Source organism: Arthrobacter sp. P2b, from assembly GCF_900168295.1.
In the GTDB taxonomy this organism is placed as follows: Bacteria; Actinomycetota; Actinomycetes; order Actinomycetales; family Micrococcaceae; genus Arthrobacter.
Window position 1 is genome coordinate 1 of the sequence record NZ_FVZL01000016.1, and the last position, 94,268, is coordinate 94,268.

Annotated in this window: 87 protein-coding genes and 3 pseudogenes; 39 read left to right on the forward strand and 51 right to left on the reverse strand. The window is 63.4% G+C overall.

The window, feature by feature from the left end; all coding sequences use genetic code 11:
• Positions 1 to 234 precede the first annotated feature (234 nt).
• The 4 genes and pseudogenes from B5520_RS17960 to B5520_RS22800 all read right to left on the reverse strand — a co-directional run bounded on the left by B5520_RS17960 (position 235) and on the right by B5520_RS22800 (position 3,644).
• Positions 235 to 1,249 (reverse strand): annotated as a pseudogene (locus B5520_RS17960) (2,3-butanediol dehydrogenase).
• Between the two features lie 153 nt (positions 1,250 to 1,402).
• Positions 1,403 to 2,386 (reverse strand): response regulator, encoded by a 984-nt coding sequence (locus B5520_RS17965; protein WP_079598442.1) that lies wholly within the window; start codon positions 2,384 to 2,386, stop codon positions 1,403 to 1,405.
• Positions 2,386 to 3,351, reverse strand: a complete 966-nt coding sequence (locus B5520_RS17970) for a sensor histidine kinase (protein WP_079598443.1) — start codon at positions 3,349 to 3,351, stop codon at positions 2,386 to 2,388. Before B5520_RS17970 ends, B5520_RS17965 begins: the two co-directional genes overlap by 1 nt.
• A gap of 80 nt (positions 3,352 to 3,431) precedes the next feature.
• The gene (locus B5520_RS22800) at positions 3,432 to 3,644 is read right to left on the reverse strand and encodes a hypothetical protein (RefSeq protein WP_176156909.1); all 213 of its coding nucleotides are present in this window, start codon (positions 3,642 to 3,644) and stop codon (positions 3,432 to 3,434) included.
• Positions 3,645 to 3,810: 166 nt separating this feature from the next.
• On the opposite strand from B5520_RS22800, the gene B5520_RS23190 reads away from it, so the two are divergent.
• Positions 3,811 to 3,945, forward strand: coding sequence for a hypothetical protein (locus B5520_RS23190; RefSeq protein WP_303048433.1), 135 nt, complete (start codon positions 3,811 to 3,813; stop codon positions 3,943 to 3,945).
• 46 nt (positions 3,946 to 3,991) lie between these two features.
• Here the strand turns inward: B5520_RS23190 and B5520_RS17980 are convergent, their stop codons facing one another.
• A complete protein-coding gene (locus B5520_RS17980; protein WP_254865623.1) occupies positions 3,992 to 4,213 on the reverse strand; it encodes a hypothetical protein in 222 nt (73 codons plus the stop codon).
• Positions 4,214 to 4,249: 36 nt separating this feature from the next.
• Here B5520_RS17980 and B5520_RS22805 point away from each other — a divergent pair, with 36 nt between their 5' ends.
• Positions 4,250 to 4,453: a hypothetical protein gene (locus B5520_RS22805; protein WP_176156910.1), complete on the forward strand. Its 204-nt coding sequence runs from the start codon at positions 4,250 to 4,252 to the stop codon at positions 4,451 to 4,453.
• 120 nt (positions 4,454 to 4,573) lie between these two features.
• On the opposite strand, the pseudogene B5520_RS17990 reads toward B5520_RS22805, so the two are convergent.
• Positions 4,574 to 4,876: pseudogene (locus B5520_RS17990) on the reverse strand (integrase core domain-containing protein); the annotation flags it as partial.
• 302 nt (positions 4,877 to 5,178) lie between these two features.
• On the opposite strand from B5520_RS17990, the gene B5520_RS22490 reads away from it, so the two are divergent.
• From B5520_RS22490 to B5520_RS18040, 12 genes and pseudogenes are all read left to right on the forward strand, one after another.
• Positions 5,179 to 6,129: a GIY-YIG nuclease family protein gene (locus B5520_RS22490; protein ID WP_139386253.1), complete on the forward strand. Its 951-nt coding sequence runs from the start codon at positions 5,179 to 5,181 to the stop codon at positions 6,127 to 6,129.
• Positions 6,126 to 7,328 (forward strand): hypothetical protein, encoded by a 1,203-nt coding sequence (locus B5520_RS22495; RefSeq protein ID WP_139386254.1) that lies wholly within the window; start codon positions 6,126 to 6,128, stop codon positions 7,326 to 7,328. The genes B5520_RS22490 and B5520_RS22495 overlap by 4 nt, the downstream gene beginning before the upstream one ends.
• Positions 7,329 to 7,463: 135 nt before the next feature.
• A pseudogene (locus B5520_RS17995) lies at positions 7,464 to 7,677 on the forward strand (DeoR/GlpR transcriptional regulator); the annotation flags it as partial.
• 474 nt (positions 7,678 to 8,151) lie between these two features.
• Positions 8,152 to 8,406, forward strand: a complete 255-nt coding sequence (locus tag B5520_RS18000) for a hypothetical protein (protein ID WP_368483728.1) — start codon at positions 8,152 to 8,154, stop codon at positions 8,404 to 8,406.
• Between the two features lie 161 nt (positions 8,407 to 8,567).
• Positions 8,568 to 9,422, forward strand: coding sequence for a hypothetical protein (locus B5520_RS18005; protein WP_139386255.1), 855 nt, complete (start codon positions 8,568 to 8,570; stop codon positions 9,420 to 9,422).
• 703 nt (positions 9,423 to 10,125) lie between these two features.
• Complete coding sequence (locus B5520_RS18010) at positions 10,126 to 12,081, forward strand: DUF262 domain-containing protein (RefSeq protein ID WP_217700342.1); 1,956 nt, start codon at positions 10,126 to 10,128, stop codon at positions 12,079 to 12,081.
• 632 nt (positions 12,082 to 12,713) lie between these two features.
• The gene (dcm, locus tag B5520_RS18015) at positions 12,714 to 13,958 is read left to right on the forward strand and encodes a DNA (cytosine-5-)-methyltransferase (RefSeq protein WP_079598446.1); all 1,245 of its coding nucleotides are present in this window, start codon (positions 12,714 to 12,716) and stop codon (positions 13,956 to 13,958) included.
• 78 nt (positions 13,959 to 14,036) lie between these two features.
• Positions 14,037 to 15,848 (forward strand): DEAD/DEAH box helicase, encoded by a 1,812-nt coding sequence (locus B5520_RS18020; protein WP_176156911.1) that lies wholly within the window; start codon positions 14,037 to 14,039, stop codon positions 15,846 to 15,848.
• Positions 15,845 to 16,348: an EcoRII N-terminal effector-binding domain-containing protein gene (locus B5520_RS18025; RefSeq protein ID WP_079598448.1), complete on the forward strand. Its 504-nt coding sequence runs from the start codon at positions 15,845 to 15,847 to the stop codon at positions 16,346 to 16,348. The genes B5520_RS18020 and B5520_RS18025 overlap by 4 nt, the downstream gene beginning before the upstream one ends.
• Positions 16,338 to 17,918, forward strand: a complete 1,581-nt coding sequence (locus B5520_RS18030; protein ID WP_176156912.1) for an ATP-binding protein — start codon at positions 16,338 to 16,340, stop codon at positions 17,916 to 17,918. The genes B5520_RS18025 and B5520_RS18030 overlap by 11 nt, the downstream gene beginning before the upstream one ends.
• Before the next feature lie 9 nt (positions 17,919 to 17,927).
• Positions 17,928 to 18,833, forward strand: coding sequence for an HNH endonuclease (locus tag B5520_RS18035; protein WP_079598450.1), 906 nt, complete (start codon positions 17,928 to 17,930; stop codon positions 18,831 to 18,833).
• 8 nt (positions 18,834 to 18,841) lie between these two features.
• Complete coding sequence (locus tag B5520_RS18040) at positions 18,842 to 19,999, forward strand: RNA polymerase sigma factor (protein WP_254865624.1); 1,158 nt, start codon at positions 18,842 to 18,844, stop codon at positions 19,997 to 19,999.
• 148 nt (positions 20,000 to 20,147) lie between these two features.
• Here B5520_RS18040 and B5520_RS18045 read toward each other — a convergent pair whose 3' ends face one another.
• The 3 genes from B5520_RS18045 to B5520_RS18055 are packed head-to-tail and all read right to left on the reverse strand — an operon-like array spanning position 20,148 to position 23,213.
• Positions 20,148 to 20,927 carry a carbon-nitrogen hydrolase family protein gene (locus B5520_RS18045; protein ID WP_079598452.1) on the reverse strand — a complete coding sequence of 260 codons (780 nt, stop codon included), beginning with the start codon at positions 20,925 to 20,927 and terminating at the stop codon, positions 20,148 to 20,150.
• Positions 20,928 to 20,975: 48 nt separating this feature from the next.
• A complete protein-coding gene (locus tag B5520_RS18050; protein ID WP_079598453.1) occupies positions 20,976 to 22,325 on the reverse strand; it encodes an APC family permease in 1,350 nt (449 codons plus the stop codon).
• 9 nt (positions 22,326 to 22,334) lie between these two features.
• Entirely contained in the window at positions 22,335 to 23,213 is an 879-nt protein-coding gene (locus B5520_RS18055; protein WP_079598454.1) for a carbon-nitrogen hydrolase family protein, read from the reverse strand.
• 95 nt (positions 23,214 to 23,308) lie between these two features.
• Between B5520_RS18055 and B5520_RS18060 the strand changes: the two genes are divergently transcribed.
• Positions 23,309 to 24,058, forward strand: a complete 750-nt coding sequence (locus B5520_RS18060; protein ID WP_079598455.1) for a FadR/GntR family transcriptional regulator — start codon at positions 23,309 to 23,311, stop codon at positions 24,056 to 24,058.
• Positions 24,059 to 24,293: 235 nt separating this feature from the next.
• Here the strand turns inward: B5520_RS18060 and B5520_RS18065 are convergent, their stop codons facing one another.
• The 8 genes from B5520_RS18065 to hisC form a co-directional block, all read right to left on the reverse strand.
• Positions 24,294 to 24,962: a hypothetical protein gene (locus B5520_RS18065; RefSeq protein ID WP_079598456.1), complete on the reverse strand. Its 669-nt coding sequence runs from the start codon at positions 24,960 to 24,962 to the stop codon at positions 24,294 to 24,296.
• Between the two features lie 322 nt (positions 24,963 to 25,284).
• Complete coding sequence (locus tag B5520_RS18070) at positions 25,285 to 26,520, reverse strand: hypothetical protein (RefSeq protein WP_079598457.1); 1,236 nt, start codon at positions 26,518 to 26,520, stop codon at positions 25,285 to 25,287.
• Between the two features lie 374 nt (positions 26,521 to 26,894).
• The gene (locus B5520_RS18075; protein WP_079598458.1) at positions 26,895 to 27,728 is read right to left on the reverse strand and encodes a hypothetical protein; all 834 of its coding nucleotides are present in this window, start codon (positions 27,726 to 27,728) and stop codon (positions 26,895 to 26,897) included.
• 105 nt (positions 27,729 to 27,833) lie between these two features.
• Positions 27,834 to 28,727 carry a hypothetical protein gene (locus B5520_RS18080; protein ID WP_079598459.1) on the reverse strand — a complete coding sequence of 298 codons (894 nt, stop codon included), beginning with the start codon at positions 28,725 to 28,727 and terminating at the stop codon, positions 27,834 to 27,836.
• A 488-nt stretch (positions 28,728 to 29,215) separates the two neighbouring features.
• The gene (locus tag B5520_RS22500) at positions 29,216 to 30,625 is read right to left on the reverse strand and encodes a helix-turn-helix transcriptional regulator (RefSeq protein WP_139386256.1); all 1,410 of its coding nucleotides are present in this window, start codon (positions 30,623 to 30,625) and stop codon (positions 29,216 to 29,218) included.
• Entirely contained in the window at positions 30,622 to 30,858 is a 237-nt protein-coding gene (locus B5520_RS18090) for a hypothetical protein (protein WP_079598461.1), read from the reverse strand. Before B5520_RS18090 ends, B5520_RS22500 begins: the two co-directional genes overlap by 4 nt.
• Before the next feature lie 431 nt (positions 30,859 to 31,289).
• On the reverse strand, positions 31,290 to 32,702 hold the full coding sequence (locus B5520_RS18095; RefSeq protein WP_079598462.1) for an amino acid permease: 1,413 nt from the start codon (positions 32,700 to 32,702) through the stop codon (positions 31,290 to 31,292).
• A 54-nt stretch (positions 32,703 to 32,756) separates the two neighbouring features.
• Positions 32,757 to 33,854 (reverse strand): histidinol-phosphate transaminase, encoded by a 1,098-nt coding sequence (gene hisC / locus B5520_RS18100; protein WP_079598463.1) that lies wholly within the window; start codon positions 33,852 to 33,854, stop codon positions 32,757 to 32,759.
• 92 nt (positions 33,855 to 33,946) lie between these two features.
• On the opposite strand from hisC, the gene B5520_RS18105 reads away from it, so the two are divergent.
• Entirely contained in the window at positions 33,947 to 34,450 is a 504-nt protein-coding gene (locus tag B5520_RS18105) for an Lrp/AsnC family transcriptional regulator (RefSeq protein WP_079598464.1), read from the forward strand.
• A 116-nt stretch (positions 34,451 to 34,566) separates the two neighbouring features.
• Entirely contained in the window at positions 34,567 to 36,225 is a 1,659-nt protein-coding gene (locus B5520_RS18110) for a thiamine pyrophosphate-binding protein (protein ID WP_079598465.1), read from the forward strand.
• 183 nt (positions 36,226 to 36,408) lie between these two features.
• Here B5520_RS18110 and B5520_RS18115 read toward each other — a convergent pair whose 3' ends face one another.
• Positions 36,409 to 37,686, reverse strand: a complete 1,278-nt coding sequence (locus B5520_RS18115) for a phospholipase D-like domain-containing protein (protein WP_079598466.1) — start codon at positions 37,684 to 37,686, stop codon at positions 36,409 to 36,411.
• A 279-nt stretch (positions 37,687 to 37,965) separates the two neighbouring features.
• Between B5520_RS18115 and B5520_RS18120 the strand changes: the two genes are divergently transcribed.
• On the forward strand, positions 37,966 to 38,895 hold the full coding sequence (locus tag B5520_RS18120; RefSeq protein ID WP_079598512.1) for an NADP-dependent oxidoreductase: 930 nt from the start codon (positions 37,966 to 37,968) through the stop codon (positions 38,893 to 38,895).
• A gap of 45 nt (positions 38,896 to 38,940) precedes the next feature.
• Here B5520_RS18120 and B5520_RS18125 read toward each other — a convergent pair whose 3' ends face one another.
• Together B5520_RS18125 and B5520_RS18130 are read right to left on the reverse strand one after the other, a co-directional pair.
• Positions 38,941 to 39,600: a dihydrofolate reductase family protein gene (locus B5520_RS18125; protein WP_079598467.1), complete on the reverse strand. Its 660-nt coding sequence runs from the start codon at positions 39,598 to 39,600 to the stop codon at positions 38,941 to 38,943.
• A gap of 117 nt (positions 39,601 to 39,717) precedes the next feature.
• Positions 39,718 to 40,488 carry a type 1 glutamine amidotransferase domain-containing protein gene (locus B5520_RS18130; protein WP_079598468.1) on the reverse strand — a complete coding sequence of 257 codons (771 nt, stop codon included), beginning with the start codon at positions 40,486 to 40,488 and terminating at the stop codon, positions 39,718 to 39,720.
• A gap of 159 nt (positions 40,489 to 40,647) precedes the next feature.
• Here B5520_RS18130 and B5520_RS18135 point away from each other — a divergent pair, with 159 nt between their 5' ends.
• A complete protein-coding gene (locus tag B5520_RS18135; RefSeq protein ID WP_079598469.1) occupies positions 40,648 to 41,544 on the forward strand; it encodes a ketopantoate reductase family protein in 897 nt (298 codons plus the stop codon).
• 347 nt (positions 41,545 to 41,891) lie between these two features.
• On the forward strand, positions 41,892 to 43,283 hold the full coding sequence (locus tag B5520_RS18140) for a phosphatase PAP2 family protein (RefSeq protein WP_079598470.1): 1,392 nt from the start codon (positions 41,892 to 41,894) through the stop codon (positions 43,281 to 43,283).
• A gap of 116 nt (positions 43,284 to 43,399) precedes the next feature.
• Here B5520_RS18140 and B5520_RS23275 read toward each other — a convergent pair whose 3' ends face one another.
• The 4 genes from B5520_RS23275 to B5520_RS18155 form a co-directional block, all read right to left on the reverse strand.
• Entirely contained in the window at positions 43,400 to 43,714 is a 315-nt protein-coding gene (locus B5520_RS23275) for a COG4315 family predicted lipoprotein (protein ID WP_079598513.1), read from the reverse strand.
• A 306-nt stretch (positions 43,715 to 44,020) separates the two neighbouring features.
• Entirely contained in the window at positions 44,021 to 44,161 is a 141-nt protein-coding gene (locus tag B5520_RS22810) for a hypothetical protein (protein ID WP_176156914.1), read from the reverse strand.
• Positions 44,162 to 44,299: 138 nt separating this feature from the next.
• On the reverse strand, positions 44,300 to 45,472 hold the full coding sequence (locus B5520_RS18150; RefSeq protein ID WP_079598471.1) for a pyridoxal phosphate-dependent aminotransferase: 1,173 nt from the start codon (positions 45,470 to 45,472) through the stop codon (positions 44,300 to 44,302).
• A gap of 418 nt (positions 45,473 to 45,890) precedes the next feature.
• Complete coding sequence (locus B5520_RS18155; RefSeq protein ID WP_079598472.1) at positions 45,891 to 47,432, reverse strand: alanine/glycine:cation symporter family protein; 1,542 nt, start codon at positions 47,430 to 47,432, stop codon at positions 45,891 to 45,893.
• Positions 47,433 to 47,696: 264 nt separating this feature from the next.
• Between B5520_RS18155 and B5520_RS18160 the strand changes: the two genes are divergently transcribed.
• Genes B5520_RS18160 through B5520_RS18175 form a run of 4 tightly spaced genes read left to right on the forward strand, consistent with a single transcriptional unit; the run spans position 47,697 to position 51,305 of the window.
• Entirely contained in the window at positions 47,697 to 48,287 is a 591-nt protein-coding gene (locus B5520_RS18160) for a hypothetical protein (RefSeq protein ID WP_146088612.1), read from the forward strand.
• Positions 48,288 to 48,290: 3 nt separating this feature from the next.
• On the forward strand, positions 48,291 to 49,181 hold the full coding sequence (locus B5520_RS18165; protein WP_079598474.1) for a potassium channel family protein: 891 nt from the start codon (positions 48,291 to 48,293) through the stop codon (positions 49,179 to 49,181).
• 26 nt (positions 49,182 to 49,207) lie between these two features.
• On the forward strand, positions 49,208 to 50,788 hold the full coding sequence (locus tag B5520_RS18170) for a serine hydrolase domain-containing protein (RefSeq protein WP_079598514.1): 1,581 nt from the start codon (positions 49,208 to 49,210) through the stop codon (positions 50,786 to 50,788).
• Between the two features lie 4 nt (positions 50,789 to 50,792).
• Positions 50,793 to 51,305, forward strand: a complete 513-nt coding sequence (locus B5520_RS18175) for a methyltransferase family protein (protein ID WP_079598515.1) — start codon at positions 50,793 to 50,795, stop codon at positions 51,303 to 51,305.
• A 77-nt stretch (positions 51,306 to 51,382) separates the two neighbouring features.
• Here the strand turns inward: B5520_RS18175 and B5520_RS18180 are convergent, their stop codons facing one another.
• Positions 51,383 to 51,703: a GYD domain-containing protein gene (locus tag B5520_RS18180; protein WP_079598516.1), complete on the reverse strand. Its 321-nt coding sequence runs from the start codon at positions 51,701 to 51,703 to the stop codon at positions 51,383 to 51,385.
• A 246-nt stretch (positions 51,704 to 51,949) separates the two neighbouring features.
• Complete coding sequence (locus B5520_RS18185) at positions 51,950 to 52,177, reverse strand: hypothetical protein (protein WP_079598475.1); 228 nt, start codon at positions 52,175 to 52,177, stop codon at positions 51,950 to 51,952.
• Between the two features lie 500 nt (positions 52,178 to 52,677).
• Here B5520_RS18185 and B5520_RS18190 point away from each other — a divergent pair, with 500 nt between their 5' ends.
• On the forward strand, positions 52,678 to 53,154 hold the full coding sequence (locus B5520_RS18190) for a hypothetical protein (protein ID WP_079598476.1): 477 nt from the start codon (positions 52,678 to 52,680) through the stop codon (positions 53,152 to 53,154).
• Between the two features lie 616 nt (positions 53,155 to 53,770).
• Here B5520_RS18190 and B5520_RS18195 read toward each other — a convergent pair.
• From B5520_RS18195 to B5520_RS18205, 3 genes are all read right to left on the reverse strand, one after another.
• Positions 53,771 to 54,565, reverse strand: coding sequence for an alpha/beta fold hydrolase (locus tag B5520_RS18195; protein WP_079598477.1), 795 nt, complete (start codon positions 54,563 to 54,565; stop codon positions 53,771 to 53,773).
• Positions 54,566 to 54,627: 62 nt separating this feature from the next.
• The gene (locus tag B5520_RS18200; RefSeq protein WP_079598478.1) at positions 54,628 to 55,260 is read right to left on the reverse strand and encodes a dihydrofolate reductase family protein; all 633 of its coding nucleotides are present in this window, start codon (positions 55,258 to 55,260) and stop codon (positions 54,628 to 54,630) included.
• 155 nt (positions 55,261 to 55,415) lie between these two features.
• The gene (locus B5520_RS18205; protein WP_139386258.1) at positions 55,416 to 56,261 is read right to left on the reverse strand and encodes a hypothetical protein; all 846 of its coding nucleotides are present in this window, start codon (positions 56,259 to 56,261) and stop codon (positions 55,416 to 55,418) included.
• 96 nt (positions 56,262 to 56,357) lie between these two features.
• On the opposite strand from B5520_RS18205, the gene B5520_RS18210 reads away from it, so the two are divergent.
• Positions 56,358 to 59,072, forward strand: a complete 2,715-nt coding sequence (locus B5520_RS18210; RefSeq protein WP_079598480.1) for a PEP/pyruvate-binding domain-containing protein — start codon at positions 56,358 to 56,360, stop codon at positions 59,070 to 59,072.
• On the opposite strand, the gene B5520_RS18215 is transcribed toward B5520_RS18210, so the two are convergent.
• From B5520_RS18215 to B5520_RS18230, 4 genes are all read right to left on the reverse strand, one after another.
• A complete protein-coding gene (locus tag B5520_RS18215) occupies positions 58,987 to 59,973 on the reverse strand; it encodes an NAD-dependent epimerase/dehydratase family protein (RefSeq protein WP_079598481.1) in 987 nt (328 codons plus the stop codon). The genes B5520_RS18210 and B5520_RS18215 overlap by 86 nt on opposite strands.
• On the reverse strand, positions 59,970 to 62,684 hold the full coding sequence (locus B5520_RS18220; RefSeq protein WP_079598482.1) for an alpha/beta fold hydrolase: 2,715 nt from the start codon (positions 62,682 to 62,684) through the stop codon (positions 59,970 to 59,972). The genes B5520_RS18215 and B5520_RS18220 overlap by 4 nt, the downstream gene beginning before the upstream one ends.
• A complete protein-coding gene (locus B5520_RS18225) occupies positions 62,678 to 63,700 on the reverse strand; it encodes a 3-oxoacyl-ACP synthase III (protein ID WP_176156915.1) in 1,023 nt (340 codons plus the stop codon). Before B5520_RS18225 ends, B5520_RS18220 begins: the two co-directional genes overlap by 7 nt.
• A gap of 149 nt (positions 63,701 to 63,849) precedes the next feature.
• Positions 63,850 to 64,542, reverse strand: coding sequence for an LmeA family phospholipid-binding protein (locus B5520_RS18230; protein ID WP_254865626.1), 693 nt, complete (start codon positions 64,540 to 64,542; stop codon positions 63,850 to 63,852).
• 104 nt (positions 64,543 to 64,646) lie between these two features.
• Between B5520_RS18230 and B5520_RS18235 the strand changes: the two genes are divergently transcribed.
• The 3 genes from B5520_RS18235 to B5520_RS18245 all read left to right on the forward strand — a co-directional run bounded on the left by B5520_RS18235 (position 64,647) and on the right by B5520_RS18245 (position 66,711).
• On the forward strand, positions 64,647 to 65,651 hold the full coding sequence (locus tag B5520_RS18235; RefSeq protein ID WP_079598485.1) for a bile acid:sodium symporter family protein: 1,005 nt from the start codon (positions 64,647 to 64,649) through the stop codon (positions 65,649 to 65,651).
• Between the two features lie 132 nt (positions 65,652 to 65,783).
• Entirely contained in the window at positions 65,784 to 66,332 is a 549-nt protein-coding gene (locus tag B5520_RS18240) for a hypothetical protein (RefSeq protein WP_254865627.1), read from the forward strand.
• A gap of 112 nt (positions 66,333 to 66,444) precedes the next feature.
• The gene (locus B5520_RS18245; protein ID WP_079598486.1) at positions 66,445 to 66,711 is read left to right on the forward strand and encodes a hypothetical protein; all 267 of its coding nucleotides are present in this window, start codon (positions 66,445 to 66,447) and stop codon (positions 66,709 to 66,711) included.
• Positions 66,712 to 66,754: 43 nt separating this feature from the next.
• Here the strand turns inward: B5520_RS18245 and B5520_RS18250 are convergent, their stop codons facing one another.
• The 3 genes from B5520_RS18250 to B5520_RS18260 all read right to left on the reverse strand — a co-directional run bounded on the left by B5520_RS18250 (position 66,755) and on the right by B5520_RS18260 (position 69,919).
• On the reverse strand, positions 66,755 to 67,651 hold the full coding sequence (locus B5520_RS18250) for a diacylglycerol/lipid kinase family protein (RefSeq protein ID WP_104443639.1): 897 nt from the start codon (positions 67,649 to 67,651) through the stop codon (positions 66,755 to 66,757).
• A 69-nt stretch (positions 67,652 to 67,720) separates the two neighbouring features.
• On the reverse strand, positions 67,721 to 68,932 hold the full coding sequence (locus B5520_RS18255) for a YncE family protein (protein WP_079598517.1): 1,212 nt from the start codon (positions 68,930 to 68,932) through the stop codon (positions 67,721 to 67,723).
• A gap of 147 nt (positions 68,933 to 69,079) precedes the next feature.
• On the reverse strand, positions 69,080 to 69,919 hold the full coding sequence (locus B5520_RS18260; protein ID WP_079598488.1) for an alpha/beta fold hydrolase: 840 nt from the start codon (positions 69,917 to 69,919) through the stop codon (positions 69,080 to 69,082).
• A 260-nt stretch (positions 69,920 to 70,179) separates the two neighbouring features.
• Between B5520_RS18260 and B5520_RS18265 the strand changes: the two genes are divergently transcribed.
• Genes B5520_RS18265 through B5520_RS18275 form a run of 3 tightly spaced genes read left to right on the forward strand, consistent with a single transcriptional unit; the run spans position 70,180 to position 72,740 of the window.
• Entirely contained in the window at positions 70,180 to 71,172 is a 993-nt protein-coding gene (locus tag B5520_RS18265) for an NADP-dependent oxidoreductase (RefSeq protein ID WP_079598489.1), read from the forward strand.
• A 49-nt stretch (positions 71,173 to 71,221) separates the two neighbouring features.
• Positions 71,222 to 72,082, forward strand: coding sequence for an alpha/beta fold hydrolase (locus B5520_RS18270; protein WP_079598490.1), 861 nt, complete (start codon positions 71,222 to 71,224; stop codon positions 72,080 to 72,082).
• A 55-nt stretch (positions 72,083 to 72,137) separates the two neighbouring features.
• Positions 72,138 to 72,740, forward strand: coding sequence for a TetR/AcrR family transcriptional regulator (locus B5520_RS18275; RefSeq protein WP_079598491.1), 603 nt, complete (start codon positions 72,138 to 72,140; stop codon positions 72,738 to 72,740).
• 108 nt (positions 72,741 to 72,848) lie between these two features.
• Here B5520_RS18275 and ppsA read toward each other — a convergent pair whose 3' ends face one another.
• Both ppsA and B5520_RS18285 read right to left on the reverse strand, forming a co-directional pair.
• The gene (gene ppsA, locus B5520_RS18280; protein WP_079598492.1) at positions 72,849 to 75,278 is read right to left on the reverse strand and encodes a phosphoenolpyruvate synthase; all 2,430 of its coding nucleotides are present in this window, start codon (positions 75,276 to 75,278) and stop codon (positions 72,849 to 72,851) included.
• A gap of 144 nt (positions 75,279 to 75,422) precedes the next feature.
• Entirely contained in the window at positions 75,423 to 76,241 is an 819-nt protein-coding gene (locus B5520_RS18285) for a pyruvate, water dikinase regulatory protein (RefSeq protein WP_079598493.1), read from the reverse strand.
• Between the two features lie 74 nt (positions 76,242 to 76,315).
• On the opposite strand from B5520_RS18285, the gene B5520_RS18290 reads away from it, so the two are divergent.
• Entirely contained in the window at positions 76,316 to 77,617 is a 1,302-nt protein-coding gene (locus B5520_RS18290) for a hemolysin family protein (RefSeq protein WP_079598494.1), read from the forward strand.
• An 11-nt stretch (positions 77,618 to 77,628) separates the two neighbouring features.
• On the opposite strand, the gene B5520_RS18295 is transcribed toward B5520_RS18290, so the two are convergent.
• Positions 77,629 to 78,807, reverse strand: a complete 1,179-nt coding sequence (locus tag B5520_RS18295; protein ID WP_079598495.1) for a serine hydrolase domain-containing protein — start codon at positions 78,805 to 78,807, stop codon at positions 77,629 to 77,631.
• Between the two features lie 177 nt (positions 78,808 to 78,984).
• Here B5520_RS18295 and B5520_RS18300 point away from each other — a divergent pair, with 177 nt between their 5' ends.
• On the forward strand, positions 78,985 to 80,052 hold the full coding sequence (locus B5520_RS18300) for a glycerophosphodiester phosphodiesterase family protein (protein ID WP_079598496.1): 1,068 nt from the start codon (positions 78,985 to 78,987) through the stop codon (positions 80,050 to 80,052).
• A gap of 80 nt (positions 80,053 to 80,132) precedes the next feature.
• Here B5520_RS18300 and B5520_RS18305 read toward each other — a convergent pair whose 3' ends face one another.
• The 4 genes from B5520_RS18305 to B5520_RS18320 form a co-directional block, all read right to left on the reverse strand.
• Positions 80,133 to 80,468, reverse strand: coding sequence for a cupin domain-containing protein (locus tag B5520_RS18305; protein ID WP_079598497.1), 336 nt, complete (start codon positions 80,466 to 80,468; stop codon positions 80,133 to 80,135).
• A gap of 128 nt (positions 80,469 to 80,596) precedes the next feature.
• Positions 80,597 to 81,247 (reverse strand): maleylpyruvate isomerase family mycothiol-dependent enzyme, encoded by a 651-nt coding sequence (locus B5520_RS18310; protein WP_079598498.1) that lies wholly within the window; start codon positions 81,245 to 81,247, stop codon positions 80,597 to 80,599.
• Between the two features lie 248 nt (positions 81,248 to 81,495).
• The gene (locus B5520_RS23090; RefSeq protein ID WP_254865628.1) at positions 81,496 to 81,924 is read right to left on the reverse strand and encodes a maleylpyruvate isomerase family mycothiol-dependent enzyme; all 429 of its coding nucleotides are present in this window, start codon (positions 81,922 to 81,924) and stop codon (positions 81,496 to 81,498) included.
• A gap of 184 nt (positions 81,925 to 82,108) precedes the next feature.
• Positions 82,109 to 82,978: a DUF1295 domain-containing protein gene (locus tag B5520_RS18320; RefSeq protein ID WP_079598499.1), complete on the reverse strand. Its 870-nt coding sequence runs from the start codon at positions 82,976 to 82,978 to the stop codon at positions 82,109 to 82,111.
• A gap of 156 nt (positions 82,979 to 83,134) precedes the next feature.
• On the opposite strand from B5520_RS18320, the gene B5520_RS18325 reads away from it, so the two are divergent.
• Positions 83,135 to 83,872: a hypothetical protein gene (locus B5520_RS18325; RefSeq protein WP_079598500.1), complete on the forward strand. Its 738-nt coding sequence runs from the start codon at positions 83,135 to 83,137 to the stop codon at positions 83,870 to 83,872.
• Positions 83,873 to 83,882: 10 nt separating this feature from the next.
• Here the strand turns inward: B5520_RS18325 and B5520_RS18330 are convergent, their stop codons facing one another.
• Positions 83,883 to 84,932 carry a helix-turn-helix transcriptional regulator gene (locus B5520_RS18330; RefSeq protein WP_079598501.1) on the reverse strand — a complete coding sequence of 350 codons (1,050 nt, stop codon included), beginning with the start codon at positions 84,930 to 84,932 and terminating at the stop codon, positions 83,883 to 83,885.
• Positions 84,933 to 85,052: 120 nt separating this feature from the next.
• Between B5520_RS18330 and B5520_RS18335 the strand changes: the two genes are divergently transcribed.
• Together B5520_RS18335 and B5520_RS18340 are read left to right on the forward strand one after the other, a co-directional pair.
• Complete coding sequence (locus tag B5520_RS18335; protein WP_079598502.1) at positions 85,053 to 85,451, forward strand: DUF1304 domain-containing protein; 399 nt, start codon at positions 85,053 to 85,055, stop codon at positions 85,449 to 85,451.
• A 20-nt stretch (positions 85,452 to 85,471) separates the two neighbouring features.
• Positions 85,472 to 85,906 (forward strand): nuclear transport factor 2 family protein, encoded by a 435-nt coding sequence (locus tag B5520_RS18340; protein WP_079598503.1) that lies wholly within the window; start codon positions 85,472 to 85,474, stop codon positions 85,904 to 85,906.
• Between the two features lie 31 nt (positions 85,907 to 85,937).
• On the opposite strand, the gene B5520_RS18345 is transcribed toward B5520_RS18340, so the two are convergent.
• The 3 genes from B5520_RS18345 to B5520_RS18355 all read right to left on the reverse strand — a co-directional run bounded on the left by B5520_RS18345 (position 85,938) and on the right by B5520_RS18355 (position 88,446).
• Entirely contained in the window at positions 85,938 to 87,242 is a 1,305-nt protein-coding gene (locus B5520_RS18345) for an aspartate aminotransferase family protein (protein ID WP_079598504.1), read from the reverse strand.
• Positions 87,243 to 87,327: 85 nt separating this feature from the next.
• Complete coding sequence (locus B5520_RS18350; RefSeq protein WP_079598505.1) at positions 87,328 to 87,711, reverse strand: VOC family protein; 384 nt, start codon at positions 87,709 to 87,711, stop codon at positions 87,328 to 87,330.
• A 222-nt stretch (positions 87,712 to 87,933) separates the two neighbouring features.
• Positions 87,934 to 88,446 carry a mycothiol transferase gene (locus B5520_RS18355; RefSeq protein WP_079598506.1) on the reverse strand — a complete coding sequence of 171 codons (513 nt, stop codon included), beginning with the start codon at positions 88,444 to 88,446 and terminating at the stop codon, positions 87,934 to 87,936.
• 117 nt (positions 88,447 to 88,563) lie between these two features.
• Here B5520_RS18355 and B5520_RS18360 point away from each other — a divergent pair, with 117 nt between their 5' ends.
• Positions 88,564 to 88,959 carry a DUF1801 domain-containing protein gene (locus tag B5520_RS18360; RefSeq protein WP_079598507.1) on the forward strand — a complete coding sequence of 132 codons (396 nt, stop codon included), beginning with the start codon at positions 88,564 to 88,566 and terminating at the stop codon, positions 88,957 to 88,959.
• Here the strand turns inward: B5520_RS18360 and B5520_RS18365 are convergent.
• Positions 88,943 to 89,455 carry a GNAT family N-acetyltransferase gene (locus tag B5520_RS18365; protein ID WP_079598518.1) on the reverse strand — a complete coding sequence of 171 codons (513 nt, stop codon included), beginning with the start codon at positions 89,453 to 89,455 and terminating at the stop codon, positions 88,943 to 88,945. The two genes, B5520_RS18360 and B5520_RS18365, sit on opposite strands and share 17 nt — an antisense overlap.
• Before the next feature lie 8 nt (positions 89,456 to 89,463).
• Positions 89,464 to 90,324 carry an alpha/beta hydrolase gene (locus B5520_RS18370; RefSeq protein ID WP_079598508.1) on the reverse strand — a complete coding sequence of 287 codons (861 nt, stop codon included), beginning with the start codon at positions 90,322 to 90,324 and terminating at the stop codon, positions 89,464 to 89,466.
• Between the two features lie 194 nt (positions 90,325 to 90,518).
• On the opposite strand from B5520_RS18370, the gene B5520_RS18375 reads away from it, so the two are divergent.
• A complete protein-coding gene (locus B5520_RS18375) occupies positions 90,519 to 91,859 on the forward strand; it encodes an amidohydrolase family protein (protein WP_254865629.1) in 1,341 nt (446 codons plus the stop codon).
• A gap of 53 nt (positions 91,860 to 91,912) precedes the next feature.
• Here B5520_RS18375 and B5520_RS18380 read toward each other — a convergent pair whose 3' ends face one another.
• Both B5520_RS18380 and B5520_RS18385 read right to left on the reverse strand, forming a co-directional pair.
• Positions 91,913 to 92,650 carry an excalibur calcium-binding domain-containing protein gene (locus B5520_RS18380; protein WP_254865630.1) on the reverse strand — a complete coding sequence of 246 codons (738 nt, stop codon included), beginning with the start codon at positions 92,648 to 92,650 and terminating at the stop codon, positions 91,913 to 91,915.
• Between the two features lie 65 nt (positions 92,651 to 92,715).
• On the reverse strand, positions 92,716 to 94,116 hold the full coding sequence (locus B5520_RS18385; RefSeq protein ID WP_079598510.1) for a GmrSD restriction endonuclease domain-containing protein: 1,401 nt from the start codon (positions 94,114 to 94,116) through the stop codon (positions 92,716 to 92,718).
• Positions 94,117 to 94,268 lie beyond the last annotated feature (152 nt).

The window sequence follows — 94,268 nt, forward strand, 5'->3', positions numbered from 1 at the left end:
AAATAACGGTCTCGACAACCACTATTTTCCCAGTTCAGAGCACCCTTTCCCTGATTAACACGCCAGCCCCACAGACCCGCCATGAAAACCCCGGGCTAGGAGTTCCCCCGGCATTCCGTAGCCGGGCCAGTAGCAACATTTGGAGGACGACGGCGGGACTACGTTCCGCACTCGTCCTCCATCAGTGCCAGCGAACGGCAGCCGCTCCCCCGACGGGCGCCTGTCCACCGGAACCTACGGGTGCACCAGCACCTTCACCGCCGTGTCCTTGTGGTTGATCAGGGTGTCGAAGCCCTGCTCCACCAGGTCCTCCAGCGCGATCCGGCCAGTGATGAACGGCTTGAGGTCCACCTTGCCCTCCTGCACCATCCTGATCACCGCGGGTGGTCACGGACGTAGGCGATGGTGCCGCGCAGGTCGATCTCCTTGAGCACCAGCTTCTGCATGTCCACGGTGGCCGGCGCACCCCAGATGGCCACGTTAACCACCACTCCCCCGGGCCGGACGGCGTCGAGCATGGTGTCCAGAACGGCGTTGACGCCGGCGCATTCGAACGCGACGTCGGCCCCCGACCCGCCGGTCAGTTCCAGCACCCGCGCCGGAACATCCTCCTGGCTGGGGTCCAGCACGTGGTCGGCCACCCGGCTGGAGGTGGCCTTCTCCTTGCGCGCCTGGCTGAGCTCGCTGATGATGGTGGCCACGACCATGCCCTTGAGGACGGCGGCGGTGAGCAGCCCGATGGGCCCGGCCCGGTCCACCAGCGCCGTGTCGCCGGCTTCACGCCGCTGCGCCACCGCGTGATGCGCCACGGACAGCGGCTCGATCAGCGCCGCCTCGTCCAGCGGAATGTCCCCGATGGGATGCACCCACCGCGCATCCACCACGATCTTCTCGCTCAGCCCTCCCCTGCCACCGGACAGCCCGATGAACCCCATTTGCCGGCACAGGTGGTAGCTTCCCGCCTGGCACATGTCGCAGTCGCCGTCCACAAAATAGGGTTCGACGACGACGTTGTCACCAACTTCCAGCCCCTCCAGGCCATCGCCCACTTCCGAGACGGTCCCGGAGAACTAGTGCCCAAGCGTCGCCGGGAGCCCTCGTGCGACAGCGGGTGCGGATGGCCGGGAGCCGGGCAGAAGATGGGCCCTTCCAGGTATTCGTGCAGGTCTGTGCCGCAGATGCCGCACCACGCGACGTCGATCTTCACCGCCCCGGCGCGGAGTTCCGGCTCCGGGATGTCGATGCGGATGTCCTTGCGGGCGTGGAGTCGTGTCCGAGGTACTGCAGCTGCGGCCTAAGTACCGGCTGCACCCGGTACTCAAGGCCTACGTGACGGGATTCTGGCGCCCATAGCCACGGCTGAAGCTCCCACCAACCTCGCTCTTCACCCGTCGAGGGAGACTTATGAAAATGTTCCGGCAGGTATTATATTCGTCGTCCCATCACTCATTACGTTCACTACCCTCGATGCAACTTTTCCCGTTGCCTGGTTAACGCGCAGCTCAGTGCGGTGTGAGTTTCCGCAACAAGTACAGTCGGACCGAATGTATAGCTTCAACCTGCGCCATTCCGGAGTTTCCTCTAATCGCCGCTTAACAATATAGAACTCCGCGGGGTTGACTGGTTCAGCCGGAAGCGAGTAAGTTCGCTTTTCAACGTCTGTTTCTTCCTGCTCTTCAGTAGAAACACTTTTGAACCTGTTGGTTAGCACGCTTTCGAGGGAACTCGTCAAGGCCGCGATATCTCCAGATTTCAAACCTAGGCCTGCCTTCAACGTAGAAGTGCTTTCCTCTTCAAATTGCAAAACCGTTTTAGTCCTTGTCGTTCGTGTAAACTCTCGTTGCTCCCCAGCGTTTATCTCAAGTATCATGCGCCAAGAGTCCTCATCAATGTATCGAGAATCGACGACTTCAACGCCGGAAACATAGTACTCGACCGCGTGCTTCCAGGGAGCTCGCCACTGGCGCTTACGATACACGGAAGCAGGAGCTTGACTATGATCCAATAGGGCTGCTTCAAGCTGATAAGCGTGGAACCATTTACTGACAACTGAAGGCAGGTCAGCGACGCGCGCCTTATCCAAATAGTCGTTGTAACCGCTATGAAGAGCTTTTGCCACTTCATCCTTCTCCGCCTGACCAGTGAACATAATCGCCTTAACGCGAGCATCTTTGGCCCTGATTGCTCTGAACACAGAGGTGCCAGTTTCTGATCCTAGCTTTTGATCCAGAACAACCACCTTGATTTGATGATTCTCGATAATTTCCAGGGCCTCGCGGGAAGTTGCAACATGCTCAACACGGAATCCGGTCCTTTTGCGAATCAGGTTTGCATACTCGATGGCCGCAGTCGCTTCGTTTTCGACGATTAGAATTTCTATGCTCATTATTTTTTCTCCGGCAACTTGATCTGAAATGTGACTTGGTCGCCCCTGACCTCATGACTAATAGTGCCTGAATGAGCCGTAACCAAACGCCGGACTGCACTCAACCCCAACCCTTGGTGGTCTGGTTTTGTACTGTGGCCAGCATTGTATATGGAGTCGTCTAAATCATTACCACCAAGAGAATTCGTAACTGTCAAATGGAGCCACCCTAGGGATTCGCGACATCTAACCGATATCGCGCTTTCGTCAGGGGGCAAGTCGCGCGATGCTTCTACGGCATTTTCGATGAGCGGCAGCATAGTGGCCAGTATGAAAGTATTTGAGTAGCCTGGTACTTCGTCGGGCCCCTCATACGTCAGTTGGCCATCCCGCGCTTGGTACACGATCCCCGATTTACTGACCGCCTCGGACAGGAACTGGGAAGTCCACTCTTTGGACCGGGCCGCAACTTTCGAGAGTTCACTGTAGGCACCGATGAAGACTTTGCATATCTCAATGCTGGACAAGATTCGGTTCAACGACTGAATAGATTCAATGTCGCTGACACCTTCCACCCTCGATGAGTCAACTAAAACTAGGGTAGCGGCCTCAATTTGGCTGAGCGGAGTATTTAGGCTGTGGGCTATTTCTCCTACCACAGACTGGGAGTCTTCAGAGGTTGTGGGACGACGACTATTAGGATGATCACCGGCGGCCCTGTCTGAATCGGGATTGCTAACATTGACGTTTACGACCGGGGTAATCTCTCCGATACGGCGCAACACTTCCAGCATCAGCCTGTCCGGCTGCCGATCGTTGCTCTCACCGTAGCTGAAACGGTAGTCCTGCTCCTGCTGCCACTTACTAGTCAACCGCTGGAGATTGGAGCGCGAACGCCTGTTTTCGGCGCTTGCATAGAAAGCAACAAATAACCCTAGAAGTCCTGTAAGCAGGGCGACGATCGTGAGCACTCCTTGTTGATCCATGAGGTCTTTCTCCTGTATAAAACTGCTCTCCTTCTCAACCGGACTCGGAAGACGATTGTGAGAAGTGGTCGGTGGTACTACTAAAACAACAGTAAACGGAGCAGACTGATTTGGTGATGCCAGCGACGGCTTTCCGTCAGTGCCGCCACCGGCAGAGCAACCTGCGCTTGGTCGCGTGTCAGCCCGGAGGTGTTGAAGACGTGCTTGACCCGGCCTCTGTGCCGCTTATCCATCTCCGTCCAGTTGGCGGATCCAGATGTCTGCGGACCGCTCAACATCATCAGCGCGGACACGCTGCGGATGGTTCGGTACACGGTCCGGGTGGCGGAGTCAATGCTGGTAACGTCCGACGGCGGGCCTCCTCGGGTGCCTCGTCTTCCTTGCGTACGACCCGGCAAGTTGTCCGCAGGCCCGCTGTTAAGGTGGCCTCGCTGGAGCTGCTTGACGACAGGGCTGCCGATGTTTGCTGACGGGAGCAGCGTGCCGCTGACGCTGCGCCGGGCGGAGATCCTGGCGCTGCTGGACTCACGGACCCAGGGATGGAGCGCGGAGGAGCTGGCCTATGAACTCCACGGGGATGCAGGCACGCCGTAGGCCGTCCGGACGGAGATGTTCCGGGTGCGGTCGATGCTGTTGGTGTTCATGGGTGGATCTCCTTGACTGTGAACGGAAGCAGATGGTGGTGGTCGGCAGGCTCGGCGCCATCGCGCCGGTCTGTCTGGTCCGCGCCCGAGCCGCCGTAGCGGGTATGCAGCAGGCCGCGGCAGAAGTGGGCATTGCCGTCAATGGAAATGCGGGTGGAGCGGGCCCGCATCAGGGCCATCGAACTCTCCGCACGGTTCGAGGTGACGGCCTCCACCATCCGACGTGTCCTGGCTCTGCTGAACGGGCAGTGCCGGTGGCCCGCACCTACGGCGGGGGCGATGGCCTTGGGCGCGCACCCAAAGCGTCGCTCACGCAGCGCACCGCGAGGCCTTCAAGCAAAACACGCCGTCGCCGGCAGGGCGGCGTCCGTGCTAGTGCCGGGGAAGAACTCCTGCTCGACGCCGGCTCCACGGCGGGTGCCCTGGCCCACGAACTGCGCGGGTTCGACAAGCTGTAGGTGACGACACCGGGCGTCAACACCATGCAGAAACTCGCAGATTCCGAGGGCATCGTGGTGGACTGCCTGGGCGGCCGGCTGTGGAGTGTTTCCCAGAGTTTGTCGGGCCCCTAGTTGTACTCAGCCAGTAGGTTGGTTGCACCTGCTGATGGCTGGTTTGCCTCCGAGGCTGCCGTGGGGCCGGTGGTTGTTGTAGAAGTTTAGCCATGGCTGCAGGGCTTCGGTGCGTGCTTGGTTGGATGTGAATGGTTGGCGGTATGCCCAGCCTTCCTGCAGGGTGCGGTTGAAGCGTTCTGCTTTGCCGTTTTGCCAGGGATGGCGGGGTTTTATCAGGATGTGTTTGGCGCCCAGCGCAGCGAGTGCGTCCTGGAAATCGCCGGAGAGCCGGTAGGCGAAGGCGTTGTCGGTCATGACGCGTTTGACCGGATGCGGTAGTACAGGTTGAGGTGGCCGCTGTTGTCGGGAGTAGGGGCTAGCCGTCTCGCGCGCACCCCACGATCGCACAAGCTATCCCGAATTTTGGGGCAGGCATCGATGTGGCCGTTCAAAACCGTTCTGAGGAGAGCCGAGGAGGTTATTACCGACCTGCAAAATCGGTCAGTGTCCAAGTGCGGTGTAACGGAACCAGCCAGAAAAAGTATCCTTGCCGTAAAGTGCAGACTGCCCACGGAAAAGCCGCGGAATGAGTGATTCTTTGACTAGTAGGAGCTTGGGAGCGACCGGAGATGCGTGATACCTCAAGCCGCTTCCAACCGCAGGTGATTGAGATTTTTCTGCCCTATGGCGATCCAAAGTCGATACGACGTGCAAAATTCCCAACACAGAACATCGTGGTCTATGACATTCCGCGAAGCGACTTAGGGCTCTTTCTAGCAGACCCAAGCTCCCCATGCCCGGCCCTGTATTTTCTTATTGCTGACAAGTCCGGGCCGCTCCCTAGCTGCTATATAGGACAGACGGACAACGCCCGCCGTCGTCTAGGTGAGCATGAAGCTAGCAGGGATTTCTGGAGTCGGGCGCTTGTAGCGATGGCAACCGATGCCACTTGGGCATCTACCCATGTGACCTACTTGGAGCATGAGGCCATTCAGGAGGCCAGGAAGATAAAGCGCTACTCGATTGAAAATTCCGACAACGGCTCCAGACGAAATGTTCCAGATACGATAACGGCTGTTTGTGACCAGCATTTTGATACGGTGGCGGTCCTCCTCGCTACGCTCGGCCAGCCTGTACTCGAACCGATTTTCGGCCCCTTTCCATCCCATACCGGGAGTACTACGCCATGGGGATACTTCGTTAACGGCCTTGGTTCTAGAGCCCATGGAGTCTTCGGCCCAGAGGGCTTGGTCGTTTTCAAGGGTTCGCGGCTGCCTGTGCCTACGTATGACACGGATGCGGCAGGTGGAGAAGCTCTCCGACGACAACTTATTGAAGCTGAGGTCCTAGCTGAAGATGAAGATGAGAATATATTTTTGACCGACTACCTATTCTCCGTGCCAGACGACTCAGCTCTGCTCTTGGTTGGGAAACGGCAGCAGGCAGCACGACTTTGGACAGATGCGCAAGGTAGGACCTACGAGGAAGCTTGGATGGCAGGAATCGAGGCGGTTATGAGCCAACCTCTTGGACCAACAGCAGGAGAGAAGCACCCCCATGAACCGGAGGTTTCTTCATGACCTCCCCGCATCCAGGGATCAACCTGCTGTCTAATCAGCAGTGGATGGCCCGCTATGGCACCTACTTGCAGGTAGGCGACGAGATTATCCACGCTAAAGTCACTGACGGACTGGCTGCGCTAATTGATAGCTTCGACATTGAGAGCCAAATCGAGAGCATGCTCCGTCAGTTCGACGACATGGCCACAGGCTATAGCCTGGAAAACGGCGTCGCCTTTGTATTTCCATATGAGACACTAGTTCCTTTGCCTCCAGGCTACAGCAGTAACCGGATTTCTGTTCAAGAACAGGAGGTCCGGATCGTGCAATTTTTGAACTTTTCAACAACTATCCACGCAGGAAGCTTGGCCGCACGAATAGGGCATTGTTTCGCCATTGTGTGTGTATTCGGTTTACGGCCGACACCTCTTAACGCTATCGGTGCGCTCAACCGCGGCGTTGAGTATGCTAACGATATCCTTGGAGCTTACAGTCTCGCACGCCATGACCATGGCATTTACACTCTCACATTGGGCACTCTTCCGAGCTATATTCGAGCATTTGAAGTAGATGCGGGGAATGTTAGGACCATCAAATTCACAGGAGCGGTAAGGCCCAATGGACAGGATGTAGCGGATCGAATTTCCAAGCGAGTTCTGATAGATGATGATGAGCTACAACGTTTTAGAAGGTATTCCGAGGAGCTCCCGCTTCGTCCTGCAGAACGCTATCTCGCGAATTTAATGAGGACCTGCATTACTAAGTTATGCCTGCAGGATTATGATGGTGCAGTCTTGGACAGCGGAAGGTTCGCTGAACTTGCCCTACGGCTTGTGGCCAGTCGTATCTCCTCTCTCAAGCCAGAGGAGACCGTGGACAACCAAAACCTCTTCACTCGGGGAAAGAATGCAAGGCCTGGGCTGCTAAATCACATCGCTCGAGAACTCAAGTTCACCGGAAGTCACAAGATCAGTCTTTGGACAAAAAATGCGAGAGATCTCAGAAACCGTCTGACACATGGTCTCCTATTTGAAACGATTTCCGGCGACCAGGCGCACGCGGCCGTTAAGGCCGATCTAGAACTTGTACAACTGGCCGTAGAAAAGCTTCCCGATGCCGACTGGAATATTAAGGTTCTCGCAGTAGGAGCAAACATATACGGCAATATATTTTCACACCGAACAACAAAATCTCAACGGAATCGTCAGCAAGGGCACTAGCCGTGAAACGAAAGCTGGTAACGGTCTGAACACATAGCGCGCCCATGGCCCAGTTCTTTCCGGGCTGGCCGGGGAAGAACTGCGACCTAGTGGCCGCCGCTTACCACGACCAAAAGCACGGGCCAATGAAGGCTTGACCGCGTGTCCCTGGGCGCCGACGCCGTCACCGCCGAGGACGGTATCTGCGAAACCGATCGTGCCCAGACCCGCTTCAAAGAGCTCACCGCCCGCCGCGACCGGGAAGTCTAGGTCCTGGCCGACTCGTCCAAGCTGGGCCTGGGGCCTTCCACGCCTGGGCGCGACTGGCGTCGCCTAGACCCTCGTAACGGACGAGGGCGCCGAGCCCTAGCAGGTGCAGAAGTTCGGGACGCTGGGGTTGAGGTTGAGCGGCTCTTCGTATTTAGGCGCGGTTTGTCTGTTTGATCCGGTAGGGGCGTTGGCCGACGGCGACGAGTACGCGTCCGAGCCCGGTGCTTTGATGCCTTGACCCGAAGGTGGACCTTAGTATCGCACGGGACCCTGTACTGAGTAGCTGCGTCACGTTTCCCGTGTTTAGTGAGCGAATTCTCTTGTGGTTCATCGGTTCGCCCTTCGGAAGATCACCTGCCGCCGCTGACGGCCGGAATACGTTTCGGCGCAGCCCTGCCCCCGAAACCAACGGGTGCCGGCAGACAACCCTCCAACGGCTGGCCGAAATAACGGCTTGAGCCGGCGTCAATAGCAGGCAAACCCACGGTCGCTGTTGGCCGCTACCTGTCTTTTGGGCTCGAACTACCTGTTCCTCGGGTCCGAACTTCAGTTCTTACACGGCTTGTAGTGTCCGGTGGCGGCCGCCCGCTCGCCGGCCCGTCTCAAGGAGCTCCTGGCCGGCCGTGGCCGGGAAGTGTATGTGCTTGCGGATTCATCCAAGCTCAGCCTGCGGCCGTTCCACGTCTGGGCCCGGTTGGCGCTCCTATGGATCTTGGTGACCGACGACGGCGCCGACCCCGAGCAGGTGCAGAAGCCTGCGGCTTCCGGGCTGCAGGTTGAGATGGGCGTTCGAGCCTCCGGAACCCTTACTCACGGCTCTAGAACCTAGCTATTGGACGTCGCTCAACACCCGATCTTGTCTCTAAAGATCTCTCGCCGAGTAAGGCCAAAGCATTTTCCGGAACGGCTGCCACCTGTACTTGCGGACGACTCATGGCCCTGCTCAACATCTAAAATAAGGGCTGGTCCATCCACTTTGAAGGAGTCCCGTTGGCAACATCCGTGAACAACCAAACCAAGATCAAACCAAGAAAGGTCTTCGTGATATCGCCCATAGGTGCAGCCGGCAGCCCCGTGCGAAAACATGCGGACCTCTTTCTCAAATATATCGTCCGTGCAGCACTTCCCGAGCCTGCTTATGCGGTGGAACGGGCGGACGAAAATGACTCTCCCCTAGCTATCACAGCCGCCATGCTCAGTTCGCTCCTGGAGGCAGAGATCTGCGTTGCCGACATCACGGGTCGTAACCCAAACGTCATGTATGAACTCGCCATCGCTCACGCTATGAACAAACACGTGGTGATCATGGATAGCGATCCTGAAAGTTCACCCTTTGATATTCAAGACATGCGTGCCGTTCCCTACGGCCTGATGCCTGACGAGGTTGAGGCTGCGGTGCGGCAGTTGCGCCAGAAGGCTGAGCATGAACCCAGTCACAGCACTTTTCGAGACATGATGAATCCAGTTGCCGTGGCCTTCCGAAAGTGGACCGACCAGAAACGGGCCGAAAGTGCGAGTAGCTCCTCAGAACAGGCGCTCCTCCGTATCGTTGAACGGTTAGAGCAAAAAGTTGAACGAGCAATATCACCTCGGCCTCGAGTCAGCTCGATTCCAGCAGCTCCATACGTCAACGACCAACAGGAACGGGACCATCTCAAGGCGAAAGCTAATGAAAAGCTGAAGACGCTAATGAGCCGCCGCGACTTAAGTACAGACGGTAGTGCGGAATTTCGTGATTGGGTTGCGCAAGGGACCGCTCTTCTTTCCGGCCCCTGCAGCAACGCCGAGCTGAGAGCTTGGTTGGTCGATGCGGACATCCTCCTTGGTGACCCTGCAGGTCGGTGAAAGTCCCGGAATTAGCGACCTCAAGCAGCAGGGCGCGTAGGGCAGCAGATGGGTCCCATATAGCAGGTCATGCCAGACGCTTCCTGTAGGGTCGCCATCCTACAGCGGTCAATAGTCGAGTTGACCTCGCAGCTGAAAGGCTAAGGCCATCAGAGTTCCGCCACGACGGTCGATTGGTTACGACCGCGGCCAGTCATCTGACCCGCAACTTGAAGACGTCAGGAGGGATCTTGTCGACTCTGAGGGCATCGAGGCGGACTGCCTAGACGGCCGGCCCGCGGAGCTTTCGACAGAGTTTGGTGCGGGCGCTGGTTGAGGTGGTGCTGGAGCGGATAAGTTTCGCCCGAGTGTTCCTGGGCGCCGACACCGGAACCGCCGAGGACGAGGAGATGGGCGCGGATCCAAGCGAAGGTGCAGAGTCTCGTCCCAGAGGCCGCGGGAGTGGTCCCACCATCCACCCTTCCGACGCCCCTACGAACTGTGCAGGTTGTGCCCTCACTTGAAGAACTGCTGTTGGTATCCGCCAGCCTCGACATCGCGCCCTTCGCGACGCGGTCGAGCTCGTTCTGCTGCGCCTTGACCTACATCAGTTCGCCGGAAGTCTGACCGCTGTAATTCACGCTGCGACTCGGCCGAAACGGGTCTGATCCGTGGGCGGGCAAGTACTCTTAGGAATTAAGAGTCAGTAGACGGCAACATCATCGTGTCGTTCGTATTAGTGGGGGCGGTAGCTGTGGAATTGCAGCCTGAAAAAGAGAATCTGGACCGTACGTTCTCTCAAACGGTTTTCCATATCGATTTCTACCAGCGCAGTTACAAATGGAGCGAGGAGCCTGTCCGACGACTTCTCGATGACATATTTTTTCCCTTTGACGAGTTGTGGAAGAAGTACGAGGCTCTTGAGCCTTCTGTCTCGAACATAACCGAGCGCTATCCGTGGTACTACCTAAATACCTACGTCACTAACACAATCGACGGACGCGTATTTGTCGTGGACGGGCAACAACGACTCACCACCGTGACGCTGATTCTCATCAAGCTCTATCACCTCGCTATCGCATTCAGCTCCGAACGTCGCAGCTGGATCGAAAGCAAAATCGTAGGTCACTCCGGCGACGGGCTGAACTTCTGGATGAATCATGAAGATCATCTCCATGTACTGCGCGCCCTATATGCAGGGACACCGGCTGACGACATCGACACCAGTTCTGGCGTCACGGCCCTCAACATGGTGGATAACTACAGCCTGATCGCGGGCTATCTCGACAACAAACTTTCCGATTCGCGTCGGTTTGAGACGTTCGCAGTCTATTTCTTGAAGCGTCTTGTCCTTGTGAACCTCGAAGTAGGTTCGACGGACGTCCCAATGGTCTTTGAAGTCATCAACGATCGCGGCGTTCGTCTTAAGCCCCATGAGATCCTCAAGGGCAAGCTCCTAGGACAGGTCGACAAATTGGAGATTTCGCAACTGAATCTGAATGAATTGTGGGACTCGCGCATAGAGGAACTTTCGTTCTACGGAGATGACGTTCCTGACGATTTCTTCCGCACCTGGCTTAAAGGCCGCTTCGCCGCGACACGTGCTGCCGGTCGCCGCTTCGATGGCGACTACCACCGCGAAATGTTCACGTACGAGATGAATCAGCTACTGAAGCTTGAGCACGATGCAGTCGCGGTCAAGAAATTCCTGCTTGAAGACTTTGCTTACTATTCGCGGCTGTTTCTTAGGGTTCAATTCCTTACGAGAAAAGAGACCGCAGAGTATGAGGGCATTTACTTCAATGGCGCAGTCATCAATAAGCTTGATTCCCAAGCATCCTTAATCTTGGCAGCATGCTCGATTGACGACCCTGAAGAAGATGCGAAGATCGCAGCCGTTGGTGCCGGCATAGATAAAATGTCAACGTTACTGCGACTCCAGGGTGCATACAGCTCAAATGAGTTCCTCGACCGCCTGTTCCTTGTTGCCGCCGATCTCCATGGTCAGAATTCCGCTGAAATTCCCGATATTTTCGAACGCCATCTGCGGGCGGAAATCGCTATACGCCGCGGCATTGAGCACCCGGGAGCCTTCAACCGCCAGCTTTTCAACACAATGACTGTCGATCGGTTGGGCAGTCGATTCACGAGATACCTCTTCGCCCGGGTGGAAAAGTACATCGCGCAGGGCATGAAGAAAGAAATGAAACATCCCTTCGAGGACTTGGTGACCAAGACGGGCTATAAGACAGGTTTCCATATCGAGCACATCCTGTCATACAACGACGAAAATCGTTCCCTCTATGGTGAGGATGACGAACGATTCGAAGCGGAACGAGGCCGCCTAGGCGGAATCCTCCTCCTGCGCGGCCGAGACAACATCTCGAGCAATAATGAGTCTTACGCCAACAAACTTCGTTCCTATGCCAACAGTCTGTATTGGAACGAAACGCTGCGTTCCGACACATATAAGAGCAAAAAGGACTTTGCAGACTTCATTCGAGAAGAAAGCCTCAATCTACGGTCTCTCGAATCTTTCGGCCCCCAAGAACTGGCGGAACGTCACGAGCTGTTGGGCGAAATTGTCCAACGCATTTGGCCGGTCTTGGCTTCGACTACGTCCGGTGCATCTCCTACGGAGACGCCTGAGCTTGCTATCGACGAACCGGCTGACGCCTAGCGGCAGTGGCGGTGATGTTGAAAGTATGCAGCCTACTGCCAAGCTCAGGGGTAGATGCTGGTCTTCGGTTCTGTCGGTGGCATAGAAACTATGGCCGGCCGTTCTTTGATCTCTGCCACGCCAAGACTTCCCGACTCGCCGGCAAGTTTAGTGGCAAGGTGATGAGATGCACCGGCTTTGGCACGCTTAGCTCTTTCCCCGCGAGAACTACTGGCGGAGCAGGACCATCGGCGTCCCCAATATGCCGTGATTTCCACGTCTTAGCCGAATTACCACTAGTAGGCGAGCATAAGACAGTCCAGTGAGAAGTTACCGCGGCTCGTCATCTCCGTACTCGCTCCAAGTGAGGGAACATTGCAATTGGGCAATGAGGGGCCCGTGCTGGAAGCCGATCGAGCCTACACTGTGACGGCGACCTCGACATCGGCTATGCCAATGGCAACGGTCATGAAGGAGCTCTCTATACCCTGCCGTCAATGGATTCTGTGCTACGGCGCTTGGCGGATATAGCGTCCTGCCTAACATGCATTCCGACCCAGGGTTTGCGAGGAGACAAGCATCACCCAACTTGGCAGGCTCGCTGGGAGCGTCTTGCGACATTATGTCGGGGCACTGGCCCAGAATGGATGACTATGAAGACTGAACTATCTGCAGCAGCGACGCGCCGGAGACTGACCACTCTTGCGAAACTGCACGGCACCCGTGAGGTAGCCCAAGTACTCGGACATTCCACGAGGACGGTGGAGCGTTGGATTTCGGATGTGACGCCTGTTCCTGCTCTGCTGGCGCCAGCCCTGGACAGCTTTTATGGCCTCTTGCCGACAGATGTCGTCGGTACATCGGGAAGCTACAGATTCGTCGACCTCTTTGCTGGCATAGGCGGTATCCGCCTCGGCCTAGAAGCCGCCGGTGCCGAATGCGTCTTCACAAGTGAGTGGGACAAGTTCGCTGTCAAGACGTACATGGCCAATCACGATTCCCGTCACCAAGTCTTGGGTGACATTAACTCGGTCGACGCAGCTGACGTACCCGACCACGATATCCTTGCGGCAGGTTTCCCCTGCCAGCCCTTCTCTCTGGCTGGTGTATCCAAAAAGAATTCTCTTGGACGTGACCACGGGTTTTTGGACAAGACCCAAGGCACGCTATTCTTCAATGTTGCAGAGCTTATAGAGAAGAAGCGACCCAAAGCATTCTTACTCGAGAACGTTAAGAACCTTATTAGCCATGACAAGGGCCGTACCTTTGCCGTCATTAAAGAAGTTCTCGAGAAGGATCTGGGTTATTCTATCCAGTACAAAGTAGTTGATGCCAAAGGATTCGTGCCCCAGCACCGCGAAAGAATATATATTGTCGGTTTTGAGTCAAAAGTGGCATGGGACTGGAATTTGGTGACACCCAACCATCGAGTCGATAAGCTCGGACGCATCCTGCATTCCGAGATCGAACCCGTAGAGGCGGACCTTCCATATTTGGACAAATTCGGGCAAGTTGACGATCGCTACGTACTCAGCGACAAGCTTTGGGCGTACCTCCAGGCCTACGCCGAGAAGCATCGTCTTGCCGGCAACGGTTTTGGCTACGGTCTTGTTGAACCCGAGCACACGACGCGAACCTTATCAGCTCGCTACCACAAGGATGGCTCCGAGATATTGGTCTCCCGCGGGCCCCGAGGAAACCCTAGGCGTCTAACTCCCCGCGAGTGTGCTCGGTTGATGGGTTTCCCAGATACATTCCGCATCCCTGTGAGTGATACGCAGGCCTACCGTCAGTTCGGCAATTCGGTCGTCGTACCCGTAATAGAAGCACTGGCAAGTCAAATGATTGACCATTTAGATAAACTCACGGATAAAGATCGGCTAGCGGAGGCATCATAGGTAATGGCTGTTGGGGGGACATGGAAGTCCGACTCTGCCAAGGGACTCGTCTTCCAGACAGAGTTTGGCATCTTACCCGTGAAGGGTATCGATGTTTGGTCGGCGGAATACGAGGGACTCAAGGAGATTGAAGGCCACGCGTGCAGCAGGCCGTCAACCGACTTACCGGACTTGGAGTTTTCGGCCGACCTGCTGCAGCTCCAGCCGGTAATCGTGGCCACCAACACAGGACGGACCTCCTTGGCGCTGCAAGCGATCAACGCCGTCAATCAACCTCTGGTGGAGTCTTGGCCTAGTACGGACCAGGACATCATCGGGACTCAATGGTTCGCGGTAGACCAGGATGACGTTACTCGCAGATCCGAAGAACTTGCTTCTCGTGGAATTTCTTTATTGCAAGAACTTACTGAAGCGCAGGAACTTTGGTTGCTTTGGCATAGCAACCTCGATGTTGAACATCTCAGTGGTGAGTTCCCGGACATAGTTGTGGGGCCACGAGTTGACGAGGCGCCGAGCCTACCAAGCGAACTAGTGAAAGCAACTTTGTACCCGTACCAAACGACGGGCATATCAAAACTGACATCTATGGCGAGCCAAGGACTGGGTTGCCTTCTCGCTGACGAGATGGGCCTTGGCAAAACCATCCAAGCAATAGCTGTGATGTCGTGGATGAGCAGGAACGTTGGATCGCCATCACTGGTCGTAGCTCCCTCCTCGACAACGGCGAACTGGTGCCGAGAACTTGGTCGGTTCGCGCCCCATTTGAGCGTTTACGAGCACACAGGGTCCCAGCGAACCGGCGATCCATCAGTTCTTAGGAACGCGGACGTCGTCGTGACGTCCTTTGACCTTCTCATTCGCGATGAATTCCTGATGCGGGAGATCGAATGGAAGACTATATCTGTTGACGAAGCGCAAAACATCAAGAACCCGCAAGCACAACGAGCACAGGTCTTAAAGCGTCTGCGGTCGCGGACAAAAATGGCAATCACCGGTACACCGATAGAGAACTCGCTCACTGATCTCTGGTCTATCATGTCGCTCCTTGCACCAGATCATTTGTCATCTCTCGACGACTTCAAAGTCCGCTACCCAGACGAAACTCATGCCGCGCTTGAGCTGGGCCGCAGAGTAGCACCTCTGATAATTAGGCGGAGAGTCAATGAAGTTGCCGGGGACCTTCCGGCACGCACCGATGCTCTGGTACCTGTTCACACGAGTAACCTGCTCGCACTGGAATACGAGCGAGTACGGCTGGACGAATCGCTGGCTCCGCTAGCTAAGATCGGCTATCTTCGGCAAATCTGCTCAAGCTTACGGTGCTTGGACAACAGCAACCCTCCTATCACGTCCGGAAACCCCAAGTACGAACAGGCCTTACAGATTATCGCCGAGGCCTTCAGTCGCGACTGCAAAGTCCTCCTCTTCGCTTCCTATACTCCGACCATCGATGAGATCCAACAAGATCTTGGCAGCCGCTTTGCTTCTGCGCTGGTATCTCGCCTCGACGGCCAGGTACCAATTGGGGAACGGCAATCGACCATCGATGCATTCACCGACTTCTCGGGCCCGGCAATCCTGGTGCTCAACCCTAAGGCAGCTGGAGTCGGGATCAACATCCAAGCGGCCAACTACGTTATTCATTACACTCCGGAATGGAACCCCGCAACTATTGACCAAGCTTCGGCGCGCTCCTATCGGCGAGGACAAAGCAAACCCGTCTTCGTCTATTCGCTTTACTATAAAGACACCGTAGAAGAGCTGATGCTGGAGCGAGTCCAAGCCAAGCGAGTTTTGTCAGCGCATGGGCTGAAGGCGGCCGAGGAATTACCGAGCAATAGAGAGATTGACGAGATGCTAATGCGGAGTCCCAAGGAGAGTTCGGTATGACCGCCACGGTAACCACATCCGTGAGCAAAGTACTCACTCCTAATGACGTAGGGTCGACAGGTTCTCATCAAGCCGGAATCGCAGTTCCTAGACAAGATGAAATGTTGGCTTTCTTCCCCGCGCTGGATGCCACCGAGTACAACCCAAGACAGTCGCTGCTATTTCGCGAAGTAAGCGGCATTGATGAGTGGCCCCTTAACTTTATCTACTACAACGGTAGGCTGCATGGTCGCTCCACTAGGAATGAATATCGGCTGACGGGCCTGACGCCATTTTTCAAAAAACACAAAGCCGCGGTCGGAGATATCTTGCAGCTTGGCAAGACGCAAACTGGACGATGGACGATCGAAATAGTTCACTCCCAGGAACGTACCGCCGCAGTTGAGGTTCTGCCACCTTACTCCTTCGAGATAAACGGCGATGCATCTCTAAATTATGAAACAATCAAGCTCTCCGGCACTTGGAGTGCGGTCTCGAGAAGGAAGAATAGTGTCCGCTGAATTATTCGAAGTAACCCCTGATCCGGAACGCATTACTGAATCGTTGCGTGACACCGGCTACGTACTAAACACAGCCGTTGCTGACATTATCGATAACTCAATCGCTGCCGGCGCTGACTCTGTTTTTGTGGAACTGAAGCTGGATCCTCGCGGGAATGTGCGCTTCAGCGTCACCGATAACGGAATAGGGATGGATCGGAACGGACTTGTTAATGCTCTCAAGTATGGTTCCGCTCGCCGTCCCGATCCGTCCAGCCTTGGCAAGTTCGGATTGGGGCTCAAGACTGCTTCCACGTCCTTTGCACGGCGACTTAAGCTGACCTCAAAGTCCGAAAACGGTATGCCCGCTGCGACAGCAATCTGGGATTTGGACCTGGTTCCAGTCCAAGGATGGCAAGTATCAGTCGATTCGCAAGCGGACCCCATTGATGCTGGTCTGTTGGAAAAGCACACTGCGGGCACAGGTACGGTCGTGCGCTGGGAAAAGATCGACCGATTGATACGTGACTATAAAAACCCTTCGGGCGATCGCGCTCATGGTGCCATAAAGAGACATGTCAACTCCCTGCGTGACCATCTAGCGATGGTATTCCAACGGTTCCTCGATCCTGAAGACACACGTGCGGCCAACGTCAAAATCTCCGTAAACGAAACGCCGGTTGATGCCTGGAATCCTTTCGGCTTCGGCTCTGACAAACTACTCGACGCGTCTATTCCCGTTGATCTTGGCGACAAGACCACGACAATGCACCTCAAAGCCTTCGTCCTTCCCCGCAAAACCGAGCTCCAAGCAGCCGACGGGGACGGTGCGCCAGCCTTGGCGCGGTTGGGAAATAAAACACAAGGCATATACGTTTACCGTGAAAATCGACTAATTCATGGGCCTGACTGGCTCAACATGTGGGCACAGGAACCCCACTTCACCTTGTGTCGTGCCGAGCTTTCATTTGATCATGAGCTTGATCTCGCGTTCCAAGTTGATATCAAGAAATCAACCATCATCTTGGACACCGCCCTTGCAGACGTAGTCTTTAGAGCCCTCACGCCGCCTCGACGTGCTGCCGAGGCCCGCTACCGCGATGGTCAGCGCTCACGCGCTAGAGATATGTCCGATCCGGAGCTGCATGCACCTTCAAATGCTGCTATCAAGGACAAATCTAAGTCCATACCCAATGCGACGCTGCAGTCAACGGACGAAAGTTCGGGAACCGCAGAAATCCGGAATGACCATGGTGTCGTGAAAGTCGATTTCGTGCAATCGACTTCCGGAGTCTTCGTCGAAGCCGTTGATGAGCTTCGCGATGGTATCCTCTACCAGCCTGCCTACATTGGGGACAACCCAGGAGTCAGAATCAGCAAATCCCACCCTTACTATGAGAAGGTCTACCTTCCGAATCAGGCCTCAGGCAACACTATTCAGGCACTGGATTCACTTCTTTGGGCCCTGGCGTCCGCCGAGTTCCGGTCTGCCCAAGACTCAACGAGGGAAATCTTCGAAGACATCCGGTACGACGTGTCACGAGCCCTGAAGAAGCTCGTGGAGGATCTTCCCTCCCCGGATTCTGAGTAGGCCTCCTCCATGAACGCGAACGCACTCGCTCGAGCACTGAGCAGTGCCCTTAGCCTTCCGATTACTGCAAAGTCTGATGCCCGTACGGGGACAACTGAATTCCGTCTTGAAGGAATGTCTCGTCCCCACGGTTTCAGTATCGTAGTGACGCAATTGCTGAGCCGGGTCAAAGCTGAACTGCAACTGGACCGACTTGCTGCGGATCTTCTTCGAGTGATCGGAGAGGCCGCACCTGAAAGATGGCTCCAAGTGGCTGAGATAGCTCGCGCGTACGAGTCCCTAGGAGCGCAGTTTCAAATACTCGTCAACGGATCCAGCGTTGATGCCCTAACTTCAAAGGAACTGACTGGTAACGTCCGTACCTTTGCGTGCACGGGCAGCTTGATGAGGACATCGGTTGATGAATCCAACTCCGATGTTTTCATGGTTTCCGAGGCGCTCTTTAGCTTCATAATCTGTCTCCTCCCTCTTGATGCCGATCAAGAGACACCACCGGAACTTGGGAACGTCGATTTTACCTTTGCTTCTGAGGGTCAGAAGTATTCCGTATTAGCTACTAAGTATGAGCGCAGCAGAGCCAACCGTGCTGCTGCGATAGCAGTGCACGGTAACTCCTGCGTTGTCTGTCAATTCAGTTTTGACGAGAGCTACGGCGACCTTGCTCGCGGCTACGTTGAGGTGCATCATTTGGTGCCAGTAAGTTCGATGGGTGGGGCCCGTCCTGTAGACCCGATTACGGAGTTAGTACCACTCTGCGCCAACTGCCATCGCATGGCGCACAGACGCTGGCCGCCTTACACGCCTCAAGAGCTTTCAGAAGCGCGGATGCATTCGGCTTCGACACAAAAGCACTTTCAGCAGTGTGTAGGCATAGTGTCTGAGCCCGACATTAGGATTTCACCAACGGAATCATAGGGGGCAGCGTGAAGTGGGCAGAGGAGCCATCAGACTTGGCTTCGGATGACGCAATAGGAAATGTTGAGGCGCGAGCCAGCAATCCAGAATGGATTGAAAGTTTAGTTGTCACCCTGAGTGGAACGCTCGACGGCGGGCGTAGTGCCGCCAGACGGCAAAGTACCGTGCCTCTCGCCGTTTCATCCCCAGCCCCAGGTCTCTCGAACCATGATGGAGACGATGGCGACGTAAAAGTTCAATCCGTAGTGTCGACAGGCGCCTCGGCCGACCCGGTCAAGGCTTACCTCAAGCAGATCGGCAAGGTCGCACTACTGGATGCCGAGCAGGAAGTGGACCTTGCCCTCCGGATCGAAGCCGGACTGTTTGCCGAAGAGAAGATCAAGGCCGATGAAGGCTCGATGAACCGGAGATACAAGCGTGAGCTTGAATTCATCATTCACGACGGAAAGCGTGCCAAAACTCGCCTCCTCGAGGCCAACCTCCGTCTCGTCGTTTCGGTGGCCAAACACTACACCGGCCGCGGGATGCTGTTTTTAGACCTGATTCAAGAAGGCAACCTAGGCCTAATCCGTGCGGTGGAGAAGTTCGACTGCACTAAGGGTTTCAAGTTCTCCACCTATGCAACATGGTGGATCCGCCAATCCATCACACGCGCGATCGCTGACCAAGCACGCACCATCCGCATACCTGTTCATATGGTTGAGGTCATTAACAAGCTGACCCGTCTACAGCGGCAGATGCTGCAGGATCTGGGCCGCGAACCAACGCCCAAAGAGCTGGCACTGGAACTGGACATGACACCCGAAAAGGTGGTCGAAGTCCAGAAATACGGCCATGAGCCGTTCTCGCTAAACATCATCATCGACGAGCAGGAAACCGAGTTGGGAGACATTATTGAAGATCCTGATGCGGTCGTTCCTGTTGACGCTGTGAGCTTCATCCTGCTGCAGGAGCAACTGCACGATGTGCTCGATACCCTCTCAGAGCGCGAGGCGGGCGTGATTGCCATGCGGTTCGGTCTAACCGACGGACAGCCTAAGACTTTAGACGAAATCGGCAAACTCTACGGCGTAACACGAGAACGTATACGACAAGTTGAAAAGTTAACCTTGGACAAGTTACGTGACCCGTCGAGGACAGCAATCCTACGCGATTATACGGACTGACCGCGGCCGCGATAAGTACTGGCTGCCGACGTCGTCCGCGCTGGAGGCCAATTTGGATTTCTCTTGGCAGGTAGACGACGAGTGTCTTAGCAGGTACTTGCAGAAGCGCGCCACGCGAAGGTGATGTCCGGCTGCCCTTAATGAGGTACTACAACCTTCTTTGCCGGAACATCGGGAACGACTCCCGCGCCCGGTCCACGGTCTCCAGCGACACCTCCGCCGCCCGCACACCGGGCACCAGACCAAGGTCAGCCTCCACAACCCCCATCGGGTCCACCAACACACTTCTCCCCACGGAGACCGGCGGTGCCTGGCACACCCCCGCCACGTACACGCTGTTCTCGATCGCCCGGGCAGCGTTCAGCGCCAGCCACTGCTCCGTCTTCTGCTCGCCTGGCACCCAGGACGAGCAAACCAGCAGGACCTGCGCGTCGGCGTCGGCCAGTGACCTGGCCAGCTCCGGGAACCGCAGGTCGTAGCAGGTCATCAGCCCGAACCGAACTCCCCCGCACTCAAACACCACCGGGGCGGTGGACGGGCCGGGCTTGATAAACGTCGACTCCCCGAAGCCCTGCGCGTCGAACAGGTGGATCTTCCGGTAGAACGCCAGCAGACCGCCGTCGGGCCCGAACGCCACCAGCGTGTTGTACGCTCTGCCCGGCTCGTCCGAGGTTTCCACCACGCCCGCCACCAGCGCGATGCGGTGGCGGCGGGCAATATCGGCGAGCTCCTGGCAGACGGGCCCGTCCAGCGGCTCGGCCACCGCGGGGAACGTTGCGTCCACCTTCTTCTTCTCGTAGGTGGCGTACTCAGGAAAGGCGACCAGCGCGGACCCGTCGCGCGCTGCCTTGGCGGCGAAGCGGTCGATCCCGGCGAGGTTAGCCCGGATGTCGGCGCCCGACTCCAGCTGCCCCAGCGCTATCCTCACGGCTGCTCCCTCCCTCGGCCGAACGGCCACGCTACAAACTGACAAGTGTCAGGCGGCTGCCTCGACCGTCGCCTTCTCCGTGGCCGTCATCTCCGGCGGCGAGGCCTTGAAGCCGCGCGTAATCAGGGCCAGAACCACCACGCCCAGCACCAGCCAGGACACACCCAGCGTAATGGCGTTGCTGTCCAGCCGGGAGAGCAGGTAGGCACAGATGACGGCGCCGATCACCGGGACCACCACGTAGGACACCGGGTTCAGCTGCTGCCCGGCCCGGCGCTGGCGCACATAGTGGAACACCACCGCGGCGTTCACCAGCGTGAAGGCGGTGAAGGCACCGAAGTTGATGAACGAGGTCGACGTGGCCACGTCCAGGAAGATCGCGATCAGGCCCACAATGCCGGTGACCACCAGGTTCGCCACCGGGGTGTGGAACTTCTCGCTCAGCCGGCCGAACACGGCCTTGGGCAGGACGGAGTCGCGGCCCATCGCGTACAGCAGGCGGGAGGCGCTGGCCTGCGCGGCGAGGCCGGAGGCGAACTGCGCCACCACCAGACCGGCCAGGAACACGGCGCCGAAAAGCTGCCCGCCGATCTGCAGGGCGATGGAGCTGGCCGCGGAGGCCGAGTCCTCGAACACGCCGCCGGGGTGGACCAGTTGCGTCACGTAGGACACCGCCACGAAGATGCTGCCGCCGATCAGGGCCACGAGCATGATGGCGCGCGGCACCGTGCGGCGCGGGTTGATGGTTTCCTCGGTGAGGGTGGTGACGGCGTCGAACCCCAGGAACGAGTATGCGGCGATGGCCGCGCCGGCGGAGATGGTGGCGAAGCTGGCGGTGTCGTTGAAGAACGGCTGCCCGCTGGCCAGTCCCCCGGCGCCGTTGGCGGACACCACGCTGCCGATGGCCAGCGCCACGAAGAACACGAGAACCAGCAGCTGGAACGCCATCAGCACGTAGTTGGCCTTGTCCGCCACCTTGATGCCCAGGATGTTCAGCAGCGTGGTGATGACGATGAAGCCCACGATCCAGACGCCGACGGGGATGCCGGGGAACTGGGCGCTCAGGTAGGAGCCGCCGATCAGCCAGATGACCATGGGCAGGAAGAGGTAGTCGAGCAGCACGGCCCAGCCCACCAGGAACCCGACGCGGGGATCGATGGAGCGGCGGACGTAGGTGTAGGCGGAGCCGGCCACGGGGTAGGCGATGGCCATCCGGCCGTAGCTGTGCGCGGTGAACAGCATGGCCACAAGCGCCACGAGGTACGCGGCGGACGCGGCGCCGCCGGTGGTTTCGGCGATGATGCCGAAGATCCCCAAGACGATGATCGGGGTCAGGTACGCCAGCCCGAACAGGACCAGCGAGGGCAGCTTCAGCGTGCGGGTGAGGGTGGTTGTCACGGTGTTTCCTTAGGGCTTGTAGGACGGCGGTGTCCAGGTGGCCGGGTTGATCCGGCCTTGGTAGACGGAAAGTTCGACGGCGGGCTCCCCCTCGCGGAACTGCGACCAGGGGCGGTTGAGGTTCTCCGTGCCGTGCGTGCGGACGCGGTCGACGGCGGCAAGGTCCAGTTCCGCGGTGAGCAGCTGCGGTGCGTCGTCTGGTGCTTCGGTGAGGGTGTTGCCCTCCGGGTCCACGATGATGCTCTTGCCCTGGCCGGTGGGGCCGGCGCAGTTGACGCTGACCATAAAGACCTGGTTCACGATGGCGTTTGCCTTGGCGAGGATCAGTTCCTGTTTGCGGTCCGGGGTGGTGGTTTTGACGACGTTGAGGATCACGTCCGCCCCCATCCAGGCGAGCTGGCGGGACACCTCCGGGTACCAGGCGTCGTAGCAGATGTTCAGGCCCACCCTGCCGATGCCGGGCAGGTCCACGGTGGTGAACCGGTCACCGGGGTCGTACGGCTCGAACGGGCGCCAGGGGAAAATCTTCCGGTAGTAGCCGGCGAGCTCCCCGTCCGGGGACAGGACCAGCTGGGTGTTGAACAGCTGGCCTTCCGGGCCGCGTTCGCAGATGCTGCCCGGGACCAGCCAGATGTTGAGGTCTTTCGCGAGCTGTTGGAGCTCTTTGACTCTTGGCCCGTCCAGTGGCTCGGCACTTCCCTGGAGCATTTCGGTGCGCTGCTGGTCCGGGTCTTCATCGCCGAAGAGATGGAGCTCCGGGAAGACGACCAGTTTGCTGTGCGGCTGGGCTTGGAGGGCTTCTTTGACCTCGTCGGCGAAGGCCGAGACGGGTTCGCCGATGAGCCGCGGCCGGGCCTGGGCAGCGATGAGGGGAAGGATGCGTTGCATGGGTTATCTCCGCGTTGGGGTGTGATCCGGGTTATATTAGATCAGAATGAACCAATAAAGGAAAGGGGGGCGGTGTGCGCCGTAAGGTAGCGGATATGACCCGTCAGCTGGAGGAAACCGCCGAGCCCTCACCCATCGGTGCAGATCGGATGCCCGGAACGGACCGGCGCACCGCGATCGATGCCGTCCGGCTCCGGATCGGCATGGCCATTTCGCTGGGGCTGTTGAAGCCGGGCGAGCGGTTGCCCGACCAGGAGGACGTGGCGCTGGGTCTTTCCGTCAGCCCGATCACGGCCCGCCGCGCGCTGGCCAGCTTGGCGGAGCAGGGCGTGGTGGTGCGCCGGCGCGGCCGGGCCGGGGGAACGTTTGTGGCGGATTCGCCGCCTTCGGATGTTTTGGCGGAACTTTCGGCCTCTCCCGCCGAGTCCCAGGCTGTGAATCGTTTGGTGGACCGGCGGCTGCTGTTCGAATGCGCAGTGACGCACTACGCCGCCCTTAACGCCACTCCTTCACAGCTGGATGAGCTGGAGCGGCTGACCCGGGACATGGCTGAGGCCACGGACTGGTCCGTGTATCACCAGGCCGATGAGCGGTTCCATCAGTTGGTGGGAACGGCGTCAGGGATGGGCACCGCCGTAGAGGTCTATCACGAGACCCTCGCCGAGCTCTACGACTACTTCATCCCCTACCCCATCGAGAAGCTGCTCAAGTCGAACCACGACCACATCGCGCTCGTGGCGGCACTGCGTGCCGGGGACATCCAAGAAGCGGTGGAGGTTTCGAGAAAGCACGTGGACATTCTGCACCGGACGATGTTTATGGGGCTGGCGCAGAGCGGAGTCTAGACCACAGTAGCTGACTACATACTTGCTACCCATTACTTTCCTGATCCTGCGTCCGAAACAACCGGCACCGGGGGCGTCGCTCTGTGTAAAGGCGATCGCGCTGCCGATGATACTGAACGTGGGCTTCCTCTTCATGCACAGCACACATCCCAGGCAGGCCGGAACCTTCTGAAGCACAGTCAGTGAAGGGTCTAAGAAATACTGTGCCGTGGACTTGCCTTCGACTTTCTGCGTTTCAGCCCCCGGAACTAAGCTCCAAGACGGCGCCGACTACGAGTACTACAACACCTCCAACTACTGTGATCAGGAGTGTGATGGCGTGGTCCCCCCACCTCCTGCTGAGCCACGACTTGTTGCTCTTAGAATCCTTGGTTCCCGTTTTAGTTATCGAACCCTTCGGGCTGGGGTTGGATGCTTTCGAGGCGCCCACGTCGTTGGACTGCAGACTCAGCGGCTCATGAACAATCTCCGCCTCAGGCGCTATCCGGCGAATGTCTTTGGATGTCGTCAGACTCTCCATCAAGTCATGGCTCAACTTCTCAACTTCGATTCGGTTGCTCCCACTAACCCCTACCCTGAAGTCCGGGCGGCCCTCTTTGCCGAACCAACCTCTGAGCGCCAGCAACTCAATGCCACCGTCTCGACAAAAAGCGAAGAGATCAACAACCAGCGGTACCGCATGATTCAACTTGAAGGCTTCCCGAAGCTCGGATAAAGAATCTCGCTCAAACGACCGGTTATCGGAAGTATCCCCCTGGACCCTCCACGATGTATCCAGGCGACGACCCTCACGGGACACCTTCAGGGTGGTCCCCCACACTGTCTCCAGCAAGTCCCAAAGGTCACCAACATCCGTCCCCTCGCGGGGCCGAATCTCAATATCTCGGCTAAATCGGTCGGCCACGATAACTTCCTTCTCATGTCTCTGGGTAAGACTACGGTGCCGCAGTTTGATTGTCCTCTGACGCAACTGGCGCTGTTGCTGACTACTCTGCGCCAACAACAGATGAGTCCGTAGGCACTAGCAGGCCAAGCCACACCATCGTTGGTTCGTTCGGACTCCTCTAATGCACATTTCAGTTGGCTCCGAGTGTGTCTCTCGAACAAGCAGGGCACCGCCGGATGCAATAGCGGTGCCCTGCCACCCCGGCAATGGACGAAGGATCATTCCTCAATATCGCGCCGAGAAGTTGTCTACATTCCTTGTCGAAGAATCCATAACCGCCTCAGTGTTCGATACTGGATTGCACTGACCTTCGAATGTCATCCAGGGCCGTCGCCACTCGCACTCGCACTTGATTCCATGCCCCAGCCCAATCAGTCGTCACCGGAGGGAGGCCAAACCGCCCACGCGCTGCGATCGCCGCAGCCCGAGAATCCAAGCCACTGTGCTGCCGCTCGTTCCGCAGGACTCGCGCATCCCGAATCACCTTGAGTGCCGCAATCGCCTCACTCCTCGCAGGTTCGTCAAGAGACTGATTGAACCATGCCGTAAGGCGATTTAGCGTTCCGACCACCTCTTTACCATCGACGAGTTCGACTTTTGGAATTTTAAACTGATCAACCACAGTGAAAAGGGCCGTCATGCGCGTGTCGTAATCTGATCGACTGACAGCAGGAAGCCCGAGCAAACTAGCTGACTCAAGATCCGGCGCGGTCACCAGGCGAGTGCCATTGGTCCATTTGGGATGCGTCAATAAAACGTGAGTTAAGTAGTCCAAGGTTTGTACAAGTGTTAGTGGGGAAACAAGCTCCTCCGGCTTGTGGAACGCAAGAGCTTTCCCGTTGACTACATCCAAGTACTGTGCGCTATCAGCAACCTCGATATACGACCTGAGCCAGGCACCACTCTTGGCAATAAGATCGTCCCCCTCGACTTGGATTGGAGTGAACTCCTGTCGAAGGACAGACGTTGTAAGCCTGTCGGAGAATTCGAAGGGCTTTGCCATATGCGTACTCCGAAGATGCTTCGTAAAGTTCTTCAGCGGGTGCTTGCCTTCAATTACCTCCATGGGTTTTGGCTCTAGTTCCGCATCCGCCAGGGCGATCTGTTGGACTACATTGACTAAGTCATCGGCCGTTGCTCGACCAGAGGTTTCGCGCCCTAAAGCGTGCAGGCCCGCAATAGTCAAACCCACGTGCACATTCAGTTGCGGTGGCAAACCTTCCACCGACCCTCCCCACCAAACGAGACCGTAGCTCGCCATGTTGGAGCGTCCGGTTGCTACCTTGGGAAGAGACTGCAGAACCTCGAAAGCATCTGTCACCTCGGGGTGAGTTTCGTACACTTTTCTAGAGACGAAATCCCAGGTCGGCCACGCGGGCTCAATATTGAAGTTTTCAGCGTTGTAAACGGGCTTCCAAATCGCGCTCAAAAGAGCAAGTTGAACGGGCTCAAGCGTCATTTTCAGAACGTTGTCGCTAACGTCGACGACTCCTGTGTCTACTTCCAATTCTGTCATTGTTACCCTTCCGTTTAGATGACGACGTATAGGGGATCAAGTTTTGCACGGCCCAATGTAAACATCCCTAACGCGACCCTTCGCACTGCGTTTGTGTCGCGGAGCCCGGAAATGGATGAAGCACAGTGCACATTCAGCAGGTGGCGACGTTTAGCTGTTGGGGTTAGAAAGTCATCGCACAGCAGTAAGGAACGCAACGGATGGCGATGGCTTGCTTGTTAGGTCAGGGGACACAAACCTGCACGAACAGAAAGAACAAGCATTCATCGCCTAAGACATCTTGGGTGATGGAGGCACCTTCTCGTAGGGATACTCTGGGTCTATCAAATCCCACATAGGACGTTGAGGATGACCATGCCTCTTGAGTACATTCATCATGACCCTGTACTCGTGCAGGTATGGCAACCAGTGCTTTCTCTTGTGTAGGTCCCTTTCAATGACATCCGCTGATTTCCAAAGCCAATAAAATTCAAGCACGTTGCCAGACAGGTCGAGGGGCGATAGGTCTCGCTGGTGGATTGGCAGGTCGGTCCTTGGGTGCGAGGAGTTCTTGCTGCGTCGAGTTGGTGGCTTCTAATCCTTTCTGGCTCCACATTCTTGACCAGATCGTTCAAGCCCGAATCCCTAAGCCTGCCGAGGGCTACTTGCATATCCGAGCCAAGTGCTTCTGAGTAGGGTCCTATCCGATATAGTGCCTTGTTGATGGCATCCAGTTCATACCTGATCGTTGCAAGAACAGTGTCATTGTTCGGGGTGCGGATTAGAACCCCCGAGAAGTCCAGGTGGTCAGGATTTTTTTTGACTGGGTATCGAGCGATGACATGCAGCATGATGATGAGGTCGTTGATGCGACGCTGCACCTCATCCAGGTCCATGAACACCAGTGAATAGATCTCGCGCTGCTTACGATGCCGAGGAATTGTGATGACCAGTAGGTTGAAAAAGTATGCGGTCAGGATAGCCAAACTCAAGTCGTACAGGATCGGACGGTCATCAGATTCAATCTTGAAGCCGAACTGGTTGCTGCCTATGACGGTAGTGACTACAAGGGTCAGTGCAGCAAGGGCGGCGACAACATGGATGCCTGTGCTTTCCACCCATTTGAGAAATACCATAAAAATGGTTCGTCCCAGTTCCCGGGCGTAGTCCCCGATGTCCGGCAACAACTCCCGGATGATGTTCCACCACCTGACGATAACCTTCCTCATGGCGAAACCCTACCTGTCAGAAGATCCAATACCTGTACGGTTCTGAAGGACTCGCTACGACTGCGGGAGTATGAAGCGGTAAACCTGCACGAACAGAAGGAATGACTACTTGCTGTTCTCTTCCACATAGTCATCATTCGTAGCCGTTGGAGGGTATTCCTTATACGGATACTCCGGGTCGTTCTCTTCCATGCCGAACCAATACATGATGGGGCTGGCTCTTGGGCGATCCTTACTCATTCGTTCCCGATGGGTGGGCATCGTGTACTTATCAACCAGTTCCCTGACACTTTCAGTTGCCTTGTAGTACGTGAGGAAGGCTCCAGTCCACCCTGCGAGGTGTTGCCGTTTCAGTGTGTATTCAGTACCGCCGGTGTATGCACGGGTTGGTTGTCCACTCGTCTGCCTGAGTTCATCCACCGAGACGCTTGAGGAATAGCCAGTCTTCTTGTACGGCGCGAATGCCATGTGCAGGAAGTCCTGGTTCTCGTGCTGGAGGCATTCCTGTAAGTCCAGCGGCAGGTCTGCTGCATAGGGGATGATGTCAGCGTATGCGGACTCTGCCTGACTGAGGCGTTCGGCAATATGGGCTTTGATGTGAGGGTTGTCGTTGCTAGCCATCAGAACCTTTTTCAGGTGTTCCTCGGTAATCCTGTGGGGAGGGCACTTGGCGAGGCGTTCCAGATCCCGGATGATATCCATCCCGTTATTGGCAATGATCCTCAACGGAGTCCTGAGCGTGATGAAGCGGGACTCCTGCTTCTTCTTGGCGGGTAGTTCCACAACGAGATAGTTGAAGGCATAGGCGGCGAGGAGACCAAGGCTAAGGTCATACAGCCATGGCTCAGGGTCAGCCTGCTGGGTGCCGGGTTGAGGTACTTCCTGCGGGAAGTGACTGACAACCGTTGTGTATATGAAGGTGGCAAGAGAAGCCAGGGCAATCAGGTGTATGCCTATGCGTTCCAGCCATCGTTCTACCCGGTTCCGAATTTGCTTCACCGAGAGAGACTACCCGGACGGTGTTGGCGGGCGAATTCGTGGTTGCGACCTGTGGCAGGATGACAGCAGGTATGCGGGGGGTGCTTCTCTCTTGTGTGCGGCTTCCTGTTCCTGTGATGAGAGAGTGCTTCCCTATGACCACCACCAGCGAGTTCAAGTACCTGGACCCGGATATTTATGAACCTGCTGATTACGGGTCAGCCGAGGACTTTACGGTTGATGAAGCGATGGGGCTGTGGGAAGAGGCAGCAGAGGCTTCGTTCCATGAACTGCCGGAACCGGGAACCACCTGTCAGAAGTGCTCCACGCACTGGAATGCATGCACCTGCCCGGACGGGGCAACCTATGACTCCGATGTGTTTTTCATCCACGATGATGCCGAGGAGATTGCCTCTTACTTCTTGGCTGCGTGGGAGTATTCGCTGCTGTTGCACTCTTCTCATGTACTTCCCCATTATCCTGCACAGGGGAGAGAGAAGAGCGCGAGGTTAGGAGTCGGTGTTTTTCCTGGGCGAGGGTGTTGCCTTGCTGTGGGCAGGAGTTCGCTTACCCTCTTGGTTCCCACGCTTCTTGGCACCCTCATCGTTGGCAGGGTGGTCCGGGTGACCCGCTGGAATGTTGATCCCCTTGGGACGCTCAATCACTGTTCCTGAATTCACTACCACCAGCCCACCCAATACTTGGGTTTCGCTCCGTGGTGGTTCATCGCTGAGTACAGCCCTCAATCCTGCTGCCTGTATCAGGGTCATTTGCTTACTATCCCTGTGCAGGCTCCATACCTTTTTCAGAAGGCTGTTCATGGTGGGGGCTTCAAACTTCGCCATCAGCTGCTTCACGACATGAAGGACGGTCGCCGGCTTGGTTGATAGGCGGGCAGCGATACTGTTGATCCTCCTACCCCGGAACAACCCTTCAAGGACAGTAGCCTCCTGCTGTGAGAAGCCCATCCCCTTCAACTGGGATGCTTTCAGTTTTGGTTTTAGTATCCGTTGAACCCTGCCCGTACCCGAGGGCAGATTGGGTATCGTACGCTTCCTCGTGAATCCAGAAGACTTCGCTGGTGATGAGGAGCCGGCAGATTCTGGTGAAGCCTCCACTGCTTCATGGGTGGATACGGACACCTGCTTGCCATCAACGACGGTGTACTTTCCGCCGCTGGATGACGGAGGAAGCGGCTGACCTGTTTGCTTTTCATCCGGGTCATCAGAGTGTTTCCCTCCGATGATAGTGACTTCCACATGGTCTGCTGGGTACTTGTAATTCGACCAACCAGTAAGTGGTGAGCCTGAGCGGATGGAATAAGTGTCGTCTACCTGGTTCCACTGGAACCCTGATTCCTTCACCACAACGCCAGTGCTTTCGGACTGATCATCGGTTGGTGGACTCCCCTGAACAGTGCCCTTGTCAGCAGTGTTCTTTCTCCTCAGCCTGTCCAAGAATTCCTGCGGAAACGCTGATACGAATTCCGTGCCATCAAGTGCCTTCAAAGCCCGTTGTTCTGCTTGTTGCAGTTGGTAGCGGTTGATGGCATCCGTGGTGATGGTACGGAGTTCTTGCTCTGTCAGGTCTTGAATAAGGGAAGCAGCGTCAACCATGCGTTCCGATTCGGCGGTGGGTGCGAAAGCCTTTCGCTGTTCTTCTTTCAGGTAGCGGTAGAGCGGAGCAGTTGTTTCCGACGTAGTGGATTCTTCCTGTGCCTCATGCTGAACAGCAGTCTGGGCTTTCTCCTCTGCCTTCTGCTGAGCAGTGCTGGCAGAAGATTCCGCGGTGGGCCGGAGGGTGACTGTTTTGGTTGCCTGCGGGATGTCAGCAGGAGGACGGTATGCAGGTCTGAGTGCTATGGCATTGGCGAGGTCACCCCAGAAGGAGTCCCGTTGCTTGAGCGGTCGTTCCTTCATTCGGATACTCCTGTATTGGAGGGTGCCGGCTGTGGGTCTTCCATCATCTTGCCTGCAAGCAGTCCCAGAAGGAGCATGGCTCCAACTCCGGACATGAAGTTTCCACTGCGACCTTCCATTGCCCAGGAGACAGCCCCACCCAAGAGTGCGAAGGCAATGCCTGCAACGAGGTGGGCGGCGATGAGCCTGCCGTACTTGTGGTCGCTGGTGGTATCCATGTTGATGATGGTCAACAGGAGTCTTCCTACCGCCAAGCAGAATCCTCCAAGGCTTCCTTCAAGCCATGCTTGGCTCCAGAGGAAACTCACATCAAACGCCACAATCTCCCCTTGCTGTACAACCGGCTTCAGTAATTCTCAGATTACAGGTCTGGTTATCCACAGTGACTTCTGCTACGGAAGTCGTCGGGGACAGAGGGGTGCGCTTAGGCTTGCCGGTTTGCGCACGCCATCCGACCGCTTTGGGCGAAGGAACATGGAACGGCGTCGGGCCGCACGACTCAAGCAAGAGGGTTTCTAGCGCACTGCTGGCAAGGCAGCTAGGCCCAAGTTCAAGGCAATCAGTGTGGCCAGCTCGGTATGAGTTGCCAAAGGCGCGCCCGGCCAAAGCCGGACGCGCCATTCGTGTGCACTGAACCACTCGCAGCGATTCAAGGCGGTTGATTTCAGTCGATGAGCACCGGCTGCTTGTCACTCTCGGAAGATTCGACACGCGGCCGGACGTCGCGCTTCCGGTGGTTCAGCCAGTTCGCCACCGCCAGCAGCGCCACGAGTCCGAAGGTGCTCAGAAGCTGGGGACGGGAATCCTCGCCGATGAAGCCCACCGTGAAGATCGCCGCGAGGATGAGCAGGCCAAAGCCCGTGAGCCACGGGAAGCCGGGCATCCGCAGGGGAAGTTCCGTCCCCTCCCGGTCGGCACGGAGGCGCAGCGCGAGCTGGGCGAGCAGCGCGGACGTCCACACCAGCAGGCACGTCGAGCCCACAATGTTCAGCAGGACGCCAAGGACCATCTCGGGGAACGCCAGCTCCAGCACAACCGTGACAACACCGAAAGCAACGCTGGCCAGGACTGCGGCAACCGGGACCCGCGCCTTGGACACTGAGGCAAGGAAGCGGGGCGCTTCGCCCCGCTCCGCGAGGGAGTACGCCATCCGGGAAGCACCGTAGAGGTTGGCGTTGAGCGCGGATAGCAGTGCTGCCACGGCTACCAGCGTGATGGCGGTGGCTGCCCCGGGCATGCCGGCGGCCTCCAGCACCGCGGCAAACGGGCTCTTCAGCCCCTCAGAACCTATGGGAACCACGGCAGCAATGATGAAGATGGCACCGATGTAGAACACCAGGATGCGCCACAGCACCGTCCGGACTGCCTTCTTGACGCTCCGGGCCGGCTCGGCGGTCTCGGCTGCCGCCACGGAAACAATCTCGGTGCCGCCGAACGCGAAAGCCACCACAAACAGCGCCGTGGCAATCCCGGCAAAACCGCTCGGGGCAAAGCCGTCGCCCATGAAGTTGGACAGGCCCGGCGACTGGACGCCCGGCAGCCAGCCGAAGAGAAGGGCAGCGCCCACAGCCAGGAAGGCCACGATTGCCGCCACCTTCAGCAGCGCGAACCAGAACTCGAACTCGCCGAAGTTCTTCACGCTCGTCAAGTTCACGGCGGTGAGCACCACGATGAACACAAAGGCCATCAGCCACACGGGCAGCGCCGGGAAGATGGTGGCCAGCAGGCCCGCCGCACCAAGCGCTTCAGCTGCAATGACCACCACGAGCTGCAGCCACCACAGCCAGCCCACCGTGGCACCGGCCACCGGCCCGTAGGCCTTGGCGGTGTAGACGGAGAAGGCACCGCTGTCCGGGTTGGCGGCGGCCATCTCACCGAGGGCCCACATCACGAGGATGATGAGCGTGCCGGCCACGAGGTAGGAGATCAGCACAGCCGGGCCGGCCGCTTGGATGCCGGCGCCGGACCCGATGAACAGGCCCGCGCCGATCGCGCTGCCGAGCCCCATCATGGTGAGCTGCCGGGGTTTGAGGGCGGCGCCGAGTGGGCGCGCAGACGTCTTTGTCTGTTGTTCCATGGGGATTCCTCTAGATAGTAGGTGGAACGGGTTGTGGTTGTGTGTCAAAGAGTTTCAGCCTGCGTGGGCTTCCAGGATCCGGAGCACGCGGTCGTTCGAGGCGGGGTCGGCAACGGTAATCCGCACGCCGTCGCCCTGGTACGCCCGGACCAGGATGTCCGCGCGGTCGAACGCCTCGATGAGTCTCGCCCGAAGATCGTCATCGGCACGGATCCACAGGAAGTTGCCCTGGCTCGGCTGCAGTTTCCAGCCCCGGGCTTCCAGCAGCGCGGCCATCCGTGCACGCTCCTGCTTCACGGCGGCCACACGTGCTTCCATCTCCTCCCCCGCGTCCAGTGACGCGGTAGCCGCCGTCTGGGCTAGCGCGCTCACCGAGAAGGGAAGGGCGGTCCGGCGCAGTCCTTCAGCAATGGCCGGCGAGGCCATCGCGTACCCCACGCGCAGGCCCGCAAGCCCGTAGGCCTTCGAGAAGGTGCGCAGGATGCAGACGTTGGGGTACTCGCGGTAGAGCGCCAGGGAATCGGGGCCGCTGCCTGCTTCGGCGTATTCCACGTAGGCCTCGTCGATCACCACGAGGATGTCGGAGCGGACGAATTGCAGGAAGGCCTCGATGCGTTCGTGGGTGATCGACACGCCGGTGGGATTGTTGGGCGTGCACAGCAGGATCACCTTCGTGCGCGCAGTGACGGCCGCGGCCATGGCATCGAGGTCGTGGCACTCAAGGTGGTCCAGCGGGATGCGGACCGGCCGGGCGCCCGCCAGCTCCACCAGAATGGGATACGCCTCGAAGGAGCGCCACGCAAAGATCACCTCATCCCCGGCGTCGCACAGTCCGGTGATGATCTGCTGGAGGACGCCAACGCTTCCCGGTCCCACGGCGACCTCCGCGGCCGTGACGCCGAGGTGGCGGGCAATCCGCTTGCGGAGTTCGACGGCGGCACTGTCCGGGTAGCGGTTCATCGCACCGGCCGCGGCGGCCACCGCAGTAACGGCTGCGGGCAGCGGTTCGTAGTGGCTTTCGTTGCTGGCGAGGGCTGCGACGTCCATGCCGGCGCTGCGCCGGCCCGGGACGTAGGACGGAAGTCCGGTGACTGCGCTTCTAAGGGTGGGACGCGCGGTGCCCGGTCTGGTCAGGAGCTGATCAGGGGTCATGAGGACCGATCATGTTGTGATCCGGCCCACATTGCAAGATACGCTCTAGTCATTGGGACAACTGCTCAACTTCTACTGTATGTGGTGAAAATATGACCATCGCGAACTCTCGCACCCTCGATTCCCTGGACGGCCGGATCATCCTGGCCCTCGACAAGGACCCCGAAGCCAGCGCCCTGGCACTCTCGCGGACGCTCGGCGTCGCGCGGAATACCGTCCACGCCCGGCTGGCACGGCTGGAGCACAGCGGCGCCCTCCGCTCCTTCAGCCGGAGACTGGACCCCGCCGCACTTGGCTACGAACTCATGGCCTTCCTCTCGCTGTCCATCAGCCAGACACGCACCGGTACCGTGGAGGACGGGCTCGCGGCGATCCCGGAGGTCATCGAGGTGCACGCCACCACCGGCGACGCGGACCTCATGGCCAAGGTGGTGGCCCGCGGCACCGCCGACCTCTACCGCATCACCAACGAGATCCTGGAAATCGACGGAATCGAACGGACCAGCACGGCCATCTCCATCCTGGAACTCATGCCGCCCCGCTACGACGGCCTCATCAGCAGGCTGTCCGAGCAGGAGTCACGCACTGCGGACTAGGGGTGATGCACGCCACAGATAGGCAGATTTTCAGTTCACTCTTCCCCTTGCTGCCAATAATCCCAGCGAAATTCATCGCTATTGCTTATCTGAGGCCTGGCGCACAGGCTTCCTGCATGACTTCACTTACCGTCTCAGGCCGCGTGGCCCAGGTTCTCAGCAGTTATGTCAGCGATGTCTTCGGCGTCATGGGCAACGGGAACGTCTACTTCCTGGACGCCGCGGAGAAGCAGGGCATCCGGTTCTCCCCCGTCCGGCATGAGGGCGCCGCCATCGCCGCGGGCGACGCCTACTACCGGACCTCCGGCCGCCTTGCAGCGGGCACCACCACCTACGGCCCCGGCTACACCAACGCACTCACGGCCCTCGCCGAGGCGGTGCAGGCGCAGATCCCCGTCGTGCTGGTCACCGGCGACGCACCGAGCAGCGGTGCCCGGCCCTGGGATGTGGACCAAGCGGCCATCGCCACGGGCATCGGCGCGGCCACCTTCACCGTCACCCGCGACGCCGCGGGCGCCATCACCCGGCAGGCGGTGGAGTACGCGCTCACCAAGCGGACCGCCGTCGTCCTTGCCATCCCCTACGACCTCGCGGCCCTCGACGCACCGGAAGAGGACCTCCCCGCGCCGCTGGCAGCAAAGGTGACGGACGACGTCGACGGCAGCCTTGGGCAGGTGGCTCGCCTGCTCGCCGGGGCGAAGCGGCCGCTGATCCTGGCCGGCCGCGGTGCGCACCTCGCCGGCGCCGGCCCGGTGCTCCGGGAGCTCGCCGACCGCCTGGGCGCCTTGACCGCCGGAACGGCTCTGGCGCTCAACCTCCTGCAGGGCGAGGGGTACCTCGGCGTTGCGGGCGGGTTCGGCACGGACACCGCGGCCGGACTCATGGGTGAGGCGGATGTGGTCCTGGTGGCCGGGGCGAGCCTGAGCCCTTTCACCATGCGGTTCGGGCACCTGCTCGGCCCGGACAGCACCGTCATCCAGATCGACGCCGGCCTGGAAGCGACCAACCCGCGGGTGGACCTGTTCGTCAGCGCTGATGCGAAGACCGCGGCGTCACGCCTCCTGTCATTGCTGGATGGTGAGGCTGCGGCGGAGGGCTGGCGGGCGGAAGCCCTCCGGCGTCTGGCTTCCGGGCCGGGGCACCACCCAGGCTCCGACGAGACCCCGGACGGCCGGCTGGACCCGCGCTCCCTTGCCACGGCGCTGGATGCGGTGCTGCCTGAACGTCGAACGGTGGTCCAGGACGGCGGGCACTTCATCGGCTGGGCACCCATGTACTGGAACATCCCCCGGCCGCAGGACCTGGTGATGGTGGGGACCGCCTTCCAGTCCATCGGGCTGGGACTCGCGAGTGCCGTCGGGGCGGCCCGTGCAGTGGAGGACGGCCGGACCCTGGTGCTGGCGTCGGGCGACGGCGGTTTCCTGATGGGCCTGTCCGACCTCGAATCGCTCATCGGCACAGCCCGCAGCGCGGTTGTGGTGATCTACAACGACGCCGCCTATGGAGCCGAAATCCACCAGTACGGCTCCCAGGGCCTGACCGAAAAGCCGATGCTGATCCCCGAGGTGGACTTCAGAGGCGTCGCCCGCGCGCTCGGCGCCGAGTCGGCGATCATCCGCTCACTGGCGGACCTTTCCGCGCTCACGGACTGGATCGACGCCGGGGCCAAGGGAACGTTCGTGGCCGACTGCCGGATCACGTCGAGCGTCCGGGCTCCATGGCTGAGCGAGTGGATGAAAGCGTCCCAGGCCGCGAAGGCGGCGGTGGCGGGGTAGTTGACCCGCGCTCGCACACATCCTGTCGGCATATCCAGGGCTAACGGGTGAATCAAAGAAGTCCTAGGCTGAGTGACAACACGTTAGAGCAACAAACGATGAGGTCGCCCATCTTGCTTAAAAGCTGAAGATTACTATGAGCAACTGACGCGCGACGTGGGCCTCCAACCGGAGGGCATCAACTTATTTTAGTGATCTTGCAGCAATCACTGGCTGCCCTTTGATGGTGACTGCTCGCAGGACGAATTGACGACCGATCGGCCCAAAGAAGACATCGGCCTTGTTTCCATACAACCGGCCTTTATAAAGAAAGGGTGAAGTGAAATGCCTCAAGACGCTTTCAGCAAAAATAGCATTGTTATCATTTACCCATTCCATCCATTGGTTAACTGCATCTCGAGATTTTGCAACTTTTGACGCTGCACTGATCTTCAATACGGCAATTCCCTGCGTACTGAAACCGATGCTGACAGTACATATTTTCTGGTCAGTCAGCGTACGGATCTCAACTTTGGCGCGTCGTCCAAGCCAAGGCCTTCGCGACCAGTCCGCTTCCAAATGCAATTTGCAGTGCCGTCCGTTGATCTGGACTGTCCCGAGTACAAGCTTTGGTGCGATGAAGGTAATCCTCGTGCGCACCACCCGCGCCCAACCTATTTTTCCGTTGTCCTCATTTATGCAGAGATAACGAGTTCGCTCATTCAGTTTGATATTGCTTCCATTTATATGCCAAGACGTCAAGTCATACCCTCGATCAACTACGAGGCTGGTCGTCGGCCGAATGCTGTAAGTATTAGTAACATCCCTGACCTTTCCAAAGGCAACAGAATTGGATGTTGGCGCTCTATGCAAGGCCGACCGAAGGAGCTCAAGGCGTCGCACTTCCTCTTGTTGCCGCTCAAAGCGCTCCTTCGCCTCCCGGAGGGCGTGAAGTTCCGCGACCCTCTTATCTGCCTCCGCGGCAGCAGTTTGGGCTTTACGGTAATTCTCGGCAATCTCGGGCAACAGGGCCTTCATGTCAGCGACCATTTCCGGCGTTATCGGCGAGCGCTGCTCCAACCAGGGCTGGATGAACTTCTCAATGTCGCTGACAACGCTGGCTTCGGTAAAAACAACGCTGGCCTCTTTGTTCCGCGTTCCGCCGTTTGTGAGGTTTTGGCTACCGACGCTGGCAAATTGCCTGGAAACTATGATCACCTTGGCGTGAAGTTGATCAACATGGAAGAGAGCGTGCCCCTCGTCCATGAGCTTACTAAGAGTGGTTAGAGAGGACGCACCATTTGCGAACAGTTCTGCCCTGAAGTCAGTATGAACCTCTAATGAACCGTCGCGTAGTTGTCGAGTAACAGAGTGCGCAGTGCTGGAAGTGATGAACGGTGAAAAAATTTTGACGCCGGTCGCGTTAGTTCCAAGCTCCTTCTGCCATCGTCGAGCGATATTTCGATCTACATATAGTTCCATCTGCCCCCGCCAAGACGTTTTTCCCACTTAGTCTACAAATTGCCAAGGTATAGGAATAGGGGGTCGGGAAAACAGAACTACCTGTCTCACATGCGTGCCGCGCCTCCACAGCAGCGCGTCCCGCGTCTGTCCCGCCCGAATGTTTCGGCCTGCGGAGCCCCAAGACAACGCCACATTCTCATGGCCTGCATCCGTTGCCGGGCCTGACCTGGCCGTGCGACACACCACTTAGCGCCGGGATTCGGAATAGTGAAGCGCCGCTGCGCTGTTGTGGAGATCATGAAGGCAATTGCTTACAACACATACGGAAACCCAGACGTCCTCGAATTTGGTGATCAGCCAATGCCGAAAGTCGGGCCGGGAATGGTCCTGGTCAAAGTCAAGGCCGCCGCCGTGAACCCGGTGGATTGGAAAATCATGGCCGGGTCTCTGGACGCCGTCATGGATCTGCAGTTTCCGGCCATCCCCGGCTGGGATGTAGCAGGGGTTGTGGAGTCGGTGGGAATTGACGCCCGGCAGTTCCAGCCCGGCGACGAGATTATCGCCTACGGCCGCAAGGACTACGTCCACGGTGGAAGCTTTGCCGAGTACATCGCGCTGCCGGAGCGGCTCCTGGCGCGGAAGCCTGCCTCGCTCGGGTGGAATGAATCGGCGGGCCTGCCGCTGGCCGGCCTGACCGCCTACCAGGTTCTTAACCGGCTGGGGCTGAAGTCCGGCGAAACTGTCCTGATCCACGGGGGCTCCGGAGGCGTGGGCTCCCTTGGCATCCAGATCGCTGTGGCCCGCGGCGCCAGTGTCATCGCCACTGCCTCAGAGAAGAATCACGAGTTCCTCCGCTCCCTGGGAGCCGAGCCCGTTGCCTACGGGGACGGGCTCGCGGAGCGCGTTCGCTCGCTGCGTCCCAACGGCGTGGACGTCGTTGCCGATTTCGTAGGCGGAAACCTCGAGGCGACACTGGCCGTGCTGGCCGAAGGAGGCCGGCATGCCTCGATCGCCGACAGCGAAGTGGAAGAGCACGGCGGCGACTGGATGTGGGTCAATCCGGTGGGAGACGACCTGCAGGAACTCGCCGACCTGGCGTACAGCCGGAAAATGCGCGTGGAAGTTGCCGAGGTCTTTCCGCTGGAAAAAGTCGCTGATGCCTTCCGGTCCAACATGGAAGGGCATACCCGCGGCAAGATCGTGATCGCCATAGACCAGGATTCCTGATCCCGGCAGCTTGCTGACTAAGGTTCCGTTCCTTGGAGCGGAGCCCTAGTCAGCCGCGCGACGGGTGAAGACCAGATGCACCACCCCGCACGGGGAAGGGCTCGCTTCAATGTCAAAGCGTTCTTCGAGTCCTTCGAGCCCGTCCCAGAGCCGTTCGCCACGGCCCAGGAGAATCGGCACGAGGACGACATGCATGTGGTCGATCAGGTCTGCCTCCAGGAACTGCCGCACCGTGCTGGCGCCGCCGCCGATCCTGACGTCCAGTCCCCCGGCCAGGGCGCGGGCCTTCTCAAGCGCGGAGACGGGGTCGGCATCAACGAAATGAAAGGTTGTTCCGCCTTCCATCTCGAGGACCGGCCGGGGATGGTGTGTCAGGACAACCACGGGGGTGTGGAACACAGGGTTCTCGCCCCACCACCCCTTCCAATCCTCGTTCTCCCAAGGACCGCGCTGAGGGCCGAACTTGTTGCGCCCCATGATTTCGACGCCGACCCCGGGTCCCCACTGGCTGGCGAACGCCTCGTCAATGCCAAAGGATCCTTCCGATTCCCCGTGGAGGCCCATGGCGCGGAAGGTCCGCGTCTCGAAGGCCCACTCCAGCAGCCGCGTGCCGGCGTGGCCGAATGGAGCGTCCAGTTGCTGGCCCTCACCGGTGCCGAAACCGTCGAGGGAGACCGAGAAGTTATGCACGCGGACAAGGGACATGTCGTCGCTCCTGAAGTGTCGTTGGCAGTCACTGTATGGCGATCGGTCCCAACCGCTCAAGGCCTCACAGCAGCTCCTGTCCTTGCAGCGTGTCCGCCAGACTCAGTGACCGTTGGGTTATTGCTCCCCTTCAGCAGCAGCAGCCGCCTTGATCGCGTCCTTCTGGGCACGCAAGGCCTCGGCGTCATGCTGTTCCTCGGCCTTTTCCTGATGGATGACCGCTGCGAAGAGCTTCTCCATCTCCTTGGCCACACCGGCAGCTGACGCCGGGTTCTGGCCGGTCACAAGCCGGTCGTCAACCACCACCCTTTCCTCGAAAACACCGGAGGAGACGTGGGTGGCGCCCTGTTCCTCAAGCCGGTCTGCCAGGAAGAACGGAATGACCTTGTCCTTGCCTGCAGCAACCTCCTCGTCGTTGGTGAAGGCAGCTACCCTCCGGCCTTCCACGAGGCGAAGCCCATTCTCCAGTTCCACGTTCAGCAGGCCCGCCGGTCCGTGGCAGACCGCGCCCACCAAGCCGCCGTTGTTGTAGACCCTGGCCACCAGGCTTTGCAGGCCTTCGCTGTCCGGGAAGTCCCACATGGTGCCGTGGCCGCCCACGAGGTAGACGGCGTCGTACTGGTCCGGATCAACGACGTCGACGCGGGCGGTGTTGTAGAGGCCGGCGCGCGTGGTCTCATCCTCCGTGAAGGCAACCTGGATGGGATCTTTCGAGTCCACCTCGTCGCGCGGGGGCTGGCCGCCCTGGATGGACGCAAAGTCGACGAAATGGCCTGAATCCTTGAACACTTTCCAGGGATGTGCAGCCTCGGCCACGTTGTAGCCCGTCTTCTCTCCCGTATTGCCGATCTCGGAAACGCTGGTCAGTACCATGAGGATTTTCTTCATGAAGTGCTCCTTTCGTCCGACTCCCACCCTACGCCCGGCCCGCTCGGTGGGTGGCTCTGCTGAAACGGCCTAGCCTTGGAGCAGCGGAAACAAAGCCTCGGCCGTCCTGGGCTTCTGAATTCGGTCACTAATGTCGAACCAACCGGAAGGTGCCCACCCATGCGGATCCTCGTCGTCGGAGCCGGAGCAACAGGCGGGGCGTTCGGTACGCTCCTGCAGGAAGCGGGACGGGATGTCACGTACTTGGTGCGGCCGCGCAAGCAGGAGGTCCTCCGCCGCGACGGGCTGCGTTTCGTCTCCCCCACCGCCGACCGGACAAACCCGGTGAAAACCATCACAGCCCCGGACGGCTCAGAGGCCTTCGACCTGATCCTCGTCACGGTCAAAGCCACAGCGTTCGAGGGCGTCCTCGGCGAAATCGGCGCTTTCGTCGGACCCGGAACCATGATCATGCCCATCCTCAACGGCATGGCGCATGTGGACCAGCTGGAGCAGCAGTACCCGGGGCAGGTGCTCGGCGGCCTGGCCCGGATCGTCGCCACGCTCGACGGCGACGTGGTCCGCCAGCAGGTGCCCCTGACCTCCCTCATGGTGGGCGGGCTGAACGGAAACCCTGTCCCCCCAGAGGTTTCTGAAGCTCTGGACGTGCCCGGCGTCGACTTCTCGGTAGTGGACGACGTGATGGGCGCACTGTGGGATAAGTGGGCCTTCATCGCGGCCGCGGGAATCGTCAACTGCCTGTTCCGTGCCCCGGTGGGACGGATCCTCGACGCCGGCGGGCAGTCCAGGATCCTGGAGGCCATCGGCGAAACCGAAGCGGTGGCGGCCGCGGCAGGGCATCCCGTGTCCGACGCCGCTCATACACAAGCGGTCGGAATACTCACCGAGCCGGGCTCGGCCTTCACTTCCTCCCTCTATCGGGACCTCACCGCAGGGCTGCCCTCCGAAGCCGAGCACATCCTCGGCGACCTCGCCCGCAGGGCCCGCAGCCTCAACGTCCGTACGCCACTGCTGGACCTCACCCTCATCCAGATCAGGGCAGGCCTGCAGCGCTGACCCACTCCGGCCGAAACCAGGTCGATGATCGGTCTGTAAGGCCCCCATGGAATGCAAGGATCGGAACGGAGCCATCCGGCCCAGATCCGGCCCCTTGTCCCGTGGAAACGGGGTGGATGATTCCGCTAAGGCAGACGTTATTCCTCGGTCTACAGGCAGTCCATACGCGCGGACGGGACACCGATCCAGTCTTACAAATAGCTTCAGTTCAGTATCTAAAGGAGCTCGCCCCGGGTAGCGGCTTTGTCCGAACCTCTGAACTGGTATCGCCACTGGATAACCCCGCAGTACCGTCTGGGCAGCAACGGATCACGGCTATACGCTGTGTCTTGAGAGGATGCTAGGAAATGAGCGGATTCATCGTACGTTGTGCCGGGATTCTTCTCACGCTGACTGTTCTGGGCCTCGTGTTCGAGTCAGTAACGCCGTTGCCGTCAACTGCCGTCCCGTCTGGTGGCGGGCTCGTAGAAGTGCTGTGGGGTGGCGCCGATTTCGTGGCCGAGATCGCTGCGCAGGTTGGGTGGCTGATCCTGCCGGTGGTGGTGCTGTGGCTGGCGATACGCGGACTTTCCGCATCTGCGGTATATGTGGCCGCCGTTGCGGTGGGGATGTTCGTCCTCGCTGGAGGCGGGATCGTCCTGAAGTCCTTCTTGACCGGTACGAGCTCCCAGGGCGGGAGCGTGTTCTCCAGCGGGTCGATACAACTCGCTGTTTCGTTGGGAGTGCTGCTCCTGGTCTTCCTTCCTGCCGTCCCGGCGAGAGGCAGGACGTGGACGGTTGTCGGAACAGTGCCGCCAGTGATCATGTTCGAAATCATGCGGATGCTCGCCGGAGCCGTCTCATTCGGGCCGCAACTCCTCGGCTGGTTGATCGGCATCGCCTGGCTTGGCGCTACCTTGGCGGCCTTTCGTCGGTGGCAGCAGCATGCCGGCCAACGGACACGCTGGTGGTATGGACTGCCTGTACAGGATCGGACCGTGCTGGTCCCGGCGTCCGCAGGGAACCCGCCACTACCGGGCGGGAGAAGCAGCGCTCTTAAACTCGCCGGCATCTGGGTGCTCATTGCAAGTGGTGTGACCGGCGCGGGCTTCCTTGTCACCGGGGTTGACTCTGTTCGGCGCTTGGACCAGGCAACGGTCGAATGGCTGGCCGAGCACCGCAATGAGACGTGGAACGCCCTAGCGGATGTGGCCGGATCCTTTGGCAATACGCCCGGAATTGTGGGAGTTCTGCTTGTTGCCGCACCTCTTGCCGTTGCGATCACGAGGCGAGCTGCTCCGGCGGTGTTCCTGCTCGTGGCTGCGGTCGGTGAGACCGCCTTATATCTGATCTCAGGAATGATCGTCCGCCGGCCCAGGCCGGATGTCGACCACCTGTCGGAAGGGCTTCCACCCACCTCTTCCTTCCCATCAGGACATGTAGCGGCCGCCGTCGTCACATACGGGGGGCTAGCACTGCTGCTCCGGGCCTGGGCAGAATCCCGCCTCCGCGACCTCGGCCTCATCCTCGCACCGCTCATCGTGCTGGGCATAGCCCTTTCCCGACTGTACTGGGGGGTTCATTATCCAACGGACACAGCTGTCGGCTTGATATTCGGCGCTGTCTGGGTCTCTGTTTGTTGGCGGTACTTCAAACCCGCTCGCGGATCCCCCAAATATGCCACCCATCAGACGAATCCAGTGGCTGAACCCCCACGACTGGAAGATCGAGAGGTGATCGACCACAACGACGAAAAATGATCGAGAAGACCAACGACGACCGCCACAAATCAGGGCAAGCTTGTTGGTTGGCTTTTCCAATCTCGTGGCCACCTCCACGTCGAAGACGGGCTAAGGAGCCTTACGATGCACTGCAGCTACGGGGCCCGGATCCCATCCGGATCTACGACCCACCATAGGCCCCCGTGAGTCGAGACGTTGTGGCACTTCACCTCGCCAGGCGCCTCGTGCGCGTAGAAGTAGAGCGGATGCCCGTTGTAGGTAACCTGGGTCGTGCCGTCGCGCCGCTTCGTCGTCCCCAGCAGCGCTGAGTCGACCTCGCCGCTAGCGGTCGGCGCTCCATCGGTCAGCACGGGTGGCCACGCTACAGCGCAGTCGTCGTAACACTCAGGACTGATGCTCTCCTCACTCTCCCAGATATAGATGGCCTGCTCTTTGGCATCGAAGAGCATCTGGCCGAAGTCGCTCGCGGCTGTGGTGATCGTGGTGCCCGGCCCTCGCGCGCTGGATGGCTGACTCGGCGGGGGTTGCGGGCTCTCCGGTGTCGTAGTGCTCGCACTCGGAGGCGGGGTAATGTCCGGGGCCTCGCTCGAGGTGCTGCTTGCGCAAGACGAAGCGACGAGTGCGAGGACCACCGCAGCCGCCGCTCGCAGTCCGGATCTGAACACGCTGTGCTCCTATCGGCCGGAGCGGGCACCCCCGCCAGGTCTTCGGGGTTGGTGATGATCAGATAGTGGGGCAGTTCGGTTCCCATTATCTCAGCCTTTGTCGAAAATCGGCGGGCGGAAGGCCGCGGCAATACGGTCTCCCCGACTGCGGGGATCGACGACCGCACCCTCGACGGCGAGATCGCCACCACCACGCTCACCGACTTCACCGTCCAGCGCAACGCCGTCCATGTGGTGGCCCCCAGAGCAGCACCAGCGCGTTGTTCGACGGACCGGGCGCGGCGGACTGGCCATCCCTTTGAAAGAAGGCGGCCGTGTAGCTAGACCACGCCGCGGGCAGGGAGAGACATCCGGCGTGCCAGGCGAGGCTCATCGCAGCGCCGCGCGGAACCGTTCCCTGATGCCCGTCAGTCGCTCCACCGGCTCGGTGGCGAAGACCAGGCGGACGTACTCCCGTGCGACGTGCTGGCCCCACTCCGTCATCGGTGTCGCGGCAATGCGTCCGTGCTGGAGCAGCCGCTGCGCGAGTTCGGGCGCTTTCAATCCGAGCGCGACCGCATTGACCAGGAGGGACCACCCGCCGTCGGGCTCGACCACCGGGAGCCCGTCCAGTTCCCGCAGAACCAGGTCCCGGCGTGCCTGCCACTCCGCCACCGCAGCGGCCACGCCGTCGTCGCCGCCGTCCCGGGAAGCCAGGAGCGCGGCGGCCGCGCCAAGTTGTCCGAAGCCGCTGGCCACGGTGGTGTTGTACGTTGCGGCGAGCGCCACGTCCCGCATCACCTCTGCCGGCCCAACAGCCCAGCCGACGCGCCAGCCGATCATCCTGTAGTTCTTGGACACCCCGCCCAGCGTGATGGTGCGCTCCGCCAACGCCTCCAACGACGCCGGGTGGCGGGACCGCAGGCCGTTGAAGAGAATCCTGTCCATGGCCGCGTCGTACAGCAGCCAGCAGTCAGCTGCCGAACATGCTTCCGCGACGGCATCCCATTCTGCATCCGTGAACACATGCCCGGACGGCATGGACGGACTCATCAGCAGCAGGGCGCGCGTCTTTTTGGTCACGGCCGAAGCCAGCCTGTCCAGGTCCAGCCGCCAATGGCTGCCGACCACCGTGAGGGGCACGAAGACGGGAGCCGCGCCGACGAGCCTGATGCGGTTGATGAACCCGGCGTACGTGGGATCAGTGACGATCACTTCGTCGCCGTGATCGACCGTGGCCAACAGGGTGCTGAGCAGGCCGGAGAGCGCACCGCCCGTGATCACCACCTCCGTGGCGGGGTTATAGGCGCGGCCTGTTTGCTCGCTCAGCTGATCGGCAACCGCTTCGCGCAGCTTCCCGAGCCCGGTGAACGGCAGCCAGCTGTTTGCATCCCTGCGGCCGACAGCCTCCCGGGTCACGGCCACGGCGGAAGGCGGCGGGGCGATGTCCGTGTCGAGGTTTTCCATCCGCAGGACATCGGGGTCATGGCCTGCAGCAGCGGCGGCCTTTTCGATGCCGAATGGCTGGATGTTCAGGAAACGTGCCGTTCTCCCGCGGGACATGAGTCGAGCGTCCCACCGGCCTCTGGGGCTGTCAATGGAGCGCCGGAGCTCGCCTTTGGAAGCCCAAATATGCCTGCGTCATCAACACCCGCTGATTCCGAAACCCGACTCTCCTCGTGATGATCCGGTAGGCATGTCTTCTTTATCCCAACCGTCCACAACGGCGTCCACCGCCGAAGAACGCAGCGCCCGCGTGGCCGTCACCCTGCCCTTAATGAGAATCAGCCTGTTCCGGCGGCTGTTACCGAGTAGGCGCAGGCCCGCCCGCAAAGACTTAAACCGGCTGTAGCACCCCTCCCCTGCGGGAGGAACGGGGCCAAAGCCAAGCGCCGCCGTCGTACCCCTGTTGGGTACGACGGCGGCGCTTGGCGTTCCGCGCTTTGTCACCGTCCGCCTGATGCGGCAGGCGCGCTGTGCGCTAAATCCGCGCGGTTTCCTTCTCGCGGCCGGCCTTCTTGTAGGACTCCCAGAAGGTGGCCCCCGTGATGCTGAGGGTCTGCGGGTCGAAGACGGGGTCGAGGCCGAGCTTCTGTTGCCGCTCGAAGTCCTTGAGGGCCTTGAGCGCAGGCTTCTGCAGAATCAGGATGCCCACGATGTTCAGCCAGGCCATAAGCCCGACGCCGATATCACCCATCACCCACGCATCCGCGGCCGTGTTCACGCAACCGTAGGCAGCGGCGACGAGGATGGCCACCTGCAGGGCGATGGTGGTGGCGCGGCCGAGGCTGGTCCGGAGGCCGGGGATCACCGTGGCCGACGAGTTGCCCAGGAGGAAGCGCAGGTTGGTCTCGGCCATGTAGTAGTACGCGATGACGGTGGTCAGGCAGAAGAAGATCAGCGTGACAGCAATGAACGCGGCGCCGACGCCGGGGAAGACGGAGTCGAATCCGGCCTGCACATACTGGGGTCCGACGACGGCCGAGGCGGACAGGAGGCCGCCTTCGGCGAGGATTTCACCGTCTTCGCTGCCGCCGGAGAAGACGCGGTAGGCGCCGGTGGAGAGGATCAGGAAGCCGGTGGCCGAGCAGACGAACAGCGTGTCGATGTACACCGCGAAGGCCTGGACGAGGCCCTGCTTGGCCGGGTGCGAGACTTCGGCGGCGGCCGCTGCGTGCGGGCCCGTTCCCTGGCCGGCCTCGTTGGAGTAGACGCCGCGCTTGACGCCCCACATCACGGCCAGGCCGATGATCGCACCGAGGGCCGAATCCATGCCGAAGGCGCTGCGGAACACCAGCGAGAGGATCTCCGGCAGCTGGGCGGCGTTGATGACCACGACGATCAGGGCGAGGATGATGTAGCCGGCGGCCATGAACGGCACCACGAAGGCGGCAACGCTGGCGATGCGCTTCACACCGCCCATGACCACAAGTGCCAGGAGGATGACCGAGCCGACGGCCACAATCCACGGCTCGAGGGCCCAGGCGCCGCTGATCGCGGTGGCCATGGAGTTGGTCTGGACACCCGGCATCAGAACGCCGCAGGCAAGGACGGTCACGGCCGCGAAGACATAGCCGTAGACCTTGAAGAAGCCGGCGCCCTTGGTGTGGGCGAACCCGCGGGAGAAGTAGTAGGCCGGGCCGCCGCGGTACTCGCCGGTCAGCGGGTCACGGGTCTTGTAGATCTGGCCGAGGGTGGACTCGATGAAGGATGTGGACGCGCCCAGGAAAGCGACCGCCCACATCCAGAACAGGGCGCCCGGTCCGCCGAAGGCGATGGCGGTGGCGACACCGGCGACGTTACCGGTGCCGACGCGGCCGGACAGGGACATGGCCAGGGCCTGGAACGAGGAGACGCCGGAGGCGGACTTCTCGCCGTGGACGAGCTGCTGGAACATCCCCTTGACGTGCCGGACCTGCAGGAAGCGTGTCCGGATGGAGAAGTAGACTCCGGTGGCGAGGCAGAGATAGACGAGCCAGTCGCTCCAGATCACGTTATTGATGGCTGATAAGGCATCGCTCATAAGTGTGGGTTCCCTCCATGAAGAGCGTGGGTGATGCGTTTGGTGCTGCGCGGCGTCGGTCGACGCGATGTGGCGCACCACACCAAAACCTGTGAAGCCTCTCACAAAGAGTTACTCCAGTCCATTTGGCTTCCCGGTGGGGCCCTTGTACCTGCTGGTGCTCAGGCCTACCGTCGTTACATGAGCCGGCTGCTTCGTGGAGGGACCCGAACTGCGGGTGCTGTCATGGCTGCAGGGTCCGCGTCTTTTCTTGCCGGGGCCTTCATGCCTGTCTCGCGTGTTTACGTGGAACGGGAACGGCAACGCAAACTGGACATTTTGCTGGCGCACCCCGTGCAGTGGAGGGCGCAGACTGTGTTGCTCGGCGCGGGCACAATTGTGCTGCCTGCCGGTGTGGCGGCGCTCGCCGGAGAGTGGGACCAGGGACGCGCGGGTGGCGAACAGGAACGGCTGGCCGGGCGGCGGCTCGCCCAAGCCGGCGCAGTCCTCCTGGCCGGTGGAGCTGCCGTCTTCCCTGTGGACCTGGCAGCCCGGTTCACCGACCCCGAGGGCTTCGCGCTGGGGCGGCAGCCCGAGTGGCCATTTTATGGGTATGTGTGGGTGAGCCTGGCGGGGATGGCGGCCCTTGGAGGCGCCCTGCTCCAGCGGTCCCGCACGCACGCGGGTTTTCCGCGCTGGCCCGGATGGCTGAATCTCGGCGGCGCGGGAACCTTCGCCGGCGTGCTGGCCAGCACCGGCGACCTTCCGCCCCTGTCCATTTACTGCATTGAATTGGCCACCGGGGTTGCGCTGGTTCTTCGGGGCGGCCAGCGGCAACCATCAGGGGATAAGGGCCAACCGCCGCCACTAAAATAAGGCATGGATATCGCGGATATGCTCTGGACGGTGCTGGGGGCCGGGCTGATTCTCTTGATGCTCGCGGACGTCTTCCACACCCTCCTGTATCCGCACGACTCCGGTCCCACCGGGCGCGCGATCATGCGGGGAATCTGGCTGCTGACGAAAAAAGTCCGGGGCCGGGCATCCTCCGTTGCGGCGCCCCTGGCCATGGCCGCCGTGATCGCAACCTGGGCGAGCCTGGCCGCCGTCGGCTGGGCCCTCCTGTACCTGCCCCACCTGCCGGACGGCTTTGTGTACGGGACCGGTGTTCCGCAGCGGGCCGATTTTGCCGAAGCCCTCTACATCTCGCTCGTCACTCTTTCCACTGTGGGGTTCGGCGAAATCGTGGCTGCCAGTCCGCTGCTCCGGCTGGTCTCCGCCCTGCAGGCCGTGACCGGCTTCGGGCTGCTGACCGCCACAGTTTCCTGGATCCTGCAGACCTACCCTGCCTTGAACCGGCGACGGGCTCTGGCCCACCAGCTGAACCTGTTCCGGGAGGCGGCCGGCCCTGAGGGTGTAGCGGCACTGGAACCCGCCCATGCAGCCGGACTGCTGGAGTCGCTGGCCCGGAACGTAGCCACCGTGGGCATAGACCTGTTGGCCTTCCACGAAACCTACTATTTCCGCGAAGTGGACCAGCGGAGTTCCCTGCCTGCCACACTTGCCTACGCCCAGCAGCTGGCATCGGACGCCGAACGGAGCGAAAGCCGGGAACTCCAGTTCGCCGGACGGATGCTGCACGCGGCACTGGATGGGCTCGCGGACGTCCTGCGCGGCAAATTCGGCCATGCCGGAACCACCTCCTCCGACGTGTTCGACAGCTACGAGCTGCACCACCGCCACCGGCGGGAGGGGGAACCGGACCGGTGACGCCGTCAGCCGAGGCAGGTGCGGGCGTGCGAAGAAGCTCCCGGTTTTCGCGTTCTTTCCTGTTGTGCCTCCTGGCTGTTGCCGTTCTCTTACGTCCTTTCGAACACGCCGCCGCCGTCGTACCCCAGGCCCCGCCCGCCGTCGTCCCTGACCAACGTACTTATGAAGCAGTAGATGCCTTCCTGCAGGAACAAATGGCCGCCATCGGGCTCCCGGGCGCCGCCGTCGTCGTCGTCCAGGACGGGGTCCCGGTGCATGCCGCCGCCTATGGCAGCGCCGACAACTCGGGCCGTCCGATGACCGCCGACACCCCGGTGCTGCTGGCATCCACCAGCAAGTCCCTCACGGCCATCGCCGTGATGCAGCAGGTGGAGGCCGGCCGGCTCCGCCTGGATGAACCCGTCCGGACCTACCTGCCGTGGTTCACTTTGCAGGACAGCCGCGCGTCCGCCATCACCGTCCGCCACCTGCTGCACCAGGCCAGCGGCATGGCGTCCAAGGACACTGCCTTCGAAGGCTCCTTCTTGCAGGACCCGGAGGCCCTCGAACAAGGCGTTCGGGACCTCGCCGGTTCCCCGCTGGCGGGAGTCCCGGGTGCTGCCTTCGGCTACGCCAACGCCAACTTCAACGTCCTGGGCCTCCTGGTTCAGACGGTCTCCGGGCAGCCGTTCGGGGACTACATGCGCCAGCATGTTTTCGAACCCCTGGACATGAGCCATAGCCATGCGACCCGCGCTGCTGCCCTTGCGGATGGTGCCGCCACCGGCCACTCGCTGTGGTTCGGCACTTCCTGGCAGCAGACGGAGGTGCCCGCGCCCGCCACCGGGATGCCGTCGAGCACCATGTACGCCTCGGCGAATGACCTGGGCCGGGAGCTCAACATGCTGCTGGATGAGGGGCAATTCCGGGACGCGCGCATCCTTCAGCCCGACAGCGTCCGGGCCATGCTCGAGCCCGGGGTCCGGGTTGACGGGTCAAAGATGTACGCGATGGGGTGGTTCACCCGCCCGCTGGTTGAATCCGTCCCTGCCGCGGAGGCCGCCGACGATGCCTCCTTGCCCTTGCTCGCCGAGCACCAGGGCGAGTGGGGCAACAGCCATACGTACCTGGCGATGGTTCCCTCCACCAGGCTGGGCGTCGCACTGGTCATCAACGCGAACGACACCTCGGCTCCCTCCCGGCTCCAGGCCATCGACACGAACATCCTGCGGATCCTCCACGGCCAGCAGCCCATTCCCGCAGTCATCCAGGAGGACTGGCTGCAGCGCTACAGCTGGGCGGTCGCGCTGGGACTGCTGGTGGCTGAGCTGCTCAGTCTGTGGCTGGCACTTCGGGTGCTGCTCCGGAGAACGTACGACGGCGGCGGGCGGCTTCCGCTGTTGGCGGTGGGTTTGGCGGCGCTCGCCCTGGACGTGTTCGCCCTGTGGCTGTGCTTTATCTATGCACCGGCCCGGTTCGACACCAACCTGCTGGTCATCATCCGCCAGTTCCCGGACGTGGGCGTCTCGTTGGTGCTTGTGCTCGGGCTGGCCATCGTGTGGACTGTTCCGCGGACCGTCTGGGTGCTCAGTCAGGCACTGCGTCATGGCCCACGCGGCGTACCCTGAAACCATGGCGGCGGACATCAGTTCTGCGCATACCCTGGCGGCGCGGCTAAAGGCTGCCTACGAGAACCTTCCCCTGCCGGCGCCCGTCGTGGCCGCGATGGCCCTCGATCTCCTCCTTGCCAGGCTCCATCCCCTGCCGCTTCCCGGCTCCCGCGCCGTCCATAAGGCGGCTGGAGCGGGACTGGTGGTCGCCGGCGTCGGATTCAACGTCTGGGCGCTGGCTGAACGACGGCGCCGCTCGACGGGCCGCTTCGAGCTGGAGCGGCCGGACGATCTGGTGGTCACCGGCCCCTACGCGGTGACCCGTCATCCCATGTACGTGGGCTGGTGGCTCATCCAGCTCGGCGCGGGAGTCCTGGCCGGTTCGTCCTGGGTCCTCGCGCTGCTGCCGGCCGAACTGCTGGTGGAGCACCGCTTTGTCGTCGCCGAAGAAGCTGCCCTCGCGGAGCTCTTTCCGCAGTCCTACCCCGGCTACGCGGAAAGGGTTCCACGCTATCTGGGGCTCCCCCGCGCGTAGGCGCCTTCGCCTCCAAAGCCAGCGGGCCGCCGTCGTACTTCACGACGCCGGCCCGCTGGCTTTGGTGCCTGGCTCCCCTACTGCCCCGGCGCCCGGTAGGACGGCGTCTTCTTGGCGGCGTTGTCGAGGTCTTCCACGGTCAGGAGCGGCTTCAGGCGGACGTTGACGTTCCCCGTCGAGTTGATCAGCAGCGACAGCGCTGCGGCACTTGCATCATCCGGCGCCTCAAAAACACCCAGGACGTCGTAGTAACCAAAGGCGTAGTAGAAGCTCTCCAGTGAGCCTCCCACCGAGCCGAGGGCCTCCACCAGTGCGTCCCGCCGCGCGGTGCCGCCTTCCTTCATCAGCCCTTTGATGCCCTGGCCCACGTACGTCGCTTCAAACAGATACTTTGGCATGGTCTTTTCCCTTCCCTGCATCTTCATCCCGGTTGTCGCCGCAGGAACTTCATACCGGCCCTGAGGACACCGTTGTAGCAGGGCCGAAGTGGCACGGATGCGGCGCCTCACTCGGTGATAACGGGGTGAATGCCCCGCTAGCGCAGACGCTATTCCTCGGGTTAAGGGCAGTCAATATGCTGGGCATACCTAATGCCTGGCACCTCCACAGTGGCCAATCCTGCGGAGACGAAGGAGACGGGCGGGCTACGGCTCAGCCTGTGTCAAGAGCCATGCTGCGTCCATGTCCGGCGTGGGCTTTGACCGGCGAACCTTGCGCAGCAGGACGATGAACGGCAGGAGCAGTAATTGGAGGACACCTGCTGCAATCAACAGCACAACGACGAGGACGACGATCGGTAAGTACAGCATGAACACGCCGGCAAGGGTGGCAAAGTACCCGAAAGTAAATCCGAGAATTGTCCCGGTATCCATGTCTACCCCCAAGAACTATTTACCGTGAACCGGATGAAGCTTGTGTGTTGTTGTCGGCGGTTCGACGCCTCGCACGGCCCTTCATGTGCGGACTTTCCTGACGCCCGGCCTGCGGTGCCGGGCTGGATGATGCCCGGTTATGGGGCGTACCCGGTGCCAAGGCCTGTACGGGAGCTCACTGTTAGGAGCGGTGGGAGGGGCAGCCGAAGCCACCAGCGACGACCCTTTCCGGCGGCGCCGCAAGCGTAGGAGTACGAAGACCGTTAATCCCATCCAAGCGAAAGCTGCACCGAAGATTAGGACTACTGACGGGATCGTACCCATGCCTGAGTGTAGGCCCGGAACAGGCTGCAGTCCTTACCTGTTTTCTGAGTGCTGACTACTCGTGACACCAGCGCTGGTACCTGCTGCGGAGGTCTTCCAGTCCGAGCCAAATACCCTTTCTTCTGTCACGCCGCCGGCCGTAGGCTATGGGCATCCATCCCACACAGGAGGCACCCATGCGTACGGCAGAACCCATGACTGAAACCGAGCAGCTCCACCATCTTCTGGAAAACCTCACCACCCGTCTGGCCAGGGGCAAGGAATGGGCCACGCCCGGTGTGCAGGCTGCTCTGCAAAGAGCGGTGGCCGGCCTGGATACCGGCATCGAAACTGCGTCCCCGCGCCTGCAAATGCTTCTGCGCGCGCTGGCGGACGAGCTTGCAGGCGGTGTGGAGACGCTGACTCCCCGGGTGCGGGAACAGTTGAAGCGTGTTGGGCCGAAAGCCACTGCTGAGGTCCCGGTGGAAGCGGGTCGGTCGGCAGCCAGGACATTGTGGTGGCTCGGCGCGATGCTGCTCGCGGCGGGGGCCGGAGTGGGCGTGTGGCGCTCCTTGCAGGCATCAGGGGAAGAGTCTGCGCCCTCGCTAACAGTGCAGGAGACCGGCAGCAAGAGTTCTGATGATGACCCCGAGCTCGCCGCTGGCCGGATATAAGGGATGCGCGCCGGGAACCCCCCAGGAAGGCTCCGCCGCCGCAAAGCCCGGAACAGCAGCTGATGACGGAAAGTGCAGCTTCTTGGCTTCTAAGAGACTGATGGACGATTTTTGGCTGCAAGTGCGGCGAGGTCCCGGATCAGCCGCTGGACTTCATGTTCCCGGCCTCTTCGGGGCGGGGTCAGTTGCACCGCGCACGGCCTTACCAGGCGGCTCTTAGGCGGAGCTGGAACAGGAGCGGACGTTCGCGGCTCCATTGACGGCCGCGATTCCTTTGCCCCGAGCGGATTATTCATGCCCTTACGTCCCCCTCGACGTAGTTGTTCTGCTGCCCTGTAAAAACACCTTAGGAAGCCAGAGGACCGGGCGGAAGCGCATATGTCCACCGTCGGGATTTATTGTGCCGATCTTGAGCCTTCGCTGCGCCAAAGGGGCACCTGCGGGCCATCAAGCACCGGGTGCGGAGCCGGCGACGGCTGGGGGAGGCGTTCGTGGTCTCAGGCGAACGCCCACGTCGCCGGCTCCAGTCATCACCATATGGCCCCTACCTTCGGGGAGCCCGAGTAATTGATACGCGTTTCGTAAAGCCGGCGTACCTACCCAAGGTTTGTGGCGGTTAATCGAGCGCACGAAGGAACGTCCTCACCTCGGCATTGAAGGCGTCGGCGGCCTCCATGTTGCTCAGGTGCCCGACGCCGGGGAGTACGACGAGCTGCGATGCGGGAATTCTCCTGTGCAGCTCCTTCCCGACCGCCAACGGCGACCGCGCGTCGAGGTCGCCATGCAGCACCAGCGTCGGGATGTCGATGTCAGGGAGGATGCCGCGCAGATCGGCATTCGCCATCGCCCGGAGCATCGTCAAACTGGCTCGCGGGTGAATACCGGACATCAGCGCGAGTGTTTGTTCGGCCATTTCCCGCGGTGCAGACTCGGTGAGCATGCCGGGCAGGTACTTGGGCAGCCAGTCCTCAGGAGGCTGAGTGATGTCCTCACTGATCATCTGAACGCGCCGCTGCACCTCGTCGGCTGGCAGGGAGCCGGCCCAGCCGGCATACGCCCCCGCCAGAATCAGGCTTCTGGGCAGGCTCGAGTGTCGCCCATAGAGCGCCAAGGCAAGTGCTCCGCCGAACGACAGGCCAAGGACGTGCGGGCGGGGCAGGCCAATTGCTTTCACAAACCCGGCCAGGGTGTCGGCGTAGTCGTCCATGGAGAAGGACTCGGGCGGATCGTCGGATCCCCCGCTGCCCGGAGCGTCCCAGGCGACCAGGTTGAACTCGTCACCGAGAGCGTCGAACTGCGGGCTCCAGGATCGGCTGTCAAAACCAAAGCCCCCATGAAGAAGGATGAGGGGTTCGCCCGATCCCACAACCCGGTAGTTGATTTTGAGGCCGGACACGGTAACTGCGCCCATCTACGTAGCTTGGCATCCGGCGGCCAAGCCTGGCAACGCTGCCCAGACGACGGTCCGGGCTGCTACGTCCCGGTCCACGTTTCTGCAGCTACCCCGTACTCCGGCCGTCCGGCGGGCCGGTACTTCTGGATGACGAGACCGCGGGATGTAGTGGACGACTCGAGGAGCTCTAGCTTGTAGTCCGGCCCGGACTCCGGGAACAGCCTGTTGCCCTGACCGATGACCACGGGATAGACAGTCAGGTCGAGTTGGTCCACGAAGTCATTGGCGAGCAACCAGCGGACGAGGGAGAGGCTGCCGGGCACAACCAGGTCGCCCTCCCCCTCCTCTTTCAGCTTCCGAACGTGTGATGCAATGTCACCGGTCAGGACAGTCGTCGGTTCCCACGCCGGCTGGGAAAGGGTGGTTGACACGACGTACTTCGGGCGGTTGTTCAGCGCCGCAGCGACCGGATCATCCGCCGCGTCTGCCATCCCCGAACCCCAGGAACCGGCGAACACCTCGTACGTCCACCTGCCGAAGAGGAATGCGGCGGCGTTGCCGTATACCTCGTTAAGGTAGTTGCGGGACTCGGGGTCCAGCAGGGGCCCGGCCCAGCCCCCGCGTTCGAAGCCGCCCCGACGATCCTCATCGGGACTACCGAGGCCTTGCATGACGCCATCGACGGTGACGTTCATGGTGACTTTCAATTCCATGTCCTGCTCACTTTCTCCGGCGATAGGTACAGGTGCGGGATGAGGCGGGATTGTGTCAGCCCGACCAGTTTCCACCCTGCGGTTGAGGCACCGCTACCCATGCTGTCCGTCTTCACAAAGGTGTGCTTATCAAGTAGGACTCCTGGCCCCCGCTTTTATCCGGCACCCGTAGGTTCGGCGGATGGCACGAGCCGGTAGGCGAAGCGGCCGTCCACACCATCGTCCGGGCTTATCGTGAAATCTGCTCCCTGCGTCGGCAGCAGCATGGGCGTCTTGACCGCCTGCCCGTCGCACGGAACCCGCACGGGGGCAAGGACTTCAGCACCCGCCGTCGTCGACGCGGACAGCTCAGCAAAGGTCGGCCCTATGCAGACAAAATGCAGTTCGTACTCGCCCGGTTCGGCCATAAGCGTTCCCGTGGTGGTCGTGTTGCCGCCGCTGGTACCGCGCAACTCCCCCGGGATGCGTGGCTGCAACTGCTCCGCTGACCACTCCGACAAGTCCTCCAGCTCCGAGGCCGTGGGGTCCGGGTTGGTCTTCACCTTGACCCCCGTTGCGGACGGCTTGCCCACGGGCGGGACCGCACTGATGGTGATGGGCCCGCCGTCGTGCCTGAGGAACCGGTCCAGCGCGGAGTCGCATGTGAAGTCCGTTGCCTCCGGCACACCGTCAGCCCCCAGGATGGTGAGTTTAGCCCCGTACGCCCCGGCGCAGGCGCCTGTCACCATGTAGTCTCCGGGCGCCAGATCCAGCAACAGTTTTCCGGCCGGCTCCGCCTCGGACGGCATGCCGGGGTCCGCCGGGGAAGCCTCAAGCAAACGCGCCACTTCATCGACGTTTTCCTCGAAGGACCGGGACGGCGGTGTTGCCGCCGGCGGGGACGCCGGGGCCGGCTGATCCTCCGGCCCGGCATACTCACAGCCGGCAAGGGCAACGGCCAGAACGGCCACACCGAACAAAAGTCCCCCGCGCCGTGCCGGCGCTCCCCCATGAGCTGACATGGGTCCGAGTCTATGGCCTGCCGCCTCCGGCAGTGCCAGTATGTGGAGGATCAGGTTCACTCCAGGCGCCGATCGGGCAGCAAGGACGCGCGACTCATGACGTATGTAACGGGTTTGGCCGACGTGGGACCGCACGACGTTGCCCTGGCCGGCGGCAAGGCCGTCGGATTGGGCGGCCTCATCCAAGCGGGACTGCCGGTCCCGCCGGGGTTCGTCCTGACCACCGCCGCCTACTCCGATTTCATCGCCGAAAACAACCTTGCGACGGCGATCCAAGACGTTGCCGCGCTGCCACCGCAGGCGTCGCCGCAGGACTACGAGGACGCCTCGGAGCGGCTCCGCGCCCTGTTCAGCAGCGACGCCATGCCCGCCGGGATCACAGCCGAACTAAACGCAGCCTACGGGCTGCTCGGCGGCGAAGGCGCAGCAGTGGCCGTGCGGTCCTCCGCCACCGCCGAGGACCTCGCCTCGGCAAGTTTCGCCGGGCAGCAGGAAACCTACCTGAACGTCCGCGGCGCGGAGGCGCTGACAGAAGCGGTGATCCGCTGCTGGGCCTCCCTCTGGACGGCGCGCGCCATGGCCTACCGTGCGCGCGAAGGCGTGGGACCGGACGAGGTGCGCCTCGCCGTCGTGATCCAGCTGATGGTGGAGGCCGAGGCCGCCGGGGTCATGTTCACCGCCAACCCCGCCAACGGGCGGCGGGACCAGACGGTGATCAGTGCCGCGTGGGGCCTGGGCGAATCGGTGGTCAGCGGGACGGTCACCACCGATGACGTGGTGGTCGACGCCGGGACCGGCACCGTGGTCTCGCGGCAGACGGCGGACAAGGACGTCATGACCGTCTACGCGGAGAACGGGACCCGGGAGCAACCGGTGGCGGCAGACCGCCGCCGTGAGCCCGTCCTTGATGACAGCGCGGCGGCCGAGCTGGCCGGGTACGGACAGCGGATCACGGAGCATTTCGGGACGCCGCAGGACGTCGAGTGGGCGCGCACCGCAGACGGTTTTTTCATCCTGCAGTCCCGCCCCATCACGGCGCTGCCGGACCCGGCGGCCGACACCCCAGACACCTGGCCCCTCCCCTATCCCAAGGGGCTCTACTTCCGCGCGAGCATCGTGGAACAGCTGCCCGATCCGCTCTCACCGCTGTTCGCCGACATGGTTGACGGGTCCGTGGCGCGGTCGCTGCAGGCACTGCTGGCTGAGGCCCTGGGCAAGAACGTGATCCGCGACGGCGACGTCGGGCTGCCCACCATCAACGGCTACGCCTACTACTATTACCGCACCTCGGGCATGTGGCGGATGATGGGTAAGGCGCCGGCCGCCGTCGGGGCGCTGGCCCGCGGCAAGGCGCACATGGGAGTGGCCGGCTGGCGCGAGTTCTCCCACCCCCGGTACGAACGGGTGATCAAGGACTGGTCCGCGAAGCCCCCGGCGCAGCTCACCGGCGGGGAACTGCTGGCGGGCGTGCAGGCGCTGCTGGATGCCGGCACCGTCTACTACACGGCCGTGCAGTCCATCATTCCGCTCGCCGCCACCAGCGAGCTCTCCTTCCGGGCGTTCTACGAGAAGTTCGTCCGCCGCGACGGCGATCCCGCGGCCCAGACGTTCCTGCTCGGCTACGACAGCGAACCCATCCGCGCGGAGAAGTCACTGTACGACCTCGCCGGCTGGGCCCGCAGCGATCCCGGGCTGACGGCTGCTTTGCTGGAACGTCCGACGGCGGTGCTCACCGAGAGCCAGCGCACCGGTTCCGCACCCGAAGGGGTGGACGGGGTCCTGTGGCAGGAATGGTGTATCGCCTTCCAGGAGCATCTGGGCCTCTACGGCCACGCGGTCTACAACCTGGATTTCGCCAGCCCCGTGGCGGCCGACGATCCGTCCGCCCTGCTGGAGACGGTGAAGTTCTACCTGCGCGGGCAGGGCATCGACCCCCACGAGCGGCAGCGGCTCTCCACCGAACGCCGGGAGGAGCTCACCCGCCAGATGACCGAGCGCCTGGGACCCCGCCGGCGGACCGCGTTCCTCCGGCTGCTCCGCTGGGCACAGGAGACGGCGCCGATCCGCGAAGACGCGCTGGCCGACGTCGGGCTAGCTTGGCCGCTGCTGCGGCGGATGCTGCTGGAACTCGGGACGCGGCTGGTGGGTTCCGGCGTCATCGCGTCGCCGGGCGACGTGTTCTGGCTGCGCTTCCAGGAGCTGCGCAGCGCCGTCGAATTCGGCCTCGCCGACGCCGCGGCCGGGGCCGGCGTGGCCATTTCCGGAGCCGTCCGGCCCGTCCGCGCCGCCGCCGTCGAGGAACGCAGGATGCTCTGGCGGGGCCAGGCGAAGGCCGCCGCCCCGCAGATGCTGCCCGAGAGCCGGTGGATGGAACGGGCCTTCGGGTCCATGATGCCGGCCGGATCGCAGCACCAGCACGGCGACGTCATCAAGGGCGCCGGGGCCAGCGCGGGCCGGGTCACCGCTCCCGCGCGCGTCCTGGCCGGACCGCAGGACTTCGGCCAGATGAAGCCCGGGGACGTCCTGGTGGCCCGCATCACCACTCCCGCGTGGACGTCGCTCTTCGCGATGGCCTCCGCCGTGGTGACCGACGTTGGCGGACCGCTGAGCCACAGCTCCATCGTGGCCCGCGAGTACGGAATCCCCGCCGTCCTCGGCACCGGCGTTGCCACGCAGCGGCTTGCCACCGGCCAGCAGATCACGGTGGACGGCGACGCCGGAACGGTCACCCCCGAGCGGCCGGCCGGGAACGGTAGTGCTCCGCCAGCCTCGCCAGTCCCTCATCGATGGAGACGGAGGGGGTCCAGTTAAGGAGTTCGCGGGTCTCGCGCTGATCGAACCAGTGGGCTGTGGAGAGCTGCTCGGCGAGGAACCGGGTCATCGGTGGCTCCTCGTGCCTCCCGGACCAGGTCCACAGCTTCTCCACCACCGCTCCCGCCACCCGTGCCACCGCACCGGGCACGGACCACGACGGCGCGGGGACGCCTCCCGCGGCGCAGATGCCCGCCAGCAGCTCGCCCACCGGGCGGGGCTCGCCGTTGCTCACCACTAACGCCCTGCCGTGAACGTGGTCCATCCGGTGCAGCGCGGCGGCGATGGCCGCGGCGGCGTTGTCCACGTACGTGGTGTCGATCAGGGCCCCGCCGGCATCGAGCAGCGGCAGGCGCTTACGGCTGGCGCGGGCCAGGACCCGTTCCACCAGCTGCGTGTCACCCGGGCCCCAGACGATGTGGGGCCGCACCGCAGCGACCCGGAAATCAGGTGCGTCCGCTGCCAGCGCCAGCAGCTCCGCCTCAGCCTTGGTGCGGGAGTAGTCCCCGTGGGCGTGCTCCGGGTCGGCCGGCTCCGCGCCCAGCCCCGCGATGGCGGCGCCGGAGTTGGCCACGGACGGGGAGGACACGAACACCACGTCCCGTACCTTGGCTGCCCGGGCGGCTTCGAGGAGGCGGCGGGTCCCTTCGACGTTGACCTCGTCGAACTCCTCGGCGCGGCCCGTGAAGGACACCTTCGCGGCGAGGTGGACGACCCCTTCGGCGCCCTGGACTGCTTCCCGGAGCGCATCATCATCCGTGACGGACCCGCGAAAGTCCGTGGCGCCGTCGACCCCTGACGGACGGCGCTGGAAGGTGGCGACATCATGGCCCTGGCGCACCAGCAGCCGGGCAACTTCTCCCCCAAGCAGCCCGCTTGCGCCCGTGACGAGGACCCTCACGGCTTTCCCGGACGGCCGCCGGCCAGCACCCTCGACGCCCAGCGGGACAGCCGGGTCCTGTCGATCTTGGCGTTGTGCCGGACGTCGGTGGGCTGCGCGGGGACTGCGAGCACGGCCGAGACCTGGACGCCGGACTTAAGGGCTGCCTTCCGCACATCCCCGGCCAGCTGCGTCCCGGCAGGGCCGGCTTTCCGCGCGGGCGGGACGGTCTCGACGACGGCGACCACAGCCTGGGTGCCCGCCGGTCCCACCCCGGCGATCGCCGCCAGCCGGACGCCGTCGAGCCGTTCGATGGCCTGTTCGGCGCCCACCGGCGTCACCACTCCACCGGGCGCCGTGACCACGTGGGCGAGGCGTCCCTCCACCCAGAGCCGGCCGGCGGCGTCGAAGTGCCCAACGTCGCCGGTGCGGTGCCACCCGGGCAGGCTGTTGCTCTCCTGCTGCGTCAGCCAAAGCCTGTCGTACGCTTCCTTCACGTGCGGGGCGCTGACCAGGATCTCGCCGGTGACCCCGGGCTCCGTCACGGGTTGGGACCCGGATGCGGTGCCGTCCGCTGCCAGCGGGACGACGGCCACGCGGGCGCCGTGCACCGGCCACCCTACGCACACGCCGTTGCCTGCTCCCGCTACGGCGCCGGCAGAAGTCTCAGTGCCGGCGGCAGCATCGGCGTCGGCGGCCTGGATCTGTTCCAGGCTGATGTCTGTGACCGGCAGCGCCTCGGTCATCCCGTACGGGGTATGCAGCGAGGCCGCCGGCAGCAGCCGCTGCACCTCGGCAAGGAGCGGTTCCGGGACGGGCGCGCCGGCGGACAGGAGCAACCCGATACCTTCCAGCGCTTTATGCCCGGCCTCGTTCAAACCATCCTGAGTGGCAAGGACATTCCGCAAAGCCGCCGGCGAGGCGAAGACCACCGTGGCGTCGATGGCCGCGGCGGCGTCGGCGAGCGCGCTGGCCGTCAGGGTGCGGGGTGCGGTGACGTCCATGGCCGGCGTCACCGACACCGCTCCAAGCGCCGGTCCCAGCAGGGCGAACGGGGCGAAGCCTGCCACCAGCCGGGCACCGGAGCGGATGCCGAACGTTTCGGCCACCGTGTCCCGCATCGCAGCCAGCTTCCGGTGCGTGTAGAGCACGCCTTTGGCGGGGCCGGTGGAGCCGGACGTGAAGAGGACGGCGGCCGGGGCATCCGGATCCACGCTGTCCGCCAGCTGCCCAGGGCTGCGGCCGGCACCGGAGCGTGCCAGGGCCTCAAGGGAGTTTTCGACCCCTAGCATCCGACGGCGGGCGGCCGGGAGGTCCCGCACGCTGATCCGCCGTCCCGGCCAGCCGAGCACCGAGGCAGCCGCCAGTGCCTTGTCGATGCCGATGAGGAAGTCGGGGGTGGCGCCTTTCACGGCGCGGCTGAGGCCTTTGGTTCCCAGCCCGGCGTCGGCCACCACCACCACCGCGCCCAGACGCAGGCACGCGTACAGGGCTACGGTCAGGTCCACGCCGGGCGGAACCATCAGGCTGACCCGGCTGCCGCTTCCCACTCCGACGTCCCGCAGCCCCGCGGCGAGATCCAGGATGTTCCGGTCCAGCTGCCGCCAGCTGAGGGAGCGGGCCACCGTGCCGTCCGACGCCATTTCCGCGACGGCGGTGTCCCCTCCAGACGGACCCGCCGCCTGCTCGCCAAGCAGGTCCCACAGAGGCCGGAATTCCGACGGCGCCGGCTCGGCTGTTTCCTTCGGACCCTGGCTCCCGGCCGTAATGGCTTCGGTTTCAAGGGATCCACTGCCGTCTGCACTGATGTTTCCGGCGAGCCACTGGAAGATCGGCGCGGCAATATTCCGGTCTTCCGCCACAAGGTGGCCGGCGCCTTCGAAGCGGTGCACGTCCGCGTGCGGAAGCCGGGTGATGAGGTCCTTGAGGTACCGGTCCGAAAAGATGGGATCCTTGGGGCCCCAGAGCATGAGCGCCGGGACTTTCAACCCGTGGAGCCCTTCCGCCACGCCGCTGAGCGCCGGGAAGCTGGGGTGGGAGGCGTCCACGGGAATGTCCGCCACAAATTTTCCCACTCCGGCCCGCCTGTCGGCTCGGCAGTAGGGGGCCATATAGGCCTCGCGCACGTCGGCGGGCAGCGGCGGGTGCGCCAGCGAGTGGGTCACCCGCAGGAAGGCGTCCGACGTCGTTGTTCCCCACTGGTGCACCGCAGGGTGCAGCGCAAGCCGCAGGGCCGGCGGGATGTCCGACCCGGATGGTTGGTGGACGGCCGTGTTGGTCAGCACCACCCCGGCGAGGTGCTGCGGGTGGGCCAGGGCCCAGCCCAGGCTGATCACGCCGCCCCAGTCGTGGCCCACCGTCACCACGGGCCCGTCCAGGCCGAGCGCGTCCGTCAGGTCACCGAGGTCGCTGATCCGGTCGGCCAGCCGGCGGAAGGTGCCGGTGCGCTCCGAGTAGCCCATATCCAGCTGGTCCACTGCCACCACCCGCCATGGGTGTACCGGATCCGATCCAGCTGCCAGCAGCGTCCGCCACAGGTATGACCACGTGGGGTTGCCGTGCACGCACAGCAGAGTACCGGCGGGAGCCAGGCCGAGCCTGGCGAGCTGCGCGCCGTTGTCCAGCACGTGCCAGCGGCGAACCGTCCCCGGTTCATCGGCCCCGGACGTGGACTGGACATCAATTTCGCGCGACCACTCCGGATCGACGCCAGGCCAGTCTGCGGCTACCAAACGATTTCCATCATGGCGGTGTTCAGCCCGGACCCGACGCCCATGCAGAGCACCCGGTCCCCTGCTTCGAGGGATTGCGCCTCAGCGGCGAGGGTCATGGGGAGCGACGCCGGGCCCACGTTGCCCCAGTGCGGGAACGTGATGGGCACCTTGGCAGGATCCAGGTCGATGGCGTCGATGATGGCCTGCGTGTAGGCGTTGCTCACCTGGTGCGTGACGTAACGGTCCATGTCTGCCCAGTCCCACTCCGGACGCGCTTCGTGCCAGGCGTCGACCACAAGCTGCAGGCCGCCGTCGAGCAGGCCTTTCGTGTCGGTGGCCATGCCGTCAATGCCGCCCACGCACAACTCATGGTGTTCGGTGCCGGCGCGCATCACGCCGCCGACGATCCGGTGCGCACCCGGGTGCTGGTCCGCCGGGCCCAGGACGGCGGCGGCAGCTCCGGAGCCCAGGGTCAGCGTGGCGAACTCGCGGTTGAAGTCCTCGCGCGTGGTCTCGGGCCGCTGGAGACGGGCCAGCGTGGCCTCCTGCGTGGCCTCGGCATCCTCGGCGTTGACGATCATGGCGTACTTGATCTGGCCGGAGTCGATCATGTTGGCCGCCAACGTCAGGCCGTTCACGAAGCCCAAACAGGCGTTGGCAAGGTCGAAGTTCATGGCCGACGACGGCAAGCCCAGCCCGTGGTGGATCTTCACCGCAACGGACGGCTCAAGGTTCCGCCGCGTGACCGAGGTGTTGATCAGCAGGCCGACGTCGGACGGTTCCACGCCGGCCTCGGCCAGGGCCTTCGCGCCCGCTTCCGTGGCAGCATCATCGAACGACGTCCCGGCCGCCCACCAGCGCCGGTGCGTGACACCGGCAACCCGCTCAAGAAGCCGGGGCGGGAACTTGAGCCGGTGCAGGGTGGACGCCAACCTGCGGTCGAAATCCGTGGAACTCACAATCCGTGGAGCTTCGACACTGCTCACCGAAAGCAACGCGGTGTTGCTGTGCCGGAAGGTTGCATTTCCTGCCAATTCAAGCCCCTGTTCGTTTCCGTCCTGCAGCCATGCGCTGACAGTACGTTAGCCGACTGACCAGAAACGCGATGGTAAGCATGCTTAGGATATGTTACAGGCGCATCGGCGGGCCGCCAACCAAAAGTGGACAAGCTGCGCGGGCGACTTTATGGGACAAGCCTGACGTTCCCGCCCCGGAGGCTGGTACGGAAGCCGTCATCCTGGACGGTGACGTCCTCAAGCACGAGGCCTTCGGGCAGGCCCTCGATGCTGTGTTCGATGGTGACGAATGTGCGCACGACGGCGGCGGTGGCCCCGGAGAGGAAGTCCGGCCCGCCGACGTCGATCGAGCTGGGCTCGACAACGAGTTTGCCGCCCTCTACCTCCACCGCTCCGGTGGCGGTGACAAGCAGTTCGCGGCCCAGGGCCTCGACGGTGCGGACCACCGTGGCCTGGCCACCGTCGGCGGGACGGACCACGGACCCGCCGCCAAGCTCGTCTGCGACAACCTCGAACGGGACCGTCGCGTCCACGGCCAGGCGTGCAGCCACCAGCCCGTCCGGCCCTGTCACGACGTCCTGCCCGACCGCCCGGACGTCACGCAGCATCGAGCCCGCAGCCACCACTGTCCCGGAGTCCAGCTCGATGTCGGCAAGCCACACCTCGTCCCCGTCCAGGTCCGCGGGAGGCTCGGCGCCTGGCCGGTACCCGGCACCCTCCGTCGGCAGCGGTACGGGGCGGGTTTCTCCCCCGCCGGCCGGGCTGCTCGCCACCCACCACATGATCACCACCGCGGCCGCCAGGAGGAAGACCATCCCACCGGCACCGATCAGCCAATCCTTCGCACGCGTCCACTTCACTAGGACAGTATGGGTGGCCAGGCAGCCTTCGGCCGGCGCTTCGCACGTGTCATCATCAGGAGCTGATTCCGGAACCGAACTCCCGCTGTGATAATCCGGTAGGTATGTCTTCCTTATCCCAATCGTCCACGACGGCATCAGCCGCCGAGGAACGCAGCGCCCGCATCGCCGTTACCCTCTTTCCCTTGCTCATCCTGGCCGGAGGCGGCGTAGCGCTTGCCGCCCCCTCAGCCTTCACGGGGCTTGCTCCCTGGATCAACCCCCTGCTCGGCGTCATCATGTTCGGCATGGGGCTGACGCTGACGCCGCCCGACTTCGCTGTCATTGCCAAACGCCCGGTCCCGGTGGTGATCGGAGTCGTGGCGCAGTACGCCATCATGCCGTTCCTGGGCTGGCTGGTGGCAGCGGCGCTGGGGCTGCCGCCGGCACTGGCCGCGGGCGTCATCCTGGTGGGCTGCTGCCCCGGTGGAACGGCTTCGAACGTGGTGTCCTACCTGGCCAAGGGTGACGTCGCCCTGTCCGTGGCGATGACCACCGTGTCAACGCTGCTCGCTCCCCTGCTGACCCCGGTGCTGGCATTGTGGCTGGCGGGCCAGTACATGCCGGTGGACGCCGGTTCCATGGCGTGGTCCATCGTCCAGGTTGTGCTGTTCCCCGTGCTGCTGGGACTGGTGATCCGGCTCTTCCTGCCGCGCCTCGTCAACAAGGCGCTGCCGGCCCTTCCCTGGATTTCGGTGCTTGCCATCACGTTAGTGGTGGTTGCCGTTGTTTCCGGAAGCGCCAAAGCCATTTTCGCCGCCGGACTGCTGGTTCTTGTGGCCGTTATCCTGCACAACGGCCTGGGGTACGCCCTCGGCTACGCTGCCGCCCGCATCTGCAAGCTGCCGATTCCTTCCAGGCGCACCACTGCCATCGAAGTTGGCATGCAGAACTCAGGCCTGGCAGCGGGGCTTGCACGGCAGTACCTGACTCCCGAAGCGGCCCTGCCCGGCGCCATTTTCTCTGTCTGGCACAACGTGTCAGGGGCGGTCCTGGCGGCTTACTGGCGCCGCCGCAGCACTCCTGTCCTGCGCGACGGTCAGCCGGTTCCGGCGGCTGTTGCGGAGTAAGCGCTTTTCCTGCCCGGCCAACATGCCGGCACCCAGCCAAGCGCCGCCGTCGTGTATTACGACGGCGGCGCTTGGCTATGTCGAGAGTCCGGGCGCAGTGACCACGCGCCGGGAAAGGCGCATAGTTGGACCATGACAATCCCTTACACCCGGGGTGACTCCTTCAGTGGCGGAGATTCCCGGGAACATATAAAACGGGCGCTCGTGGGCTACGGGGCCACCGATGTGCTTTTCAGTCAACGCGGGCACCGGAGCGCCATCGCCTTCAGGGGCGGCGGGAGGCAATTCCGCATCGTTCTTTCGCTGTCGCAATCCGACGAGATTCCCCTCGGCCGAGGGGACACAGCGGAGGGCCCTGTCCGCGAAGCGAAGTCAAAAGTGATCGAACGGGCCAACCGCAGGTCTTGGCATGCCCTTGCCCTGGCAATAGATGCCAAACTCGCGGCGGTGGCGGCCGGCATTTCCACTCTGGAAGCGGAGTTCCTGGCCCACGTGGTTCTCCCGGGGAACCGCACTGTGTTCGACGAACTCGAACCCGTCATCGACTCCGCTTACCGCTCCGGCCGGCGTCCCCTTTTCGGTGATTCGGCCCCGTCCACACCCGCCGCAGCCCCGGAGATCCCGGCAGACGTCCCGGTCCTGCACCCGGTACCGGGGCCGGCAGCCCTCGGGTGGGCATAGCTGCCTGGATTGGATTGGCTTCTCCGCCCTTTAGCGCGCCAATAGGGCGTAGACTCCGGGTACGTCGGACGCCATGTAAGCCCGTGCACGAAAGCCCTGAAAGGCACCCTCAATGACCGAGAGCAGCATCCGCGACCAGTGGCACCGGCTTCCTTCCACCGTTACCCAGTGGCTGATTGATAACCCAGGCTGCGTGATCCTTCCCCGGACCTTGTCCGCGGAAATCATTGCGGCAACGGGCCAGCCCCTCCACCAGGACCTTCACGGCGAAACCGCGCTCGGGCAGCAGGACGTGGATTTCATCCGGATGAAATCGCGCGAGGCCGAAACCGGGCACCCGGACACAAACTACACGTTCTTCGACTCCGTCCAGCCCTAGTCCCCGGACGCCGCACCGGCAACGCAGCCCCTGTGATGTTCAGTCAGATTGTGGCGAGGGCTCCCTGGGCGCTTTCCACCAGAACGTGGGTGCCGGCCTGGACATGGACCACTTCGCCGTCGATCTGGCAAGGAACAGCGTTCCGCGTTGTAAAGGCATAACTGCTGACGCTGGGTTGATGCCCCAGTCCCAGCGTGACGGCCCGAAGGGTCATCAGCGCCATCTTCCAGCGCCCGGCGTGGGGCAAGGTCACCACCTCGAACCGGCCGTCGTCCGGGTGGTGGGACTCGCTGACCGTTCCATACTTGGCCATCCGGGAAATGTTGGCCAGGATCAGGCTGTCGAAGCGCGCGGTGGCCCCGTCGTCCCGCACGAGCTCGAACGGCCTCAGGCCGGAGAGCGTCCGGGCAACCGAGATGAGTTCGAGGATTTTCCCCTTGCCGCCCTTCTCGATGCCGATGGCCATCAACGGCGTGAGCCCGAACCCTATGTAGGAGTGGGCGTAGTGAACCTGCTCCCGGAGCGGACCGCGGAAGGTGATGCGCAGCAGGTCGATGCGGCGGACCCGGTTCGCGCGGATGGCCCCGGTCAGTGACTTTTCCGGCATGCTCCGGTGATGATCGTTTGCGTTGCCAGCAGGAAGGACGGTGCACACCGCCCTGCTGCCGGAGACGTCCAGCACCCCGTTGACAACCTCGTTGTACCCACCGTCACCGCTGACCGAAACGATGAGCGGGGCTCCTTCCGTGGCCGCGGAACGCGCCAGGTCACGGGCATGACCCGCGAAGTCCGTCGGCAGGAGTTCAACATGGAGACCCGGCACATCAGCGGTGATATCCCGCTGCAGGGCATCGATCCGGTTTTCCATTCCGGCCCTGGACGGATTGAAAATCAGGACAACCCTGTCGAACGGGCCGGCAGGTGCGGGGTCATCAGCCATGGCGCCCATCCTCCCACGGTAGCGGCGGCCGTGTGGGACAGGTCCCCGGCCGCACGCTAATTCGAAGCCCTACTCCGCAGTCCAAACTGCCGCCGGCTCCACCCTGCGGACCTTCCTTTGACTGCGCAGCATTACGACGAGGGTAGCCGCACCGGCCAGCAGCAAGGCGCCCGCCCCTGCCGCGATGACCGGAAGTCCTGTACCGAAAGCGCTCCCGCCATCCCCGGCACCCGCCCGGGAGCCGTCGTCGGCCGCTGCCTCCAGCGGCTCCGACGACGGGACGGGGGCCGGAGCGGGCCCAGCCGGTCCGGCGCTGATCACTGTGAGGTTCTTATCGCCCCTGCTGACCACCGCCACCGAGCCGTCCGCGGTGACTGCGAGGCGGCCCGGGTCTTCCCCGGTGGCAATGGCGTGACTCGCATGGTCAGCCCCGGGAGGGATGACCGAAACGGTGTTGTCCCCCGCGTTCGTCACGTAAACCGTTCCGTCCGGGGCCATCACCACCTCCTGCGGTTCGCGCCCCACCCGGATCCGCCGCGCAACGGTTGTGCCGCCGGGCTCGATGACGGCGACGTCGTTGGACAGGACGTTTGCCACGTAGACCGTCCCGTCAGGCGCCGCCGCAATCCCATGCGGACTCGACGTCCGGCCCACATCAACGGTGTGCGAAGGGCCCGTGGCGCCGGCCGGGATCACCGTAACTGTTCCCGCGTACTGGTTGGCAGCATAGGCGGTGCCGTCCGCTGCCACGGTGACCTCCACCGGAGAGGGCCCGGCCTCGATCACACGGCCAATGTGCGCGCTGCCCGGCAGGACCACCGAAACGGTCCCCTCCGACGGGCTAGTTACATACAGCGACCCGTCCGGCGCCGCCGCCAGCCACTGTGAACCCTGCGTCAGCGGGATGGTGGCGGATACTTCACTGGCTCCGGGTGCCACGATCCCCAGCTCGGTTTCCATGGACTCCGTAACCTGGAGCACGTACAGCGTCCCGTCCGCGGTCATGGCCAGGGACGTCGGCCAGCGGCCCACCTTGATCTGCCGGGAGGCCTTGGCCTCCCCCGGCCGGTAAACGCTGACGCCGCCCGCCCAGTTGTAGTCGCTGACGTACAGCTCACCGTCCGGCCCGGCGGCCACGCCCAGCGGCTGGCCCGGCACGTCAATTTCCGTGGAGCTATCAGCGGACGAGTTATCGGCAGACGCAGGAACGGCTACGACGGCGGGCGCGGCCAGGAGGGCAGCGGCAACAAGGAACGGCGCCAGCGCGCGCCGGAACGGCATGATGTTCACAAAAGTTTCCCCCAAAACTGTGGCCGGCCTGCGGCGGTCTTCCGATCCTACCCGCCGCGGGCATGCCGCCCTGTCCGGGTTGCTGCTCTTCTGCCGGTTCGACGGCATAAGTACCTTACGCGGGCGGGTCCGGCGGGATTAGGCCGTGGCGTCCCCACTCGCCGTTTCCAGCCAGAAGGCCAGGATGTGCCGGGTAATTTCGGTAGGTGCCACGAGGAGCGGCGCCACGTGGCCGCCTCCTGCCACCAACGTGAACCGGCCGTCCGGAACGGTACGCGCCGCCCGCTCCGCCTCCGCTATATCGAGCAAGGCGTCGTTCCTGCTGGCCAGCACCAGGGCGGGCACCTGCAGCCGCAGCAGGACCGGCCGGAGGTCCGGACGGTGCAGCATGGCGGACTGCATGGCCCAGTATTTGCCCATCTTGTCGCCGCGGCGGAACGACTCCGTGATGGCCGCCGCAGCCGCCGGTTCGGTTTTGGCCGAACCCTTGCCAGCCAGGGCGTCCACGACCATCGAACTGAACGGCCCGGGTCCCAGAACGCGGAAGAGGTACACCAGCAGGGCCGACCGGTGGCGCTCGGCCTTGGAAAGCGGGTACGGGGGTGTGCCGATGGTGGTCAGCGTCCGGCAGCGCGACGGGAAGCTGTCCGCGAAGACAATGCCCACGTGCCCGCCCCACGCGTTCCCCACCCAGTCCACGGGGGCCGAAACGTCCAACGCATCAAGGACCTCCGCGGCGGCCTTCGCGCAGTCCCCGAGTGAATAGAGCTTTCGCGGCCCCGGACTCCCGCCGTGGCCAGGCCCGTCCAGCAGGAAAAGCTCGCGCTCCTTGAACAGGTCCTTCACTATGCCCTGGAAGGTGCTGGAGTCCACAAACAGGCTGTGCCACAGCAGGGCCGGCTTTCCCGCGCCGGACCGGCGGACCTGGATGGGACCAAGGTTCGTCTCAACCACGGTCGACGAGCTGTCCAGGAGCATGGCCGCCTCCACGAGGTAACTGCTTCGCTTGCAAAGCCTAGGGATGCAGTCTTCTCCACGGCGATGTCCGCGTCAATGCAAAAGCCGCTCACGCCGGCGGCGCTGTCTGCTGGTCCTCCCCTGAAGCGCCTAAGCCGCCTGCCCGCCGTCGTACTTAATGGCTGGGCTCCTGCGGCGCCCCCTTGACTTTTTTCTGAGCAAAGTCATAATTGAGTGTAATCAGTTATTCGTTTCTACCTATTCCAGAAGGAACACCACACATGCGAGCGTTCGTCGTCACCCAGTACAAGGAGCCACTGCGGGAAGCGGACGTGCCCGAGCCCACGGTCGGCGAGCGCGACGTGCTGGTCCAGATCCACGCAGCGGGCCTTAACCAGCTGGACGAGAAGATCCGCCTGGGTGAGTTCAAGCAGATCCTTCCCTACAAGCTCCAGCTGGTCCTCGGCAACGATGTGGCGGGCACGGTCCTGCGCGTCGGAGCAAAGGTAAGCCAGTTCAAGCCCGGCGACGAGGTCTACGCCCGCCCGGCCCAGGACCGCATCGGCACCTTCGCTGAGCGCATCGCCGTCGCCGAGGAAGACCTGGCACTGAAACCCGCGTCGGCCAGCATGGCGGAAGCCGGATCACTGCCGCTGGTGGCGCTGACCGCATGGCAGGCCCTCGTGGAGCAGGGCAACGTGAAGCCCGGACAGAAGGTCCTCATCCATGCCGGCGCCGGCGGCGTGGGCTCCATCGCGATCCAGCTCGCCAAGCACCTCGGTGCCCACGTGGCCACCACCGCGAGCGCGGCTAACGCCGACTTCGTCCGCAACCTCGGCGCGGACACAGTGATCGACTATCGCACGCAGGACTTCGAGGAGCTGCTCACCGGCTACGACCTGGTGCTGGACAGCCTGGGCGGGGAGAACCTCGAAAAGTCGCTACGCATTCTAAAGCCCGGCGGCAAGGCGATTGGGATCTCCGGCCCGCCGGACCCGGCATTCGCCCGCGAGGCAGGCCTCAATACCGTGCTGCGCCTGGCAATCGCCGGACTCAGCAGCAAGATCCGGCGGCAGGCGAAGAAGCTCGGCGTCAGCTACGAGTTCCTGTTTATGCGCGCCAGCGGCGAGCAGTTGCGCCGGATCACCGAACTGGTGGACGACGGCGTGCTGCGCCCGGTGGTGGGCAAGGTCTTCGACTTCGACGACACCCCGGAGGCACTGCAGTCCCTCGCCGACGGCGGAATCCGCGGCAAAGCCGTGGTCACGCTGTGAACCGCCCGCATCCCCTTCAGCCAACAGACCAGCCAGGAGAACAACCGTCATGAGCAATCCCGGGAATGATTCCATCATCACTTCATATGCCGATGCGCCAACCAAGACCGTCGCCGCCGGTGGCACCACCTACGCCTACCGCGAGCTGGGACCCGAGGGCGGCATTCCGGTCGTGTTCTTTGTGCACCTCGCCGCCACCCTGGACAACTGGGATCCGCGCATCATCGACCCCGTCGCCCGGAACCGCCGCGTCATCACCTTCGACCAGCCGGGCGTGGGCGCTTCAACCGGACAGGTTCCGGGCAGCATCGAGGAAATGGCCGACGACGCCTACACCTTCATCCGGGCCCTCGGGTTCGACACGGTCGACGTCTTCTCCTTCTCGCTGGGTGGCATGATCGCCCAGGACCTGGCCCTCAAGCACCCTCGCCTTGTCCGCAGGCTCGTGCTGACCGGAACCGGCCCGCGGGGCGGCAAGGACATGGACAAGGTGGTGGGCATTACGTACTTCGACATCCTCCGTGCGGCACTGACCCGGTCCGACCCCAAAGAGTTCCTGTTCTTCAACCGCAACCCCACCGGCAAGCCCGCCGCAAAGGCGTTCATTAGGCGCCTCCAGGAGCGCGTCATTGACCGGGACAAGCCGATCAGCACCGCCGCGTTCCAGACGCAGCTGAAGGCGATCCGGAAGTTCGGCCGCTCGGCCCCGGCGGACCTGTCCAAGCTCACCCAGCCCACGCTCATCGCCAACGGCGACAACGACCGGATGGTTCCCTCCGTCCTGTCCGAGGACCTGCACCGCCGCATCAAGGGATCCGAGCTGGTCATCTACCCCGACTCAGGGCACGGCGGCATCTTCCAGCACCACGCCGCCTTCGCCCCCGCCGCCGTCGACTTCCTCGCCGGCTGACGCGCCGGACCTATACTCCTTACTGAGCCCAGTCAGTTACACCGAGAGGAACGCCATGCCCGTTGCTTCCCAGCCGCTCGGACGCCGTGAGCGGAACAAGCAGCAGAAGCTCGAGCGCATCATTGCCGCCGCCAGCGAGCTGTTCGCCGAGAACGGGGTGGAGGATGTCACCACGCAGCAGATCGCCCAGAAGGCGGACATCGGCACCGGAACCCTGTTCCTCTACGCCAAGACCAAGGGCGAGCTCCTCCTGCTCGTGCAGAATGCGAACTACGCCGAAGCACTGGAGCGGGGCCGGGCCGACGCCGAAAAAACCGCGGATGTCCTGGATGCGGTGATGGCCATCGTGCGGCCCATCGTGGAATGCAACCGCAGCCAGGTGGACAACGGCCGCACCTACCTGCGGGAGATGGTCTTCGGCGACCCGACGGAGCCGCACCACGGTGAAGCGCTGTCCATCGTCGCGCAGACCGAGGAGGCCATCGCGGCCGTCCTAAGCCGGAGTGGGCTAATGGCAACCGATGCGGCAGCAACCGCGGCACGCATCGTCTCGGCGATCATGTTTATCAGCATGGCCGCCAGCGTGAACGCGGGCGCGGGCATCGAGGCGATCGTGCAGGACATCAGGACCCAGGTCAGCCTGCTGTTGCCCCGCTGACGCGGTGCCGTAACGCACCAAAGCCGCGTGCCGCCGTCGTACATTACGACGGCGGCGCGCGGCTTGGTGCGTTGGGCGGCAGGCTGAGGCGCTGGCCTCCCGCTGGAGTCAGCGGACCCCGGCGGCCGCCAGGTCAGTGGTGTCCGGGGCGGCAGAAGCGCCCGCCGCGACGTCCGCCAGCCGGAGCCAGGTGTCCACCACGGTGTCCGGGTTCAGCGAGACGGACTCGATGCCCTCCTGGACCAGCCACTCGGCGAGGTCCGGGTGGTCGCTGGGGCCCTGACCGCAGATGCCCACGTACTTGCCGCGCTCCCGGCAGGCCCTGATGGCCATCCGGAGGAGCTTCTTGACGGCAGGATCGCGTTCATCGAAGCCGCCGGACACGATGGCGGAGTCCCGGTCCAGTCCGAGGGCCAGCTGCGTCATGTCGTTGGAGCCGATGGAGAAGCCGTCAAAGAACTCGAGGAACTCGTCGGCGAGCAGCGCGTTGGAGGGCAGCTCGCACATCATGATCACCTCCAGGCCGTTCTCGCCCCGGCGCAGCCCGTTCTCGGCCAGCAGCTCGATGACGCCGCGGGCCTCCTCCAGGGTGCGCACGAACGGGATCATCAGCTTGACGTTGGTCAGGCCCATCTCGTTGCGGACGAAGGACAGGGCCTCGCACTCGAGGTCGAAGCAGTCCCGGAAGGACGGCTCCAGGTAGCGCGAGGCGCCGCGGAAACCGAGCATCGGGTTCTCTTCGTGCGGCTCATATGCCGGTCCGCCCAGGAGGTTGGCGTACTCGTTGGACTTGAAGTCGGACATGCGCACAATCACCGGCTCGGGCGCGAACGCCGCGGCGATGGTGGACACCCCTTCGGCCAGGCGCTTGACGTAGTACTCCCGCGGGCTGCTGTACGCGGCGATCCGCTCCCGGATTTCTGCCGCCACCTCCGCCAGCTGGCTGTCCAGGTTCAGCAGGGCCTTGGGGTGGATGCCGATCTGGCGGTTGATGATGAACTCAAGCCGGGCCAGGCCCACGCCATGGTTGGGCAGCTGGGCGAACGTGAATGCCTGCTCGGGGGTGCCCACGTTCATCATGACCTTCACCGGGGCCTCGGGCATCTTGGTGATCCCGGTTTCCTCCACGGTGAAGTCCAGCAGGCCTGCGTAGATGACGCCGGTCTCGCCGTCGGCGCAGGAGACGGTGACTTCCTGCCCGTCGGAGAGGGAGTCGGTGGCGTGGCCGGTTCCCACGACGGCGGGGATCCCCAGTTCGCGGGCGATGATGGCCGCATGGCAGGTCCGTCCGCCGCGGTTGGTGACGATCGCGGACGCGCGCTTCATGATCGGTTCCCAGTCCGGATCGGTCATGTCGGCCACCAGCACGTCGCCGGTCTGGAACGCGGCCATCTGGTCGATGGCGGTGAGGATGCGGACGCTGCCGGCACCGATCCGCTGGCCGATCGCGCGGCCCTCGGCCAGCACGGGGCCGGTTTCGTTGAGGCGGAAGCGGCTCTGGCTGCCGGGGGCGCGGCGGGACTGCACGGTTTCCGGGCGCGCCTGCAGGATGTACAGGCCGCCGTCGATCCCGTCCTTGCCCCATTCAATGTCCATGGGACGGCCGTAGTGCTTTTCGATGGCCACGGCGTGCCGTGCGAGCTGCTCGACGTCCTCGTCGCTGAGGCTGAAGCGGTTCCGCAGGGACGCCTCTACCGGCACGAAGTCGATGGTGCGGCCGATTTCCTGGCTTGCCGTGTAGGTCATCTGCAGGGCCTTCTCGCCCAGTCCGCGCTTGAGGATAGCGGGCCGGCCGGCCTGCAGCGCCGGCTTGTAGACGTAGAACTCATCCGGGTTCACGGCGCCCTGGACCACGGCCTCGCCGAGGCCGTAGGAGGAGGTGACGAACACGGCGTCCTGGAAGCCGGACTCGGTGTCCATGGTAAACATGACGCCGGAGGCCCCGACGTCGGAGCGCACCATCCGCTGGATGCCTGCCGAGAGTGCCACGTCGGCATGCTCGAACTTGTGGTGCACGCGGTAGGCGATGGCGCGGTCGTTGTAAAGCGACGCAAAGACGTCCTTGATGGCGGCGAGGATGTTCTCGATGCCGCGGACGTTCAGGAAGGTTTCCTGCTGTCCGGCGAAGGACGCGTCGGGGAGGTCTTCCGCCGTCGCGCTGGACCGCACAGCCCAGGAAAGGTCATCGGAGCCGCCGTGCTTTTCCACCAGCTCCCGGTAGGCGCTGCGCAGCTGCTGTTCGAAGTCCGGCAGGAACGGCGTCTGGCGCACCAGGGACCGGATCTCCTGCCCGGCAGCGGCCAGGGCGGTCACGTCGTCGGTGTCCAGGCCCACCAGCCGGTCGGCAATCTGCTGGTCCAGGCCGGAATCCGCCAGGAACCGGCGGTAGGCATCGGCAGTGGTGGCGAAGCCGTCCGGGACCTGCACGCCGGCGGAGGTCAGGTTCTGCACCATCTCCCCCAGGGAGGCGTTCTTGCCGCCCACCCGGTCCAGGTCTTTGAGCCCAAGTTCCGAGAACCACAGGATGTCCGTTGTCATTATTTACTGCTCCTTCGCAGAGTGTGGCGTGCAGGGGCGTGCCCGGGGCGGTAACCGGCTTGGGCACAAATCTCCTCCACAGTGGCAGGCCTTGAAGAGGTGCGCCACATGATGTACGCCACACTTTGCTTGTGAAACTCTTCCCTAATGCTTCAGGTTCATCTTCTGCAGGATGGTGGCCGCCATCTCCTCCACCGAAACGCTGGCCGAGTTGAGGTACGGAATTCCGTGGAATTCGTACAATCGCTCCGCACTGCGCAGCTCAAAACCGCACTGCCGCAGTGAGGCGTAGGGCGAGCCGCGGCGCCGTTCGGTGCGGACCTGGCTGAGGCGCAGGGCGTTGGTGGTCAGGCCGAAACATTTCGACACGAAGGGCTTCAGGGACCCGGGGAGCCCTTCCCGTTCAAAGTCCTCGTCCACCAGCGGAAAGTTCGCCGCGAAGATTCCGTGCTGCAGCGCCAGATACATGGTGGTGGGCGTCTTGCCGCACCGCGACGGGGCCACCAGGATGACCTGGGCCTTCTCCAGCGCGCGCAGGCTCTGGCCGTCGTCGTGCTCCATGGCATATTCGACGGCGGCCATCCGGGACTGGTACCGCGCTGCGTTCCCCAGGCCGTGCGCCCGCCCGGGTTCGCCGCTGGCGTGGCTGCCCAGGGCGTGCTCCAGCTGCCCCACGTGCGTCCCGATCAGGTCCACCACGATGCCCTTGCACCCGGACAGGGTCTGCCGGATGTCACTGCTGACCGCCGTCGAGAAGACGATGGGGGCCGGCCCGGCCTCGGCGATGCCGTCGATGGTCCTGACCACGGACCGGGCCTGCTCAACGGTGGTGATGAAGGGGATGGTGATCCGGTCGAAGTTGTTCCCGGGGAATTGGGTCAGCAGCGTGTTGCCGAGCGTTTCCGCCGTGATGCCGGTGCTGTCCGAGAGGAAATAGACAGGCCGGAGATCGTCATTAACCATGGCACGACCTTAGCGGGCGCGGCCGCCTGTCCACGCCCCGTTCACCGGCCACCGCAGTTCGGTAGTGTCAGTCCATGGACAGCGACACCGTGGTCAACTTCCTGTTGGTCCTCTTCTTCGTGCTGCTCGGCGGGATCTTCGCCGGCACGGAAATGGCGCTGGTTTCCCTCCGGGAGAGCCAGGTCCGCCGGATGGAAAAGGCCGGCAAACGCGGCGCCCAGGTGGCCGCCCTCGCCGGGAATCCCAACCGCTTCCTCTCCACCATCCAGATCGGCGTGACGCTCTCCGGATTCTTCTCCGCCGCGTACGGCGCCTCCACCATCGCCCCCGACGTCGAACCCCTCCTCGAGGGCCTTGGCCTCGGCGCCGCGGCCCAATCCGTGGCCTTCATCGGCATGACACTGCTGGTGGCCTACCTCTCCCTGGTGCTGGGCGAACTGGTACCCAAGCGCCTGGCCATGCAGAGCGCCGTCGGCTTCGCAAAGGTCCTGGCCCCGCCCCTGCTGTTCCTCTCGGAACTGATGCGCCCCGCCGTCTGGCTGCTGTCCGTCTCCACCGATGCCGTGGTCCGGCTGTTCGGCGGCGACCCGAAGGCCACGCAGGAAAGCGTCACGGCGGAGGAATTGCATGACATGGTGTCGGGGAGCGACGCGCTGGAAGAAAGCCACCGGAACATCCTCACGGACGTCTTCGGGGCCGCGGACCGCACCTTGCAGGAGGTGATGCGCCCACGCCCCGACGTGGCCTTCATCAGCGGCGGCCTCACCGTCGGCGAGGCCCGCAGCATCGTCCAGAACGGCCCCTACTCCCGCTTCCCCGTGACCGGCGGCAGCCCGGATGACGTCCTGGGCTTCATCCACATCCGCGACCTCATGCCCGTCGACGATGTGTCCGACGAACGGCCGGTGCGGGACATCGTCCGCGAAATCCTCGCGCTGCCGGGCACCAACAAGGTGCTGCCCTCGCTGTCCCGCATGCGCCGTCTGGGCCAGCAGATTGCCCTGGTGGTGGACGAGTACGGCGGCACGGACGGCGTCGTCACGCTGGAGGACCTCGTGGAGGAACTGGTGGGCGAAATATACGACGAGTACGACGCCGGCGCCGACCCCGAGGACCGCGTCACCGTCGCCAACGGTGAGGTGGACGTCGACGGCGGGCTCATCCTCCAGGAGTTCACGTCAGCGTCCGGGCTGGCTTTGCCCGAGGGGCATTACGAGACGGTGGCAGGGTTCGTCATCGACCGGCTGGGCCGGCTGCCCCGGGCTGGGGACCGGGTTGAAATAGATGGGCATGCGCTGACGGTCACCGCGATGGACCGGCTGCGCATCGCCCGGATCCGCGTGACACGCGTGCAGGCCGAGCCCGAGGAACCCTGAAAAGTCTGTCCTCAACACGCCTGGTTGAGTGCCGCCACCGCCGCTTCCTCCATCTCGTACGAGTCCCATTCGCCGAGACCAAACGGATCGGATTTCGGGGCGCGGGCCACGGCCATGGCAATCTGCCGCGAGCCGTCGGCGCTGATCAGCGCCAGCGCCGCGTAGCCCCGCACCACTCCCACGTGCCCGTAATAGTCGTTGTTGGAGCAGGCATCGTAATGCCGCACCACACCGAGGCCATAGGTCTGGAACTTGGGGTGGTGCATCTCCGCCACGCTTTGAGCGGTCAGCAACGCCCCTTTCTGCAGGGCGGCGAAGTAGGTGTTGAGTTCAGGAACGGTGGAGATCACTCCGCTATCGGGTGAACCACTGTGGATCGGGGCCAGGGCGTTGTCCTCCAGTTCGCCGCTTGCCGTCTTGGTGTAGCCACGGATCATCTGCCGCGGCCCCGGCTCGTCACCGGCTACCAGGGTGTCGTGCAGCCCGAGCGGATCCACGTTGTCGGCGCGGATTACCGCGGAAAGGCTCTGTCCCCGCAGCTTCTCGAGGAGCAGGGCCAGCACCGAATAGTTGGTGGTGGAGAAACTGAACAGGCTGCCTGAGCCGCCGGTCCACGGCATGGCTGCGGCGTAGGAAATCCGCTCCTCGTGGGTGGAGCGCCTATTCCCTACCTCCGCAAGGCTCACCCGGTAGTCCGGCATCCCGGAGCGGTGGCTGAGCAGGCTGCCGATGGTGATGGGACCGGGCGGCTTGATGATGCTTTCGAAGTCCGGGAGGTGCTTCTGGACGGGGTCATCCAGCTGGATTTTCCTTTCCTCCACGAGCTTCATGACGGACACCGCCACCATGGTCATGGTGATGTCCCCGGCGTGCGTCTGGTCCGTCAGCTGCACGGGTTCGTTGGTGTCGAGGCTCCGGACGCCCTCTGCCGAGGACCAGCCGCCCACGCGGGACTTCACCTCAATCACGACGGCGGTGGCTCCCCCGGCGCGCATGTCCTCGCTGTACTTCTCCAGGGCCGCGGCGTAGGCCGGAACAGGCGGGGCGGTGGCAGTAGCGGTGACGGCCGCCGTCGGACTTTGCGCGTCCGGTGGCTCCGGCGCACCGGTGCAGCCTGCGACGGCGGGAATCACCAGGGCGGCAACGGCCGCGGCAACGCTGCGCAACAGGGTCAAACGGCCTGCCTGCATCTCATCCCCTTAGGAGACGCCGGCCGCAGCTGGACTCCGGGGAGACCGCCAGGTGCACCGGCCCTTTGATGTTAACCTCCGCTCCAACTTTTGGCACCAAACGCGCCACCTGTCCTCCCTAGCGTGGACGGGTCGCCGGCCACCAGCCGGCCCCGTCATCACTGGAGGAAAACACCCATGCGCACAGTCCTGACTGCCGCGGCAGCCGCTGCCCTGATCGCCGCCATGACGAGCCCCGCCGTCGCCGCCCCGGAGACGCAGGCCGGCACGCCGTCGTCGAACGCTGCCGGAACCGCCACCTCCGCACTCACGGTGAACGAGCGCAACGGCTCCTTCGACCTGCAGAGCCACCGCGGCGGCCGCGGCGAATGGACCGAGGAATCCCTGGCCGCGTTCACGAACTCCCTGGCACTGGGCGTGACCACCCTGGAGCTGGACACCCACCTGACCCAGGACGGCAAGGTGATCGTGTGGCACGACGACACCATCCAGGCCGCCAAGTGCATCGACACCGCACCCGCCACCGCCGGCGACCCCGAGTTCCCGTACGTCGGCGACCGCGTGGCCGAGCTGTCCCTGGCCCAGGTGCAGACCCTGAACTGCGGCTACGTGCAGCTGGCCGGCTACCCGGAGCAGGAGGTCATCGAAGGCAACCGGATCGCCGAGCTGAAGGACGTCTACCAGCTGGTCCGCGACACGAACGCCGCCAAGGTCCGTTTCAATGTCGAGACCAAGGTGGAAAGCAGCCAGATCGGCGGCGCCGGCATGGAGTCCCTCACCCGCGCCGTGGTGGCCGACATCCAGGCCTCGGGCATGGCGGACCGCACCACCCTGCAGTCCTTCGACTGGTCCTCGCTGAACCTCACCAAGGAGCTCGCCCCGGAGCTGCCGCTGGTGGCGCTCTCCAGCGGCGACACCTGGATGGGCGTGGGCCAGCCCGGCGCCAGCCCCAACCTGGGCGGCATCGACATCGACAACTACGACGGTTCCCTTCCCAAAGCGGCGGCTGCCCAGGGTTACGACGTCGTCTCCCCCACGTTCCGCTCCGTCACCGCAGAGATGATCGCCGAAGCGCACGACCTGGGCCTGCCGGTCATTCCATGGACCGTGAACACCACCGCCGACATGGAACGCCTGATGGACCTGGGCGTGGACGGCATCATCACCGACTACCCCACCCGCCTGCGCACCCTCATGGAGGAGCGCGGCCTGAAGCTGCCGAAGGCGTACGGGGTGAAGGGCTAAGCCCTGCACTGACCCGGGCGGGGCCCGGCGCCAGCTCCCTTGGGCTGGTGCCGGGCCTTCCCCGTTTATGGGTCCACCACCTACCGGTCCAGCTTCACCGCGGTGAACAATATTGCTGAGTCCTCCTCGGCCTCCAGGCTGTGCATGCCGTCCGGGACGATCAGCAGGTCGCCTGCCTTGCCCTGCCAGGCTTCGGCGCCCGCCTTCAGCCAGACGGAGCCCTTGATGACGAAGACCGTGGCCTCGCCGGGATTCAGGTGCTCGCTGAGCTGGGTGCCGGCGCGGAAAGCCATCACAGTCTGGCGCAGCCGCTTTTCGTGGCCGCCGAACACGGTGTCCGAGGCGCGGCCGCTGGATCCGGACACTGCTGCCTGGAGTTGCTGACGGGCCAGGGCATCAATCGACATCTTCTGCATGAGGACACCGTACGCACCTGGCGCCCCAGGATGCTGCCGATCGTCATCGCTACCGTACGGAGCAGCTCCGCTGCGCCGACGGTGTCTCGTAACTACGATGAACACTCGCTTTTTTGCCGGAAGGCCGTTCAGGCTGCGGTGCCTTGGAGGCGCGACCGAAGTGTCGGGACGCCTGGGCCGTTGAGCTGGTCAAGGTAGGTTTCGCGGCCAGCCATGCCCATCACCAGAGCGAGGGTCGATCCGGTGACCAGGGGGCCGGTGCCCGCAGCGAACGGCCCGTCGTCGGCCCGCAACCGCAGGCCGGCCACGTGGGTGCGGCTGGCAACGGCGAAGTCCTGCCGGGCGAAGAATTCGGCGACAGGTGTCAGCGCCTCGATGCTCGGTGTGCGGGGAAGCCCAAGCGGCTGGCGGATGTCTTGGGCGTGCACGACGACCTCGCCAAGGTAGGCCGGGATGTGCCCTGAGGGTGCCGTGGTACTCCTGATGACGGCACGGAAACGGTCGAGTGTCTCTTTGGGATTCCTACCGCGGTGCTCGGCTAGCCGGCGCTGGTTGTGCACGTCCGGACGGAAACGCGCGCCGAGCATGCTGCGCAGCCACTGCCACTGGTTCAGGCTGGCCGCGGCGGTCAGGTGAGCGATGACCTGCTCGACATTCCACTGCCCGCACAGAGTGGGGTGCTGCCATTGCTCCGCGCTGAGGTTCGCCAGGTCCTGCGCCAGAGCGGTGCGCTCGGCGTGTGCCAGCGCCCACAGGTCGTCATTCTGCCATCTCGTCATAGCGCTTCGGGCGCCTCTCCTCGTATACGCGATTCATCGGTTGCCGAGCTGGCCACGAAGCGGGAGGCTCCGCTGCCTTTGAAGCTCCCCCGGTCCACGCGACGCCCGGAAACCGCGAGCAGCAGATCAAGCGGATCGGCCTCGACATCGTCTCCCTGGCCCCAGGCCGCCCCGGTCTTCCGGTCGATCAGCCGAAGTCCTGCGACACGCTCGCGTCCTCCGCCGAAGGAGACGGGGGTGCGCAGCTGCTACGTGAGCGCTTGAACGACCGCAGGTTCCGGGTAACTTCCGGCGATGTCCAAGGGCCGGCGGATGTCCTCGCCATGCACGATGGCCTCAACCAAGCGGGTTGTCAGGTTCGCCGGCGGCGTCCGCGTGAGGTTTGCAGCTTCCCCGAACGCGTTAATCGTGTCCTGCGGATCCTGCCGCTTCTCTCTAGCAATACCGTTTTCGTTGGCGCGATCGAAGTCCATGCGGGCTGCCAGCAGGTCACGGACGAAGGCGAACCGGCCGGTTCGCGCCGTGTCCACCAGGTGCGCAAGGACATCGTGGACATCCCACCCTCGGCAGAGGGAGGGGAAGCGCCATTGTTCGTCGCGCAGGTCGGAGAGATCCGCGGCGAGCCGTCGCCTCTCAGAATGAACGGCCTGCCAGACCGCTTCTGCTGCCCTGCGCATGCCGTTCCTTCCCGGTGATGTCTCGGTAACCAACACTGTGAGTGCTGGACTAGACACTACTGCCATGCCCTGCCAAACGTGGCCGGTCGAGTTCAGCAGGTCAACCCGCCCGGGGCAGACAGCTGGAACACAAACGGCGGCACACAAGCCGGGTGCCGCCGTCGTACGCCTGGTCCAGGGCCCGCTACGTAAGCTTCGGGACCAGCACCGGAGTGTTCCGCTTGTAGGCCTCATAGTCGGACTGGCCGCCCCACTTCCTGTCCGCTTTCTCCTCCAGCGGGGGCACACCGCTGCCCTTGATCAGCAGCAGCGCCACAAACACCGGGGACACCAGGGCAGCCCACTGCCAGCCCTGCAGCACCGGCAGGGCAATGATGGCCACGCCCACCCACAGCGTGATCTCGCCGAAGTAGTTGGGATGCCGGGACCTGGACCAGAGGCCGGTGCTGATGAAGCGGCCCTTGTTGCCGGGGTCGGCCTTGAAACGGGTTTTCTGGACGTCCGCCACGGTCTCAATCGCGATGCCCAGTGCCCAGACCAGCAGGCCCGCCCAGAAGAACCCGTCCAGGCCCACCTTCCGGTCCGAGGTGATGGCCACCCATGCCAGCGCCGCGGTGAGCACCACCCACAGGCCCTGCAGGGTCCAGGTGTTCAGGAACCGGGCAAAGTCCTTTTTGAGCTCATCAAACCGGTCGTCCTTGCCGTGCTTCATCACGCGCTGGAAAAGGTAGCCGCCCAGCCGGGCAGCCCACAGCACCACCATCGCCGCCAGCAGCATGCCGCGCGCGTCCACGCCGGGCGAAGCCAGCACCAGGAGCACCGTAATGGTGATGTACGTCAGGGCGCCGGTGAGGTCGTAGAACTTCTCTGTCTGCGCCTTGTAGGACGGAATGAACACGAGCCACTGGATCACGAAGGCGGCAGCCACACCCAGGGCGAACACGGGGAAATCGCCCACGGTGGAGCCGCCCTGGCTCCCCGCGAGGGCAATGAGGACCGCGGCCACCACCGCGATGGGAATGCTGATGAGGGCCTTGCGGCGTTTTTCGGTCATGCGGGTGGTCCTTTCATGCAGTCCGCCTGGTTCACATAGTCTTCGGAGCCGGGGCGGTGTTGTATGGGTGGCTCCGCATTGCGGGTCCGCGCGGCTCCCGCGGAAGGGCCGCCGGGCGTAGACTCAGCGCACCACTGACGGCAGAGGCGGGAAGCCATGAAGAGCATCCGGGCGCAGGTCCTTGAAGCAGAACAAAGCGCTGAACTTGGGCCCGGTGAGGACGAACGGTTTTCCGGTTATGGCTTGATGGGCCTGCCCTTCAGCTCCGGCCACGTCCTGGCCATGCGGCGGTTCCCCGTGACCAGCGTTGGGCCCGGCTACACCTCGCTGTGGCTGCGGCGCCCCACCGGCGCCTGGACCATTTACGCCGACGCCCCGCCCGAGCTCTCCTGCGCCCGCTACTTTGGCGCGGCCCTGGATGAGGCAGTCCAATGCCCGGTTGATGTCACCTGGACGGGCGATGCCGCCTTCAGCGTCACTGTAGGCGGGGATGTGGACCTGGCATGGGACCTCGAGCTGATGCCCACTCCCGTGACCCGCGCCATGACAGCGGTGATGAGCGCACTGCCCGCACCGTTCCTGGAAAGCCATCCTTTCCTGCGGGTCATGGGTGCCGCAGCAGGACCTGCGCTGCGGGCGGGTCGGCTTGGGCTGACGGGCACCGTGCCCAACCGGCAGGGCTTCCGTGCCAAACCACGCCGGATGTGGTTTGTGTCCGGCAGTTCGGCGTCCCTAGACGGCGAGGATTTCGGCAGCCCGCAGCCCCTGCGCATCCAGACGGGGCTGCGCGATTTCTGGATCCCGCAGCGCGGCATCTTCCTGATCGGCGCGTCATCCTACGACCGGTTTGACCCGGTCCGGCATCTTCCGGCCAGCGCGCGCAGGGCTGCCTAGCGTCAACCGGTCACGCCACCAGCCTGGCCACGAGCTCGCCGCGGCTGCCCACGCCCACCTTCCCGAAGAGTGACTTCAGATGGTCGTGCACCGTGTGCGGGGAGATGAACAGGTGGCGGGCGATGTCCGCCGTCGCGTTTCCGGACAGTACCTCCAGGCACACGTCCCGCTCGCGGGCCGTCACCCCGTAGGCCGCCAGCAGCAGGGTGGCCAGGTCCTGCGTGGTGGCCGGCTCCACGGTGACCACCATCTGTTCGGGGTCGTCGCCGGTAATCAGGCGGCTGGCCTGCAGCACCACCCAGTTCTCCCCGGCGTCATGCATCCTCGCCCGCGCCGTGCCGGAAACGGAAGCGTGGGCCTGAGCCACCACCGAGTGCAGCGTCATGGTGAAGCGGCCCGGTGCCGCGTCCTCCACTTCGGTCAGCCAGGCAGCCGCGGCGGGCGTGGCAGCCCGCAGCTCACCGTGCAGTCCGGCGATCACAATTACGGGCCCGACGGCGGCCGGGCGGGCCGGGTGCCCCGCACGGACGGCGATCCTGGTCGCCGCGGCCAGGGTGGCCGTCACGGCCTCCAGGAATTCCACCTCCCGGTCGGTGAAATCCTTGCCGCCGGCCCGGAAGATGCTGCCCACTCCCCAGCACGCCTCGTCGATCCGGAAGGCGGCGCGCAGTTCGTGGTCCAGCCCCTGCGGCTTGAGCAGTTCGTTGATCCGGACGCTGCGGACCACGTCACGGTGCGCCGCGTCCGAGATCCTCGCAATCGGACGCGGCCGCCGCAGCAGATCAGCGAACGTGTTCGGTTCCTGGCCCGTGTATTCGCATTCGGCGAAGCGGAGGCTGTACTCCTCATATTCGTCCTTGCCGACCGGCCACGGCCGGTAGTTGGTGATGGACGTCATCACCATGGAGTCGGGGTCGACGGCGGCCCAGCAGCCCTGCTCGAACGGCACCTCCCGCTGCACCACGGCGAGCGCCGACGGGTAAAGGTCGGCCAGGCTCATCCCGCCGGCGGCGAAGGCGGCGATCTCCCGCCGGGCACGCTCGGCGCGCTCCTCCCACATAGCTCCAGTATCCGCCCAGGGGGCGGCGCCGCAATCCCCCAAAGTGGGGGTTCTTCAAGCACCCCGGAACCCCCTTGCGGGGGATGGGGCAGGCGCGCACCGCCGTCGTACTCTTCCCTCATGAACGCCGTATCCCAGGTTTTCGCGGTACTTGCCGCCCTGATCTACATCGTGGTGTTCCCGCTGGAAAGTTTCCTGATGCACCGCCCGGCGGCGCAGAAGTTCCTGAGCACCCCGCCGCAGAACGTGCCGGCCGTGATGATGTGGGCCATCCCCACCGGGTTCCGCAACCTGGTGATCGGCCTGGGAGTCCTGGCCGGAGTGGTGGCGGTGAACATGGGCTACCTGGTGGCGGGCTACACCCTGGTCATCTACTGCTGCGCCAACATGGTGCTCACCGCGCCCGCCATGCTCCTGGCGGACATGCTGGGCCACTACCCGAAGAAGGGCGACAGCATCCCGGGAACCCTTGGCGCCACGGTGCCGGCCCTGATAGCGCTGATCGCGCTGCCGTTTTGAAGGAATATCGGAGGTCAACAATGGGACAGGCTCGCGACGTCATGGACCGCCTGATGGCGGCCATGGGATCAAAAAACAAGGAAGCGCTGGCACGCTGTTACGCCCCCGGCGCTGTGGCCTACACCCCTGACCAGGGGGAACTCCGCGGGCGTGACGCCATCGCCGGATACCTTTTCGGCTTCTGGGAGGCCATGCCGGATGTCCGGTACGAGCATGCGGAAAAGCACGAGGCAGGCAACGTGGCCATCGACGAGGGGTTTGTGGTGGGCACCAACACCGGGCCCCTGCGCATGCCCTCCGGCGAGACCATGCCCGCCACCGGCCGGCAGCTTCGGATCAGGAGCTGCGACGTGGCCACGGTGGAGGGCGCCGGGATTACCTCCCACCACTTCTACTTCGACCAGATGGAGTTCCTGGCGCAGCTCGGGCTGATGCGCCAAATGTCCGAACACTGACCGTTGTCCGGGCAGGGACCGGGCAGGTCCCTCAGAAGTTTGCCGCCGCAAGCGCGTCGTCCAGGATCGCCAGTCCCGAGGCGGCGTCAGCGTCGCTCACGTTGAGGGGCGGGGCCACATGGATCCGGTTGCCCATGATCAGCGGCAACAGGCCACGCTCCAGGCATGCCTTGGCGAAAGAGGCCATCGGCGCGTTCGACGCACCGACGGCTCCCGGCGGCACGAGCGGTTCCTTGGTGGTTCGGTCGCGGACCAGTTCCATGCTCCACAGGCCGCCGATGCCGCGGACGTCCCCGATCACCTCGTGCTTCCCTGCCAGCTCCTTCAGTCCTGGGCCGAGTATCTCAGTGCCGAGGCGGGCAGCTGCTTCCACGGTTGCCTCTTCATGCATGGCGGTGATGGCGCCGACGGCTGCCGCGCAGGCGAGCGGGTGGCCGCTGTACGTCAGGCCGGCCGGGTAGGGGCGCTGGGTGAACATCTCACAGATCGCATCACCTATCAGGACTCCGCCCAGCGGCACGTAGCCCGAGTTCACACCCTTGGCGAACACCAGCAGGTCCGGTGCCACGCCGTCGTGGTCGACGCCGAACCAGGCTCCCGTGCGGCCGAAGCCCACCATCACCTCGTCGGCGATGTAGACGATGCCGTGCCGGCTGCACAGTTCGCGGACCCCGCGCAGGTAGCCGGCCGGCGGCACGATGACGCCCGAGCTGCCGGTCACTGATTCCAGGACCAGCCCGGCGATGGTGGACGGGCCTTCCAGGAGGATCACCTGCTCCAGGTGCGCGAGGGCCCGCTCACACTCTTCCTCTGCGGTGCTTGATCCGAATGCCGTCCGGTACAGGAAGGGTCCAAAGAAGTGGACGGCACCCGCTGTGCCGGTGTCCGAGGCCCAGCGGCGGGGATCTCCGGTGAGATGGATGGATGTGGTGGTGGAGCCATGGTACGAGCGGTACGCGGAAAGGACTTTCGGCCGGCCGGTGAAGAGGCGCGCCATCCGGACGGCGTGCTCGACGGCCTCCGTGCCGCCGGTGGTGAACAGGACGTGCCCGAGCCCCTCGGGCGCGACCTCCACAATCAGACGCGCCGCCTCGCCCCGGATGTCGGACGCGTTCCCGGGTGCGAGCGTGCACAGCCGGTCGGCCTGCTCCTTGATGGCGGCGACAATCTTCGGATGCTGGTGGCCGAGGTTGGTGAACACCAGCTGGGAGCTGAAGTCCAGGTAGCGCTTTCCGCTGACGTCGGTGACATGGCTCCCGGATCCGCCCACCAGGGTGGGCACATCGCGCGGCCCCTGGACAGCCCACGGGTGGAAGACCAGTTCGTCGAGGTTCATTGACACGTTCCTTCCGCACACCCACGCGGGCCGCTGCTGCTTCAGCGCAGGGCGGCCCGTGGTCGGTGGCTATCCCGTCAACTGGCTACTGTGTGCGCTGGGAGAGGTTGAGGATGTTGCCCTCGCTGTCCAGGAACCAGGCCGATTTGCCCCAGTCATCCGTGGCCAGGCCGTTCTCCGTCTTCAGCCCGGGCATGTCGTAGTCCTCGAAGACCACTCCCCTGCCCCTCAGTTCCTCCATGTCGCGTTCGATGTTGTCCGATTCCCAGCCCATCTGCGTGTTCTTCGCCGAACCCGCATTATCGGTCTGGTAGATGAGGAAACTCGTTCCGTTGCCGCAGCGGTACAGGAGGCTGTACTCCTCCATGGCCTCTGAAGATTCAAGGCCGAGCTTGTCCCGATAAAATTCCTTCGCCCTGTTGATGTCCTTCGCAGCGAGGACGGCCATGACTGCAGAATCCTTGAGCATGATGAATTCCTTTGTGCATTGTTCGCGTCGGCGGCGGTGCTCTCCCCTTGACGTTCCCGGAATATCCCTACTCCGGGGCCGCGTGGCAACCCTTTCCGCCATAAGCCGGGTTGGCCACCTGGGACCCTGCTGCGCAACGCCAGCCTTCATCGGCGCGAGAGAGTCCCCGAAGCTTATGGGCCCATTATGGAACCGAATTGCAGCTACGGAAACAGGCGATTCTTAGTGGCTGTGCGACCGGTTCAAGCCCTTGGCGTAGGCAGCCTGGCCCACGTGCTGGAGGCAGTCCGCGAGGATGCTGACCAGGCGTACGCCGAGGGTGACGGGCGGGTCCCAGCGGGTGTCCACCACACGGTCGAGGTCTCCGCCTTCGAGTGTTTTCAGGAACTGCACGGTCTGCCGGTGGACCGCGTCGTAGTACTCCAGCAGCAGGCCCGCCGGCGCCTGCACCGCGTCCACCTGGTCGCTCGAATGGCCGTAGCCGGTATCCTTCCGGGACAACGGGAGACCGAAGCGGCCCACGAAATCCTGCGCGGTCCAGACCTGTTCGAGGCCGGCCGCGTCCGCCACCTGCGCGTCCTCCACCCGGCCCAGGTGCCAGATCAGCCATGCAATCGAGTTGCCGGTGCCCGCCGGCCTGTCGGTGAGGGATCCGTCGTCGAGCCCGTCAAGGACCGCTTCCACCGTTTCCCGGATCCTGCCGAAGGCGTCCAGCAGCAGATCATTCGACTTCATCATGAGCTCCTTAGGGCCATCTTTTGGTTCACATCCGAGCGGGAACCATGGCGCCATCCTATGCGCGCTGTTTTTCGTTGAGGGACGGCGGGGCTGCGGAAGGTGAACAATGATCTCATGAGCTACCGGAAGGATCCCCGGGTGGACCAGTACATTAATGCCCTTCCGCCGTGGCAGCAGGACATCTGCCACCAGGTGCGGGACCTCGTCCACGCGGCCGACCCCGACGTCGAGGAGACCATCAAGCGGACCGTCCAGCCCTACTTCGTCCTGGAAGGCAACGTTTGCGCGCTCCTCGCGGCGAAGGACCACGTGAACGTTTTCCTGTACGACGGCGGGCTCTCCCCGGACCCGCAGGGAATCATCACCGGCGGGCACGGCAACAAGACCGGCCGCACCGTAGCCATCAGGGAAGGGGAGCCCATCAACGGGCAGGCTTTGGGCGACATTTTCAGGGCGATCATCGCCACCAACCGTGCCGGCGGCTGGCGGAAGGTCACTTCGGGCCAGTAGCCGGTCGCGCGCGAACCATGCGGATCTCGGGCAGGCTTTCCCATTCCGGCGGCAACAGCGCGCTCCTTCCGTCAGGCTGGAAGCCGTTCTTGCGGTAGAAAGCGTGCGCGCGGGGGTTGTTCTCCAGCACCCACAGGTACGCCGGTTGCTCCCCCACGGCGGCTGCCAGCAGCGCTGCCCCAAGCCCCGTGCCGTGCGTCCGCCGCAGCGTGTAGATCGAGTACAGCTCCAGCGGCACGGGACCGTCCTCGTCACGGCCCGGACCGGCGTCGGCAAATCCCACCACCGCGCCTGTAGCATCCTCGGCGACGATCCGGGGCGCGGCATCAGCAAGAAAACGACGACGGCGTTCCACGCGTTCCGGGACGGCTGCCCGGCGGGCACGGAAAAAGTCAGCCGACAACAGGTGCGGGTAGCACTCCTCGTGGGCCAGCGTGTGCATCTCCACCAGCGCCTCGGCGTCGCCAGGAACAGCCTGGCGAAGAACGTAGTCCATGACCCAGCCTAACCAGTGGCGGCCTGCCCAACCCATTCGATCCTCCCGAGCCAGCCGGCCAGGATGGGCAGCACCACAGCACTGTGCATCGCGCTCAAATGGTTGAGGCCGGGGAGGACGTGCACCTCCCAGCCGGCTGCCACGAGTTCATCCCGGTGCTCAGCCAACGGCGCGCCGATCCGCACCTGCACCCCGCCCCACTGCGGGCTGTAGTCGATCTGGTCGTTTCCGCCGGCGAAGGCGAGGCGCGGCAACGCAGCCGGGGCCGCCGTCGTCGAATTGTTGAAGTCCCGGAGCGCCTCGTAGAGGGTGACGAACTGCCGGGTCTGGGCCTCCGTGGTCTGGACGGCAGCAGAATCCCAGTCCCCCGGCTCGGCCTCGGCCGCCGGCACGGACGCCGGATCCGGGGCTTGGGTGGACGCGGCGTGCGCGGCCCGGGTCACGGCCAGCATGCTCCGGTACGGACCGTCCACCGGCGGGAACCCGCCCATGGCAAGGGCCCGGAGACGGTCGGTGCGCAGGGACAGCTGGAGGCCGGCCAGCGCCAGCCAGGAGTAGCCGTAGTAGCCAAAGGCGTCCGCGATGGCCAGGAGGTCGGCGGCGAGGTTGTCCGGCGTGAGGGTGTCCGGGGCGGGGTATGCCATCCGGTGGCCTTCATAGTCGGCCGTGATCACCCGGTTTGTCGGCGACAGACCGTTCACGAGGGCTGGTCCGAGGTCCGGGTCGCCGCCCCACTTGCTGATGATCTCGGCCTCGGCGGACGGATGCGGCTGCAGCCGGACGGGCAGCAGCAGTGCCGGACCGCGACCATGGACCGTGACGGGAATGGTGGATCCATCGTGAAGCACGGCCTCCAGCTCAGCAGCCATTGCGGGTCCCTTTCCTGGGTGCGGATGCGCAGCACCTTCAGCATGGCACCAGCTCCTGCGTCTGTCGTCGTTTGTCCATCTGGAATACCAGATGGACAAAGGAATACCGTGGAGTAGGGGTTGTTCCACCCTTGGAATACCAAGTACCATCAACGGAGCCCGTTTCCCCGCCGGGCGCCATTCCCAAGGAGACAATGATGTGCCTTCATGACCACACGTCTGCCCCTACACCGGCGGCCAGCCTCCCGCGCCGTGGCATCCTCGCCGGCGCCGCAGCGCTCGCCGGAATTTCCGTGGCCAGCATCGCCGCGCAGCTCGGCGGCGCATCCGCGGCGCAGGCCGGCGAAAAGCCCTCAGGCCCGAACTACCACGGCAGCCCGCTGACCCATCCGCCGCTCATCATCGAAGGCGGAACCATCGTGGATCCCCAGACCGGCGGCGCCATTGAGGACGGCGTCCTGGTGCTCGACGGCGGCAAGGTGGCCGCCGTCGGAACGCGCGACGAGACGCGTGAAGCCGTTGCCGCCGTCGCCGGCCGCGCCCGTGTCCTGAACGCGTCCGGCAGGTGGGTGCTGCCCGGTCTAGTGGACGTCCACGTCCACGCGAACGCACTTGCCGACGCGCGGGCCATCCTTCAGGGCGGCGCCACCAGCGTCCGGAGCGGATCCAGCAGCTTCTACCAGGACGTAGCGCTGGCAGCGCTGCCGGCCTGGGCACCCGGTGTCTCCCCGCGCATGACGCCTGCCGGGCTGTTTATCTCCCCGGACCTCGGCGACTCGCTCCTTGCCGATCCGGACCTCGCCCCGCTGGCCACCCTTCCCACCGGCGTCCGGGAAACCGCCGACCTGGCGTACCTCACCCGCGTGAACCTTTCGCGCGGCGCCCAGGTCATCAAGACCCGCGCCAACCCGCGTGCGGGCATCCCGGAGCAGGACCCGCGCGAACTGGTCTACAACCAGGAGCAGCTGTCCGCAGTGGTGAAGGCGGCCAGGGGCGCGGGTGTGCTCTGCCACGCCTACAGTGCGGAGGGGATCGACGGCGCCGTCCGCGCCGGGGTGCGCAGCATCGAACACGGCGTCTTCGTCTCCGAGGGCACCATCGCGGAGATGGTGCGCCGGGGGACCTATTTCACGCCCACCATGGACGCGATCACCAGCATGGCGGCTTCCCCGAACCCCGTCCTCGCAGCGCGCGGCAAGGAATACGCCCCCATCCTGCAGGCCGCGGTGCGGGCAGCAAAGGAGGCCGGTGTGACCATCGTGGCCGGCACCGACTCCTTCGGAACGGACGTCACCCCGATCGGCACCGAAGCCCGCCTGCTCGCCGAAGCCGGCCTGTCCCCGCTGGAGGCGCTGCAGTCAGCCACCGTCCACGCGGCGCGGCTGCTCGGGCTGGGCAACGACGCGGGCCGGCTGGTCCGTGGCGGCTTCGCCGACGCGATTGTGGTGGACGCGGATCCTCTGTCCAGTGCGTCCGCACTTGAGCAGGTCCGGGTTGTTGTGGCGCAGGGAGCGGTTGTCCGGAACGGGCTTTAACGACGAAATGCCGCGGACACCTTTGCTGGTGTCCGCGGCATTCCTGGTTTGGCTTACTTGTCGCAGCCGATGCCGTCCCCATCGCGGTCCAGGTGCTTCCCGTAGCCGGGTGAACCTGCGTAGACAGGTGCCGCGCCCGCAGCGCGCGCAGCAGTGCAGTTCGCGTAGTAGGCGGCGGCCGGAGCGGGGGCAGCCGGAGCCGCGGGAACCGCGGGAGCCGGTGCCGGGGCGGGTGCAGCAGGAGCGGCCGGTGCCGGTACGGCCTTGCGGGCTGCGGCATCCCGTGCAGCCTGCTCCGCCGCGGCCTGTGCGGCAGCGGCCGCTTCCGCAGCAGCCTTTTCGGCTGCTGCGTTTTGAGCCGCGGCCAGCTCGGCGGCAGCCTTTTCTGCAGCCGCCTTTTCGGCGGCAACCTTCTCGGCCTCGATCAGCTCGAGGGACTTGACCCCGAGTTTCACGGTGGAGCCCTCTTCCGCCTGGGTATTTTCAGCCGGGTCCTGGGAGATTACCTGCCAGTTGCTCTTCTTGACGATCGACTTGCCGTCCACTATGTCTTTCGCCTCGACCTCAAACCCGAGGTCTTCCAGCTGCTCCGTCGCCTTATCGAGGGTCAGGCCCACGACTCCGGGAACGCCAACCTTTGCCGCAGCAGTGGTGGCCACAGCAGTTGCCGCCGACGCCGGTTCCGTTGCCTCCTGCTTGCTGCTGCAGCCTGTGAGCATCAAGCCAGCGAGCACAACAACTGCCAGCGTCTTCTTCAGGGCTCCTCCCGGAGCCTGCGGATTGAGTGTCAATTTTCCCCCTGGGAATGTTTGTGTGGGTGATGCGGATGGGTGCGAAACCCGGGTAAAGAGAGCGCCTATTCGCAGGCCACGCCGTCCGAGTCCCTGTCAAGCGCGGGCCGGTAGCCACCCTGTCCGGCATACAGCGGAGCGGCGCCGGCAGCCTTCGCCGCGGCACAGTTCGCGTAGTAGGCAGCCGCCGGTGCGGGCGCCGGGGCTGCAGGCGCCGGGGCAGGCGCCACGGGGGCGGGAGCAGGGGCTGCAGGTGCCGCGGCGGGTGCTGCGGGTGCAGGAGCAACCGGGGCCGGAGCCTGGACAGCAGGAGCAGGTGCAACAGCGGCGGGTGCCGGCTCAGGTGCCACAGGTGCCGGTGAGGCCACAGGAGCCTGGGAAGTCGTCGGCGCGAGCTGACCGCTGCAGTCAGCGAGGATGCGTGCCATGGCGTCGTGCTCTGCCTGGGTCACCCACAACCCGTAGGTCGCCTTCACCGATATCTGCCGGGCGACGTATTCGCACCGGAAGCCCTTGTTCGGCGGCAGCCAGGTGGCGGCGTCGCCGTCGCCCTTTTTCATGTTGGTCGGCCCGTCGGTCGCCTGAAGGTTCAGCGGATCGTTGGCGAACGCTGTCCGCTGGTCAGTGGTTAGCTGCTGTGCGCCCTTCTGCCAGGCGTCGCTCAGGGCGACTACATGGTCGATCTGGACGGCCGAGCTGGTTGCGGTTCCCCGCAGGAAGCTGATGTTCGTTCCCGTGTAGGGGTCCGCCAGCGTACCGGACTGCACTTTGCACGGGACGCTGTTGGTGAACGTGATTCCCGTCAGGTCGCGTTTGAGGGTGTCGTTCCGGGTGTCGCAGCCGTTGCGGTCAACATCCGCCCACGCCTGGCCGAACAGCGCGCGGTCATATCCCGTCTTCGGCGCGCGTCCCTTGATGGGAAGTGTGGCCAGCAGATCCAGCGCCTTGGTTGCGTAGGCGGGCTGCGGGTTGGGCGATGTCACGGAGACACCCTGCGCCACCAGGGAGGGCGTCTCGGGATCCAGCGGGGCGCCCGTTTCCTGTGCGGTAGGAGCGGACGACGCCGTTGCGCTGGCTGTGGCTGATGGGCTCGCCTTTGACGATGCGGTGGTCGCGGCGGTGTCAGATGCGGCTGCCTCGAGGTCCTGCGTCGACACACGAGGGAGGGTGAGTCCACCGGCGATGAAAAGCACGAAAGCGGTGGCGAGGGCAACGGCGCCCGCCTTCCGCTTGGCGGGGAGCCAAGCCCAGGACCGGCGTCCGGTGAGCAGGACATAAAGACCGGTGAGGGCCGCCGAGATGGCCGCGAAGACCAGTGCGAGCCCAATCCCGCTGCTCAGCGCGCCCAACAGCATAAACAGAGCCGTGATGCCGGCGACGATAAACGTGGAGGCGCCCGGTTTACGCGGCGGCTTCGGCGACGGAACGGATGGTGCTGGACCCAAAAGGGCCTCGTATTCGGACATTCTTTCCCCAATTAAGAGGGCCACAAAAAGGCCCGGCAATTTGCCGGGCCTTCTGCTTAGCCTCGATTTTTCATGATGGCCGGTGAGGGGCGCTGGTGTGTGGCGCCGGGTTGCTCTGCGGTTGTTTTCTGTTTTCGGGCAGCCGGGTGTGG

Bases quoted from the DNA above. Each gene is read 5' to 3' on its own strand.
- B5520_RS18285 (WP_079598493.1), bottom strand. From the start codon at position 76,241: ATGGTTAATGACGATCTCCGGCCTGTCTATTTCCTCTCGGACAGCACC.
- B5520_RS18185 (WP_079598475.1), bottom strand. From the start codon at position 52,177: ATGGATACCGGGACAATTCTCGGATTTACTTTCGGGTACTTTGCCACC.
- B5520_RS18370 (WP_079598508.1), bottom strand. From the start codon at position 90,324: ATGGCTGCTGAGCTGGAGGCCGTGCTTCACGATGGATCCACCATTCCC.
- B5520_RS18255 (WP_079598517.1), bottom strand. From the start codon at position 68,932: ATGCCGTTCCGGCGCGCGCTGGCGCCGTTCCTTGTTGCCGCTGCCCTC.
- B5520_RS18340 (WP_079598503.1), top strand. From the start codon at position 85,472: ATGGGACAGGCTCGCGACGTCATGGACCGCCTGATGGCGGCCATGGGA.
- B5520_RS18335 (WP_079598502.1), top strand. From the start codon at position 85,053: ATGAACGCCGTATCCCAGGTTTTCGCGGTACTTGCCGCCCTGATCTAC.
- B5520_RS18205 (WP_139386258.1), bottom strand. From the start codon at position 56,261: ATGTCAGCTCATGGGGGAGCGCCGGCACGGCGCGGGGGACTTTTGTTC.
- B5520_RS18165 (WP_079598474.1), top strand. From the start codon at position 48,291: ATGGATATCGCGGATATGCTCTGGACGGTGCTGGGGGCCGGGCTGATT.
- B5520_RS17965 (WP_079598442.1), bottom strand. From the start codon at position 2,386: ATGAGCATAGAAATTCTAATCGTCGAAAACGAAGCGACTGCGGCCATC.
- B5520_RS18365 (WP_079598518.1), bottom strand. From the start codon at position 89,455: ATGGACTACGTTCTTCGCCAGGCTGTTCCTGGCGACGCCGAGGCGCTG.
- B5520_RS18110 (WP_079598465.1), top strand. From the start codon at position 34,567: ATGACTTCACTTACCGTCTCAGGCCGCGTGGCCCAGGTTCTCAGCAGT.
- B5520_RS18060 (WP_079598455.1), top strand. From the start codon at position 23,309: ATGACCCGTCAGCTGGAGGAAACCGCCGAGCCCTCACCCATCGGTGCA.
- B5520_RS18115 (WP_079598466.1), bottom strand. From the start codon at position 37,686: ATGGAACTATATGTAGATCGAAATATCGCTCGACGATGGCAGAAGGAG.
- B5520_RS18300 (WP_079598496.1), top strand. From the start codon at position 78,985: ATGCGCACAGTCCTGACTGCCGCGGCAGCCGCTGCCCTGATCGCCGCC.
- B5520_RS18180 (WP_079598516.1), bottom strand. From the start codon at position 51,703: ATGCCAAAGTATCTGTTTGAAGCGACGTACGTGGGCCAGGGCATCAAA.
- B5520_RS18350 (WP_079598505.1), bottom strand. From the start codon at position 87,711: ATGCTCAAGGATTCTGCAGTCATGGCCGTCCTCGCTGCGAAGGACATC.
- B5520_RS18360 (WP_079598507.1), top strand. From the start codon at position 88,564: ATGAGCTACCGGAAGGATCCCCGGGTGGACCAGTACATTAATGCCCTT.
- B5520_RS18120 (WP_079598512.1), top strand. From the start codon at position 37,966: ATGAAGGCAATTGCTTACAACACATACGGAAACCCAGACGTCCTCGAA.
- B5520_RS18155 (WP_079598472.1), bottom strand. From the start codon at position 47,432: ATGAGCGATGCCTTATCAGCCATCAATAACGTGATCTGGAGCGACTGG.
- B5520_RS18150 (WP_079598471.1), bottom strand. From the start codon at position 45,472: ATGTCCCGCGGGAGAACGGCACGTTTCCTGAACATCCAGCCATTCGGC.
- hisC (WP_079598463.1), bottom strand. From the start codon at position 33,854: ATGACCCCTGATCAGCTCCTGACCAGACCGGGCACCGCGCGTCCCACC.
- B5520_RS23190 (WP_303048433.1), top strand. From the start codon at position 3,811: ATGTTTGCTGACGGGAGCAGCGTGCCGCTGACGCTGCGCCGGGCGGAG.
- B5520_RS22500 (WP_139386256.1), bottom strand. From the start codon at position 30,625: ATGAAGGAACGACCGCTCAAGCAACGGGACTCCTTCTGGGGTGACCTC.
- B5520_RS18025 (WP_079598448.1), top strand. From the start codon at position 15,845: ATGACCGCCACGGTAACCACATCCGTGAGCAAAGTACTCACTCCTAAT.
- B5520_RS18330 (WP_079598501.1), bottom strand. From the start codon at position 84,932: ATGTGGGAGGAGCGCGCCGAGCGTGCCCGGCGGGAGATCGCCGCCTTC.
- B5520_RS18355 (WP_079598506.1), bottom strand. From the start codon at position 88,446: ATGAAGTCGAATGATCTGCTGCTGGACGCCTTCGGCAGGATCCGGGAA.
- B5520_RS18260 (WP_079598488.1), bottom strand. From the start codon at position 69,919: ATGCTCCTGGACAGCTCGTCGACCGTGGTTGAGACGAACCTTGGTCCC.
- B5520_RS17980 (WP_254865623.1), bottom strand. From the start codon at position 4,213: ATGGTGGAGGCCGTCACCTCGAACCGTGCGGAGAGTTCGATGGCCCTG.
- B5520_RS18200 (WP_079598478.1), bottom strand. From the start codon at position 55,260: ATGGAATTGAAAGTCACCATGAACGTCACCGTCGATGGCGTCATGCAA.
- B5520_RS18235 (WP_079598485.1), top strand. From the start codon at position 64,647: ATGTCTTCCTTATCCCAATCGTCCACGACGGCATCAGCCGCCGAGGAA.
- B5520_RS18250 (WP_104443639.1), bottom strand. From the start codon at position 67,651: ATGGCTGATGACCCCGCACCTGCCGGCCCGTTCGACAGGGTTGTCCTG.
- B5520_RS18130 (WP_079598468.1), bottom strand. From the start codon at position 40,488: ATGAAGAAAATCCTCATGGTACTGACCAGCGTTTCCGAGATCGGCAAT.
- B5520_RS18325 (WP_079598500.1), top strand. From the start codon at position 83,135: ATGAAGAGCATCCGGGCGCAGGTCCTTGAAGCAGAACAAAGCGCTGAA.
- B5520_RS18095 (WP_079598462.1), bottom strand. From the start codon at position 32,702: ATGGAACAACAGACAAAGACGTCTGCGCGCCCACTCGGCGCCGCCCTC.
- B5520_RS18175 (WP_079598515.1), top strand. From the start codon at position 50,793: ATGGCGGCGGACATCAGTTCTGCGCATACCCTGGCGGCGCGGCTAAAG.
- B5520_RS18125 (WP_079598467.1), bottom strand. From the start codon at position 39,600: ATGTCCCTTGTCCGCGTGCATAACTTCTCGGTCTCCCTCGACGGTTTC.
- B5520_RS18275 (WP_079598491.1), top strand. From the start codon at position 72,138: ATGCCCGTTGCTTCCCAGCCGCTCGGACGCCGTGAGCGGAACAAGCAG.
- B5520_RS18290 (WP_079598494.1), top strand. From the start codon at position 76,316: ATGGACAGCGACACCGTGGTCAACTTCCTGTTGGTCCTCTTCTTCGTG.
- B5520_RS23275 (WP_079598513.1), bottom strand. From the start codon at position 43,714: ATGCTCTTCGATGCCAAAGAGCAGGCCATCTATATCTGGGAGAGTGAG.
- B5520_RS22810 (WP_176156914.1), bottom strand. From the start codon at position 44,161: ATGGACGGCGTTGCGCTGGACGGTGAAGTCGGTGAGCGTGGTGGTGGC.
- B5520_RS18245 (WP_079598486.1), top strand. From the start codon at position 66,445: ATGACCGAGAGCAGCATCCGCGACCAGTGGCACCGGCTTCCTTCCACC.
- B5520_RS18135 (WP_079598469.1), top strand. From the start codon at position 40,648: ATGCGGATCCTCGTCGTCGGAGCCGGAGCAACAGGCGGGGCGTTCGGT.
- B5520_RS17970 (WP_079598443.1), bottom strand. From the start codon at position 3,351: ATGGATCAACAAGGAGTGCTCACGATCGTCGCCCTGCTTACAGGACTT.
- B5520_RS18310 (WP_079598498.1), bottom strand. From the start codon at position 81,247: ATGACGAGATGGCAGAATGACGACCTGTGGGCGCTGGCACACGCCGAG.
- B5520_RS18105 (WP_079598464.1), top strand. From the start codon at position 33,947: ATGACCATCGCGAACTCTCGCACCCTCGATTCCCTGGACGGCCGGATC.
- B5520_RS18075 (WP_079598458.1), bottom strand. From the start codon at position 27,728: ATGAGGAAGGTTATCGTCAGGTGGTGGAACATCATCCGGGAGTTGTTG.
- B5520_RS18035 (WP_079598450.1), top strand. From the start codon at position 17,928: ATGAACGCGAACGCACTCGCTCGAGCACTGAGCAGTGCCCTTAGCCTT.
- dcm (WP_079598446.1), top strand. From the start codon at position 12,714: ATGAAGACTGAACTATCTGCAGCAGCGACGCGCCGGAGACTGACCACT.
- B5520_RS18160 (WP_146088612.1), top strand. From the start codon at position 47,697: ATGCCTGTCTCGCGTGTTTACGTGGAACGGGAACGGCAACGCAAACTG.
- B5520_RS18320 (WP_079598499.1), bottom strand. From the start codon at position 82,978: ATGACCGAAAAACGCCGCAAGGCCCTCATCAGCATTCCCATCGCGGTG.
- B5520_RS18295 (WP_079598495.1), bottom strand. From the start codon at position 78,807: ATGCAGGCAGGCCGTTTGACCCTGTTGCGCAGCGTTGCCGCGGCCGTT.
- B5520_RS18070 (WP_079598457.1), bottom strand. From the start codon at position 26,520: ATGACAGAATTGGAAGTAGACACAGGAGTCGTCGACGTTAGCGACAAC.
- B5520_RS23090 (WP_254865628.1), bottom strand. From the start codon at position 81,924: ATGCGCAGGGCAGCAGAAGCGGTCTGGCAGGCCGTTCATTCTGAGAGG.
- B5520_RS22490 (WP_139386253.1), top strand. From the start codon at position 5,179: ATGCGTGATACCTCAAGCCGCTTCCAACCGCAGGTGATTGAGATTTTT.
- B5520_RS18195 (WP_079598477.1), bottom strand. From the start codon at position 54,565: ATGGGCGCAGTTACCGTGTCCGGCCTCAAAATCAACTACCGGGTTGTG.
- B5520_RS18270 (WP_079598490.1), top strand. From the start codon at position 71,222: ATGAGCAATCCCGGGAATGATTCCATCATCACTTCATATGCCGATGCG.
- B5520_RS18210 (WP_079598480.1), top strand. From the start codon at position 56,358: ATGACGTATGTAACGGGTTTGGCCGACGTGGGACCGCACGACGTTGCC.
- B5520_RS18240 (WP_254865627.1), top strand. From the start codon at position 65,784: ATGACAATCCCTTACACCCGGGGTGACTCCTTCAGTGGCGGAGATTCC.
- B5520_RS18190 (WP_079598476.1), top strand. From the start codon at position 52,678: ATGCGTACGGCAGAACCCATGACTGAAACCGAGCAGCTCCACCATCTT.
- B5520_RS18375 (WP_254865629.1), top strand. From the start codon at position 90,519: ATGATGTGCCTTCATGACCACACGTCTGCCCCTACACCGGCGGCCAGC.
- ppsA (WP_079598492.1), bottom strand. From the start codon at position 75,278: ATGACAACGGACATCCTGTGGTTCTCGGAACTTGGGCTCAAAGACCTG.
- B5520_RS18140 (WP_079598470.1), top strand. From the start codon at position 41,892: ATGAGCGGATTCATCGTACGTTGTGCCGGGATTCTTCTCACGCTGACT.
- B5520_RS18265 (WP_079598489.1), top strand. From the start codon at position 70,180: ATGCGAGCGTTCGTCGTCACCCAGTACAAGGAGCCACTGCGGGAAGCG.
- B5520_RS18305 (WP_079598497.1), bottom strand. From the start codon at position 80,468: ATGCAGAAGATGTCGATTGATGCCCTGGCCCGTCAGCAACTCCAGGCA.
- B5520_RS18385 (WP_079598510.1), bottom strand. From the start codon at position 94,116: ATGTCCGAATACGAGGCCCTTTTGGGTCCAGCACCATCCGTTCCGTCG.
- B5520_RS18055 (WP_079598454.1), bottom strand. From the start codon at position 23,213: ATGCAACGCATCCTTCCCCTCATCGCTGCCCAGGCCCGGCCGCGGCTC.
- B5520_RS22495 (WP_139386254.1), top strand. From the start codon at position 6,126: ATGACCTCCCCGCATCCAGGGATCAACCTGCTGTCTAATCAGCAGTGG.
- B5520_RS18345 (WP_079598504.1), bottom strand. From the start codon at position 87,242: ATGAACCTCGACGAACTGGTCTTCCACCCGTGGGCTGTCCAGGGGCCG.